The organism is Sphingomonas sp. LR59 (assembly GCF_036855945.1).
Taxonomy (GTDB): Bacteria; Pseudomonadota; Alphaproteobacteria; order Sphingomonadales; family Sphingomonadaceae; genus Sphingomonas.
This window is the reverse complement of the sequence record NZ_JASPFL010000001.1, coordinates 229,564-342,994: the sequence shown is the minus strand read 5'-3', so window position 1 is coordinate 342,994 and position 113,431 is coordinate 229,564. Positions and strand designations below refer to the sequence as shown.

At 65.7% G+C, this 113,431-nt stretch carries 99 protein-coding genes, 2 tRNA genes and 14 pseudogenes (2 of these 115 running past the window's edge); 56 read left to right on the top strand and 59 right to left on the bottom strand.

Translation table 11 applies throughout. The annotated features are described in order from the left end of the window. On the top strand, positions 1-106 hold the end of the coding sequence (gene trpS, locus QP164_RS01640; RefSeq protein ID WP_333921911.1) for a tryptophan--tRNA ligase. 902 nt of this gene lie to the left of the window's left edge; only the last 106 of its 1,008 coding nucleotides appear in the window; the start codon falls outside the window, past its left edge; the stop codon is at positions 104-106. Positions 107-331: 225 nt separating this feature from the next. On the opposite strand, the pseudogene dnaA reads toward trpS, so the two are convergent. The 3 pseudogenes from dnaA to mutM form a co-directional block, all read right to left on the bottom strand. Continuing rightward, positions 332-1,824, bottom strand: a pseudogene (gene dnaA, locus QP164_RS01635) (chromosomal replication initiator protein DnaA). 449 nt (positions 1,825-2,273) lie between these two features. Then, a pseudogene (rpsT, locus tag QP164_RS01630) lies at positions 2,274-2,536 on the bottom strand (30S ribosomal protein S20). A gap of 106 nt (positions 2,537-2,642) precedes the next feature. Then, positions 2,643-3,457: pseudogene (mutM, locus tag QP164_RS01625) on the bottom strand (bifunctional DNA-formamidopyrimidine glycosylase/DNA-(apurinic or apyrimidinic site) lyase). Between the two features lie 56 nt (positions 3,458-3,513). Between mutM and QP164_RS01620 the strand changes: the two are divergent. The 9 genes and pseudogenes from QP164_RS01620 (at position 3,514) to rplL (ending at position 11,285) form a co-directional block, all read left to right on the top strand. Next, complete coding sequence (locus QP164_RS01620) at positions 3,514-4,278, top strand: class I SAM-dependent methyltransferase (protein ID WP_132738866.1); 765 nt, start codon at positions 3,514-3,516, stop codon at positions 4,276-4,278. 235 nt (positions 4,279-4,513) lie between these two features. After that, a pseudogene (ubiB, locus tag QP164_RS01615) lies at positions 4,514-6,048 on the top strand (2-polyprenylphenol 6-hydroxylase). Positions 6,049-6,070: 22 nt separating this feature from the next. Beyond that, complete coding sequence (locus QP164_RS01610) at positions 6,071-7,171, top strand: hypothetical protein (RefSeq protein ID WP_333921910.1); 1,101 nt, start codon at positions 6,071-6,073, stop codon at positions 7,169-7,171. 10 nt (positions 7,172-7,181) lie between these two features. Beyond that, positions 7,182-8,369: a bifunctional phosphopantothenoylcysteine decarboxylase/phosphopantothenate--cysteine ligase CoaBC gene (coaBC, locus tag QP164_RS01605; RefSeq protein ID WP_333921909.1), complete on the top strand. Its 1,188-nt coding sequence runs from the start codon at positions 7,182-7,184 to the stop codon at positions 8,367-8,369. Continuing rightward, a complete protein-coding gene (dut, locus tag QP164_RS01600; RefSeq protein WP_333921908.1) occupies positions 8,366-8,803 on the top strand; it encodes a dUTP diphosphatase in 438 nt (145 codons plus the stop codon). Before coaBC ends, dut begins: the two co-directional genes overlap by 4 nt. Further along, complete coding sequence (locus tag QP164_RS01595; RefSeq protein ID WP_333921907.1) at positions 8,800-9,252, top strand: hypothetical protein; 453 nt, start codon at positions 8,800-8,802, stop codon at positions 9,250-9,252. Before dut ends, QP164_RS01595 begins: the two co-directional genes overlap by 4 nt. A 5-nt stretch (positions 9,253-9,257) precedes the next feature. Further along, positions 9,258-10,040, top strand: coding sequence for a HesA/MoeB/ThiF family protein (locus QP164_RS01590; protein WP_333921906.1), 783 nt, complete (start codon positions 9,258-9,260; stop codon positions 10,038-10,040). Between the two features lie 290 nt (positions 10,041-10,330). After that, positions 10,331-10,846 carry a 50S ribosomal protein L10 gene (gene rplJ / locus QP164_RS01585; protein WP_055879768.1) on the top strand — a complete coding sequence of 172 codons (516 nt, stop codon included), beginning with the start codon at positions 10,331-10,333 and terminating at the stop codon, positions 10,844-10,846. Between the two features lie 64 nt (positions 10,847-10,910). After that, positions 10,911-11,285, top strand: a complete 375-nt coding sequence (gene rplL, locus QP164_RS01580; protein WP_031392842.1) for a 50S ribosomal protein L7/L12 — start codon at positions 10,911-10,913, stop codon at positions 11,283-11,285. A gap of 302 nt (positions 11,286-11,587) precedes the next feature. Here rplL and QP164_RS01575 read toward each other — a convergent pair whose 3' ends face one another. Next, entirely contained in the window at positions 11,588-12,394 is an 807-nt protein-coding gene (locus QP164_RS01575; protein WP_333921905.1) for a hypothetical protein, read from the bottom strand. A 181-nt stretch (positions 12,395-12,575) separates the two neighbouring features. Here QP164_RS01575 and QP164_RS01570 point away from each other — a divergent pair, with 181 nt between their 5' ends. Further along, positions 12,576-13,031, top strand: a complete 456-nt coding sequence (locus QP164_RS01570) for a hypothetical protein (protein ID WP_333921904.1) — start codon at positions 12,576-12,578, stop codon at positions 13,029-13,031. A 168-nt stretch (positions 13,032-13,199) separates the two neighbouring features. Here the strand turns inward: QP164_RS01570 and QP164_RS01565 are convergent, their stop codons facing one another. Continuing rightward, positions 13,200-14,474 carry a Xaa-Pro dipeptidase gene (locus QP164_RS01565; RefSeq protein WP_333921903.1) on the bottom strand — a complete coding sequence of 425 codons (1,275 nt, stop codon included), beginning with the start codon at positions 14,472-14,474 and terminating at the stop codon, positions 13,200-13,202. Between the two features lie 261 nt (positions 14,475-14,735). Between QP164_RS01565 and QP164_RS01560 the strand changes: the two genes are divergently transcribed. Then, positions 14,736-16,601: a hypothetical protein gene (locus QP164_RS01560; protein WP_333921902.1), complete on the top strand. Its 1,866-nt coding sequence runs from the start codon at positions 14,736-14,738 to the stop codon at positions 16,599-16,601. Positions 16,602-16,603: 2 nt separating this feature from the next. After that, the gene (locus tag QP164_RS01555; RefSeq protein ID WP_333921901.1) at positions 16,604-17,122 is read left to right on the top strand and encodes a hypothetical protein; all 519 of its coding nucleotides are present in this window, start codon (positions 16,604-16,606) and stop codon (positions 17,120-17,122) included. A 177-nt stretch (positions 17,123-17,299) separates the two neighbouring features. Here QP164_RS01555 and QP164_RS01550 read toward each other — a convergent pair whose 3' ends face one another. Further along, positions 17,300-18,361, bottom strand: a complete 1,062-nt coding sequence (locus QP164_RS01550; RefSeq protein ID WP_333921900.1) for an SDR family oxidoreductase — start codon at positions 18,359-18,361, stop codon at positions 17,300-17,302. Between the two features lie 109 nt (positions 18,362-18,470). Here QP164_RS01550 and QP164_RS01545 point away from each other — a divergent pair, with 109 nt between their 5' ends. Next, positions 18,471-18,701 carry a hypothetical protein gene (locus tag QP164_RS01545; RefSeq protein ID WP_056047557.1) on the top strand — a complete coding sequence of 77 codons (231 nt, stop codon included), beginning with the start codon at positions 18,471-18,473 and terminating at the stop codon, positions 18,699-18,701. A gap of 25 nt (positions 18,702-18,726) precedes the next feature. Continuing rightward, positions 18,727-19,014, top strand: a complete 288-nt coding sequence (locus QP164_RS01540) for a hypothetical protein (RefSeq protein WP_333921899.1) — start codon at positions 18,727-18,729, stop codon at positions 19,012-19,014. Positions 19,015-19,146: 132 nt separating this feature from the next. Here QP164_RS01540 and QP164_RS01535 read toward each other — a convergent pair whose 3' ends face one another. From QP164_RS01535 to QP164_RS01510, 6 genes and pseudogenes are all read right to left on the bottom strand, one after another. Further along, entirely contained in the window at positions 19,147-19,839 is a 693-nt protein-coding gene (locus QP164_RS01535) for a hypothetical protein (protein WP_333921898.1), read from the bottom strand. 97 nt (positions 19,840-19,936) lie between these two features. Beyond that, a pseudogene (locus tag QP164_RS01530) lies at positions 19,937-20,548 on the bottom strand (glucose-6-phosphate dehydrogenase); the annotation flags it as partial. A gap of 223 nt (positions 20,549-20,771) precedes the next feature. Then, positions 20,772-22,319: a cation:proton antiporter gene (locus QP164_RS01525; protein WP_333921897.1), complete on the bottom strand. Its 1,548-nt coding sequence runs from the start codon at positions 22,317-22,319 to the stop codon at positions 20,772-20,774. A 117-nt stretch (positions 22,320-22,436) separates the two neighbouring features. Further along, positions 22,437-24,020 carry an efflux transporter outer membrane subunit gene (locus QP164_RS01520; RefSeq protein WP_333921896.1) on the bottom strand — a complete coding sequence of 528 codons (1,584 nt, stop codon included), beginning with the start codon at positions 24,018-24,020 and terminating at the stop codon, positions 22,437-22,439. Then, a pseudogene (locus QP164_RS01515) lies at positions 23,950-27,236 on the bottom strand (efflux RND transporter permease subunit). Before QP164_RS01515 ends, QP164_RS01520 begins: the two are co-directional and overlap by 71 nt. A 6-nt stretch (positions 27,237-27,242) precedes the next feature. Beyond that, entirely contained in the window at positions 27,243-28,460 is a 1,218-nt protein-coding gene (locus tag QP164_RS01510) for an efflux RND transporter periplasmic adaptor subunit (protein WP_333924154.1), read from the bottom strand. 141 nt (positions 28,461-28,601) lie between these two features. Between QP164_RS01510 and QP164_RS01505 the strand changes: the two genes are divergently transcribed. The 4 genes from QP164_RS01505 to QP164_RS01490 all read left to right on the top strand — a co-directional run bounded on the left by QP164_RS01505 (position 28,602) and on the right by QP164_RS01490 (position 33,745). Beyond that, entirely contained in the window at positions 28,602-29,165 is a 564-nt protein-coding gene (locus QP164_RS01505; protein ID WP_333921895.1) for a TetR/AcrR family transcriptional regulator, read from the top strand. An 84-nt stretch (positions 29,166-29,249) separates the two neighbouring features. After that, positions 29,250-30,002, top strand: coding sequence for an SDR family NAD(P)-dependent oxidoreductase (locus QP164_RS01500; RefSeq protein WP_332755228.1), 753 nt, complete (start codon positions 29,250-29,252; stop codon positions 30,000-30,002). A gap of 264 nt (positions 30,003-30,266) precedes the next feature. Next, positions 30,267-31,886 (top strand): GGDEF and EAL domain-containing protein, encoded by a 1,620-nt coding sequence (locus QP164_RS01495; RefSeq protein ID WP_333921894.1) that lies wholly within the window; start codon positions 30,267-30,269, stop codon positions 31,884-31,886. A 65-nt stretch (positions 31,887-31,951) separates the two neighbouring features. Then, on the top strand, positions 31,952-33,745 hold the full coding sequence (locus QP164_RS01490) for a putative bifunctional diguanylate cyclase/phosphodiesterase (protein ID WP_333921893.1): 1,794 nt from the start codon (positions 31,952-31,954) through the stop codon (positions 33,743-33,745). A gap of 26 nt (positions 33,746-33,771) precedes the next feature. Here QP164_RS01490 and QP164_RS01485 read toward each other — a convergent pair whose 3' ends face one another. Further along, positions 33,772-34,620: a response regulator gene (locus tag QP164_RS01485; protein WP_333921891.1), complete on the bottom strand. Its 849-nt coding sequence runs from the start codon at positions 34,618-34,620 to the stop codon at positions 33,772-33,774. A 225-nt stretch (positions 34,621-34,845) separates the two neighbouring features. Between QP164_RS01485 and QP164_RS01480 the strand changes: the two genes are divergently transcribed. From QP164_RS01480 to QP164_RS01470, 3 genes are all read left to right on the top strand, one after another. Next, positions 34,846-35,592 (top strand): response regulator, encoded by a 747-nt coding sequence (locus tag QP164_RS01480; RefSeq protein WP_333924153.1) that lies wholly within the window; start codon positions 34,846-34,848, stop codon positions 35,590-35,592. 639 nt (positions 35,593-36,231) lie between these two features. After that, positions 36,232-36,999 carry a sensor histidine kinase gene (locus QP164_RS01475; RefSeq protein WP_333921890.1) on the top strand — a complete coding sequence of 256 codons (768 nt, stop codon included), beginning with the start codon at positions 36,232-36,234 and terminating at the stop codon, positions 36,997-36,999. Between the two features lie 34 nt (positions 37,000-37,033). Then, positions 37,034-37,765 (top strand): EF-hand domain-containing protein, encoded by a 732-nt coding sequence (locus QP164_RS01470; RefSeq protein WP_333921889.1) that lies wholly within the window; start codon positions 37,034-37,036, stop codon positions 37,763-37,765. Between the two features lie 40 nt (positions 37,766-37,805). Here the strand turns inward: QP164_RS01470 and QP164_RS01465 are convergent, their stop codons facing one another. Both QP164_RS01465 and QP164_RS01460 read right to left on the bottom strand, forming a co-directional pair. Then, on the bottom strand, positions 37,806-38,408 hold the full coding sequence (locus tag QP164_RS01465; protein WP_333921888.1) for a Spy/CpxP family protein refolding chaperone: 603 nt from the start codon (positions 38,406-38,408) through the stop codon (positions 37,806-37,808). A gap of 484 nt (positions 38,409-38,892) precedes the next feature. Beyond that, positions 38,893-39,405: a hypothetical protein gene (locus QP164_RS01460; protein WP_333921887.1), complete on the bottom strand. Its 513-nt coding sequence runs from the start codon at positions 39,403-39,405 to the stop codon at positions 38,893-38,895. A gap of 84 nt (positions 39,406-39,489) precedes the next feature. Here QP164_RS01460 and pncB point away from each other — a divergent pair, with 84 nt between their 5' ends. Then, positions 39,490-40,794, top strand: coding sequence for a nicotinate phosphoribosyltransferase (gene pncB / locus QP164_RS01455; RefSeq protein ID WP_132897742.1), 1,305 nt, complete (start codon positions 39,490-39,492; stop codon positions 40,792-40,794). Positions 40,795-41,126: 332 nt separating this feature from the next. Next, positions 41,127-43,862: a TonB-dependent receptor domain-containing protein gene (locus QP164_RS01450; RefSeq protein WP_333924152.1), complete on the top strand. Its 2,736-nt coding sequence runs from the start codon at positions 41,127-41,129 to the stop codon at positions 43,860-43,862. Between the two features lie 144 nt (positions 43,863-44,006). On the opposite strand, the gene QP164_RS01445 is transcribed toward QP164_RS01450, so the two are convergent. Together QP164_RS01445 and epsC are read right to left on the bottom strand one after the other, a co-directional pair. Then, positions 44,007-44,345, bottom strand: a complete 339-nt coding sequence (locus QP164_RS01445) for a DUF2794 domain-containing protein (RefSeq protein ID WP_132897741.1) — start codon at positions 44,343-44,345, stop codon at positions 44,007-44,009. Between the two features lie 13 nt (positions 44,346-44,358). Further along, positions 44,359-45,051 carry a serine O-acetyltransferase EpsC gene (gene epsC, locus QP164_RS01440; RefSeq protein WP_132738953.1) on the bottom strand — a complete coding sequence of 231 codons (693 nt, stop codon included), beginning with the start codon at positions 45,049-45,051 and terminating at the stop codon, positions 44,359-44,361. A 175-nt stretch (positions 45,052-45,226) separates the two neighbouring features. Here epsC and QP164_RS01435 point away from each other — a divergent pair, with 175 nt between their 5' ends. Next, positions 45,227-45,994 (top strand): sulfite exporter TauE/SafE family protein, encoded by a 768-nt coding sequence (locus QP164_RS01435; RefSeq protein ID WP_056052944.1) that lies wholly within the window; start codon positions 45,227-45,229, stop codon positions 45,992-45,994. 115 nt (positions 45,995-46,109) lie between these two features. Here QP164_RS01435 and QP164_RS01430 read toward each other — a convergent pair whose 3' ends face one another. Then, positions 46,110-46,628, bottom strand: a complete 519-nt coding sequence (locus QP164_RS01430) for a carboxymuconolactone decarboxylase family protein (RefSeq protein WP_333921886.1) — start codon at positions 46,626-46,628, stop codon at positions 46,110-46,112. Positions 46,629-46,754: 126 nt separating this feature from the next. Beyond that, positions 46,755-47,300: a peroxiredoxin gene (locus QP164_RS01425; RefSeq protein WP_055879693.1), complete on the bottom strand. Its 546-nt coding sequence runs from the start codon at positions 47,298-47,300 to the stop codon at positions 46,755-46,757. Positions 47,301-47,445: 145 nt separating this feature from the next. On the opposite strand from QP164_RS01425, the gene QP164_RS01420 reads away from it, so the two are divergent. From QP164_RS01420 to QP164_RS01410, 3 genes are all read left to right on the top strand, one after another. After that, positions 47,446-48,348 (top strand): hydrogen peroxide-inducible genes activator, encoded by a 903-nt coding sequence (locus QP164_RS01420; RefSeq protein ID WP_333921885.1) that lies wholly within the window; start codon positions 47,446-47,448, stop codon positions 48,346-48,348. A gap of 90 nt (positions 48,349-48,438) precedes the next feature. Then, positions 48,439-49,062 carry a fasciclin domain-containing protein gene (locus QP164_RS01415; protein WP_243643339.1) on the top strand — a complete coding sequence of 208 codons (624 nt, stop codon included), beginning with the start codon at positions 48,439-48,441 and terminating at the stop codon, positions 49,060-49,062. 135 nt (positions 49,063-49,197) lie between these two features. Further along, positions 49,198-49,803, top strand: coding sequence for a fasciclin domain-containing protein (locus tag QP164_RS01410; RefSeq protein ID WP_132738962.1), 606 nt, complete (start codon positions 49,198-49,200; stop codon positions 49,801-49,803). 104 nt (positions 49,804-49,907) lie between these two features. Here the strand turns inward: QP164_RS01410 and QP164_RS01405 are convergent, their stop codons facing one another. From QP164_RS01405 to pgsA, 3 genes are read right to left on the bottom strand one after another with little or no spacing between them, the layout of a single operon-like run. After that, the gene (locus QP164_RS01405; RefSeq protein ID WP_333921884.1) at positions 49,908-50,357 is read right to left on the bottom strand and encodes a molybdenum cofactor biosynthesis protein MoaE; all 450 of its coding nucleotides are present in this window, start codon (positions 50,355-50,357) and stop codon (positions 49,908-49,910) included. Further along, positions 50,354-50,611, bottom strand: coding sequence for a molybdopterin converting factor subunit 1 (moaD, locus tag QP164_RS01400; RefSeq protein ID WP_132738967.1), 258 nt, complete (start codon positions 50,609-50,611; stop codon positions 50,354-50,356). Before moaD ends, QP164_RS01405 begins: the two co-directional genes overlap by 4 nt. Before the next feature lie 2 nt (positions 50,612-50,613). Further along, positions 50,614-51,165: a CDP-diacylglycerol--glycerol-3-phosphate 3-phosphatidyltransferase gene (pgsA, locus tag QP164_RS01395; RefSeq protein WP_333921883.1), complete on the bottom strand. Its 552-nt coding sequence runs from the start codon at positions 51,163-51,165 to the stop codon at positions 50,614-50,616. Between the two features lie 114 nt (positions 51,166-51,279). On the opposite strand from pgsA, the pseudogene QP164_RS01390 reads away from it, so the two are divergent. Continuing rightward, positions 51,280-52,604: pseudogene (locus tag QP164_RS01390) on the top strand (MFS transporter). Between the two features lie 103 nt (positions 52,605-52,707). Here the strand turns inward: QP164_RS01390 and QP164_RS01385 are convergent. Continuing rightward, positions 52,708-52,872: a hypothetical protein gene (locus QP164_RS01385; RefSeq protein WP_165911472.1), complete on the bottom strand. Its 165-nt coding sequence runs from the start codon at positions 52,870-52,872 to the stop codon at positions 52,708-52,710. 194 nt (positions 52,873-53,066) lie between these two features. Here QP164_RS01385 and QP164_RS01380 point away from each other — a divergent pair, with 194 nt between their 5' ends. The 3 genes from QP164_RS01380 (at position 53,067) to QP164_RS01370 (ending at position 57,260) form a co-directional block, all read left to right on the top strand. After that, positions 53,067-54,185 (top strand): DUF47 family protein, encoded by a 1,119-nt coding sequence (locus QP164_RS01380; RefSeq protein WP_132897737.1) that lies wholly within the window; start codon positions 53,067-53,069, stop codon positions 54,183-54,185. A 175-nt stretch (positions 54,186-54,360) separates the two neighbouring features. Further along, on the top strand, positions 54,361-55,359 hold the full coding sequence (locus QP164_RS01375) for an inorganic phosphate transporter (protein ID WP_332755243.1): 999 nt from the start codon (positions 54,361-54,363) through the stop codon (positions 55,357-55,359). 107 nt (positions 55,360-55,466) lie between these two features. Further along, the gene (locus tag QP164_RS01370) at positions 55,467-57,260 is read left to right on the top strand and encodes an autotransporter domain-containing protein (protein ID WP_333921882.1); all 1,794 of its coding nucleotides are present in this window, start codon (positions 55,467-55,469) and stop codon (positions 57,258-57,260) included. A 146-nt stretch (positions 57,261-57,406) separates the two neighbouring features. Here the strand turns inward: QP164_RS01370 and QP164_RS01365 are convergent. Further along, positions 57,407-57,482: transfer RNA gene (locus QP164_RS01365), tRNA-Ala, on the bottom strand. Positions 57,483-57,565: 83 nt separating this feature from the next. Next, on the bottom strand, positions 57,566-57,892 hold the full coding sequence (locus QP164_RS01360; protein ID WP_031395784.1) for a TIGR02300 family protein: 327 nt from the start codon (positions 57,890-57,892) through the stop codon (positions 57,566-57,568). A 98-nt stretch (positions 57,893-57,990) separates the two neighbouring features. Between QP164_RS01360 and aroA the strand changes: the two genes are divergently transcribed. Beyond that, on the top strand, positions 57,991-59,325 hold the full coding sequence (aroA, locus tag QP164_RS01355; protein WP_333921881.1) for a 3-phosphoshikimate 1-carboxyvinyltransferase: 1,335 nt from the start codon (positions 57,991-57,993) through the stop codon (positions 59,323-59,325). 1 nt (position 59,326) lies between these two features. Then, on the top strand, positions 59,327-59,965 hold the full coding sequence (gene cmk, locus QP164_RS01350) for a (d)CMP kinase (protein WP_333921880.1): 639 nt from the start codon (positions 59,327-59,329) through the stop codon (positions 59,963-59,965). 285 nt (positions 59,966-60,250) lie between these two features. Here cmk and QP164_RS01345 read toward each other — a convergent pair whose 3' ends face one another. Next, positions 60,251-60,508, bottom strand: a complete 258-nt coding sequence (locus QP164_RS01345; protein WP_056486791.1) for a SemiSWEET family transporter — start codon at positions 60,506-60,508, stop codon at positions 60,251-60,253. A gap of 277 nt (positions 60,509-60,785) precedes the next feature. Between QP164_RS01345 and rpsA the strand changes: the two genes are divergently transcribed. From rpsA to QP164_RS01320, 5 genes are all read left to right on the top strand, one after another. Continuing rightward, positions 60,786-62,504 (top strand): 30S ribosomal protein S1, encoded by a 1,719-nt coding sequence (rpsA, locus tag QP164_RS01340; RefSeq protein ID WP_056060414.1) that lies wholly within the window; start codon positions 60,786-60,788, stop codon positions 62,502-62,504. 159 nt (positions 62,505-62,663) lie between these two features. Further along, positions 62,664-62,942: an integration host factor subunit beta gene (gene ihfB / locus QP164_RS01335; RefSeq protein ID WP_132738987.1), complete on the top strand. Its 279-nt coding sequence runs from the start codon at positions 62,664-62,666 to the stop codon at positions 62,940-62,942. Positions 62,943-63,036: 94 nt separating this feature from the next. Further along, positions 63,037-63,119, top strand: a tRNA-Leu gene (locus QP164_RS01330). A 29-nt stretch (positions 63,120-63,148) separates the two neighbouring features. Further along, on the top strand, positions 63,149-64,579 hold the full coding sequence (locus tag QP164_RS01325) for an ABC transporter substrate-binding protein (RefSeq protein WP_243693415.1): 1,431 nt from the start codon (positions 63,149-63,151) through the stop codon (positions 64,577-64,579). Between the two features lie 5 nt (positions 64,580-64,584). Further along, positions 64,585-65,010 (top strand): DUF4112 domain-containing protein, encoded by a 426-nt coding sequence (locus QP164_RS01320; RefSeq protein WP_132897725.1) that lies wholly within the window; start codon positions 64,585-64,587, stop codon positions 65,008-65,010. Between the two features lie 29 nt (positions 65,011-65,039). Here QP164_RS01320 and QP164_RS01315 read toward each other — a convergent pair whose 3' ends face one another. Both QP164_RS01315 and nadC read right to left on the bottom strand, forming a co-directional pair. After that, a complete protein-coding gene (locus QP164_RS01315) occupies positions 65,040-65,771 on the bottom strand; it encodes a ribonuclease T2 family protein (RefSeq protein WP_333921879.1) in 732 nt (243 codons plus the stop codon). Between the two features lie 216 nt (positions 65,772-65,987). Continuing rightward, a pseudogene (gene nadC / locus QP164_RS01310) lies at positions 65,988-66,703 on the bottom strand (carboxylating nicotinate-nucleotide diphosphorylase). Positions 66,704-67,017: 314 nt separating this feature from the next. Here nadC and QP164_RS01305 point away from each other — a divergent pair. Continuing rightward, complete coding sequence (locus QP164_RS01305; protein WP_279388898.1) at positions 67,018-67,152, top strand: hypothetical protein; 135 nt, start codon at positions 67,018-67,020, stop codon at positions 67,150-67,152. A 62-nt stretch (positions 67,153-67,214) separates the two neighbouring features. Here the strand turns inward: QP164_RS01305 and nadA are convergent, their stop codons facing one another. From nadA to QP164_RS01225, 16 genes and pseudogenes are all read right to left on the bottom strand, one after another. Then, complete coding sequence (gene nadA, locus QP164_RS01300) at positions 67,215-68,198, bottom strand: quinolinate synthase NadA (protein ID WP_056420006.1); 984 nt, start codon at positions 68,196-68,198, stop codon at positions 67,215-67,217. Positions 68,199-68,227: 29 nt separating this feature from the next. Beyond that, positions 68,228-68,953 (bottom strand): DUF4230 domain-containing protein, encoded by a 726-nt coding sequence (locus QP164_RS01295; RefSeq protein WP_132897721.1) that lies wholly within the window; start codon positions 68,951-68,953, stop codon positions 68,228-68,230. Next, complete coding sequence (locus QP164_RS01290; protein WP_333921878.1) at positions 68,935-69,792, bottom strand: MBL fold metallo-hydrolase; 858 nt, start codon at positions 69,790-69,792, stop codon at positions 68,935-68,937. Before QP164_RS01290 ends, QP164_RS01295 begins: the two co-directional genes overlap by 19 nt. A 427-nt stretch (positions 69,793-70,219) precedes the next feature. Then, positions 70,220-70,543, bottom strand: a complete 324-nt coding sequence (gene grxD, locus QP164_RS01285) for a Grx4 family monothiol glutaredoxin (RefSeq protein WP_132739603.1) — start codon at positions 70,541-70,543, stop codon at positions 70,220-70,222. Between the two features lie 22 nt (positions 70,544-70,565). Beyond that, positions 70,566-70,796, bottom strand: a complete 231-nt coding sequence (locus QP164_RS01280; RefSeq protein ID WP_056420018.1) for a BolA family protein — start codon at positions 70,794-70,796, stop codon at positions 70,566-70,568. Between the two features lie 4 nt (positions 70,797-70,800). Continuing rightward, a pseudogene (locus QP164_RS01275) lies at positions 70,801-71,121 on the bottom strand (DUF1476 domain-containing protein); the annotation flags it as partial. 92 nt (positions 71,122-71,213) lie between these two features. After that, a complete protein-coding gene (locus tag QP164_RS01270; protein WP_333921877.1) occupies positions 71,214-72,212 on the bottom strand; it encodes an NADPH:quinone oxidoreductase family protein in 999 nt (332 codons plus the stop codon). Continuing rightward, on the bottom strand, positions 72,175-72,804 hold the full coding sequence (leuD, locus tag QP164_RS01265; protein ID WP_093399659.1) for a 3-isopropylmalate dehydratase small subunit: 630 nt from the start codon (positions 72,802-72,804) through the stop codon (positions 72,175-72,177). Before leuD ends, QP164_RS01270 begins: the two co-directional genes overlap by 38 nt. Before the next feature lie 97 nt (positions 72,805-72,901). Then, positions 72,902-74,338, bottom strand: coding sequence for a 3-isopropylmalate dehydratase large subunit (leuC, locus tag QP164_RS01260; protein ID WP_443027405.1), 1,437 nt, complete (start codon positions 74,336-74,338; stop codon positions 72,902-72,904). Positions 74,339-74,494: 156 nt separating this feature from the next. Further along, positions 74,495-75,409, bottom strand: coding sequence for an alpha/beta hydrolase (locus tag QP164_RS01255; protein ID WP_333921876.1), 915 nt, complete (start codon positions 75,407-75,409; stop codon positions 74,495-74,497). Beyond that, positions 75,376-76,059 carry a glutathione S-transferase family protein gene (locus tag QP164_RS01250; RefSeq protein WP_333921875.1) on the bottom strand — a complete coding sequence of 228 codons (684 nt, stop codon included), beginning with the start codon at positions 76,057-76,059 and terminating at the stop codon, positions 75,376-75,378. The genes QP164_RS01255 and QP164_RS01250 overlap by 34 nt, the downstream gene beginning before the upstream one ends. Next, positions 76,059-76,694, bottom strand: coding sequence for a 3-oxoacid CoA-transferase subunit B (locus QP164_RS01245; protein ID WP_333921874.1), 636 nt, complete (start codon positions 76,692-76,694; stop codon positions 76,059-76,061). The genes QP164_RS01250 and QP164_RS01245 overlap by 1 nt, the downstream gene beginning before the upstream one ends. Next, positions 76,694-77,002, bottom strand: a complete 309-nt coding sequence (locus QP164_RS01240; protein WP_056047204.1) for a DUF5076 domain-containing protein — start codon at positions 77,000-77,002, stop codon at positions 76,694-76,696. The genes QP164_RS01245 and QP164_RS01240 overlap by 1 nt, the downstream gene beginning before the upstream one ends. Beyond that, positions 77,002-77,747 (bottom strand): annotated as a pseudogene (locus tag QP164_RS01235) (HAD family acid phosphatase). Before QP164_RS01235 ends, QP164_RS01240 begins: the two are co-directional and overlap by 1 nt. Positions 77,748-77,956: 209 nt before the next feature. Next, positions 77,957-78,600: pseudogene (locus tag QP164_RS01230) on the bottom strand (CoA transferase subunit A). Positions 78,601-78,871: 271 nt separating this feature from the next. Continuing rightward, a pseudogene (locus QP164_RS01225) lies at positions 78,872-79,772 on the bottom strand (SMP-30/gluconolactonase/LRE family protein). A gap of 91 nt (positions 79,773-79,863) precedes the next feature. Between QP164_RS01225 and QP164_RS01220 the strand changes: the two are divergent. After that, the gene (locus QP164_RS01220; RefSeq protein WP_333921873.1) at positions 79,864-81,507 is read left to right on the top strand and encodes a thiamine pyrophosphate-binding protein; all 1,644 of its coding nucleotides are present in this window, start codon (positions 79,864-79,866) and stop codon (positions 81,505-81,507) included. A 292-nt stretch (positions 81,508-81,799) separates the two neighbouring features. On the opposite strand, the gene alaS is transcribed toward QP164_RS01220, so the two are convergent. Beyond that, positions 81,800-84,451 carry an alanine--tRNA ligase gene (alaS, locus tag QP164_RS01215; RefSeq protein WP_333921872.1) on the bottom strand — a complete coding sequence of 884 codons (2,652 nt, stop codon included), beginning with the start codon at positions 84,449-84,451 and terminating at the stop codon, positions 81,800-81,802. Positions 84,452-84,784: 333 nt separating this feature from the next. Next, the gene (locus tag QP164_RS01210; protein ID WP_333921871.1) at positions 84,785-86,065 is read right to left on the bottom strand and encodes a M24 family metallopeptidase; all 1,281 of its coding nucleotides are present in this window, start codon (positions 86,063-86,065) and stop codon (positions 84,785-84,787) included. Between the two features lie 71 nt (positions 86,066-86,136). Between QP164_RS01210 and QP164_RS01205 the strand changes: the two genes are divergently transcribed. Then, on the top strand, positions 86,137-87,474 hold the full coding sequence (locus tag QP164_RS01205) for a dicarboxylate/amino acid:cation symporter (RefSeq protein WP_333921870.1): 1,338 nt from the start codon (positions 86,137-86,139) through the stop codon (positions 87,472-87,474). Positions 87,475-87,700: 226 nt separating this feature from the next. Here QP164_RS01205 and QP164_RS01200 read toward each other — a convergent pair. The 8 genes and pseudogenes from QP164_RS01200 to QP164_RS01175 all read right to left on the bottom strand — a co-directional run bounded on the left by QP164_RS01200 (position 87,701) and on the right by QP164_RS01175 (position 95,493). Continuing rightward, positions 87,701-88,323: pseudogene (locus QP164_RS01200) on the bottom strand (glutathione S-transferase family protein). Between the two features lie 16 nt (positions 88,324-88,339). Further along, positions 88,340-89,317, bottom strand: a complete 978-nt coding sequence (locus QP164_RS01195) for a class I SAM-dependent methyltransferase (protein ID WP_333921869.1) — start codon at positions 89,315-89,317, stop codon at positions 88,340-88,342. A 381-nt stretch (positions 89,318-89,698) separates the two neighbouring features. Next, complete coding sequence (recA, locus tag QP164_RS01190; RefSeq protein ID WP_128455473.1) at positions 89,699-90,772, bottom strand: recombinase RecA; 1,074 nt, start codon at positions 90,770-90,772, stop codon at positions 89,699-89,701. A gap of 360 nt (positions 90,773-91,132) precedes the next feature. Continuing rightward, positions 91,133-91,294, bottom strand: coding sequence for a hypothetical protein (locus tag QP164_RS19685; RefSeq protein ID WP_443027404.1), 162 nt, complete (start codon positions 91,292-91,294; stop codon positions 91,133-91,135). Between the two features lie 23 nt (positions 91,295-91,317). Then, positions 91,318-91,800 carry a GHMP family kinase ATP-binding protein gene (locus tag QP164_RS19680; RefSeq protein WP_443027403.1) on the bottom strand — a complete coding sequence of 161 codons (483 nt, stop codon included), beginning with the start codon at positions 91,798-91,800 and terminating at the stop codon, positions 91,318-91,320. Between the two features lie 618 nt (positions 91,801-92,418). After that, positions 92,419-92,877: a tetratricopeptide repeat protein gene (locus QP164_RS01180; RefSeq protein ID WP_333924150.1), complete on the bottom strand. Its 459-nt coding sequence runs from the start codon at positions 92,875-92,877 to the stop codon at positions 92,419-92,421. A gap of 287 nt (positions 92,878-93,164) precedes the next feature. Next, positions 93,165-93,623, bottom strand: a pseudogene (locus QP164_RS19675) (hypothetical protein); the annotation flags it as partial. A 208-nt stretch (positions 93,624-93,831) separates the two neighbouring features. Further along, positions 93,832-95,493 carry an electron transfer flavoprotein-ubiquinone oxidoreductase gene (locus QP164_RS01175; protein WP_132739054.1) on the bottom strand — a complete coding sequence of 554 codons (1,662 nt, stop codon included), beginning with the start codon at positions 95,491-95,493 and terminating at the stop codon, positions 93,832-93,834. A gap of 140 nt (positions 95,494-95,633) precedes the next feature. On the opposite strand from QP164_RS01175, the gene QP164_RS01170 reads away from it, so the two are divergent. The 4 genes from QP164_RS01170 to QP164_RS01155 all read left to right on the top strand — a co-directional run bounded on the left by QP164_RS01170 (position 95,634) and on the right by QP164_RS01155 (position 99,254). Next, on the top strand, positions 95,634-96,374 hold the full coding sequence (locus tag QP164_RS01170; protein ID WP_333921868.1) for a uracil-DNA glycosylase: 741 nt from the start codon (positions 95,634-95,636) through the stop codon (positions 96,372-96,374). After that, positions 96,371-98,242, top strand: a complete 1,872-nt coding sequence (locus QP164_RS01165) for a lytic transglycosylase domain-containing protein (protein WP_333921867.1) — start codon at positions 96,371-96,373, stop codon at positions 98,240-98,242. The genes QP164_RS01170 and QP164_RS01165 overlap by 4 nt, the downstream gene beginning before the upstream one ends. 5 nt (positions 98,243-98,247) lie before the next feature. Continuing rightward, the gene (gene moaB, locus QP164_RS01160; RefSeq protein ID WP_333921866.1) at positions 98,248-98,775 is read left to right on the top strand and encodes a molybdenum cofactor biosynthesis protein B; all 528 of its coding nucleotides are present in this window, start codon (positions 98,248-98,250) and stop codon (positions 98,773-98,775) included. A gap of 209 nt (positions 98,776-98,984) precedes the next feature. Further along, entirely contained in the window at positions 98,985-99,254 is a 270-nt protein-coding gene (locus tag QP164_RS01155; RefSeq protein ID WP_333921865.1) for a hypothetical protein, read from the top strand. A gap of 85 nt (positions 99,255-99,339) precedes the next feature. Here QP164_RS01155 and galU read toward each other — a convergent pair whose 3' ends face one another. Further along, entirely contained in the window at positions 99,340-100,212 is an 873-nt protein-coding gene (galU, locus tag QP164_RS01150; RefSeq protein ID WP_132739070.1) for a UTP--glucose-1-phosphate uridylyltransferase GalU, read from the bottom strand. A gap of 145 nt (positions 100,213-100,357) precedes the next feature. On the opposite strand from galU, the gene wecB reads away from it, so the two are divergent. Further along, on the top strand, positions 100,358-101,545 hold the full coding sequence (gene wecB, locus QP164_RS01145) for a non-hydrolyzing UDP-N-acetylglucosamine 2-epimerase (protein ID WP_333921864.1): 1,188 nt from the start codon (positions 100,358-100,360) through the stop codon (positions 101,543-101,545). Further along, complete coding sequence (gene wecC / locus QP164_RS01140; RefSeq protein WP_333921863.1) at positions 101,529-102,839, top strand: UDP-N-acetyl-D-mannosamine dehydrogenase; 1,311 nt, start codon at positions 101,529-101,531, stop codon at positions 102,837-102,839. The genes wecB and wecC overlap by 17 nt, the downstream gene beginning before the upstream one ends. Here the strand turns inward: wecC and QP164_RS01135 are convergent. Both QP164_RS01135 and QP164_RS01130 read right to left on the bottom strand, forming a co-directional pair. Beyond that, positions 102,796-103,602 (bottom strand): M48 family metallopeptidase, encoded by an 807-nt coding sequence (locus QP164_RS01135; protein ID WP_333921862.1) that lies wholly within the window; start codon positions 103,600-103,602, stop codon positions 102,796-102,798. The genes wecC and QP164_RS01135 overlap by 44 nt on opposite strands. Before the next feature lie 47 nt (positions 103,603-103,649). Further along, positions 103,650-103,817 (bottom strand): hypothetical protein, encoded by a 168-nt coding sequence (locus QP164_RS01130; protein ID WP_333921861.1) that lies wholly within the window; start codon positions 103,815-103,817, stop codon positions 103,650-103,652. A 128-nt stretch (positions 103,818-103,945) separates the two neighbouring features. On the opposite strand from QP164_RS01130, the gene QP164_RS01125 reads away from it, so the two are divergent. The 3 genes from QP164_RS01125 to QP164_RS01115 all read left to right on the top strand — a co-directional run bounded on the left by QP164_RS01125 (position 103,946) and on the right by QP164_RS01115 (position 105,898). Then, positions 103,946-104,734, top strand: coding sequence for a metallophosphoesterase family protein (locus tag QP164_RS01125; protein WP_333921860.1), 789 nt, complete (start codon positions 103,946-103,948; stop codon positions 104,732-104,734). 219 nt (positions 104,735-104,953) lie between these two features. Continuing rightward, positions 104,954-105,187, top strand: a complete 234-nt coding sequence (locus QP164_RS01120; RefSeq protein ID WP_207901243.1) for a hypothetical protein — start codon at positions 104,954-104,956, stop codon at positions 105,185-105,187. Positions 105,188-105,337: 150 nt separating this feature from the next. Then, positions 105,338-105,898: an HIRAN domain-containing protein gene (locus tag QP164_RS01115; RefSeq protein ID WP_333921859.1), complete on the top strand. Its 561-nt coding sequence runs from the start codon at positions 105,338-105,340 to the stop codon at positions 105,896-105,898. Here QP164_RS01115 and QP164_RS01110 read toward each other — a convergent pair. Then, the gene (locus tag QP164_RS01110; protein ID WP_333921858.1) at positions 105,895-106,653 is read right to left on the bottom strand and encodes a competence/damage-inducible protein A; all 759 of its coding nucleotides are present in this window, start codon (positions 106,651-106,653) and stop codon (positions 105,895-105,897) included. The genes QP164_RS01115 and QP164_RS01110 overlap by 4 nt on opposite strands. A gap of 51 nt (positions 106,654-106,704) precedes the next feature. Here QP164_RS01110 and map point away from each other — a divergent pair, with 51 nt between their 5' ends. Continuing rightward, the gene (gene map, locus QP164_RS01105) at positions 106,705-107,532 is read left to right on the top strand and encodes a type I methionyl aminopeptidase (protein WP_132897695.1); all 828 of its coding nucleotides are present in this window, start codon (positions 106,705-106,707) and stop codon (positions 107,530-107,532) included. A gap of 2 nt (positions 107,533-107,534) precedes the next feature. Here the strand turns inward: map and QP164_RS01100 are convergent, their stop codons facing one another. Continuing rightward, the gene (locus QP164_RS01100; RefSeq protein ID WP_333921857.1) at positions 107,535-107,933 is read right to left on the bottom strand and encodes a DUF1842 domain-containing protein; all 399 of its coding nucleotides are present in this window, start codon (positions 107,931-107,933) and stop codon (positions 107,535-107,537) included. Between the two features lie 210 nt (positions 107,934-108,143). Between QP164_RS01100 and purL the strand changes: the two genes are divergently transcribed. The 4 genes from purL to bfr form a co-directional block, all read left to right on the top strand. After that, positions 108,144-110,372, top strand: coding sequence for a phosphoribosylformylglycinamidine synthase subunit PurL (purL, locus tag QP164_RS01095; protein WP_333921856.1), 2,229 nt, complete (start codon positions 108,144-108,146; stop codon positions 110,370-110,372). A gap of 1,017 nt (positions 110,373-111,389) precedes the next feature. After that, entirely contained in the window at positions 111,390-112,589 is a 1,200-nt protein-coding gene (locus QP164_RS01090) for a DUF418 domain-containing protein (RefSeq protein ID WP_333921855.1), read from the top strand. 75 nt (positions 112,590-112,664) lie between these two features. Further along, entirely contained in the window at positions 112,665-112,835 is a 171-nt protein-coding gene (locus tag QP164_RS01085) for a (2Fe-2S)-binding protein (RefSeq protein ID WP_082441433.1), read from the top strand. A gap of 103 nt (positions 112,836-112,938) precedes the next feature. Continuing rightward, positions 112,939-113,431: the 5' portion of a bacterioferritin gene (bfr, locus tag QP164_RS01080; protein ID WP_056486959.1), read on the top strand. The gene runs 23 nt beyond the window's last position; only the first 493 of its 516 coding nucleotides appear in the window; it begins with the start codon at positions 112,939-112,941; its stop codon lies off the right edge, out of view.

The window sequence follows — 113,431 nt, the reverse complement described above, 5'->3', positions numbered from 1 at the left end:
TCGCAGTGCGGTGACGGCGGTGTTGCAGGCGGGGGCGGAGAAGGCGCGCGCGCTGGCGGCACCGGTGTTGAAGCAGACGCAGGATGCGATGGGGTTGCAGGTCTAAACCCTGCTCGCGACCTAAGCCCTGCCCGTCACCTAGGAATATGATCGTCACCCCAGCGAAAGCTGGGGTCTCCCCATTGCACGCTACCTCTGCCAAACGGGAAGATCCCAGCTTCCGCTAAGATGACGGACTAGGGGTGTACTTCGGTTAGAAAGCTTGTTCCCCCGCGAAGGCGGGGGTCCAGACTGGGCTCCCGCCTTCGCGGGGGAACAAGGAAGGGCTGACCTAGCCTTCCAGCTCGCGCATCAGCACGCGCACCGCCGCGTCGATATCGCGATCCGAATCCCGCAGTTCCTCGATCTTCCGCACCGCATGGATCACCGTCGAGTGATCGCGCCCGCCGAATTTTCGGCCGATCTCCGGCAACGAGCGGGTCGTCAGCCGCTTCGCCAGATACATAGCGATCTGCCGCGGCCGTGCGACAGCCCGCGCGCGTCGCGCCGAAATGAGGTCGAGTGGCTTCAGTTCGAAATGCGCCGACACGAGCTTCTGTATCTCGTCGATCGTCACGCGCTTCTGCGCGCCACGAAGAACTTCCCCAACGTCGCAACCGCGAAGTCGAGGTCGATCGTGTCCCCGGTCAGCTGCGCATACGCCACCACCCGGTTCAGCGCGCCCTCGAGCTCGCGGATGTTCGCATGGATGCGGCTCGCAAGCAGGTCGAGCACGTCGGTCGGCACGCGCATGTCGGGCAGATCGACCAGCTTCCGATCTAGGATCGTCCGGCGCAGCACCAGATCGGGCGCCTTGATGTCCGCGACCAGCCCGACCGACATCCGGCTGACAATCCGCGCCTCGACGCCCTCCAGCGCCTGCGGGCAACGATCGGCGGAGATCACCAGGCGCTTGCCCGCCGCCATGATCTCGTTGACCGTGTGGAAGAATTCTTCCTGCGTCGCGTCCTTGCCGGCGATGAACTGGAGATCATCGATCAGCAGCAGGTCGGCACCGCGCAGCCGCTGCTTGAACGCATGCGTATCGCGCGCGCGCATCGACGCGACGAAGTCGTACATGAACCGCTCGGCGGACATGCACAGCACGATCGCGTGCGGGTTATGCTCGAGGAACGCGTGACCGATCGCGTGCATGAGATGGGTCTTGCCCTGCCCCGTGCCGCTGTGGAGGAACAACGGGCTGAACCGGACCGGGCCCGGCTCGGCGAGCACCTTGGCGGCGTTGAACGCCACCTTGTTCGAGGGATCGACGACGAATCGCGCAAACGTATAGCGCGGATCGAGCGGCGGGCGCTCGGCCGGCACGCCGACCGGCGCGGAGGCCACGGCCAGCGTCGGCGCAGGCTTCAGCGAAGGATCGACGCCGAACTTCATCGAAACCTGCGCAGGCTCGCCGACCGGCTTGGGAGCCGGCTTGGCCTCGACCGGCACCGGATCGGCGACGGGCTTGGCCGGCATGGCATCGGCCACCGGCTCGATCGCGAGCACGACGGGCGCGCGACCCGGCACCCGGGTCTCGATCTGCACGGTGCGGACGTGGGGCAGGATTTGCTTGAATTCGAGCACGAGTCGGTCGGCATAATGATTGCGGACCCAGTTCGTCATGAACGCCGAGGGCAGCGCGAGGCGGATCGTGTCGCGATCGTCACCCGGAACGAGTTCGATCGGCTTCAGCCACTGCTCGAACAGCCGCGCCCCCGCCGACTCGCGCAAGGATGCACGCACGCGGGCCCAGGCCTTCTCGGCCTCGGTCGCGTGCGTCATTGATCCTTGCCACTTCGTCACGCGCACGCATCTCCGACCCCGCGAGATTGCTCGCGCGGGTGATATAGTCCCGACAGAAAATGGTCCCCCGACGACCCCAAGGGTCATCCGGCATCTTCGCCCTGTGTGTTTGATGCAGCGGTGGAAACCACCGTCGCTGTGAGCCCCGTTATGAAGCGATCGGCGATCCGGGCAAGACCCCGACGCGTCACATTTTCGAAATAAAGCGGGTTGACTTGATCAAGCCGCGGAAATGCGTCGATATTTTTATAAGTGGCTGTGTTTACGTATTTTTTGCGAATTCAATCATTCCGTGACTTGACTTCGGACCACTCGAATCGCGGGGAATCCGTGGGTTACGCACCGTCGCACTTGGTTCCCTTCGCAGACGCAAAAAACCCGCCGGGAATGTCCCGACGGGTGATCCGCTTTCGACAGTGATCGGTCGCTTAGGCGAGCCCGGTCACGGCCTTGGTCAGACGCGCGAACTTGCGGCTCGCGGTGTTCTTGTGCAGCACGCCCTTGGCGACGCCACGCTGAAGCTCAGGCTGTGCCGCTGCGAGTGCGGTGGTCGCTGCGCCCTTGTCGCCCGAAGCCAGTGCGGCCTCGACCTTCTTGATGAAGGTACGGATACGGCCGACGCGGTTGCCGTTCACTTCCGCGCGACGGTCGTTGCGACGGATACGCTTTTCGCCTGCGGCGTGTTCGCCATGAAGCCCTCTGGATGTTCGAATGAATAAAAGGGGCGCCGGATTGCTCCTACGCCCTCTCGAAGCCGCGGCCCTACTCACTTTGTGCTAGCCCGTCAACTGATAGGCTCAACCGCGTTGGCACTTCGGACACCAGAACGTCGAGCGCCCGCCCTCCGTCCGCCGCTTCACGGTAGCACCGCATTCGCACGGCTCGCCTTCGCGCCCATAGACGCGCCATTGCTTGGAGAAATAGCCGAGTTCGCCGTCGGGTCGTACGTAATCGCGCAGCGAAGACCCGCCGGCCAGGATCGCAGCAGTCAACACTGTCCGAATCGCCTCGACGAGTCGCTCGAGCCGAAACAGCGAGATCCGCCCCGCCGCGCGTGACGGCGCGATCTTCGCCATGTGCAGCGCCTCGCACACATAGATGTTGCCGAGCCCTGCGACGATTCGCTGGTCGAGCAGCATCGCCTTGATCGAAGCCCCCGCCCTTCGAGCGCCTCAAGCAGATACGCCGCCGTCAGATCGGGTCCAAGCGGCTCCGGCCCCATGCTGAGGAACGGCGGATAATTGGCGATGTCCTCGGTGGCCCACAGATCGAGAAAGCCGAATCGCCGGGGATCGTTGAGCGCGACCGTCCGCCCCGCCGCCGTCCCGATCAGCAAGTGATCGTGCGCAAGCAGTTCGCTCGGATCGACTCGCCAGCGCCCCGACATGCCGAGATGGAAGACGAGCGTATCGCCACGATCGGTATCGATGAGCCCGTATTTGGCACGACGGCCCAAGTGCGTAACGGTCGCTCCGGTCATCCGCTGCCGCAGATCGACCGGGATCGCTTTGCGCAGGTCGGCGCGGCGCGGCTCGACCGAGGTCAGGCGCTGGCCCTTCAGCACGGGCTCCAGCCCGCGCACGGTGGTTTCGACTTCTGGTAATTCTGGCACGGTTTGCAGCTAGGTTGCGTTTGCTCGCGCCACAAGGCGCGGCTAGAGCGCAGGATATGAACGACTTGATCGCGCCCGCGCCCGCACTCACGCCCGATACCGTCTCCTTCGGCTACGAAGACATCCCCGCCACCGAGAAGACCGCCCGCGTCGGCGGCGTCTTCTCGAACGTCGCAGGCAAATACGACCTGATGAACGATGCGATGTCGGGCGGCATGCACCGGCTGTGGAAGGACCGCTTCGTCCGCCGCGTGAAACCGCGCGAAGGCGAGCAGATCCTCGACATGGCGGGCGGCACCGGCGACATCGCGTTCCGCATGGAGCCGTCGGGCGCTTCGATCACGGTCGCCGACATCAACCCGCAGATGCTCGAAGTCGGCATGGAACGCGCCCAGAAGCGCGGGATCGACGGCCTGGTCTGGACCGAAGCCAATGCGGAAACGCTGACCTTCCCCGACAAGTTCTTCGACGCGTACACGATCGCGTTCGGCATCCGTAACGTGACCGACATCCCCAAGGCGTTGCGCGAAGCCCACCGCGTCCTGCGGCGTGGCGGGCGGTTCTACTGCCTCGAATTCTCGACCACCGTGTGGCCGGGGTTCGCCGAGGTATACGACGCCTATTCGCACAAGATGGTCCCGAAGCTCGGCCAACTGCTTGCCCAGGACGCCGACAGCTACCGCTACCTGATCGAATCGATCCGCCGCTTCCCGGACATGCCCAAGTTCAAGGGCATGATCGCGGATGCCGGCTTCGTGCAGACGAAGGTCGAGCCGTTGCTGGGTGGCCTCGTTGCGATCCACAGCGGGTGGAAGATCTAGTGATCACGCGAAGGCGCGAAGGCGCGAAGGGGTTTTCGCGCAGAGGCGCAGAGGACGCAGAGATGGCGCGCGCGCGGCAGCTTTCACTTCATCAACCACCAGTGATGAAAAGCCGCAGCCGCGGCGAAACGCAACACCTCCGCGTCTCCGCGCCTCTGCGCGAACCATTTCTACCTTCTCTTCGCGCCTTAGCGCCTTCGCGTGAACCAACCTTGTCTTACGGCACCGACCCCAAGTGACCGCCTCCACCACTCACGTCTGGCGCCTCCTCAAATGGGGCCGCATCCTTGCTCGCCACGGTGCGTTGCGCGGGATCGAGCGTGACCCGAACACGCCCGCCCCCGTTCGCCGGCTCGCACGGATCGCACGGTTCGGCGCACGCGTGCCGGCAGTCCCGCGCTATGCCGATGCGTTCCAGGCGATCGGTCCCGCGGCGATCAAGCTTGGCCAGACGCTCGCCACCCGCCCCGATCTCGTCGGTGAGGACGCTGCGCACGATCTGTTGCGTCTCCAGGACCAGCTCTCCCCGTCCCCTATGCAACGATCGAGGCAGCGATGCTGGCGAGCTTCGGCAAGCCGCTGGAGACGTTGTTCTCGCGGATCGAACCGATCCCGGTCGGCGCCGCGTCGATCGCGCAGGTCCACCGCGCCGTCACCACCGACGGCCGACAGGTCGCGGTGAAAGTCCTCCGCCCCGGCGTCGAGGACGATTTCGCGCGCGCGATCGACACTTACAGTTGGGCCGCAGCGCAACTTGAAGCGCTCAGCCCCGAAGCGATGCGCCTGCGTCCGCGCCTCACGATCGAGACGTTCAAGCGCTGGACGCTGCGCGAACTGAACTTCCGCCGCGAGGCCGCCTCGGCCTCCGAACTCGCGGAGGGCATGACCGCCGAGCCCGATTTCGTCATCCCCGCGATCGACTGGGCACGATCGACCGCGAAGGTCATGACGATCGAGTGGATCGACGGCATCAAGCTGTCGAACCGCCCCGCGCTGGTCGAGGCCGGTTACGACCTGCCCGCGCTCGCCAACACGCTCGTTCGCGCGTTCCTGCGCCAGGCGATCGCCGACGGGTTCTTCCACGCCGACATGCACCAGGGAAACCTGTTTGCGCTCCCCGGCAACCGCATCGCCGCGATCGACTTCGGCATCATGGGCCGGATCGACCGCCGCGCCCGCGTCTGGCTAGCCGAAATCCTCTACGGCCTGATCACCGGCAACTACAAACGCGTCGCCGAGATCCATTTCGAGGCGGGCTATGTCCCCGCCTATCACGACGTCGCCGAGTTCGCGACCGCGCTGAGGGCGGTCGGCGAGCCGATGCGCGGGTTGCCGGTCAAGGACATGTCGATCGGGATGATGCTCGACAGCCTGTTCTCGATCACGCGCGATTTCGACATGGTCACGCAGCCGCACCTGCTGCTGCTCCAGAAGACGATGGTGATGGTCGAGGGCGTCGCGACCAGCCTCAACCCCGACATCAACCTGTGGGAAGCCGCCGAGCCGTTCGTCCGCGACTGGATCCGCGGCGAGCTCGGCCCCGAGGCGATGATCGCCGACCGCCTGATCGCGGACTTCCAGACGCTCACACGGCTGCCTGAGCTGGTCCGCCGGATCGAGGCGCATTACCCCGCGCCCGGTGGCGCGCCGCCGACGATGCCGCTGCGCGAGATCGAAGTGATCCGGATCGGCGGCGGCTGGCGCTACATGGCGGTGGCGCTCGCAACCGCGCTGACCAGCGTGGGTGCGACCTGGCTCTTGCTGCGGTGATATCCGCCTGCCGGACCGGATGATGCGCCGTCCCGTAGCGCCTTTGTGGCTGACGAGACCGTCGCGGTTTGCGGCGATGTCGCAGTCGGGTGCACGCGCGACGCTGGCGGTGTTCGTCATCGCGATCATGGCGACGTGGCTTGCCCTTTCGGTACCGACCGCGCCCCGCGCAACCGGTGCCGATCACGGCACGGACATGGCGCTCTACGTGGGGATCGTCGACGGTGTTCGGCACGGCGGCCCCTATTATGCGGTCGCGGCCGATGCGATGCGCGCGGGCAACTATCCGATGAAGCCGTTCGTCACGATGCGCCTACCGACCCTCGCGGTCGTGGCCGCAGCGTTGCCCGCCTTCGCGGTCGTCACCATGCTGTACGCACTGGCGACCGCGACGTTGATCGCCTGGTATCGCCGCCTGCGCCCCGCGTTGAGCCAGCCGGCGCTCGCCATCGCGATGATCCTGCTGCTTGGCGGAATGCTAGCGTTCTTCCAGGCGGGCCTGGTGCTGTTCCACGAGGTCTGGGCAGGATTGCTGATCGCGCTGTCGCTCGCGCTGCGTCGTCCAGGCTATTGGGTCGAAGCGGTCGCATTAGGCCTTGCCGCCGCGCTTATCCGCGAGACCGCCGCGCCGTATCTCGTGTTGATGGCGGTCTTCGCACTTGTCGAAGGAAGCCGCCGTGAGGCCGCCGCCTGGATCGGATCGCTCGCCATCGTCGCGATCGTCCTGGTGCTCCACGCGCATGCCGTGTCGCTCGTCGTGCATCCGCTGGATCCGTCGTCGCCGGGCTGGGCCGGCATGCTCGGGGTCGGCTTCGTCGTCCGCGCGATCGTCGATGCCTCTGCGCTCAGCCTGTTTCCGCTCGTGGTTGCCGCGCCGATAGTCGGTATCGCGGCGTTCGGCTGGACCGCCTGGCACGATCCGCTCGCCGGGCGGATGGCCGCGCTGCTCGCCGGCTATGGCCTGATGCTCGGCCTGTTCGGGCGGATCGACACATTTTACTGGGCCTTGCTGATCGCGCCGGCCTCGCTCGTGGGGATAGTCTTTGCAGCCGACGGACTGCGCGATCTGGTGCGAGCCGCGAGCGACGGGCGACGCATTACGGTCCGCCGCGTAATACGCTAAGACGCCGTCCATGACGCGTATTCTCCTGATCGTCGGCGGCGGGATCGCCGCCTACAAGGCCGCCGAGCTGATCCGCCTGCTCAAACGCGAGGGCCACGCGGTACGCTGCGTGATGACCGAGGCAGCGCATCATTTCGTCACGCCGATGACGCTCGCCGCGCTCAGCGAGGACAAGGTCTACACGACGCTGTGGGACCTCAAGGACGAGGCTGAGATGGGCCATATCCAGCTCAGCCGGCAGGCCGACCTGATCGTCGTCGCGCCGGCTACCGCCGACCTGATGGCCCGCATGGCCGCCGGCCTCGCGAACGATCTCGCGACGACGTTGCTGCTCGCCACCGACAAGCCGGTGCTCGTCGCGCCGGCAATGAACGTCCGCATGTGGGGCCATGCCGCGACCGTCCGCAACGTGGCGCAGCTTCGCGCGGATGGCGTCACGGTGATGATGCCCGACGAAGGAGCGATGGCGTGCGGCGAATACGGTCCCGGCCGCCTGCCCGAGCCGCCCGCGATCGGCGCCGCGATCGAGGCCTTGCTCTCGCCTGCACTGCCGAAGCGCCTTGCGGGCCGCCACGTACTCGTCACCGCCGGACCGACTCACGAGCCGATCGATCCGGTGCGCTACATCGCCAACCGCTCGTCGGGCAAACAGGGCTTTGCGATCGCCGCAGCGCTGGCACGGCTCGGCGCACGCGTGACGCTGGTCGCGGGCCCAGTGACGCTGCCGACTCCACATGGCGTCGACCGGATCGACGTCGAGACCGCGCGCGAGATGGCGCACGCGGTGGACGACGCGCTGCCCGCCGACGCCGCGGTCATGGTGGCCGCCGTCGCGGACTGGCACGTTGAGTCCGTCCCGCAGAAGATCAAGAAAGGCGATGCCACGCCGATGCTGACGCTCGCGGAAAATCCCGATATTCTCTCGACTTTGGCGCGTAGCCCGCACCGCCCTCGCCTGCTGATCGGGTTCGCCGCCGAGACCGAGCGCGTCATCGAACACGCCGTCGCCAAGCGTATCCGCAAGACCGCAGACTGGATCGTCGCCAACGACGTCTCGGGCGACGTGATGGGCGGCGCGGACAACAGCGTGCACCTCGTCACGGCCGCGGGCGTCGAGAGCTGGGAGCGCATGCCCAAGGACGCGGTTGCCGCACGACTGGCGGACCGCATCGCCGATGCGCTAGAAGCCGCATCATGATCCGTATCGAACTGAAGCGCCTGCCGCATGGCGAGGGCCTGCCTTTGCCCGCCTATGCGACCGAGGGTGCCGCCGGGATGGACGTCGTTGCCGCCGAGGCGTTGACGCTCGCCCCCGGCGACCGAGCCGCGGTCGCGACTGGTTTCGCGATCGCCATTCCCGCAGGCCATGAGGTGCAGATCCGCCCCCGCTCCGGCCTCGCGCTGAAGCACGGCGTCACCTGCCTCAACACCCCCGGCACGATCGACAGCGACTATCGCGGCGAAGTGAAGGTGATCCTCGCCAATCTCGGCCAAGCCCCATTCGAGATCGCACGCGGCGACCGGATCGCGCAACTGGTGCCTGCGGTCGTCCTCCGCGCGACGCTCGCGGAGGTCGCGACGCTCGACGACACCTCCCGCGGCACCGGCGGCTTCGGATCGACCGGCCGATGATCGCCGCGTTTCTCCTGCTGCTCCAGGCCGTCGCCCCGCCAGGCGTTGCGACGCAGGTCGCGCCGGCCGCACCATCTGCCGCCACGCCGACCGCCAGCGTTCCCCTGCCGCCGCAGGATTGGAACGGGCTGCCCATTCTTCCGATCCGCCGGTCCGCGACGATCCAGGCGAACACCTCGATGTACGTCCACGGCGAGGTGATGGCGGGACGCTGTGCGAAGGCGGTGCGGACCGCGCAGGGCTGGACGCTCACGCTCGACCTCGCCGTCCTCGCGACGCCGCAGGGCCGGTTTCGCCGCGTGACGCCGCGCGCGATCGATTGCCCGACGGTCGAGCAATATGCTGCCGGCGTACTCGTCGGTACGCCGCGCGACGCGATCGACCTCGACGATACGCAGACCGACACCTGGTATCGCACCAGCATGACCTTCACCTGGGCAGGCAGCTGAACCGCATGATGCTCTCCGACGACGAGCTCGTCCGCTACGCCCGACACATCGTCCTGAAGGAATTTGGCGGTACCGGTCAGGCGAAACTGAGGGCGGCCAGCGTTGCAGTCGTCGGCGCGGGCGGGATCGGCTCGCCCGCGATCCAGTATCTCGCCGCGGCGGGCGTCGGCCAGATGATCCTGATCGACGACGACAGCGTCGAGCCCTCGAACCTTCAGCGCCAGACGATCTTCACGACCGCCGACACCGGCCTCGCCAAGGTCGACGCCGCCGCCGCCGCCGCGCGCCGGATCAACCCGCATGTCGAGATCGTCGCGCATTGCATCCGGATCGACCCGACCAACGTCGCGGACCTGCTGGCCGGTGCGAATGTCGTCCTCGACGGCTGCGACAATTTCGCGACCCGGTTCTGCGTCGCCGATGCCGCCCAAGCGCTGCACATCCCGCTGGTCTCCGCGGCGGTCGGCCAGTTCGAAGGCCAGCTCGCCACCTATCGCGGGTGGGAAGCCGACAAGCCGTGCTATCGCTGCTTCGTCGGCGAAGATCCCGAACGGGCGGAGACGAGTTGCGCGGAGGACGGCGTGCTCGGCCCCGTCACCGGCGTCCTCGGCAGCCTCGCCGCGCTCGAAGTGCTCCGCGCCATCGCACCATTCGGCGACGACCAGGCGGGCAAGCTGCTGCTGGTCGACCTGCTAGTGCTGCGGTTCCGCACGATCCGGTTGCCCAAGGACCCCGGCTGCCTGCGGTGCGCCCTCGCCGATGATCTGAGCGACTCTACCAGCGCCTAGACCGGCGGCGAGCGAGGTTGGCAATTGACTCCGCCGCCGATTCTGCTAAGGCGCGGCTTCGTTCGGCGGGCTTGCTCGTCGAACTCCGTCCGAGACAGTGGGTGCAGCGGGTTTGCCGGTGCTTAATCTCCCACCTAGACGGGGAATGAGATTTTGCGGAGCGCCTCATGCGCCTGCCCTCTCCCATGCCCCATCGACGAGACACCCCGGAAGCGCGGGTTTGTCTGCGCCTCCGGTTAGTAACCGGGTCCATTGCGCAAGCGGTGAACCCGTAAAACGTGGAGAATGGCATGGATCGTGATCAAAAGACCGCGGCCGTAGCCGAGCTGAACCGCACCTTTTCCGAGGTCGGCGTCGTCGTTGTCACGCGCAACCTCGGCCTGACCGTCGCACAGTCCACTGTGCTGCGGAACAAGATGCGCGACGCCGGCGCGACCTACAAGGTCTCGAAGAACAAGCTTGCCAAGATCGCAATGGACGGCACCGACTATAGCTCGCTGGGCGACATGCTCACGGGTCCGGTCGGTCTGGCCAGCTCCATCGATCCCGTCGCGGCCGCCAAGGTGGTCGTGGAATTCGCGAAGACGAACGACAAGTTCGAAATCGTGGGTGGGGCGATGGGCGCGACGACCCTCGACGTCGACGGTGTGAAGGCGCTCGCAACGCTGCCCTCGCTGGACGAACTGCGTGCCAAGATCGTTGGCCTCATCGTGGCACCCGCCACGAAGCTGGCAACGATCACGCAGGCTCCGGCAGCGCAGCTCGCGCGCGTGCTTTCCGCCTACGCGGAGAAGGAAGCCGCCTGATCTTGCAGGCCTTTCGTTACCTTTTTGAACTGATGGGGCACGAGCCCCGAGATGGAGATTTATCATGGCAGACCTGAACGCGCTCGTTGAGAGCCTGAGCGAACTGACCGTTCTCGAAGCAGCTGAGCTTTCGAAGCTGCTCGAAGAGAAGTGGGGCGTTTCGGCCGCAGCAGCGGTCGCAGCACCGGCAGCAGGCGGCGGCGCCGCTGCTCCTGCAGCAGAAGAGCAGACCGAATTCGACGTCATCCTGACCGGCGACGGTGGCAAGAAGATCAACGTCATCAAGGAAGTCCGCGCGATCACGTCGCTCGGCCTGACCGAAGCCAAGACGCTGGTCGAGTCGGCTCCCAAGGCCGTCAAGGAAGGCGTGTCGAAGGACGAGGCAGCCAAGATCAAGGCTCAGCTCGAAGCAGCCGGTGCGACCGTCGAGGTCAAGTAAGCCGCAGCGGGAGAGACGGGCCATACTGGCCCGCACTCCCGCAAGGCCGGCCGGCGGCATTCATGCCGACCGACGAAGCAGGGGCTTTGCCCCTGCTGGCCGCAGCTAAGAAAAGGGCGGCCCCAGCGATGGGGTCGCCCTTTTTCGTGTCTGGTGATGGTGGGTCGTCCTGCGTACGCGGGCGTAGCGCGCGGAACCTGTGCTTCGATACGAGCCCTCGATACGCTTCTACGAAGCTACTCGGTCTCTACTCAGCACGAACGGGGAGAGCTAGCGACGTCTCGCCCCCCGCCCCCTTTAATTCACCGCTCGAACGTCGCCGCATGCGCCCGGGCAGCGACCGTCGTGAACATCTTTGCGGGGGCATCCAGCCAGAACGGCGCGAGCTTGGCGGAGTCGACGCGTTCGATGCCGACGACCCACGCGCGGGCGGTCTGCGCGTCGTCACCGGCAGTGGTGTAGAGGATATTGGTGGCGAGGACGGGGACGAACATCGGGCGGTTGGCAGCGGTCATGGTCTGGATCGCCTCGCGCGCGATCGCAACGACGGTGCGGATCGTGCGGGTCTCGCCAGGCGCCAGCGCGAACGGTGGCGTGGCCGGGCGGCCGATCGGGGCGGCGTTGAACTGGGCGAGGTCGGTGTCCTGACCAGCATGCGCGGTCAGCAGCGCGACGCCGGTGCGGATCGCTTCGGCGGCCACGGTGCCGGTGTTGGTGACGACGAGTTCGCACTCGACCGTCGCGCTCAACAGGTTGAGACCGGCGCGCAAGGGACGGAGGTCGCAGGTTACGCGAGCCCGCGGGACGGCAGGCGGCGGCGGTGGCGTTTTTGCCCGCGGTTCGAGGAATTTCGGCGCGGCCGCCGCGGCCACGGGGATTGCGACGGACGTAGCGGGCGCGACCGGGACCGCTATAGGCTCGATCGATGAGGCGGGGCCGACGGCGGGTTCCGGCGCAGCGGCGGGCTCAGGCGCGAACGGCTCCGGTGTCGGCTGGACGACGGTTTCAACCTCTACGCGGCCCTGCCTACGGCCGCGGGGTTTGCGGCGGAGCAGCCAGAGCGCGCCGATGACTACGATGACGACTGCGAGCGAAAGCCAGAGCGGCATCGCCCTGCCCGTCTCTGGTGCAGTGACCGTCGATTGTGTCGTTGCGTCGGGCGTGGGCGTAGGTTGCGGGACTGTGGGTTGCGGGGCAGCGACTTGCGGGCCGGACTTCGTCGATTGAGCTTCCGACGGCGGCGGGGCCGATGCCGGCTGGGGCGTAGGAGTCGCTATCGGCGCGGGTTCGGTGGAGTCCGATGAACGTGTCGGCTCGGTCGAGGTACCGGCTTGCGACGGTTCGGATCCGCTGCGCGCGGCGGGCCGTGTAACGACGGCTTTTTCCGCAGCAGCTTTTTCCGCGGCAGCTGGTTCCGCAGCGCGGGGACGCGATGCGCGGCGGGGCGCGGGCGTCTGGCTCGGCAGGACGATCGTCGGCGCGTCAGGGATCGGGACCGCGGTGCTGGTCTGCGGCGCTGGGTTCGCCAAGCCCTCCAGGCCACGGACCGGCGCGGTCTGCTCGGTCTGGGCCACTGCCGGACTGGCCGATGCGAGCATCGTCATGGTGGCGAGCAGGGCGGCCAGCGCCCCGCGATCGGTCGTCATCGTCGAAAATCCCCTGCGCGCATTGTTCGCGGCGTTGTGGCCGGGGAGGCTGAACGTGACCGGACGGCAACCCGCGTTGCGACGAGTTGCGCCTTGGTAGCGGTGAAACGTGGAGGGGTGACGCCGTCAAATATTAATCCTCCCCCGCCAGGGGGGCGCCGTAGGCGACGGAGGGGAGGACACGGAGCGGGCGTTATCGTTTCCTCCCCCTCCGTCTGGCAAGGGCCAGCCACCTCCCCCTTGCGGGGGAGGATCAAACGAGCCGAGTTTACTTTGGTGCGATGACCACAGCCCCGCTTTTCATGACGAAGCTGGGATGCTCTAGCTGGCGGACATCGGCGAGCGGATCGCCATCGACCGCGACCAGGTCACCGAAGCGGCCGGGCTGGATCGCGCCGACGTCTGCCGTCCTGCCGAGCGCCTGCGCCGCGCTGGAAGTTGCGGCCTGGATCGCCTCGATCGGCGTCATGCCCCATTCGACCATCTTGGCGAACTGCAGTGCGTTGTTGCCGTTGGGATAGACCCCGCCATCGGTACCGAAGAGCATCTTTACCCCGGCGGCGTGCGCGGCGCGGAAGGTCTGGCGCTGCTTGAGGCCGACCTGGCGCTCCTTCTCGAGGCTTTCGGCGAAGACACCGTTCTTCGCACCCTCGGCGAGGATATAGTCGTCGTCGTAGATATCCATGTCGAACCACGCGCCGCTGGCTTTCGCCAGGCGGAACGATTCGGCGTCGGCGAGGCTGGCGTGCTCGATCGTGTCGACACCCGCGCGCAAGGCGTCGTTGATGCCTTCGCTGCCGTGCGCGTGGACCGCGACCTTCATGCCGAGCATGTGCGCTTCCTCGACGATCGCCTTGATCTCGGGGAGGCTGATCTGCTGCGCACCGACGCTGTCGGTCTTCGACAGGACGCCGCCGGTCATGCAGACTTTCACCACCTCGGCGCCGTATTTGCGGATCGTCCGGACGGCGCCGCGGAATTCGTCGGGCGTGTTGGCGATCTGCGGGTGCGGCACCTGGATCGAGGGCGGGAATTCGGTCGCGTCGCAGTGGCCGCCGGTCGCGCCGAGCGCGTAGGTCGCGGGGACGATACGCGGGCCGGGAACGTAGCCCCGCTCAATGCCCTGTTTCAGCGCGACGTCGTCGTAATTCGCCGAGCCGACGTTGCGGACGGTGGTGAAGCCCGCGTCGAGCGTCTTGCGCGCATTGGCGACGCCGACGACGGTCCAGAAATTGTCGGTGAACTCAAGCGTACGATAGCCGCTGAGCGTCGGGTCGCTGGTCAGATGGACGTGCATGTCGATCAGGCCGGGGAGCAGCGTGCGGGCGCCGAGATCGACGCGTTCGGCGCCGACGGGGACCGCATCGCCCTTGCGCCCGACCGCGGTGATGCGACCGTCGACGATCGTCACCTGCGGGTTGTCGACGCGTTTGCCGGCGAGGACATCGATCATGTGCGCGGCGGTGACGACCACCGTTTTCGCGTCTGCGATTGTGGCGGTGGTGGCGAGCAGCGTCGCGGTTAGAATCGTAGCGATCTTCATGAAGTTATCCCCTTCCCCGAGTTGGGCTTTGTGTGCGTCACCAAGCGTGATCGGACAAGAGCGGGATCGATCCTCCCCCGCCAGGTGAAGGTGTCGCCGAAGGTGGCGGAGGGGAGGACACGCAACCCACGTGGCCGCTTACCTCCCCTCCGTCTGGCGAGTGCCCCCTGGCGGGGAAGGATCGTGCGGTGGCTGGCCCTGCCCTATTCTCGACACCGGTACAGGCCATCGGAGATGCTCCAGACGACGAGGTCGCCCCTGATGATGCTTCGCTTTCTTCCGTTCTGCGCACTGGCAGCCGCGCTCGTGCCGGCAACCGCGAACGCCGATCCCGCGCCGTTCGACCTGACCGGCCCGAGTCTGCGCGTCGGGGTGACGCATGGCACGACGACCTTGCCGATCGCGCAGGTGCCGAGGCTGGCGACCGGTGACCGCGTGACGATCGCGGCGGATTTACCGACCGGCAAGAGGGACGACGCCGAACGTTATCTGCTGGTCGCGGGGTTCCTGCGCGGCGCGACCGAGCCGCCACCGAAGTCGTGGTTCTTCAAGGCGGAAACGTGGAAGGCGAAGAAGGCCACGCTCGCATTGAAGGTGCCGGACGGCGCGCGCCAGCTGGTGGTGTTCCTGGTTCCCGACAGCGGCGGGTTCGATGCGGTTGTCTCGGCGGTGCGCAAACAGCCTGGTGCGTTTGTGCGTGCGGTACAGGATTTGGATCAGGCGTCGCTCGATCGCGCGCGACTCGATGCGTTTCTCGACGGGATCCATGCGCTCGAACGCACTCGGCCGGAGCGGATCGAGGCGGTATCGCCGCTGCTGTCGCGCAGCCTTTCGGTCAAGCTGAAGGCGGAGTGCCTCGATCTGACGGCCGATCTGCAGGCGTCGTGCCTGACGCAGAACCGCGAGTCGCTGCTGCTCGCGGATGGCCAGAGTTCGACGCTGGCCGATACGCTCGTCGGCGCGCCGACCGATCTGGCGTTGCAACTCAGCGCGACGCCGGCCGGCGGGCTCGGCTATTACAGTCCATATATCGGCGTGGTCCGCGATCTGGCGAAGATCTTCGGTGCGTTCCAGTCGACGCAGTTCCGCTACATCCCGGCGCTGGCGCGGGTCCGCGAAGACCGGATGGCGTTGCTGCTGAACGCGGCGCCGTCGTTCGCGAGCCCGAAATCGGTAATGGTCGTCGCGATGCCGGTGATCGAGACGGGCACGCCGCAGACGCCGACGCTGCGGCGCGCGGAGGCGGATCGGCTGGTCTGCGCGGCGAAGCCCGATCTCGTGCTGCCGGTCGAGGGTGCGCCGTTGATCTATGCGACGAAGTTCGCGCACGACATGAGCTTGCGCGTGACGACTCCGCAGGGGGGCGTGGTCGAGCTGCCGGTGCAGGCCGATGCCGAGCGTGGTGGCTATGTGCTCGATCAGGTCGGGATGCGGACTACCGGGCTGAGCGCGGTGACCGACGCGACGCTGCATGGACGCTGGGGCTTCACGCCATTCGACGGCCCGCGGTTCCGCTTGCAGGTGCCGAGCGCCGGTGGCTGGCAGATGGTCGATACCGACCCCGAGAATTTGGTGGTGGGGCGCGACAACCCGGTGGCGCTGGCCGGGCCAACGCCGAGTTGCGTCGAGGCCGTGACGCTGGTTGGTTCCTCCGGTGAGGTGCCGCTGGCGTGGACGACGAACGGCGACCGGATCGGACTGACACTGCCGCTCGGGAAGACAGCGCCGGGGAAGCTGACGCTGCTCGTGAAGCAATACGGGATCGAGGCGCCGGAGAAGATCGCCCTGACCGCGTTGGCCGAGGCGGGGCGGATCGATGGCCTGACGCTACACGCGGGCGATACGGCGGGGACGCTCGCGGGGACGCGGCTCGATCTGGTCGCGTCGATGACGGCCGACGGGGTCGCGTTCCAGCCGGGCGAAGTGGTGCGCGCGGATAAGGGCGATCTGCTGGGGCTCACCGCGGATGCGGCGCCGAATTTCGCGGCAGGTCAGACCAAGACCGCGCTCGTCACGCTGACCGATGGGCGCAAGCGGTCGGTAAAGTTCACCGTCGCCGCGGCACGACCCCAGGCGACTCTGATTGCCAAGAGTGTGGTTGCACCGCCCTCCCCGGCCTCGCATTGACCTTGGCGGGCGACACCGCAATCGCGCAGGATGCCCGGATCACCTTCTCGCTGCGCGCCGACGGGACCACGCGATTTGCGGCGGGGGATAGCGTCGAGATCGGGGCGGTCGCTGGTGGGCCGACGATGACCGTCGCGTCGGGGTGCGGGCTGACCGTACAGGATGAGCGGATCGCGGTAATCTCGGTCGAGCCTGGCAAGGCACTAGGCGTGTCCGCGCATGGGCCGCTGCGGTGGCGGCTGGTGCAGAACGGCGTCGCCGGCGACTGGGTGCCGTTGACGAGCCTGGTGCGGATACCTGCGCTGGCCGGGGTGACGTGCAAAGATGCATGCAAGCTGGCGGGGTCGGAATTGTTTCTGATCGAGTCGGTGGCGGGGAATGCCGGGTTTGCGGATGCCGTGCGGGTGCCAGAGGGGTTTCCAGGAGCAACGCTTGCCGTGCCAAAGCCGGTTGACGGGACTCTGTATCTGAAGCTGCGGGATGATCCGGGGGTTACGGCTACGGTGGCAGTGAAGGGCTAGCGTCCACCCCTGTGATCCTCCCCCGCCAGGGGGAGGTGGCGCCGAAGGTGACGGAGGGGGAGGACACGGAACATCCGTTTGCGCTTGCCTCCCCCTCCGTCTGGCAAGGGCCAGCCACCTCCCCCTGGCGGGGGAGGATCGCGAAGCCTGCGTATTATTACATCCCGCCACCGACGCTCACGGGATCAACCGATCAGCCCGCAGCTCCGCGAACAGATCGAAGAACGCGTCGTCGGTGGGCTGATATTCTCTGAACCCCAGGCGGCGGCTCTTGCCCATGTCCGTCACCACCTCGATCGGGCGGCCGAGATCGGCGTCGGTGTGCCAGGGCGATACGAGGCGCGACAGGTCAGCCTCGGCCAAACCTTCGCGCGCCGCGATCTCGCGCCAGATGCCCGCATCGTCCTTCATCTGCTCATCGAGCGTCAGCACGGTACCGTCGAAGGGTGCGGCCTCGATGCCGAACCACTCGGCGATCCGCCCCCACATCCAGCTCCAGCGGAAGACGTCGCCGTTGACGACGTTGAACGCCTCGTTGCGTGCCGCGGAGGTGGTTGCGGCCCAAATCAGGTGGTCCGCGAGCAAAGTCGCGCTGGTCATGTCGGTGAGGCCGTTCCACTGCGCGGCCGAGCCCGGAAAGCGGAACGGGCGGCCGGTCTCGCGGCACAAGGTCGCGTAGACCGCGAGCGTGGTGCCCATGTTCATCGCGTTGCCGACCGCCTTGCCGATAATCGTGTGCGGGCGGTGGATGCTCCAGCCGAAGCCGTCCCGCTCCGCCGCCTCGAACACGGCGTCTTCCTGCGCATAGTAGAAGTTCTCAACGTCGAGGCGGCCCTGCTCCTCGCGGAACGGGGTCTGCGGGAGTGCGCCCTTGCCGTACGCCTCGAACGGCCCAAGGTAATGCTTCAGGCCCGTCACCAGTGCAACGTGGTCGACGCTACCCGCTGGCGAGAGCGCGCCGAGCAGGTTGCGGACCATGCCGCCGTTGACCCGGATGTTCTCCGCCTCGCTGTCTTGACGCGACCAGGTGGCGATGAAGACCGCATCGGGTTTGAGGCCAGTGAGTGCTTTTTCGAGGCTAGCGGGATCCTGGAGATCAGCCGCGACCGGCTGCACGCCGTCCTGTTCGGTCGGGCGCCGCGCGAGTCCGTGGACGGTCCAACCCGCCTTCACCAACGCCGCGGCGGTCGCGCTGCCGACGATCCCGCTCGTTCCCACTACCAATGCCGTCCTGGCCATGTGCAATTCCCGTTATTCCTACGATCCTAAACGCGCCGTAATTTGGAAGGGATCCACCTTACGCCATTTGCGGTGGCGGCGGCCGGGCGATTGTCGCTATGGGGCGCGGATGACCGCATCGGATCTCCAGAGCCTGTTCGTCACCAACCTCGTCCGATACAATAGCGGCGATCGGCGGCGGTGGCGGCTGATCGTCGGCGACGTGAAGGTCTACAGCCTCGCAACGCACGCGCATTGCAACTGGGCGGTGACGCCGTCGGGCAGCGCAAGCGAGGTCGACGCGGTCGAGCGGCTGGCGGACCGGCTGCGCGAGGATCACCCCATCATTACCGCCGGCTGACGGCAGCATTTCTCAGGAGTAGACCATGGCGAAGCAATATTGGGCGCAGATCATCGAACTCGATGAAGAAATGACCGCCGCGACGATCCCCGGCGCGACCGATCACGAGGATGCGGCGGATTCGTTGGTGGCGGATTTCGTCGGTGCGATGGGCGGCGAGATCACCGAGGGCGCGGTCCGCGTCTGGGTGCAGGGCGGGGTGGAGAAGATCTACGACTGGAAGGCCGACTTCACGATGCCCGACATGGACGAGATGGGCGACGAGGACGAGATGGAGGTCGAGGGCGAGATCGAGCTGACCGAGCGGGTTTGATTTCGAGCGGCGGCTAAATACACGCGCCACCCCGGCGAAGGCCGGGGCCCAATTGGCAAGGTCGGCGGAACCGAGCGCCGCCGTCCATTAGCGACGTTGCCCAATTGGGCCCCGGCCTTCGCCGGAGCGGTTTTAAGGTACGGTTTGTCCTGCCGGGGCGAGTTCGTGCCAGGTGTGGCCGTCGTGCGCGAGCAGCGCATCGGCTGCGGCCGGGCCGAGCGTGCCGGCTTCGTAGGGCTCGGGCGCGCTGGTATCCTGCGCCCAGAGGTCGAGGAACGGTTGCACTGCGGCCCAGCCCGCCTCGATTGCATCCGCCCTCTGGAACAGGGTTTGGTCACCCACGAAAAGGTCGTAAATTAGCGACTCGTAGCCGGTCAGATGACCGATATCGAAGGCGTCGGCGTAGCGGAAATCTAGCGCGATCGGCGCGGTTGCGACTTCGAGTCCGGGGCGTTTGATGTTGATGTCCATGCTCAGCCCCTCGTCGGGCTGGATCTGGATGATCAGGCGGTTTGGCGGCAGCATGTCCGCCGCCGCGCCGGGGAACGACGCGAACGGCACCGGCTTGAAGGTGATCGCGATCTCGGTATCCCGGCACGTCATCGCCTTGCCGGTGCGCAGGTAAAACGGCACGCCGGCCCAGCGCCACGTATCGACCATCAGCTTCAGCGCGACATAGGTCTCCGTCCTGCTGTCGGGCGCCACGTCGGGCGAGGCGGTGTAGGCGGGGACGTCGACCCCCTTCACCTTGCCCGCGGTATATTGCCCGCGGACGCCGTTGCGCTTCGCCTTGCCGGGCGAATAGACGCGGACGGCTTTGAGCACCTTGCCCTTCTCGTTGCGGATCGCCTCGGCATCGAGAACTCGCCGGCGGCTCCATCGCGACCATCGACAGCAGCTGGAACAGGTGGTTCGGCACCATGTCGCGGAGTGCGCCGGTGCCGTCGTAGAACTTGCCGCGCGTGCCGACGTCGACCGTCTCGGCGGCGGTGATTTGGACGTGCGCGATACAGTCCGAATTCCAGACGCGCTCAATCATCATGTTGGCAAACCGCGCAGTCATAATGTTCTGGACGGTTTCCTTGCCGAGGAAATGGTCGATCCGGTAGACCTGCGCCTCCGACACGCGCGCGAGGATGCGCGCGTTGAGATCGCGGGCGGAGGCGAGGTCGTGGCCGAACGGCTTCTCGATCGCGATCCGGCGGAATCCGTGCGGCGTCTCCGCCATCAGGCCGTGGTCGGCAAGCTTGTCGACGATCGTCCCGAAGAACTTCGCGGGCACCGCGAAATAGAAGGCAACGTTACCGTTCACCCGCGCCTTGAGCTGCTCGTAGACGTCGTCCTTGGTGAAATCGCCCTGGAGATAGCCGACGCGGTCCTTGAGCCGCGCCCAGGCGTCGCCCTTCTCGCTATCGCCCTCGCCGCCCTTCGCATCGAAGCTGCCGAGCGCGTCGCGAAGCGACTGGTCGTTACCCTCGTCGATACCGACGCCGAGCACATGGAAATCGTTACCGACCAGCCCCAATCGCGTCATGTTGATCAGCGCCGGCATCAACAGGCGGCGGGTCAGATCACCAAAGGCGCCGAAGATCACGAGCGTCGTCGGCGGTGCGGGCTTCACGGACTTGCTCACGAATTCGCCTCGGACATGCATCGACCCTTTCTTCGGTGGTTCCTTCAAACAGCGTAGCGGGCGCCGATGTTCCCGGCACCCATTTCCAGGGTGGCATTTCCGGGTGTCATTTCAGGGTGGCGTTTCAGGTGGCGGTGAGGATGTTGTCCCCGAAGGCGCGCGCGTCGACCTCTGCCCAGTCGAGTTCCTCCTGCAGGCGGCGATACACGTCTTCGGCCACCTCGCCCTTGTCGCGCATCTGGTGCAGCACGACCCGCTGGCAGGCGATCATCTCGAGGTGGAGTTCGTCGAATTCGGAGGTCGCCTGCGGATCGTCGGCCTCGGCGGTGACCTTGCTGGCCGCGCCGTAGCGAAAGCGCAACGCGTCCGCCGCCTCGCCCGCACGCGCTGGTAGCACGGCAAGCCCGGCATCGATCAGTCGCTTGCGTGCGGGTGCGATCTCGTCGGCAAGCCCGGTGTCCTCGCCGAGATCAAGGCGGCGGATCAGCGGGCCCAGCGTCAGTCCCTGCAGTACGAGCGTGCCGATCACTACTCCGAACGCGGCCAGCACGATCAGGTCACGGCCCGGCACCGACCGTGGCAGCGCGAACGCGGTGGCCAGCGTCAGCAGGCCACGCATCCCTGACCAGGACAGGATCACCGACGCGTTCCACGGCGGCGGCTTGGGCAACCAGGACGGCGCATAGCGATTGGCGATACCGCCTTCGATGAAGCGGACGAGAAACACCCAGGCGATCCGCGTCGCCAGCACGGTGGCCAGGACCGCGGCCGCAAAGCCGATCGCGGGCCAACGCTCCGTGCTCGGCAGCCGGATCAGGATGTCGCGCGATTGCAGCCCCATCAGGGCGAAGGCGATGATGTTGAGGACGAGGACCGCTGCCGACCAGACCGCGGCGCTCTGCAACCGGTCGCGCGCGGGCTGTTTGATCGGGCGGCGCTGCGACACGATCATGCCGAACGTGACGACGCCGAGTACCGGCGAGATGTGGAGACGCTCGGCCATCAGCCAGATCCCGAACGTCACGGCGAAATCGGCGAGGCTTGCCCCCAGTGTTCGTGCGAACAGCGGCGTGACGCGAAGATACGCCCACGCCGCCAACGCACCGAAGACGATCCCGCCTGGCACCGCAGCGGCCAGCGCGAGCGGCGTGACGGGCGTATCCGAATGCGTCGCGAACGCACTGGCGAGCCCGAACAACAGCAACGCGGTGGCGTCGTTGAGCAGGCTTTCCCCCTGCAGCAGCAGCAGGCCGCGACGGGGAATGCCGACTTCGCCCAGTACCGCTTCGGACGCGGCCGCATCGGGCGGCGCGACGATCGCCCCCAGTGCGAACGCGGCCGCGAGCGGTAGCCCGCCGAGCGTCACGCCGACCAGCGCGACCGTCGCCGTGGTGACGAGCACCGCGAACACCGCCAGCGACAGGAGTGGGAACCAGAACCGCCGCAACGCGCGCGGACTGGTGTTGTAGGAGGCGTGAAGCAGCGCCGGGGCGATGAACAGCGCGAGCGCCAGATGCGGTTCGACCGCGATCTTCGGCGCGAACGGTAGCATCGCGAAGCCGAGTCCCGCCACGGCGAGCAACGTCGGATACGGGACGTTCAGCTTGCGCGCGAGGACCAGCAGGACCAGCGCGGCGAGCAGGATGATGTCGAGGGATTCGAAGAGTTGCACCGGGGCGCAACGGTCGGCGCCGCGCTATGGGCCCGATCGCTAGCCTGGCGACAGGGTCTGAGGCCAACCGCCATTCGCCACTTACGATCCTCCCCCTGACGGGGGAGGATCATTGGGTTAGTTTTGCGGGCGCGGGTCCGGGGACTGGGTCGTCGTTACCCCGCCGCCAAGGGCGCGGTAGAGTTCGACCGAGTTGCTGTCGCGGGTCAGGCGCGCGGCAAGCAGGCTTTGCTGCGCGGTGTAGAGCGAGCGCTGCGAGTCGAGCGTGTTGAGGAACGTGTCGATCCCCGCACGGAACCGCAGTTCCGACAGCTTGAACGCACCTGCCGCATTGTCGCGGAGCGAGGTCTGCGCCTGCAACTGCGCGCCGATCGTGCCGCGGCGGGCAAGCGCATCGGCGACTTCGCGGAAGCCCGTTTGGATGCTCTTCTCATAGGTGGCGACCGCGGCGTCGCGCGTCGCCTGGGCGTAGCGGAGATTGCCCTTGTTGCGGCCGAAGTCGAACAAGGTCTGGCTGACCGATGGCGCGACCGACCAGTTCTGCGATCCGTTGCCGAACAGGTTCGACAGCCCGAGGCTGATGGTACCGAAGGCGGCGGTCAGCGAGATGTTCGGGAAGAACGCCGCGCGCGCTGCGCCGATATTGGCATTGGCGGCGATCAGCTGATGCTCGGCCGATGCGATGTCCGGACGACGTAGCAGCACCTGCGACGGCAGGTTGGCGGGCAGGTTCTCCAGCGTCGGGCTGGTCGTATCGAGCCGGGCCGGCAGCATGTCCGCGGTCAGGGTCGTGCCCGCGAGCAGGTTCAACGCGTTCTGGTCCTGCGCGATCAGCGTGGTCGCGTCGGCGATGTCCGAGCGGGCCTGATCGTAGCTGGTGCTCGCCTGGCGCACTTCGAGTTCGGAGGCGATGCCGATCCGGAAGCGGTCCTGCGTCAACTTGACGGTCTGGCCGAACGCACGTTCCGTATCGCGCGCGATCTTTAGGCGATCCTGGTCGGCGGCCATCGTCAGCCACTGCGTTGCAATCTCGGCGATCAGCGACACCTGGGCGGCGTTACGGTTTTCCTCCGCCGCGAAATACTGTTCCTGCTGCGCCTGAGTGAGGTTGCGGACGCGGCCGAACAGGTCGATCTGCCACGCCGATATGCCGACGTTCGCCGAATAGATGTCGGCACGACCGCTCGAGACGACGCTGGACCCGGTCCCGCCAGTCCCGCCGCCGGTGCCGCCTGTGCCGGTACCGCCCGTGCCGGTTCCGCCGGTACCAGTACCGCCCGTTCCGGTGCCGCCGGTACCCGTACCGCCCGCAAGCCCGCCGCCAACCGCGCCGAACGGCGACTTCTGGTAGGTCGCGCTACCGCTTGCCGCGATCGTCGGGAAGAGGTTCGAGCGCTGGACGCTGTATTGCGCGCGAGCCTGCGCCACGTTGGCGACCGCGACGCGGAGGTCGCGGTTGTTTTCCAGCGCGGTGCGGATCACGCGGCGCAGGCGGTCGTCGGTGAAGAACACCTCCCACGACGTGTCCGCTGGCATGATCGCGCCCGCCGCGTCGGTGGCGGCATAGGCGGGCCCTGAAGGCGTCGCCGCCGGCACCGACAATTCGGGCCGGACGTATTTCGGGGCGAGATTACAGCCGGCGAGCGTGAGCCCGGCGGCGAACGTCAGCGTGGTGTGGCTGGAGATCTTGGTCGAGAACATCTGGATCAGGCCTCCTGCGGCCGCTGGTCGTGGGGGGCGTGGTGCCGCCGTCACGGTTGTCGTCACGGTTGCCGTCGGGATCGGGCACCTGGTCGCGGTCCTGCCCCGAGCCGGCCTTGTCCTGCTTGAAGACGCGCTTCACGAGCAGGAAGAACAGCGGCACGAAGAAGATCGCGAGGACGGTCGCGGACAGCATACCGCCGACCACCGCCCAGCCAATTGCGTTCTGACCGCCGGCGCCGGCACCGCTCGACAAGGCGAGCGGCAACACGCCGAAGATGAACGCGAACGACGTCATCAGGATCGGGCGAAGGCGAAGCTTGGCCGCCTCGACCGCGGCATCGGCCGCGTTCATCCCGTCGCCCATCTTCTCCTCGGCGAACTCCACGATCAGAATCGCGTTCTTCGCCGCCACACCGATTGTCGTGATCAGCCCGACCTGGAGATAGATGTCGTTGTTGAGCCCGAAGATCATCGCCGCGCCGACCGCGCCGAGGACGCCGAGCGGCACCACCAGCAGGACGGCGATCGGGATCGACCAACTCTCGTACAGTGCCGCGAGGCAGAGGAACACGATCAGCAGCGACAGCGCATAGACCGTGGTCGACTGGCCACCCGACAGGTTTTCCTCGTAGCTGAGGCCGGTCCATTCATAGCCGATGCCGGGCGGCAGCTTGGCCGCCATCTCCTCCATCGCCTTGATCGCGGTGCCGCTGCTGACGCCCGGCGCTGGCGAACCCATGATCTCGAACGAGGCTACGCCGTTGTACCGTTCGAGTCGCGATGGCCCGTAGTTCCAGCTCGTCGTCGAGAAGGACGAGAACGGCGCCATCGCGTTGCTGGTCGTGCCGCGGACGTAGAAGTTACCGAGATCGGCGGGCGTCGTGCGGAACGGTGCGTCGGCCTGCACGAACACCTTCTTCACGCGACCGCGGTCGATGAAGTCGTTGATGTACGCGCCACCGAACGCGGTGCTGACGGTGGTGTTGATGTCCTGCTGGCTGAGGCCGAGTGCCCCTGCCTGCGCCTGGTCGACGTTCAGTTTCAGCTGTGGCGCATCCTCCAGGCCGTTCGGGCGGACCTGCATCAGGCGCTTGTCCTGGCTGGCCATGCCGAGCAGCATGTTGCGCGCTTCGAGGAGTTTCTCGTGACCGACGCCGGCATTGTCCTTCAGCATGAAGTCGAAGCCGTTGGCGTTGCCGAGTTCCTGCACGGCGGGCGGCACGAAGCCGATCACCATGCCGGCCCGGATCCCGGCGAGCGCCTGGTTGGCGCGTGCCGCGACCGCGGCGACGCCGTTCTCCGCGCCGCTACGATCTTCCCAGGGCTTCAGCTGGATGAAGGCGATACCGACATTCTGGCCCTGGCCGACGAAGCCGAAGCCGCTGATCGTGAAGATACCCGCGGTGTTGGCCTTCTCGTCGATCAGGAAGTGATCGCGGACCTTGTCCATCGTCCGGGCGGTCTCCTCCATCGGCGTACCCGACGGCATCGAGACCTGTGCGAACATCACGCCCTGATCTTCCTCGGGGAGGAAGCCCGACGGCAGGCGGACGAAGATGAAGGCCATCGCGACGACGATCACGGCATAGACCAGCATCGTGCGGACCCAGCCCTTCTCGACGCGGCGCAGGCCGTTGCCGTACTTGCCGACACCCTTGTCGAAGGTGCGGTTGAACCAGCCGAAGAAGCCCTTCTTCTCGCCGTGGCCTTCCTTGGCGGGCTTCAGGATCGTCGCGCAGAGCGCGGGCGTCAGGATCAATGCGACCAGCACCGAGAGCGCCATCGACGAGACGATGGTGATCGAGAACTGGCGGAAGATCACGCCGGTCGAGCCGCTGAAGAACGCCATCGGCAGGAACACCGCCGACAGCACGAGGCCGATGCCGACCAGCGCGCCGCTGATCTCGTCCATCGACTTCTTGGCGGCTTCCTTCGGGAAAGCCCTTCCTCCTGGATCAGTCGCTCGACGTTCTCGACGACGACGATCGCGTCATCGACGAGCAGGCCGATCGCCAGCACCATGCCGAACAAGGTCAGCGTGTTGATCGTGAACCCCGCGACCTGGAGCACGGCAAGCGAGCCGAGCAGCACGACCGGGACCGCGATCGTCGGAATCAGGGTCGCGCGGAAATTCTGGAGGAACAGGAACATCACGAGGAAGACAAGGACGATCGCCTCGATCAGCGTGTGGATGACCTGCTCGACCGACAGCCGTACGAACGTCGAATTGTCGATCGGGAACGCGACCTTGACGTCGGGCGGGAACTGCTTGGCGATCCGGTTGACCTCGGCCTTGACCAGCTTGACGGTATCGAGCGCGTTCGCACCCGGTGCCAGCTTCACGCCGAAGCCTGCCGCCTGCTTGCCGTTATAGCGCGCCTGGAAGCTGTAGTTCTCCGAGCCCATCTCGACGCGCGCGACGTCCGACAGGCGCACGGTCGCGCCGCTGGTCGCCGAGCGGACGATGATCGCGCGGAACTGTTCCGGCGTCTGCAGGCGCGACTGGGCGGTCACGGTCGCGTTGAGCGACTGACCCTTCACCGCCGGCAGACTGCCGACTTGCCCCGCCGAAACCTGTGCGTTCTGCGCGGTCAGGGCGGAGGTGATGTCGGTGACGGTGACGCCGAGGTTCGACATCTTGAACGGGTCGACCCAGATCCGCATCGAATATTGCGCGCCGAACACCTGCGTGTCGCCGACGCCCTTGATGCGGCTGAGCGGATCCTGGAGCTTCGAGGCGATCATGTCGCCGAGATCGACCTGGTCGTGGTCGCCGTTTTCCGAATAGGCGGCGATGATGAGCAGGAAGTTCGCGGTCGCCTTGGTCACGCGGAGACCGGCCTGCTGCACTTCCTGCGGCAGGAGCGGAGTCGCCTGTTGCAGCTTGTTCTGCACCTGGACCTGCGCGATGTCGGGATCGGTGCCCTGCTCGAAGGTGAGCGTGATCGCGAGGTTGCCCGAGCCGTCCGAGGTCGAGGCGAAGTAGCGAAGGTTATCGATGCCCTTCATCTGCTGCTCGATGATCTGCGTCGTCGTGTTCTCGAGCGTCTGTGCGTCGGCGCCCGGATAGGACGTCGCGACCGTCACCTTGGGGGCGGCGATCTCAGGGAACTGCGCGATCGGCAGCGACCGGATCGCGAGGATACCGGCCAGCATCAGGATGATGGCGATGACCCATGCGAAGATGGGTCGATCGATGAAATAGCGTGACATGGGCGGTTACTTCCCGGCCTGCGCGGAACTGTTGCTGGTCGCACCGGACGCGTCGCCGCCTCCGGGTGCAGCGCCGGGCGCACCGGCGGGCTTGGCGACCTGCTGAGGGGCGGCGGGCTTGACGGTCGAACCCGGGCGCAGATTGAGCAGACCCTCGACGATCAGCTTGTCACCGGGCTTCAGGCCGCTGGTGACGATCCACTTGTCGCCGATGACGCGATCGGTCGTCACGTTACGCTGTTCGACCTTGTTCTGCGCGTTGACGACCAGAGCGGTCGCACCGCCGCGCGGATCGCGCGTGATGCCTGCGGTCGGCGCCATGATCGCCTGGGCGCGCGTGCCCTCTACCAGTTTCGCGCGGACATACATGCCCGGCAGCAACAGGCCGTTGGGGTTCGGGAAGCTCGCACGCAGCGTGACCGCGCCGGTGGTCTGGTCGACCGTGACTTCGGAGAATTGCAGCCGACCCTCGATCGGATAGGTGCTGCCGTTCGGGAGGATCAACTGGACGCGCGCGCTGCCGTCGCCGCGGGTCACGCCGCCGCTTGCCATCGCCTGCTTGAGATCGAGCAGCTGCGCCGCGGACTGGACGACGTCGACATACACGGTGTTGGTGCGCTGGATCGTCGCGAGCGGATCGGTCTGGCCGGTCTGAACCAGCGCGCCGACGGTGACGAGCGACCGGCCGATGCGGCCCGAGATCGGTGCCTTGATGCGCGTGAAGCCTAGATTGACGCGCGCCGACTGGACCGCCGCCTGCTGCGCTGCAACATTGGCGCGAGCCTGTTGTGCGGAGGCATTTGCGTTGTCTGCTTCCTGCTTGCTGACTGCGTTCAGCTGTACGAGCTGGCCGTAGCGCTGCGCCTGAAGACGGGTCGCGTTGATCTGCGACTGGGCCGCGCCGAGCTGGCCCTGCGCGCTGGCGAGCGCCGCGCGGTAGGGGGCGTCCTCGATCGCGTAGAGGACCTGACCCTTGCTGACCATCGCGCCCTCGGTGAAGAGGCGATCGCGGACCACGCCGCTGACCTGCGGACGGACTTCGGAGGTTTCTACCGCGGCGATACGACCGGGAAGCTCGGAGGTGAGGACGACCGCTTCCTCGCCAACGGTGACGACGCCGACGGTCGGTGTGGGCGGAGGCGGCGGAGCCTGCTCCTTGCCGCAAGCCGACAGCAGGGCGAGCGCGAAGAGCGCCACCGATCCCTTGAGGTTCAATTGCTGCATGTTAAGCATCCCGACGTCCGTGCAGATTAGGTTCACCGGAATGAACGTTCATTCCGCTTGCTTGCCCGCTAGGATTGTGCGAGCGGCCGGTCAACCAAAAAACGCGTCGGGAATATAGTTTTGAGTGCAGTGCAGCATGAGATGGGAAGCCGGGAGCGCATCGTCGCCGCAGCTCGTCATCTGTTTGCGACCCAAGGGTTTCACCAGACGCCGATGTCCGAACTGGCCGTTGCGGCGGGTGTGTCGGTCGGTCAGATCTATCGCCTGTTTACCGGCAAGAACGCCGTGATCCAGGCGATCGTGATGGAAGATGCGGCGGCGAAGATGGCCGAATTGCAGACGATGAACGACTCGGTCAAATCGGAACGATTCTCGATCGAAGAAGGGTTCGTCGAACTGGCACGGCGTGCGTTGTCGAAGGGTGACGAGGCGCTCTCGTTCGAGATCATGGCAGAGGCGCATCGCAATGCCGACGTCGCCGACACGATCGCCGACCTGTGCCGCGATTTCCGGCGGATGATCCGCGAGCTCGCCTGCGTCGCCAACCCGGACTTGCAGGAGAATGAACTGGAAGGCGCCGAGGAGCTGATTCTCGCCTTCATGTTCGGGCTCGGCCACCGGACCCTGTCGCGCCCGCGGCTGTCCGAGGACCAGACGGCGCGGCTGACGGGACGGATGATCCTGGCCGCGGTACGCGCTCTATAGGTGCGACGTTTGCGAGCACGATGATCGCTCCTACATAGCCCCTGCCCCCGACCGATGCGGGGCGGACCACGGCTAGGAAGCGACATGACCAGAACCGTCCTCATCACCGGCGCGACCTCGGGAATCGGCGAGGCCGCCGCGCACGCGTTCGCGAAGGCTGGCTGGCGCGTGATTGCGACCGGGCGCCGTGCCGAACGGCTGGAGGCGCTGGTCGCCGCCCTCGGCGCAGACATGGTCCATCCGGCAGTCTTCGACGTGTGCGACGAACACGCGCGTGATGCCGCACTCGACGCGCTGCCCGACGCATTTCGCGACATCGACCTGCTGATCAACAACGCCGGACTGGCGTTGGGGACGAAGCCCGCGGATCAGGCGGACGTCGATCAGTGGAAGACGATGATCGCAACCAACGTCACCGCGCTCGTATCGCTTACGCACAAGATGTTGCCGGGGCTGATCGCGCGGAAGGGTGCGGTGATCAACATCTCGTCGGTTGCGGCAACCTATCCGTATACGGGTGGCAATGTGTACGGCGGCACCAAGGCGTTCGTCGAACAATTCTCTCTCGGGCTTCGATCCGATCTCCATGGCAAGGGCGTGCGCGTCACATCGATCGAGCCGGGCATGATCGAAACCGAATTCACGCTCGTCCGCACCGCGGGCGATCAGGCCGCCTCGGACACGCTGTATGGCGGCGCCGATCCGATGACCGGAGGCGACCTTGCCGCGACGCTGTTGTGGATCGCCGAACTGCCGCCGCATCTGAACATCAACCGGCTCGAGATCATGCCGGTGAGCCAGTCGTTTGCAGGGTTTCAGGTGGCGCGAAATAGCTGAGGGACAGCGCCCCTCGTCGAACGCCGCGAGCTATGAGCTTTTTACAATCGCTGGCGTGCAGCGCTGAGAGCTCGCCACCCATCGCATTGGGATCATTGGGCTTTTGAGGTAGGTGTCGATCACGATACGCGATCGATCGACGACGCGAACTATCACTTAACCATGCCGCCCGTATGCAGCGTCATGACCCACCGCCCTACCTCCGCGACAGATAGACCTCAAAATGGATCTATTCCGGCCGGGCCTGAGCGATCGTCGGACGGCGTGCCATCCGCACTCGCGATCCTGGACATGCTGCCGGGGCTGGTCGCGTATTTCGATCGGGACCTGACCTATCGCTACGCCAACGCGACCTACGCAGCGTGGCGCGGGATCGCGCCCGACCAGATCGTTGGACGGCATTGTCGCGAGATCGTCGGCGAGGGTAACTTTCCGACCGTGCTGCCGCGGTTGACCGAAGCATTGGCCGGCACACCCGTGACGTACGAATATACGCTGTTCGATGGCGGCGACGCGCGCCGCGTCCAGGGAAGCTACGTCCCCGATGTCGATGCCGATGGGGTCATCCGTGGTGTCGTCGTGCTGGTGACCGATATCAGCGTCCGGCGCGATCTCGAGGCCCGCATCGCCGAGAAGGAGATCATGTTCAACGATGCGTTCGAGCATGCCCCTGTCGGCATGGCGGTCACCAATGCCGATGGGCGGATGGAACGCGTAAACGCTGCGTTCGCCGCCATGCTCGGGCTAACGGTCGTCCAGCTTGCGGGTCTCGATTTCCGGACGATCACGCATCCCGGCGATCAGGAGGCCGACGCACGGCTGTTCGCCGAGGTCGTGGCAGGCGGGCGGGACGACTACACGCTCGAAAAGCGCTATATTCACAAGAACGGCGAACCGGTCCATGCGTCGCTCGCGGTATCGGCCGTCCGCGCGCCCGACGGCGCGCTGATCCGGGTAATCGCGCATATCCAGGACGTCACCGAGCGACGGCGCGCCGATCGCGCGCTCCAAGAGATCAACGCGCGGATGACGCTGGCCATGGAGGCGGTACGCGGCGGCTTCTGGCACATCGATGTGGAAACCAAACGGTTCGAAACCTCCCCGAGTTTCTCGCGCTTCGTGCGTGGACCGGAAAGGTCAGGGCCGATCGATCTCGATACGTATGGCGACTATATCGCGCCTGCCAACCGCGATGCGGCGTCGGTCCAGACCTTGCTCGACGGTGAGATCGACAACGCCTCCGTCGAATATGAATTGTCGACGATCAATGGCCCGCGCTGGATGCGGTGCGATCGCAAGCTGCTTCGGGCCGCCGATGGCAGTCCGTTGCGGATCGTCGGCGTGACGATCGACATCTCCGAAGATCGGGAACGCCAGTTGCGCGCGGTCGTCGCCGCGGAAACGGACCCGTTGACGGGATTGCTCAATCGCCGCGGTCTCGATCAGCGCCTCGCGCAGACCAGTCCCGGCGTGGCGGTCGGCATCATCGCGATCGACCTGGACCGGTTCAAGGCGATCAACGATCGCTTTGGGCATAGTGTCGGCGATACGGTTCTGGTCGAGGTTGCGAGGCGTCTGCGCGGGGCCGTCCGCGCCAGCGACCATCTCGCGCGTCTGGGGGGCGACGAGTTTGCCGTCCTGTTGCCCGACGCCGACGACGCCCGCCTGTCCGTCGTCGCCGATCGCATCGAACGTGCATTGTGCGAGCGGATGACCAGCGACGGCATCACGCTCCCGGTCGGAGGCAGCGTCGGGGCGGTGCTTATGGATGGCTCGGCGACCAGCTCCGCGGTGCAGAACTTCGCTGCAGCCTGGGGACGTGCCGACGCGGCGCTATACGCGCAAAAACGTGATCGCACCGCGCGCAGTATCCGCCTGGTCTAACTTATGTTATACTCATGGTGACTGATATTCACATTCACTTAAGTCATATTTGACAGAGTGTTGCCATGACTAAACTGGTAAACGAAGCGGCGCGGCTCGATGCTCTCAGACAGCTCGATATCCTCGACAGCCCTCCCAGCGAGAGTTTCGACCGTATCACGCGGATGGCGAGTCAGATTTTCGGGCTGCCCGTCTCCGCAATCTCGTTGACCGACGACGATCGCCAGTGGTTCAAATCCCGGGTCGGCGTCGAGCACACCGAACTCGGTCGCGACCGTGCACCGTGTGCAGAGGTCGCCGAGACCACCAAGCCTCTCGTCATCCCCGATTTACGCGATCATCCGTTCTATGCCTCGAGCCAGCTCGCCAGCTCGGGCACCCGATTCTACGCCGGGGCGCCCCTCACGACTCGCGATGGCTATGGTTTGGGCTCGTTGTGCGTGCTCGGCTCGGAACCGCGGACCGCAACCACCGCCGAGATGGGGGCTCTGCGCGATCTTGCGGCGATGGCGATGGCGCAGATCGAGCTGCAACATGCATTTGGCCGGATCGATCCGATCAGCGGGTTGCCGAACCGCCAGCAGTTTCTCGACGATCTCGCCGACCTGACGCGCGATCACTGCGGCGAGCGCCGCCTGCTGGTGATGCTCGATCTGGCGAGGACCGATCAGATCGACAACATGACCCGCGTGCTCGGCTCCGAGCATGTCGTTGAAATGGTCAAGACCGCCGCGCTGCAACTCCGCGACGCATTGTCTGCAAATCGTCGCGCGTATCACGTCGCAGCGACGCAATTCGTGTTCTTCGCCGAACCCGATGTCGATGATGCCGCCTATGTCACGCTGCTGACGTACAAGGTCGCGGAGTGCAGCGTGAAATCGTCGCTGCGTTTTGCCACCACCGGTGCGGTGGGCGTTGCGCCGATCACGCTCGGCATGGTCGAACCGACCGACGTCCTGCGGTTCGCGCACGGTGCCGCGCAGGATGCGCGGGCTCAGGAAGCCACCGTCTGCTTCTTCTCGTCGGCGAACGACACCGCGCATCGCCGTCGCTACGAACTGCTGCGCGATTTCGAGGCGGCGTTGGCGAGCGAGGATCAGCTGAGCCTGGTCTATCAACCGCGGGTCGACCTGCTGTCCCGCCAATGCCTGGGTGCCGAAGTGCTGTTGCGCTGGACGCATCCGGTACTGGGCGATGTGTCGCCCGCCGAGTTCATCCCGTTGATCGAACAGACCTGGCACGCCAAACCGCTGACTCACTGGGTCGTCGATCGGGCGCTGGAACAACTCGGTCGCTGGATTGCCGAAGGCTTTACCGGTAATTTGTCGATCAATCTGTCGGCGAACAATCTCGAGGAACCCGATTTCGCCGCGCGGGTCCAGCTGCTGCTGCTCAAGCACAGGATCCGTGCCGAGCGGATCGAACTCGAGGTTACCGAAAGCGCGATCATGCGGAACGTCGCGCAGGCCCGCGAACAGCTCGCCGCCCTTCGGGACGCCGGAGTGCGTTTGGCGATCGACGATTTCGGCACCGGCTACAGCAGTCTCGCCTATCTTCAGCAACTGCCCGTCGACGTCGTCAAGATCGACCAGAGCTTCATGCGCGATCTCGATGCGACCATCAGCGGCGGCGACGAACAGACGCTCGTCCGAACGATGATCCGGTTATCGCACGAACTCGGCTACCGCGTGGTTGCCGAAGGCGTCGAGACCGAGGGCGTCGCCGCCTGCCTCTCGACGATGGAGTGCGACGAGGCGCAAGGGTTCCTGTTCGCGCGACCGATGCCGGCAGAGCCGTTCCGCGCATGGTGCATCGCGCATCCGGGGGATCCGGCGACAACGCCCCGCGCCGCCGCCTGAGCCTCGCGGCCGGTCCGATATGCTGGTCAGGCGCCGCTGACGTCGGCGATGAACAGATAGCCCTTCCCGCGGACCGTACGGATGATCTCGGTCCGGTCGAAAGCCGCCAACTTGCGGCGGAGACGGCTGATGTTGACGTCGATCGTGCGATCCTTCGACGATGTATCGGCACGCCCCGACAGCGCGATCATGTCTTCGCGCGTGTGGACCGCATGGGGATGCGTGACAAAGGCATCCATCATCTGGAACTCGCCCTCGGTCAGCGACACGATCTCGCCGCCGGGCGCCTGCAACGACCGCATCCGGCAATTGAGCGTCCAGCCTGCGAACCGATAGGTCGTGTGGAATCGCGGTGCGTCACCCGCCTCGACCATGCCACCGATGTCCGCACCGAGGGGCACCGTCCGATTGCGCCGCCGCAGCACCGATCGGATCCGCGCGAGAATTTCGCGCGGGGTCGATGGCTTCGTCACGTAATCGTCCGCGCCCATCTCCAGGGCGACCACGCGGTCGACCTCGCTCGACAAGGCCGACAGCATGATGACCCCGGGCGGATCGTCGGACTGGGCAAGCCCGCGCAGGACGGACAGGCCATCCTCGCCAGGCATCATCATGTCGAGGATAACGAGATCGCAGGGCCGCTGGACGAGACGGGCGCGCAACGCCGCCCCGCTCGACACCGCCTCGACGCCCAACCCATTATCGACGAGGAACTCGGTGAGAAGCTCGCGAAGACCGGGGTCGTCGTCGACGATGATCACCCGGGCCGACTGGTAGCCGGCATCGTCCGCGGGCTCGTGGATCGCGTCGTCCTGCCACGCGGCGATGTGCCGCGGGCGGGCGGATACGGGTTCGTAATGTTGGGAAACGTTCATCGCCGGCGACTTTCGGGGAGAGGGAGACGGTGAGCCATGCGTCCTGCCCTGCACCCGGTGTTTGTCCGGCATGTTTCCCGATGTGACACCGCCCGCCCCGCTTTGAAACATTGGAGCGCCGACGTTATCCTAACCTATGTTGCTGCAACGAAAAGATGCGGGACGACGCGCTTTGGCGCATGCAGAAATATCGCGAACACACGCGCTCGCTAGGATCGTCGCATGATGCCGAACCCTGCCCCCGAATCGCTCGCCCCGGCCCCTGACGGCGTGGTGCCGAAGCCGACGCTGCTGGTGGTCGACGACGATCACATGATCCGCACGCTGCTGGCGCAAAGCCTGGGCATGCATGGCTATCACGTCGAGACCGCGACGAGCGCGCAGGAGATGGACAGCGTGCTGGCCCGCCAGTCGGTATCGCTGATCCTGCTCGATGTGATGATGCCCGGCGAGGACGGCCTGTCGGTCTGCCGTCGCCTGGCGCGTGCGGCCGGGCCGCCGGTGGTGATGCTGAGCGCGCTGGGCGCGGAGCCCGACCGTATCCTGGGGCTCGAGATCGGCGCCAGCCACTATCTGACCAAGCCGTGCAGCCCGCGCGAAATCCTCGCGACGGTCCGTGCGGCGTTGCGCGCCCGCGAAATCCAGGATGCCAGCGAGGGGCGTTCCTACGGTTTTCTCGGGTGGCGCGTCGATTTTGCCGCGCACGAACTGTTCGATGCGGAAAATACGCTGATCGATCTTACGGATGGCGAGTTTGCGGTGCTGCGTGCGTTTGTCGAGCGGCCCCGCCGCGTCCTGGCGCGCGACGCGCTGCTGGAGGCGGCACGCGGGCCAGACACCGATGCCTTCGACCGCGCGATCGACGTCCAGGTCAGCCGCCTGCGCCGCAAGCTCCGCTCCCGCGGTGACGACATCATCCGGACGATCCGCAACGAAGGGTATTTCTTCGTGCCACGCGTGGTCCGGCTGTGAACCAAGCCGTCGACGCTCCTCCGAAGCCGATCGGCAACGATACCGGCAGGGACGCCGTGCCCGCGCGCAATCTGCAACGATCCTGGCCGCTGTTCCTGCAGATCTTCGCGCTCATGCTGATCACCGTGCTGCTGGTCCAGGTGCTGAACTTCGCCACGCTGCTGTTGATGCCGCCGCCGACGCCGATCATCTTCACCACCACCCGAATAGCGGCGTTCGCCCGCACCGGGGTCGATCCCGCCAAGCTGCTGAAGACCGAGATTGCGACCCGCGCGCCCAACCCGACCGACAGTCCGCGCGACCGACGGCTGGGCGCGATCATCGCCACCGACCTCGGCCTGCCCGCGACCGCGGTCGTCGTCGAGGCGGAGCGGTCCGGACGTCCGATGTTCGCGGATGCGCTGCGCCCGCCGATACCGATGGGACCGCCGATCGGACCCCGTCGGCATCATAATTTCGCCGCGCTGGAGAATGCGCTGTTCGGTCCATTCGTCGTTTCGATCGACGTCGGCGGCGGCAGATGGCGCGTGATCCGCCCGACCAGCGCGATCATGGGCCCGTGGCGAGATCCGGATCATCCTGTGGTTTCTGGTCGCGCTGGCAGTCGTTGCACCGATCGCCTGGGCGCTCGCCCGACGCGTGGTCAAGCCGATCGGCCAATTCACGGCAGCGGTCGAACGCCTCGGCCGCGATCCGCGCGCGGAACCGTTGACGCTGATCGGCCCGCCCGAGATCGCCGAGGCGGCAATCGCCTTCAACGTGATGCAGGAGCGGCTCAATCGCTACGTCGAGGATCGCACGACGCTGATCGCCGCGGTCGCGCATGACTTGCGAACGCCGTTGATGCGGCTCTCGTTGCGGCTCGAAAAGGCGCCGGAGGACATCCGCATCGCCACCGAGGACGACATTCAGGAGATGAGCCATCGGATCGGTGCGGCGATGGCGTTCGTCCGGGACATGACACGCCATGTTCGTCGCCAACGCCTGGATCTGCGCTCGCTGGCGGAGAGCGTCACCGACGAGTTCGCGGACCGCGGCGACGACGTCGTGCTCCAGATCGGCGATCCCCTGACGATCGAAGGCGATGCCCCCTCGCTAAAAGCGTTGATCAGCAACCTGGTCGGCAACGCGATCAAATACGCCGGTCATGCCGAGGTGCTGCTGTACCGCGACCGCGACACGGTGGTCATCGAAGTGCAGGACCGCGGCCCCGGCATGCAGCCCGACGACCTGATCCGTGCGTTCGAACCGTTCTTCCGCGCCGAACAATCGCGCAACCGCGATACCGGCGGGATCGGACTGGGTCTCGCCAGCGTCCGCGCGGTGGCACGTGCGCATGGCGGCGATGCGACACTCGATATGCGCCCCGAAGGCGGGTTGCGAGCCCGCATCACGCTACCAGGCTGACCGTTTTTTGTCCGTCGACATACAAGGAGTTCCTATGCGACGCGTAATCCTCATCGGGCTGGCGGGCGCGCTGGCAGGCTGTGCCGCCGACCTCCCGCGCCCCGGCGATCCGTCCGAGCGTGGCCGCGGCCAATTGTTCGTCAGCCCGATGGGCGAGCCGTTTCGCACGATCCTTCGCCCCGGCGCCGCGCAAACCCTTTGGTTCGCTGGGGCGGATGCGGATGGCGACGGACGCCTTACGCTGACGGAGTTCCAGCACGACGCGATGCGCTTTTTCGCGGTGCTCGATCGCGGCAAGGACGGGGAAATCGACCCGGACGACATCGCATTTTACGAAAACGTCCTCGTCCCCGAAATCCGCGTCGTCGGCGGTCGCCGCATGGCCGAAGGAGGCGGGCGGCGTGGCGATAACGGGGGCGGTCGAAACGGCGGCGGTCGAAACGCGGGCGGAGGCGGCGGTGACGGCATGCGCTTCGGCAATGGTGGTTCCAGCAAGACTGCGGTGCCCCGCGAACGTCAGGGTGCGGCGCGGTTCGGGTTCTTCGACTTTCCCGAGCCGGTCATCACCGCCGACCGCGACGGCAATCGCGGTGTCGACGCCAGCGAATTCACGAGTACCGCGACGGTTCGTTTCGCGGCATTGGACCGCAATCACGACGGCGCGATAACGCGCGGTGAATTGCCGCGCGCCGGGGCCGAGACATGGCGCAACGGATCCGATGCCCCGGTCGAACCCGACCGCGACAGGGACTCGGAGCAACCCTGATAACGAGGGTTCACCGAGATCCCATCACGTGAGTATCGGTCTACTGATCGCTGCCCGGCCCCTTTTGCGGTTGCGGCGACGAACCTGCGTGCGACGGTACGCCGCCACCCGCAGGGCCGTCGAAAAACGGGCCACTGTCGGGATCGCGCATCGGGTTACCCGGCATGGCCCTGATCATCGGCGGTCCCATCATCGGGGGTCCCATCATGGAGGAGCCCATCATCGGGGGTCCCATCATGGGAGGGCCCATCATCGCGGGGCCGTGACGTAGACGCATCAACGCCTCGAACGCGGCGCGCTGTTTCGTATCCAGGCCATCATAGAAGCTTCGCGCTGCGGCGATGCGCCGGGTGTCATCGGCAGCGCGCTGGGCCGTCATCTCCGTCATGCGTTGCAAATGCTGCTCGAAACCGCCCGACGGCATCGCCTCACGCATCTTGTCCCCGTGCGGCATTGCCGGCGGCGGTGCGAATGACTGCAGAAATGCGTCGAGTGCCGGACGTTGCGCCGCCCGCAACTGCAGCAGAAGCGCCATGTCGTCCGCCTCGCGCCGTTGCAGCGTCACGACGTCGATCCTTGGTGGCCCTGCCCGCTGCATCTGGGCACTGGCAATACCCGGCATTCCCATCAGCAGTGCAAGCATCGGCACTATCCTTGGCGTCATGTCTTTCCCCTTTTGATAATGAATTCGGGCATCTCAGCCGAGCAGTCCGGAGATGACCCAGCGTCGGCTGACCGCCGATTTGACGATCGTCGCACCGCACCGACGACAAGCGGATCGCTGGATCGGTTCGCTCAGGACATCCCGATGACGCGAACGCGGCGCGTGACGCCCGATCGCGCATTCGGGCGACGATATTGACTGGTGCTGCATGAAACTGCCCTCCGAGATCCCCGGAGGCAGTTTTGCGCGCCAATCTTGTCCGCAGTATTTCGAGGACACACCGATGCTATGCCTGTCGAGGGCACCATCCGAAACGCGGGACAATTGATCGGGCGTGCAAGATCGTGGCCTGCGCCGCGCGCGCACGAACGCGTGGCGTCAGGCTGGTTCGGCCGAAATCTCGAGGCGCTTGCCGGCAAAATCTTGCGCTGCGACCGTGTCGATCTGGCGCTCGATTCCCGCGTCAACGCGGCCGGAACGCGTACCGCAAAACCGCGATCGACCAGACCTTCGACAGCCCACCGGACGCAATAGTCCGCAGCGACGCCGATGACCGTGACGTCGGTGATCCGTTGCGCGGCAAGGCGATCGAAGAACTCTTCGCGGGGAATCGTCCGGCTCGCATCGCGTGCGTCTTCGATCGCGAGCCCCGGTTCGGCCCACATGTCGAACACCCCTTCTCGATCCGCCATGCCGGGATCGCCGGATCGAGCAACGCCACATCGAGCATGTTCTCCCACCCTCGCGTCCCCCGGACGCAGTGGATCGGGAACATCGCCGCCTCGGGCGACGCGGCGTAGGTTTCGCGGAAATGCGTGTCGAAGGTGAAGAGGACACCTAAGGTTTCACCGGGCTTCAAAGCCGACAGCCAAGCCTGCATCGGCGCCACCAGTCCCTCGGCCCCCGCGACGCTCAGCGCGCCGTCCGCCGCCATGAAATCCCACTGCGTATCCACCACGACCACGAACCGCGCCATCGCCCGTCTCCTTTGGCCGCTGCTTGACACACTCCCGTCATCTCGGACACCCGCAACCCCCAAGCAACGCAGGAGCCCGCGCGCATGGCCGTGACCGATATCGCCACCCGCACGTACAATCACAATTTCCGGCTCGATCCGATCGTGCGCAGCCTGCTCGACACCGATTTCTACAAGCTGCTGATGTTGCAGATGATCCGGCAGGTCTATCCGGACGTGCATGCCACCTTCGCACTGATCAACCGGACCAAGACGGTGCGGCTGGCGGAGATCGTCGACGAGGCCGAACTGCGCGCGCAGCTCGATCACGCCCGAACGCTCAGGTTCGCGAAGAAGGAGCTGATCTGGCTCGCGGGCAACAGCTTCTACGGCAAGCAGAAGATGTTCGGACCCGAGTTCCTCGCCTGGCTCGGCGAGTTCCAGCTGCCCGCCTACGACCTGCGGAAGGTCGATGGGCAGTACGAGCTGCATTTCGACGGTCCGTGGACCCACACGACGATGTGGGAAATCCCCGCGCTGACAATCATCAACGAGTTGAAATCGCGTGCGGCCCTGCGCGATCGCGGCCGGTTCGCACTCGATATCGTCTATGCGCGCGCCAAGGCGAAACTGTGGGAGAAGGTCGAGCGGTTGCGCGAGCTGCCCGATCTCGTCCTGTCGGATTTCGGTACGCGGCGGCGGCACGGGTTCCTGTGGCAGCGCTGGTGCGTGGAGGCGCTCAAAGAAGGTCTTGGCGACCGGTTCATCGGCACCTCGAACGTGCTGCTGGCGATGGACGCGGACCTCGAGGCGATCGGCACGAACGCGCACGAACTACCGATGGTCACCGCCGCGCTAGCCGAGAGCGACGCCGAACTGGCCGACGCGCCGTACCGCGTGCTCGAGCATTGGCGGCAGCATTATAATGGCAACCTCCTGATCGCGCTGCCCGATGCGTTCGGGACGACCGCGTTCCTGCGCAACGCGCCGCACTGGCTGGCGGAGTGGACCGGGTTCCGCCCCGACAGCGCGCCGCCGATCGCGGGGGGCGAGCAGATCATCCGCTGGTGGGAGCAACAGGGCGTCGATCCGAAGACCAAGCTGCTGATCTTCTCCGACGGGATGGACATCGACACGATCGAGCAGGTGTATGGCCATTTCCATGGGCGTGTGCGGATGAGCTTTGGCTGGGGGACCAACCTGACCAACGATTTCCGCGGCTGCGATCCCGATGGCGCGGCGGCGCTGGAGCCGATCTCGCTGGTCTGCAAGGTGATCGAGGCGAACGGGCGCCCGGCGGTGAAGCTGTCGGATAATCCCGCCAAGGCGACCGGCGAACCCTCCGAAATCGCGCGCTATTTGCGCGTATTCGGCGAAGCCGATCGGGCCGCGGCACCCGTGCTGGTCTAACCCGCCAAACGTGGCATCCGCGCAACACAGCAAGCACATTTTGCAACAAAATTGTTTCACATGGCAGTATTGCCTTGCTTCGTTACGCCCCTGAGCCATCATTCGTATACAAAATATAAGAGCGGATGCCGTGCGGAAACACGAACAGGGGGATGGTTCATGCGTGCAGTGAAGACGTTCAAATATTCGAGCAGATATGCCAGCGTCGGTGGTTTGGCCCTGGCGACGATGGTCGCAGTGGCGCCGGTCCACGCGCAAACCGTCACGACACCCGCGGCGGAGGCCACGCCACCCGTTGATCAGACCAGCGGGGAAGAGATCGTCGTCACCGGATCGCGTATCCGTCGCGATCCGCTGTCGCAGCCTTCGCCGGTCATCACGGTCGATGCGGAATCGATCCAGCGGACCGGGCTGTCGTCGGTCGCCGACGTGCTCCAGCGGCTGCCGAGTGCGGCCGGGGGCTCAATTCGAAGGCCAATAACTCGGGGAACATTGGCAATCCGCCCGACGGCGGCGGCGTCGGCGCCGGGTCGGCGGAGATCGATCTGCGCTATCTCACCGCCAAGCGGACGCTGGTGCTGGTCGATGGCCTGCGCTTCGTCAACGGCGCGTCGGCGAGCGGGATTCCCTCGACGGTCGATCTCAACACGATCCAGGTCGGCTCGATCGAGCGGATCGAGATCCTCCAGTCGGGCCAGTCGCCACTCTACGGGTCCGACGCGCTGGCCGGCGTCGTCAACATCATCACCAAGTCGCAGCAAAAGGGGCTGAAGGCCTCCGCGCAGTTTGGTACGTTCCGTCAGGGCGACGGGCATACGCAGGACTACAACGTCAGCTACGGGATCCAGGCGCCGCGGACGAGCGTGGTGTTCGGCGGGAGTTACGTGAAGCAGGAAGCGGTCCGCACCGGCGACCGCGCGATCTCGCAATTCCCCAACCCTGGCCAGACGAGCTGCACCGATCCGATCGGCGGCTGTTCGAGCGCGACGGTGAACGGCTATGTCCAGCTGACCGGCGCAGCATTGACGTTGAAGTCGGCACCGATCCTCGGTCGGCCGCGCTACGACGCGGCGAACCCGACCGGCGCGAACAGCGACTACCGTCTGCTCACGACCTCGGACCGATTCAACTTCGCACCGTTCAACTATTTCCTGACGCCGTCGGAGCGCTACGGCTTCTTCGTCAGCGCCAAGCAGGAGCTGACCGACAGCGTGAACCTGCGCGTGAAGATGAACTACACGCGGCGCAATTCACAGAACCAGGCGGCGTTCCTGCCGCTGTTCGTCGGGCCCGATGCGGGCAACGGCAATCTGCTCGACACGATCTCGATCGATGCGACCAACCCGTATAATCCGTTCGGCTATACGCTGTCGGCGGGCGGCGCGGGCAATGCGCCGGCGAATTACTCGACGGTGCGTCGTCGTCTCGTCGAAGCGGGGCAGCGCACCTATACGCAGACCGTCGACACGATGTCGGCGACCGCGACGCTCGATGGCTCGTTCATGGTCGGCAGCCGTAAATTCTACTGGGATGCCAACGCTGTCCTGGGCTTCAACGATGCCAAGCAGCTGTTCACCGGCAACATCAATGCGGCGTTGCTGCAACAGGCGCTCGGCCCGGTCGCGAATTGCACCGGCGCATGCGTCCCGTTCAACATCTTCGGCGGGGCCGGCTCGGTGACGCCGGCGATGCTCGCCTATATCGCATTCGACGAGCGCGCGCGCAGTTCGCAGAGCCTGGAGGATTATACTGCCAACATCTCCGGCGACCTGTTCAACCTGCCCGCCGGCCCGGTCGGTATCGCCGCAGGGTATGAGCACCGCGTTCAATATGGCAGCTTCACGCCCGACCCGCTGATCACCGCAGGGCTTGGCGCGGACATTCCGGCGCAGCCCGCGCGCGGCCATTTCAACTCGGACGAGGTCTATGCCGAGCTGCGCGTGCCGCTGATCCACGACACCCCGTTGATCCACTCGCTCGAAGTCGGCGGCGCGGTGCGGCATTCGAACTATTCGACGAGTGGCAGCAACACGACCTATACCGGCAGCGGCCTGTGGAAGCCGGTCAGCGACCTGCTGTTCCGTGCCTCCTATGCGCAGGGGTTCCGCGCCCCGAGCATCGGCGAGTTGTTCGGGGCGGAATCGCGGTCGGATGCGCCGATCGACGATCCCTGCACCAACGTCGCCGGGTCGCCGTATCAGAGCTCGGCCACGGTGCGGGCGAACTGCACCGCGAACGGCGTACCCGCGAACGGCAGTTACCAGGAGCCCAATGGCGGCCAGCTGGGCGTGCTGACCGGCGGCAACAGCGCGTTGAAGCCGGAAACCTCGCGGACCTGGCTGTTCGGCGGCGTCTATGCGCCGAACTGGGCTCGAACCAGCGGCTTTGCGAGCCAGCTGAGCCTCGAGGGCAATTACTACGACATCAAGGTGAGCGACGCGATCGCACCGGTCGCGGCACAGCTAACGCTGAGCCGGTGCGCGGAAACCGGCGATGCGCTGAGTTGCGCGGCGATCACCCGGACCTCGAACGGATTGATCTCGCGGATCAATGCGCAGTTGCAGAATATCGGCGGGATCCGCACGCGCGGTGTCGACGTGACCGCGATCTATCGCTCGCCACGCACCTCGGCGGGGACGTTCGGGCTGTCGCTCAACGGCAACATCCTGTTGAAATACACCGAGACGTTCCCGGCGGCGACGGGCTTCACCACCACCGACTACCGCGGCACGACGCGCGGCTTCCCCGACCAGTCCTACCCGAAGTTCAAGGGCAATGCGGTGATCGACTGGGATATCGGCGCGGCGCGCGCGTCGTTCACCGGGCGCTACATCAACAGCGTGAAGGAAGCCGATGGTAAAAAGCTCGACAGCACCTTCTACGGCGACGTCCAGCTAACGTTGGCGCCGGGCTGGCTGGAGAACCGGTTGGGCCTGACGATCGGCGTCAACAACGTGTTCAACCAAGACCCGCCGGCCTGCTTCAGCTGCACCGGGCCGAACTATGATCCAACCACGTATGATGTGCCGGGGCAGTTCGGGTATATCCGTCTGTCGTGGGGGCTTTGATCCCGCGGGCGTGATCTAGTGGGGAAGGCAGTCCGCCGATGGCGGGCGGACCGCCTCCCGTCATCCTGATGAAAATCACATTCAGAGTAACGCGCGACGTCCTTTGTAACTCTGGATCCTGACTTTCGTCAGGATGACGGGAACTCAGTCCTCGACGAGCTTCATGAAGCGGCGTTCTACCGGGGCCAGCACCGGGCCAAGCTCATGGCCGCGCTTCACTACCGCGCCGCCCTCGCCGATCAGAGCCCACATGCCCTGTTTGTTGCGCAACGACGGGCGTTTCTCGATCCTGAATTCAGGCCGCTCGGCGGCGCGACGGAAGGCGGCGAAAACGGCGGCGTCCGTGCCGAGATCGATCGCGTAATCTCGCCAATGCCCCGCTGCGACCATCCGGCCGTAGAGGTCGAGGATCCGGTTGAGTTCGAGGCGTTCGAAGCCGACCTGCGTCGCTTTGGACGGTATCGGAAAGGGTACGACGCCCATCAATTATCCACCATCATGCGCGGTCGCGTCGATCCTCGGGAAGACCATCGGCGAGCAACGCGTCGAGCCGCTTGCGCATCGTCTCGAGCTCGCAACGCATGATCTCCATCTTCTGCGTCGCGGGATCGAACGACTCGCTGCACGGCGTACCATAGGGCACGAACCGCGGCATCTCGGGTGCGTTGCCACCCTCGATCGTGGTCGCGCGGGCGGGGATGCCGACCACCGTCGTCCCCGCCGGCACGTCGCGCGTAACGACCGCGTTGGCGCCGACGCGCGAGCGCTTGCCGAGCGTGATCGGCCCCAGCACCTGCGCGCCCGAGCCGATGATGGCGCCGTCGGAAATGGTCGGATGGCGCTTGCCCTGCACGCCGTTGTCGGGGCTGGTACCGCCAAGCGTGACGCATTGGTAGATCGTGACGTCGTCGCCGATTTCCGCGGTCTCGCCGATCACGACGAAGCCGTGGTCGATAAAGAAATTGCGGCCGATCGTCGCGCCGGGATGAATGTCGATCGCGGTCGTGAAGCGCGACCAGTGATTGACGCAGCGCGCGAGGAAATAGAGTTTCGCCTTGTACAGGCGGTGCGCGATGCGGTGATAGCCGAGCGCCCAGACGCCAGGGTACAGCATGATTTCGGCGCGCGAATGCGGGGCGGGATCGCGGGCGCGGATCGAATCCAGATAGGCCAGTAATCCGCTCGACATCCGCAGTCCCCTTCGCGATTTCCGTATCTAGGGTATCGAACGACCGATTTCCAGAACCGGGCGCAAGGGCCGCCTCAGGCCCCCACATCGGACTGCCGGGATCGGGGTAAAGCCTATCTTTGTTGTGGGATAAGCCCGCGCGTTGCACTCTGTGCGCGATATTGAGGGGATGCCGATGTTCGACCTGACGACCTTGAGCTTCGAGACGCTGTTGCCGTTCATCCTGGTCGGGTTCGCCGCGCAGATCGTCGATGGCGCGCTGGGGATGGCGTTCGGGGTGATTTCGAACACGTTGCTGCTGTGGGTCGGCGTGCCACCGGCCGCGGCGTCGGCTGGCGTGCATACCGTCGAGACCTTCACGACCGCTGTGTCGGGGATCAGCCATGTGCTGCACAAGAACGTCAACTGGACGCTGTTCCTGCGGCTGATGATCCCGGGCGTGATCGGCGGCGTGCTGGGCGCGTACGTGCTGTCGAACATCGATGCGAGCACGGCGAAACCGTTCATCCTCGCGTATCTGACGTCGATCGGCGTGTACCTGTTGTACCGGGGCTTGCGCTATCCGCCGAAGCAGAAGGAGCCGAAGATCGTCGAGCCGCTCGGGCTGGTCGGCGGGTTTCTCGACGCGGCGGGCGGTGGCGGTTGGGGGCCGGTGGTGACGTCGAACCTGCTGGTGCAGGGCGCATCGCCGCGCACCACGATCGGCACGGTCAACACCGCGGAATTCTTCCTGACCGCGACGATCTCGGCGACATTCATCACGCAGCTCGGCTGGGCGGCGTTTACGCAGGCCACCGTGGGGTTGCTGATCGGCGGCGTGCTGGCGGCCCCGTTCGGCGCGATGCTGGCGAAGCGCGTGCCGGCCAAGACGTTGATGGTGCTGGTCGGGGTGATCCTGACGATCACGAGTTTGTTCGGGCTGTACCGCGCGATCTGGCACTGACCAACTCCCCTCCCGCTTGCGGGAGGGGTCGGGGAGGGGCTGGCCTCAATACGCCGGCGCGGTTGGAAGAGAAGCCCCTCCCTAACCCCTCCCGCAAGCGGGAGGGGAACAGAAGTCACAGCGTTGCGTGGATCGTCGCTACTGCCGCCATCACCGCGCCGATCCGTACCGACGTCTGGATCGCCTCGGCGGTCACGCCGGCCTTCTTCAGAATCTGCTCGTGGCTGTCGATGCACATGCCGCAGCCGTTCATCGCCGACACGGCCAGGCTGAACAGCTCGAAGTCGACCTTGTCGATGCCGGGCTGGCCGATCACGTTCATGCGCAGCTTGGCCGGCATGTTGCGGTATTCCTGGTTCCCGGCGAGGTGCGTGAAGCGGTAATAGACGTTGTTCATCGCCATCACCGCGGCCGCTGCACGCGCTGCATTGGCCGCCTCGGGCGAGAGTTTCGGCGCGCATTCGGCTTCGGCGGCCTCGACCAGCGGCTTGTAGCCCGAGCCGTGTGCGCAGGTGAGCAGCAGGCCGTATTTGCGCTGGTCGGTGAGGTGAGTCTCGTTCAGGAGCGAACCGACGTTGAGGCGGATGTCCTTGGCGTAATCGGGCAGCGTGCCCGCGAATTCCTTGAGTGACATGATAATTCCTTCTGCTCCCCTTCCGCCTGCGGGAGGGGTCGGGGAGGGACTGGAGACAAAAAGAGAGGGCGGCCCGTATGGACACGCCCTCCCCAACCCCTCCCGTGAACGGGAGGGGAGTTTTAGTTACGCAGCCAGCTGGAGGACGTCGTCGCCCTTGTTCCAGTTGCACGGGCAGAGCTCGTCGGTCTGCAGCGCGTCGAGCACGCGGAGCGTCTCGGCGGGGTTGCGGCCGACGTTCAGGCCGTTGACCTGGACCGCCTGGATGACGTTGTCCGGATCGATGATGAAGGTCGCACGGAACGCGACATGTTCGTTCTTGTCGACGATGCCGAGCGCGTCGGCGAGCTTCGCGCCGTTATCCGCAAGCCACGGGAAGTCCGCTGCGGCAAGGTCCGCGTCCGACTTGCGCCAGGCGAGGTGGACGTGCGCGGTGTCGGTCGACGCGCCGATCAGCACGGCGTCACGGTCCTCGAAATCGCCGCGGATGTCGCTGTAGCCGACGATCTCGGTCGGGCACACGAAGGTGAAGTCCTTCGGCCAGTAGAACAGCACCTTCCACTTGCCGGGATATGCCGTCGTCAGGTCGAGCGTCTCGCCGGCGGGCAGCGCGGCGGTGCCCTGCTGGACGGGAATGGTCATCGATGGGAACTGGTCGCCGATGGTCAACATGATGGAAGCCTCCTGGAAATAATTGGCTCCAGGCATCCTCAAGGGCGGCGGTTGGCCCGCTCGGTTGTTGTGCATTGCGGTATAGGGGGCTGGTGTAATCGATCCAACGCTCTATTTATCATCTGATGATCGATAGAGGCGATTAATGGCTGCGACCTACCTACCTACGTTGAAACAGTTGCAATATCTGGTTGCGCTGAAGGATCACGGCCATTTCGGGCGCGCGGCGGAGGCGTGTTTCGTGACGCAGTCGACGCTGTCGGCGGGGCTGCGCGAGCTCGAAACGCTGATCGGCGTGGTGCTGGTCGAGCGGACCCGGCGAGTCGTGCGGTTCACGCCCCTGGGCGACGGGATCGCCGACAAGGCGCGGCGCGTGCTGCGCGAGGCGGAGGAACTGGGCGACATGGCGCGCGCCGCCGGTCAGCCGCTGTCGGGCGACATGCGGATGAGCGTTATTCCGACGATCGCGCCGTTCATGCTGCCGAGGATCCTGCCGCGGTTGCGGAAGGACTATCCCGACCTCAAGCTGTTCCTGCGCGAGGAGCCTAGTGGTCCGGCGTGCGAGGGGTTGCACAGTGGCCGGACCGACTGCGTGCTGCTCGCGCTTCCCTATGCGTGCGGCGAAGTGACGTCCGAGACGCTGTTCGAGGATCGTCTGTTCGTCGCCTATCCGTCGGGCGAGGAGCCGACCGCGCTGCCCGCGATCCCGGCGTCGGCGATCGACGAGACCCGGTTGTTGCTGCTTGAGGACGGGCATTGCCTGAAGGATCACGCGCTCGGGGCATGCAACCGGCCGGAATTGCGCGCGGAGGCGACGATGCTGGGCACGTCGCTGCACACGATCGTGCAGATGGTCGACAACGGGCTTGGCATCACGATGCTGCCCGAGATGGCGCTGAAGGCCGGCATCCTCGACAACACCAACATTACGGCCAGGCCGCTCGACGAGATCAACGCGGTGCGGAAAATCGCCTTGGTCTGGCGGCGGGCGAGCCCGCGGGAAAAGGACTTTCGATTGATGGCAAAGGCGCTCGCCGACGTTCAGTAACCGGCTCGGCTCGCCGTGAGATTGGCACGGATGCGCAACCAACTCGGCGTTCGATCGTATGTTTCGCGAGTTCCCGCTGGAGACCCGATGATGTCGAAGACGCTTCCGCTACTGCTGATGACGAGCGCACTGGCGCTCGCGGCGTGCAGTGGCAAATCGAAGGACGACGTGGCCAGTCCGTCGACCAATCCCGCGCTGGCGGTGCCGAACGGCCCGCCTGCGGTCGCCAATCCCACGGTCGGCGGCGTGCCGATGATGGCCACGCGGACGATCGTCGACAACGCGTCCGCCGCCCCCAACCTGTCGACGCTGGTCGCTGCGGTGAAGGCCGCCGATCTGGTCGGCACGCTCTCGGGTCCGGGGCCGTTCACGGTGTTCGCGCCGACCAACGACGCGTTCGGCCGGCTCGCACCGGGCATGGTCGATACGTTGCTGAAGCCGGAGAACAAGGCTTCGCTGACGAAGGTCCTGACGTATCACGTCGTGTCGGGGGCGATCACCGCGGACGATCTTCGCCAGCGCATCGCGGCCGGCGGCGGTACGGCGACGTTGACGACGGTCGAGGGCGACCCGATCACCGCGACGCTGGTCGGCGCAGTCATCGCGCTGACCGACGTCAACGGTAACAAGAGCTATATCGAGACCGCCGACGTGCGTCAGTCGAACGGCGTCGTGCACGTCGTCAATGGCGTAATCGTGCCGAAACTGAGCTGATCCGCAAGGCTTAAGGCTCGGTTCGTCGCATAGATGCCGCGGCTGGTCCGCGAAAACATTGCAGACGAACCGGACGCGTCCCTAGATTTTCTTTTGAGCTTATAACCGTCCCATCAATGATATTTGGAGTCGCAGATGACTGTTAAGACGAACCTTCTGATTGCAGCCGCATCGAGCCTTATCTTTGCCGCTGGTGCGACTGCACAGACGACCACGCCAGTTGCACCTGCAACGCCGCAGACCGCGCCTGCTGGCGCAGTGCCGGCCGCGCCGACCGCCGCGGCGACGACCACGATCGCCGCTGCGCTGCCGACGTTGCCGAACCGCGCGACGCTGACCAAGCTGGTGACCGCGGCAAAGTTGCAGACGACGCTCGCAGGCCCCGGCCCGTTCACCGTGTTCGCCCCGAGCGACGAGGCGTTCACCCGTCTGCCCGCCGGTGCGCTCGACACGCTGTTGAAGCCTGAATCCGCACCGACGCTCGCGACGATCATCAAGTATCACGTCGTCGCCGGTGCGATCACGTCGGACCAGCTTAAGGCGCAGATCACTGCTGGTGGTGGCAAGGCCACGCTGACGACGCTCGCCGGGCAACCGCTTATCGCCTCGCTTGGCCCGAACGGCAACATCGAGCTGACCGACACCGCCGGGATCAAGGCGTATGTCGATACGGCCGACATCAAGGAGACGAATGGCGTCGTCCACTTGACCAATGGCATGAGCGTTCCGAAGCTCGGCTGATCTGAGGGGCTGCAACTCCATTAGTGAGTGCAGCCCCCTTTGTTTCCCCGCGAAGGCGGGGACCCAGTCTGGGCTCCCGCCTTCGCGGGAGAACATTCTTCAGTTTAATCCTGCGGCTTATCCCAGCGTGAAGCTGCCGCGTCATCCGCATCGCGAGCTTCGACCCAGCTAGCCGTCGCACCACGGGTCTCGCGCTTCCAGAACGGCGCATCGGTCTTTAGCCGATCGATCAAATACGCACAGGCCTCCAGCGCCGCGCCGCGATGCGCCGCCGTCGCTGCAACGAACACGATCCGCTCCCCCGGATGCATCGGCCCGACCCGGTGCACTATGATCGCGCCGCTTAGCTGCCAGCGTTCGATCGCGACCTCGGCAACCTTCAGCAACGCCGCTTCGGTCGCACCGGGATAATGTTCGAGTTCGAGCGTACCGACGCCATCGTCCGCACGTACGAGGCCGGTGAACGTCGCCACCGCGCCGGCCCCTGCCGCCTCGGCGCGCGTCATTTCAGCCGCGATATCGATCGACGACTGCTGGACCGAAATATGGATCATCCGCCGGTCACCGGTGGGAAGATCGCAATCTCCTGCGCCCGACCGATCGGCGTATCGAGCGAGACGAAGTCCTGATCGATCGCTGCGCGCAACCGCGAGCGGTTCTCGAACGCGCCCGCGTGTGCCTCGCTCGTTTCCGCCAGCCAGTCGACCAGATCGGCCACCGTCACTACGCTCGCAGGCGGCTCGACCGATTCCTCGCCCGTACCGATGCGCTCGCGCACCCAGGCGAAATACACCATCCGTACCGTCATTTTCAGTCCATGTGCTTCAGGCCGACGCGGAGGTAATCCCATCCGGTCAGCAACGTGAGGACGGCCGCACCCCACAGCGCGACGATGCCGACGGTATGGACCCAGACCATTTCGGGCACCGAACCGCCAAGGATGATGCCGCCGAGCGATACGAGCTGCAGCGTCGTCTTCCACTTGGCGAGCTTCGACACGGGAACGGAAACCTGCACCTGCGCAAGAAACTCGCGCAGGCCCGACACCGCGATCTCGCGCAGCAGGATCACCAGCGCGGCGATCACATGGATGCCGGCAATATCGCGCGTGCCGACCAGGATCAGGATCACCGCGGCAACCATGATCTTGTCGGCGATCGGATCGAGGAAGATCCCCAGCCGCGACACCGCGCCGCTCGACCGCGCGAGGTAACCATCGAAATAATCGGTGATGCCCATCAGGCAATACAGCACGAAGGCGATGCCGTACCCCGCCTCCCAGTCGGGCCACCACAGGAACCAGACCAGCAGGGGCACCGCGACGATCCGCGACAATGTCAGGAGGTTAGGCAAGCTCAGCACCCATTACCTCTATACCGGTCGGTCGCGCGGCGAAACCGGTTTAAGCGTTGGCGTGAGCATGGCGCTGGGCTAAGGGTTTAGCGTATTTTCGCAACGATCTGGGCGATTTCTCGCATGCTCAATGCCCTCGGGTTGCTGAAGCAACGTCGCTTCCTGCCCCTGTTCACCACGCAGTTTCTCGGCGCGTTCAACGACAACCTGTTCAAGACCTCGATGGTCCTGTTCGCGACCTATGCGGTCTTCAACGATCCGAAGATGGAGGCCAATTTCAACGCGCTGGCGACGGGACTCGGCATCCTGCCGTTCTTCCTGCTGTCCGCGCTCGCCGGGCAATTGGCGGACAGCGAAGACAAGGCGCGGATCATCCGGATCGTGAAGACGGTCGAGATCGGCATCATGATCCTGGGCGCGACCGGGCTGATGGTCGCGCGCTTCGGACATCCGTCGCTGGGAATCGGGCTGATGCTCGGCGCGGTACTGTGCCTCGGCGTGCACTCGACGTTCTTCGGGCCGATCAAATACGCGATCCTGCCGCAGCATCTGAAACCGTGCGATGTGCTCGGTGGCACGGGCCTCGTTGAAGCCGGGACGTATCTCGCGATCCTGCTCGGCACGGTGACCGCGGGCTGGATCCCGATCGAGGGCGCCGCTGCTAGCGTGTTGATCGTCGCGCTGGTCGGCTGGTTCGCCGGCCGACAGGTGCCCCCGCACCCCGCGAAGGTCCGCCGCTGAAGCTTGACTACAACCCGTTCACGGCATCGTGGCGATTGATCAGCGCGACGCTGCACATCCCGCGGCTGTTTCTCGCGATCGTCGCGATCAGCTTCTTCTGGACGATCGGCGCGGTGCTGATCATCGTCTTCCCGCCCTTGGTGAAGAACGTGCTGACCGCCGACGAGCGAGTCGCCAGCTTCGTGATCGCGGTGTTCTCGGTCGGAGTCGCGATCGGGTCGGTGGTCATCAACTCGATGCTGCGCGGGCGGATCTCGGCGAAGTTCTCGCCGGCGTCGGTGATCGCGATGGGCGGCTTCGTAGTGCTGTTCTCGTTCCTGGCGCGGAACTGGACGCCTGCACCGGCGGGGCAATATTACGACTGGGCGGGCTTCATTCATCAGCCGGGCGCGATCCCCGTGCTCGCGACGCTGCTAGCAATCGCGATCACCGGCGGAATGTTCGTCGTGCCGCTCTATGCGTTCCTGACGACGACCGTCGAGAAGGACCAGACTGCGCGGACCGTCGCGGCGAACAATGTCGTCAATTCGGGCGCGATGACGATCGGTTCGATTCTGGTGATCGGCATTACCGCGATGGGCGTGACGCCGGAGGACATGCTGTTCCTGGTCGCGGCGATGTGCCTGGTCTCGGCTTGGCTGGCGCAGAAGCTGCACCGCGCGTGTGACGACGATGCCGTCGGGTGCTTGCCGACGTTGAGGGGATAACCTCACACCCAAATCCGTTCGCCCTGAGCGAAGTCGAAGGGTGAGTCCCGAAGGCAGGTGCTTCGACTGCGCTCAGCACGAACGGAAAAGCGGGGGCGTACGCCTAGAAAATGAAGCTGTAGAAGCACGTAAAGAATGCCGCAAAGCTCAGCAGGAACAGCTTCACGTCCTGATCGTCGTTCTTCGCGCTAGCGATTACCGGCGGCGGCAACGAACGGCGCAGCGGATGGCGGGCGGCTTCGTTAGTGAGGACTAGGCGTCTGGTCATGATGGAAACGTTAACGCGGCGTTTACTATTTCGACCAGCGGCAAAAATGGTTAAATATGCGCCGTCCAGGAATGGGACGGAATTGCGGCCATCCTAACGCAGATCAGCGCTTGTGCAGGACGCTGTCCTTACCGGTTTCGTGCGTATAAGCTTCGGACTTTCCCCGCGATTCTGCGGGTGCGAGGACCCAGACCATCGAGCAGATCGGCGCACTTCCCTATGTGATCGACGAAGCTGGCCACGCCCGCGTGATGCTGATCACCTCGCGCGACACCGGCCGCTGGGTGATCCCCAAGGGCAACCCCATTGTAGGCCTCGCCAGCCACGAGGCCGCCGCGCAGGAGGCCTATGAGGAAGCCGGCATCCGCGGCATCCCCTGCCCCTCGCCCGTGGGACAATTCGCCTATCGCAAACGCCGTCGCACGGGCCGTTACCGCGACATGATCGTCACCGTGTTTCCGCTCGCGTTCGTCGAGCAGGTCGACGACTGGCCGGAGCGTCATCAACGCGACACACGCTGGTTTACGCTTGATCGCGCGGCAGACGCTGTCAATGAGCCCGGCCTGAAGGCGCTGATCGCTGCCTTCCGCGAGCCGCCGATCCCGGCGTCGCTCGCGCAACGTATTTTACCCGTCGTACGCACGAGTGCGAAAAGGAGAATTCCGATGCTGGGCTGGTTCCAGTCGCTGATGCCGAAGCAGGGACGGTTCTTCGAACTGTTCGACGCGCATGCCGCGACTCTGGTCGCCGGTGCCGATGCGCTTGCACGGCTGCTCCACGGCGAAGGCTCGATCGAGGGTCAGATCGCCGAGATCGTCAAGCGCGAGCACGAGGCCGACGATATCACGCGCGAGGTGTTGCAGGACGTCCGCCGCGTGTTCGTGACGCCGTTCGACCGCAGCGCGATCACGGATTTGATCGGCGTGATGGACGACGCGATCGACCAGATGAACGGCACCGCCAACGCGATCGCGCTGTACGAAGTCACCGAGTTCTCGCCGCAGATGCGCGACATGGCCGGCATCATCGTCGAGGCCGCTCGGATTACCGCAGAGGCGATTCCGCTGCTGCGGTCGCTCGGCACTAACGCGGGGCGGTTGCACGACCTGACAGCGCGGCTGATCCAGATCGAGGGGCATGCCGACGACATCCACGACACGGGCCTGCGCGCGCTGTTCCAGGCGTCGAAGATCAGTGCGGACCCGATGACCTTCATCATCAACCGCGAGATCTACAGCAGCCTGGAAAAGATCGTCGATCGCTTCGAGGATGTGGCGAACGAGATTCAGGGGCTGGTCATCGACCATGCTTGATGTGTCGTTCGGGTCCCAGGCCTCCCACGGAGCTCCCCGGCGAAGGCCGGGGCCCAATTGGGGGACGGCGATAATTGAGGACGGAATTGAGGACGGCGCGCGGTTACTAAAGCCTTCCCAATTGGACCCCGGCCTTCGCCGGGGGTGAAATGGTAGCGGATAGGGCGGCAACCGCATGATCCTCTCCCTTCCCCTTCTCATCGGCCTCATCGGCATCGCGCTGCTGTTCGACTTCCTGAACGGACTGCATGACGCGGCGAACTCGATCGCCACCGTCGTCTCCACGCGCGTCCTGAAACCGCAGTATGCCGTCCTATGGGCGGCGTTCTTCAACTTCATCGCGTTCGCGGTGTTCGGCCTCCACGTCGCGCAGACCGTGGGTACCGGGATCGTCCAGGCGCACGTTATCGATGCGCAGGTGATCTTCGCCGCGCTGATCGGCGCGATCGCGTGGAACGTCATCACCTGGGTGCTCGGTATCCCGTCGAGCAGCAGCCACGCGCTGATCGGCGGGCTGCTCGGCGCGGGTATCGCCAAGATCGGTTTTGGCGCGATCGTCTGGAGCGGCGTGATCAAGACCGTCCTCGCGATCTTCGCGTCGCCCGCGATCGGCCTGATGCTTGCGCTCGTGCTGGTGCTGATCGTCGCGTGGACCAGCCTCAAGCTCACCCCGCTCGGCGTCGACAAGCGCTTCCGCAAGCTCCAGCTGATCTCCGCCGCGCTCTACTCGCTCGGCCACGGCGGCAACGACGCACAGAAGACGATGGGGATCATCGCCGTGCTGCTCTATTCTCAGGGCCTGCTCGGCGGCGAGTTTCACGTGCCGCTCTGGGTCGTGCTATCCTGCCAGGCGGCAATGGCGCTCGGCACGCTGTCGGGTGGCTGGCGGATCGTCCACACGATGGGCTCGAAGATCACGCGGCTGACACCGGCACAAGGGTTCTGCGCGGAGACCGGCGGCGCGATCACGCTGTTCGCCGCGACCTTCTGGGGCATCCCGGTCTCGTCGACTCACACCATCACCGGCTCGATCGTCGGCGTCGGCGCCGCCCGGCGCCTGTCTGCGGTGCGCTGGAACGTGGCGAGCAACATCGTCGTCGCCTGGACGCTGACGCTGCCGGCGGCCGGATTGATCGGCGCAGGCACCTATCTGCTGGTCGGGCTGTTCGTCTGAACGGCCCGCCACCCCTAAGCGACAGTCTATTGACGCAGCCGTAACCGGCTCCGACACTCCCGGTCGAGCGAAGGACAATGATCCCTCGCCGCCAGGGAGAGGACATCATGAAGACGACCTATACGGCGTTGCTGGTCGGGACCGCGCTAAGCGTGGCGAGTCCGGGCCAGGCACAGACCGCCAGCCCGACGAGCGTCGCGGCGAGCGAGACCTATAACCGCATGATAGTGTTCGGCGACAGCCTCGCCGACGGCGGCTATTATCTGACGCTCGATCCAAGCCTGCCGCGCGATGCGGGCAGTTTCACGACCAACCCCGACCCGGTCTCGCCCGAAGTCCTCGCGGCGCGACTCGGCCTGCCGCTCGATCCGGTCTACGGCAAGGGCGGGACCAATTACGCGGTCGGCGGCGCACGCGTGACGGCGGCCAATGGATTTTCCATCCCGGTCACGACCCAGATCAGCAACTTCCTCGCCGCCGGCGGCACGTTCGGTCCGCGCGATCTCGTCTATATCCAGGGCGGCGGAAACGACTATTTCGCGTTCCAGGCGGCGGGCAGCACCAACACCGCGATCCTGACGACGGCAGCGACCCAGCTTGCCGCGCAGGTCAGCCGGCTCCAGACGGCGGGCGCCACGCGGATCGTCACGCTCGCGGTCCAGACCGGCGGCGCGGCCGGGCTCCAGCTGTTCAACCGGACCTACGCGGCGGCCTTGGCGGCGGCGAACGTGAACGCGCTGTATTTCGATACCGACCGGCTGTTCGGCGAACTCGTCGCCAGCCCCGCGACCTATGGCTACACCAACATCACCGGCGTCGCCTGCACCGTGCCCTCGTCGCTGGCCTGCACGCGCGCGACGCTCGTCTCGCCCGACGCCAACGAGACGTATATCCTGGCCGATAGCGTCCACCCGTCGGGCAAGACGCAGCGCATCCAGGGGCAGGCAGTGGCCAGCCTCGTCCAGGCCCCCGACCAGATCGCCGGGCTCGGCTATGCCGCACAAGCGATGTTCCGCGGCCAGCGCGACCTGTTCGAAGGCGCCGAGCGCGGCGGCGCGCAGCGTAGCGGCCATGCGCTGTCGCTGTTCGGCAGTGCGGGCTATCATTATTATGCGAGCGGCACCTCCGCCCAGCGCGTCGGGATCACCGAGCGCGGCTTTAGCGGTACCGCGGGTGCCGACCTCGCGATCGGCGACGCGTCGGGAGTCGGCGTAGCTGGCGGCTATTCGGACGGCACCGGCGACTTCAAGGCCGGCGCCGGCACCTACAAGCCGCGCGCGTGGTCGGTCAGCGGCTACGCGCGCGGCGAACTCGGCCCGGTTCGCCTGCTCGCGGACGGGACGTACGGCGAGATCGACTATCGCCACATTCGCCGCACCGTCCAGCTTGGCCCGGCGATCCGCTCGCACGAGGGCGAAACCGACGGCACCTATGTCGCCGGCCGCGTCACCGCCGCGTTCGATCTGATCACGCTCGGCAGCGTGGCGTTCGGCCCCGACCTCGCGGCGCAATACGACCGGGTCCGGATCGCCGGCTATGTCGAGACCGGCGGGTTCTCGACCGCGGCGGCATTCGGCAAGCAGGAGGTGAAAAGCCTGACCGGCCGGTTCGGCGCGGTGGTCCGAACCGTCCCGGGCGAACCCGTGCGATTCTTCGCCCGCGCCGGCTACGAGCGCGAGTTCGACGACGATCCGCGGACACTGACGCTGACCCCGACCGGTGCTCCGATCAGCTTCACGAGCACGGTGGAACGTGCCGATCGCAGTTACATGAGCTACGCGATGGGTGTGGACGGCAATGTCGCGGGGCAGTTGTCGCTCCGCGCGGGTGTCGCCGGCTACGCGTTGCGCGACGACCGCGACAGCGTCTCGGCGTTCGCAGGGCTATCCGCCGCGTTCTAGCTGCGTGGCGACGGTGTTCGGGATGTGGAGGCGCCGCGTCCCGAACACCGTTCGAGGCGGGCTGAGGCAACAGGCCAACGACGTTTCCGTCAGACCTGATCGCGCTATCTGGGACAACGGTCCAATCGACCGGTCATCAACGGAAATGGTGGAGCCGAGGGGGATCGAACCCCTGACCTTTCGCATGCCATGCGAACGCTCTCCCAGCTGAGCTACGGCCCCATTCCCGTTGGGAGGCGGGTCACTAACCGGACCCGCCCGGGTTGGCAAGCGGCGTAAATGCCGCCTGCCAAAAATATTCAAACTTAACGCTCGTGCTCGTCCTGCGGCGTCTCGACGCCGAGGTCGTCGTCGCCGCCGAGATCGACTTCGTCGTCCGCCGACGGCTCTTCGTCCTCGCCGGTGATCGAGGCGATGTCCTCTTCCTCGTCACCCTCGAGATCCGCGTCGGGCTTCTTGGTGTCGGGCTTGGCGACCTCGAACGGCAGCGGCTGCTTCGACTTCAGGATGGGCTCGGGCTCCCATGCATACCCGCATTCGATGCAGGTCACGGGGTCGGCTTTTTCGAGGTCGTAGAAACGCGTCGCGCATTTCGGGCACGAACGCTTCGTGCCCCATTCCGGCTTGATCATGCCGATAGAACCTTTCGGATGAATGGATTGCGGGGGATACCCTCGCAAAGTGGGCGCGCCTTGCCATAGCGCAAGGCCACTGTCAAAAGCGCGGCCCCATGGCACACCCCCTCCCCACTTCGATGGACGTCGTCGCACGCGGTCCTTTGACCGGTTCGATCGCGGTCCCCGGCGACAAGTCGATCAGCCACCGCGCGCTGATGTTCGCGAGCTTGGCGGTCGGCACCAGTCGAATCGAGGGGCTGCTGGAGGGCGAGGACGTGCTCGCCACTGCCGCGGCGATGCGCGCGATGGGTGCGACGATCGAGCGAGGCGAGGATGGTATCTGGACCGTGGACGGCGTCGGCGTGGGCGGACTTCTCCAGCCCGAGACCGCGCTGGAGATGGGCAATTCTGGCACGTCGACGCGGTTGCTGATGGGCCTCGTGTCGAGCCATCCGATTACCTGCACCTTTACCGGCGACGCGTCGCTGTCGGGGCGGCCGATGGGGCGGGTGATCGAGCCGCTGTCGCAGATGGGGGCGGACATCACGTCTTCGCCGGGCGGACGCTTGCCGTTGATGGTGCGCGGGATGTGTCCGGCGGTGCCGATCGAATACACGCTGCCGGTCGCGTCGGCGCAGGTGAAGTCGGCGATCCTTCTGGCAGGGCTCAACACGCCGGGGATCACGCGGGTCATCGAGCCGGTCGCGACGCGCGATCATAGCGAGCGGATGTTGACGGGGTTCGGCGCGAAGCTGACCGTCGAGGAGACGAACCAGGGCCGCATCATTTCGATCACCGGCGAAGCGGAGCTGAGGCCGCAGGATATCGTCGTGCCGGGCGATCCGTCGTCGTCGGCGTTCTGGCTGGTCGCTGCGTCGATCGTGCCGGGGTCGGACATCGTCGTGCGCAACGTCGGGCTGAACCCGACGCGGATCGGGATCGTCACGGCTTTGCGGATGATGGGCGCGGATATTACCGAGCTCGACCCGCGCATCGTCGGTGGCGAGCCGGTCGCCGACCTGCGGGTGCGGCATGCTCCGCTGACCGCGATCGAGGTGCCGGCCGATCTCGCGCCGAGCATGATCGACGAATATCCGGTGTTGTTCGCCGCCGCCGCCTTCGCGACCGGCAAGACGATCGCGCGCGGCGCGCATGAGTTGCGGGTCAAGGAATCGGACCGGATCACGACGATGCGGATCGCGCTCGAAGCATGCGGGGTCGTTTGCGAGGAGTATGAGGACGGCATGGCGATCACCGGGTCGGGCGGCGCGGCGATTCGCGGTGGCGCTCGGATCGCCTCGAAACTCGACCACCGCATCGCAATGAGCATGGTGGTGGCTGGACTTGGCGCCGCTGAGCCCGTCACGATCGATGATGTATCGCCGGTGGCGACGAGCTATCCCGTGTTCTTCCGGTCGCTCGATGCGCTTACCGGCCGGGGGAATTAAGATGATCATCGCAGTCGACGGTCCGGCGGCATCGGGCAAGGGTACGATCGCGCGCGCCTTGGCCAAGCATTATGGGTTGCCGTATCTCGATACCGGGCTGCTCTACCGCGCGGTAGCGTTGAGCGTGGCGCGGATGGGGCTCGATCCGGAGACCGAGGCGGACGCGGTCGCGGCGTGCGATTTCAGCGATGCGCTGTTGAGCGACCCTGCGTTGCGCGACGACGATATCGGCGCGCTGGCGTCGGTGGTGTCGGCGCATCCGCTGGTGCGGGCGGCATTGCTGCACCGGCAGAAGCGGTTTGCGGCGCAGGAGGGTGGCGCGATCCTCGACGGGCGCGACATCGGAACGGTGATCGCGCCGGATGCGGATGCCAAGCTGTTCGTGAAGGCCACGCCGAATATTCGCGCGCAGCGGCGGCATGCCGAGTTGCAGGCTCGGGGTGGGACTGCGAGCAAGGATCGCGTGCTGGCCGATATTCGGGCTCGGGATGCTCGGGATAGTGGGCGGTCGACTGCGCCGCTGGTGATGGCGGCGGATGCTGCGTTGCTGGATACTAGTTTTCTGTCGATTGAGGCTTCGGTGCAGCGGGCTGTTGCGTTGGTGGAGGCGCAACGGGCGAAGAGGGCGGCTTCGGTTTAGTCTCTACCCTGTCCTCAGCGGCAACCACCCCGGCGAAGGCCGGGGCCCAATTGGAACGTCCGCGGCAACGAAGCGCGATCCTCAGTTAGTACCGTCCCCCAATTGGGCCCCGGCCTTCGCCGGGGTGGTTGCTCTGTTGGGGTAGCTACCGCGACCCAATATTGTTTCCCCGCGAAGGCGGGGACCCAGACTGGGCTCCCGCCTTCGCGGGAGAACAAGGAAGCGGGGGCGTCGCGCGTTATATCCCCTAGCCCCGCCCGCTCACAGCGATGTGACCCACGCGCCCTAAAGCGCAGTAACCAGCGCCACCGCCCCGAACACCACCCCAGGAAAATTCGCCACGACGATCGGCCAGTCCCGCTTGTCCTTCAGAAACCCGTACCCCACCCATAACGCGCAATTCACCATCGTCGCGAACGGCTGGACCACCGATCCTTTCTGACCCGCGAGGTTCAGCATGATCTGGTCGATGTACGACAGGTACATCACGATCGCCGTCACGGTGGCGACCCAGCCCAGCACGAGAATGCCGCGTTCGTTCAAATCTTCGCTCCTGTTGTGAGCGGCCCTTAACGAAGCAGCGGCGAACTTGCTCCGAGACGGGGTTTCGGCTATACGGAAGCGTCCGGCGGGCGATGCTCGTGGAGGAAGGCGCGGAGACCCTCGAGTCTCACGCGCCGTTTTCGCATTCAGCGTCTACGTCCTCCGCAGCCTTCGTGCCGTCCGGATGCTGCGCCGGCGTTCGGTCGTCGCGGCAACGAAGGCCAAGACCAGCGGACCCAACCGCTTGGCCGGAAACAGACTAGGATTACTGAATTCTATGGCAACCCAGGTAATGCCGACCCGCGACGATTTCGCGGCGATGCTGAACGAAACGCTCGGCGACGCCGACAGCTTCGAGGGCCGCGTGGTGCATGGCACCGTGACCGGCATCGAGAACGACATGGCCGTCATCGACGTCGGTCTTAAGTCGGAAGGCCGCGTGCCGCTTCGCGAATTCGCAGCGCCGGGCCAGAAGGCTGACCTTAAGGTCGGCGACGAAGTCGAAGTCTATGTCGACCGCGTCGAGAACGTCCACGGCGAAGCGATGCTCAGCCGCGATCGCGCCCGTCGCGAAGCCGCATGGGACAAGCTGGAAACCGAATTCTCCAAGACGACCCGCGTCGAAGGCGTGATCTTCGGCCGCGTGAAGGGTGGCTTCACCGTCGACCTGAACGGCGCCGTCGCATTCCTGCCCGGTTCGCAGGTCGATATCCGCCCCGTGCGCGATGTCACCCCGTTGATGGATATCCCCCAGCCGTTCCAGATCCTGAAGATGGACCGCAAGCGCGGCAACATCGTCGTGTCGCGTCGTGCCGTTCTCGAAGAGACGCGCGCAGAGCAGCGTTCGGGCCTGATCCTCAGCCTGGCCGAGGGCCAGATCATCGACGGCGTCGTCAAGAACATCACCGATTACGGTGCGTTCGTTGATCTCGGCGGCATCGATGGCCTGCTGCACGTCACCGATCTCAGCTACAAGCGCGTCGGTCACCCGAGCGAAGTCCTGAACATCGGCGACACCGTCAAGGTGCAGATCATCCGCATCAACAAGGACACCCAGCGCATCAGCCTCGGCATGAAGCAGCTGGAGAGCGATCCCTGGGATGGCGCGATGGTCAAGTACCCGGTCGGCGCGAAGCTCACCGGCCGCGTCACGAACATCACCGAATATGGTGCGTTCGTCGAGCTGGAAGCGGGCATCGAAGGCCTCGTCCACGTGTCGGAAATGTCCTGGACCAAGAAGAACGTCCATCCGGGCAAGATCGTGTCGACCTCGCAGGAAGTCGACGTCATGGTCCTCGAAGTCGATTCCGAGAAGCGTCGCATCTCGCTCGGCCTCAAGCAGGCTCAGGCCAATCCCTGGGAGGCCTTCGCTGCCGCTCATCCGATCGGTTCGACCGTCGAAGGCGAAGTCAAGAACGCGACCGAGTTCGGCCTGTTCATCGGCCTCGACAACGACGTCGATGGCATGGTCCACATGTCCGACATCGCATGGGGTGTTTCGGGCGAGGACGCGCTCAACCTGCATCGCAAGGGTGAGACCGTCGAGGCCGTCGTGCTCGACATCGACGCCGAGAAGGAGCGTATCTCGCTCGGCATGAAGCAGCTCGAGCGCGGCGGGCCATCGGCCGGCGGCATCGCAGCAGCAGGCGACAAGCTGAACAAGAACGCGATCGTTACCGTGACCGTTCTCGAAGTCCGCGACGCGGGTCTCGAAGTGCAGCAGGGCGACGATGGTGCGACCGGCTTCATCAAGCGCACGGATCTGGGTCGCGATCGCGACGAGCAGCGTCCGGAGCGTTTCCAGGTCGGCCAGAAGTTCGACGCGATGGTCACCGGCTTCGATCGCTCGAAGAAGCCGACCTTCTCGATCAAGGCTATGCAGATCTCGGAAGAGAAGCAGGCTGTTGCGCAGTACGGTTCGTCGGATTCCGGCGCGACCCTCGGCAACATCCTGGGCGAGGCTCTCAAGGCTCGCACGGACGCCGAGAAGAAGTAAGTCTCACGACTTAACGATAAATTGGCCCGGCATGTCTCGTACATGCCGGGCTTTTTATTGACTATCTCACTTTGGTTTTGACTACGCTCAGATTAGTGCTAACGCTTCGCAAGTTGACTTACATCAATTAGCGGAACTGCCATATGAGCGGGAAAACGAATGATTCGATCTGAACTGGTCCTCAAGATCGCCGAGGCGCATCCGGACCTGCAACCGAACGAAGTCGAGCTTATCGTCAGCACGTTTTTTGACGAGATTTCGAAACGCCTTGCAGCGGACGGACGGGTCGAGCTGCGCGGTTTCGGTGCGTTTTCAACGCGCGCCCGCGATGCCCGAACCGGCCGAAATCCGCGTACCGGCGAAGTCGTCGAGGTCGATGCGAAACGCGTTCCGTATTTCAAGCCGGGCAAGGAAATGCGCGCACGCCTGAACGTGTGACCCCGCATAAATTTCAGGATCTGGCGCCGATCGGCCGTGTTTGTCCCTGCGATGGGTTGACCCGGCGGACGGCGTCGTCTTGTTGGGGGCGTGTGCGGACGTGGCGAAACCGGTAGACGCAGGAGACTTAAAATCTCCTCCCTAGGAATGCGGGTTCGAGTCCCGCCGTCCGCACCAGCGCGGCCCTTCTTTTAACGACCTGCGTCGTGCTTGCCGCGACGCTGACGGGGTGCGAGCGACGTCGCCCCGATACCGGCGCGGTGATCGTCAGCGCGATCGGGCCCCCACCTCACATCGTCGATGCCCGCCGTGCACCGGTCGACACGCCAAGCCGGTTGCTGATCGACTCGACCGCACAGGGCCTCGTCCGGTTCGACGCCGCTGGACAGATCGAGCCTGGCCTCGCGGAACGCTGGATCGTGATCGACGGTGGCATGAGCTACATCTTTCGCCTGCGGGAGGGCGATTGGGGCGATGGCACGCCGGTGACGGCGGATCAGGTCGTAACCATTCTGAACCGTCAGATCGCACCCGGTTCGCGCAATCCGCTGGCACCCTTTCTGACCGCGATCGACGAGATCGTCGCGATGACGCCGCAGGTTATCGAAGTGCGACTCGGCCGCCCGCGTCCCGATCTGTTGAAGCTGTTCGCGCAACCCGAGCTTGGTTTGCTGCGGCTGACGCCGTCCGGCGGGAGCGGACCGTTTCGGGTTGCGCCGCACGGACGCGGGCGCGCGCCGTTGCTGCGCCCGGCCTTCGATCCCAACCAGGCCGATCCCGAAGACCAGCGGGTGACCAAGCCCGAAGAAGATGTCCGGCTGATCGGCGAACGGGCGGCACGGGCGATTGCGCGGTTCGCCCATCGGGACTCGGACCTCGTCAGCGGTGGCAGCTTCGTCGACTGGCCCCTGCTCGCGACCACCGAGATATCGCCCGCCACCATCCGCGTCGACCCTGCCGCCGGACTCTTCGGACTGGCCATCATTCGCCGCGATGGGTTTCTTGCAGATGCCGCGAACCGCGAGGCCGTGGCGGAAGCGATCGATCGCACCGCGCTGACGACGGCGATCGCTCCAGCCTGGGACGCGGCCGATCGTATTCTTCCCGATATCCTTGATTCGGCCGCGCTGCCCCAGGTGCCCGCCTGGACGCTGCTGACGCAGGACGAGCGTCGTGTTGCCGCGCGGCAGCGGGTTGCTGGATGGGGTGGCGGACCGGTGACGTTGCGAATCGCCCTCCCGAACGGGCCTGGCGCGACATTATTGTATGCGCAGGTGGCGGCCTCGCTGATCGCAGTCGGGATCACGCCGTACCGCGTCGCGCTGGGTAGCGACGCCGACCTGATGCTGGTCGATGCGGTCGCGCCCTATGATAGCGCGCGCTGGTATCTGGCAACGGCCTGCGTCGTATGTGGCGAGACCGCGCAGGCGGCGATCACCGCAGCGCGCGAGGCGCCGACGCTCGCGGAGAGGGCGCAGCGGATCGCCGCCGCGGATGTCGCGATGAACGCCGACGTCGCCTTCATCCCGCTCGCGCGGCCGCTGCGATGGTCGCTCGTATCGACCCGGTTACGACAATGGCAGCCCAATACGCGAGCCTGGCACCCGTTGAACCGATTGCGCGCCGACACCAACTGACAGCCATGACCCAACGCCCGACGCGCATAGCTCCTGGATCGATCCTCGATACGCTTCCGATGGGACGCGACGCCTTGTCGGTTCGCCGTCGTGTCGAGGCCATGGAGCGCGTGATGGAGGGGCTGGTCACGATTCCCGGCACCAACCGCAAAGTCGGCATGGACGTGATCCTCGACATCATCCCGTTCGTGGGCAGCACGATCGCCGCCGCGGTCGGCGCGTGGATGGCGTGGGAGGCCCGCAACATCGGCATGTCGAAAATTCAGATGGCGCGGATGTTCGGCAATGTCGGGGTCGACTGGGCGCTAGGCATGATCCCGTTCGTCGGCGCGATCCCCGATTTCTTCTTCCGCTCGAACACGCGCAACCTGCGGATCATCAAGAAGCATCTCGACAAGCACCATCCGTCGACGGCGACGCTCGAAATCTGACGGCGCCGTCGATCGCGGTGCGGCGGCGGCTAGCGAGAGCCTCGCCAGATCTCGAGCGGGGCACCTACCGCCAGACCACCCTGATGCACCGGGCAGCGGCGGTAGCGAAAACGCCGATCGAGGCAGATCCAGACCTCGTCCAGCCACCCCTGCTTTGTCGCGGTTACACGCATCATGTCGGCCTTCAGGCCTGGGTTGGCGCTGGCCATCGCCGCCGCGAACCGCCCCGCCGTCAGTGACGTTCGCGACAAGGCGTCCATGTTGGGGAATTTCAGTTTGCCATAGAGTGCAGCCGATTGGGCGAAGTATTTGGCGGGACGGTACCCCGGCATACAGGTGCCGTGCTTGGCCCATTCGTGCTGAAGCAGTTGTGCGGAAGGTGTCGTACAGAGATGCGCCTTGATCACCGGAGGCGGTACGAATTCCGCGTCATGACAATATTGCGGCCAGTCCTTGCCGATGCCATCGGGCCACAGCCCGTGCAGCGTAAAGCCGAACCGATTTCCCGCCGCGCACTGAAATGTCGAGCCCGTGCGACTGCCGTTGTCGCGACAATATTGCGGTGCCCATGTGATCGCCAGCGTATAGCTGCCGATCGGAATATCGCGTTTCGGCTGGCTGTCCGACGGTAGATCGGGACGAACACGCTCGACCGATGACGGCGCCGAGCATTGATAGGTCTGAGCTTGCGCCGCGACCGGCAATGCGAGCGCCGCGGCTACGAGGCTCGTTCCAGCCAATCCGCGCCGTAGACCGGACACAGGCATCGATGCCCGTGAGGTCGAATCGGCACTGATAGTTACGGCCCGACCCGACCGACCGATCGCGGACATAATCGGCGCCAGTAGGCCCTTCTCCGCGAAACGCCGCTGATCGGGCCGCCGCTGATCGGGCCAGAATATCGATGGCGATCTGTTCATTGTCTCGGCCCCCTGCCCGGTGTCGCGTCACGCATGCGTAGCCACGCGGATGAGGCGTCATGTTGTCGTGAAATCGAGCCCTATATCCGCCGCCGGTGCGGACTGCGTCAAGCGGCCGACCGAGACATAGGTGACGCCGGTTTCCGCGATTGCGCGGATCGTATCCAGGGCGACGCCGCCCGAGGCTTCGGTCGGCACCCGCCCGTCGACCAACGTCACCGCCGTGCGCAACATCGCTGGCGCCATATTGTCGAGCAACAGGTGCGTCGCACCCGCCGCGAGCGCGGGTTCGATCTGGTCGATCCGATCGACCTCGACGATGATATGCGCGATCCCTGCCGTCTTGGCGCGTCGCACCGCTTCGCTCACGCCGCCGGCAACCGCGACATGGTTGTCCTTGATCATCGCTGCGTCCCACAGCCCCATGCGATGGTTTTGCGCGCCCCCATGCGGGTCGCATATTTCTCCAGCACGCGCAGTCCCGGGATTGTTTTCCGCGTGTCGAGCAGGATAGCGCCTGTTCCCGCGATGGCGTCGACATAGCGACGCGTCATCGTCGCGATTCCCGACAGATGCTGGACGGTGTTGAGCGCCGATCGCTCTGCCGTCAGCAAGGCTCGGCCTGCACCCTCGAGACGAAGCAGATCGGTGTCGGCCGCGACCGATTCGCCGTCCTGCACGAGACGTTCGATATGTACGCTGGGATCGAGCGCCCGGAAAAACGCTTCGGCGAGCGCCAAACCCGCCACGACGATGGGATCGCGACTATCCATCACACCGGTAAAGCGGGCATCGGCAGGAATGACGGCGGCGGAGGTGATGTCCCCAATCGTGCCAAGGTCCTCCGCCAGGGTCGCGGCGACGAACCCGTCGATATCGAACGATTCGGGCAATGCTGCGTTCACGTAGATTCTCCCAAATATTACCGACCGGCGATGCCGGCTCGATTGCCAAAAAGCGATGATGTGGACCAGCAGATACCGCCGACGGATGACTCGGAATAATTTTTTGACGATGCTGGGAACAAACGGCTGATTGGCGAGTTGCAGGACTGTTACTCAAGGATCTAACAATGCCTACGAAAACGATGGCCGATGTCGCACGCTTGAACGCTTTGCTCGATGAGGCCCTCGCATTGGCGGATGCCCTGCAAATGCCGCTGGCGGCCATCCACATCGATCAGGCGCTGTCCCAACTCAGCCTGGACGTCGTTCCGGCCTGAATTAGAGGCACGGTCGGACGGGTTGAGGCCCGCCCGGCTCGTTTATCCGGCGTGCACGGTCGTTATTTAGGGCCCAGGTCGCCTTTCCCTACCGTGTTCGACGCCATCTCCAGCATCCGATCCAGGCTCTTCTTGGCCTGAAGGCGAAGCCCTTCTTCGATCTCGATCCGTGGGCTTAAGTCGCGCAGCGCGACGTAGAGCTTTTCCAGCGTGTTAAGCGCCATGTACGGGCAGATGTTGCAGTTGCAATTGCCGTCCGCGCCGGGTGCGCCGATGAACCGCTTGTTCGGCAACGCCTTTTCCATCTGGTGGATGATGTGCGGCTCGGTCGCGACGATCAGCGTGTCGCCGGGCATCGCCAACGCGTAATCAAGGATGCCGCGCGTAGAGCCGACGTAATCGGCATGATCGAGGATGATCGGCGGGCATTCGGGATGCGCGACGACCGGCGCGCCGGGATGCTGCGCCTTGAGCTTCATCAGCTCGGTCTCGCTGAATGCCTCGTGGACGATGCACACGCCTGGCCAGAGCAGCATGTCGCGACCGGTCTTCCGCGCGAGATAGCCGCCGAGATTGCGGTCGGGGCCGAAGATGATCTTCTGCTCGGGCGGGATCTGCGCGAGGATCGTGTCCGCCGACGACGAGGTCACAATGATGTCGGAGAGCGCCTTCACCTCGGTCGAGCAGTTGATGTAGGTCAGCGCAATGTGATCGGGGTGCTTCGCGCGGAAGGCCGCGAACTGTTCGGGCGGGCAGCTGTCCTCCAGGCTGCAGCCGGCGTCCATGTCGGGCAGCACGACGATCTTGTCGGGCGACAGGATCTTGGCGGTCTCGGCCATGAACCGCACGCCGCAGAACGCGATGACGTCGGCATCGGTGGCGGCGGCCTTGCGCGACAGATCGAGGCTGTCGCCGACGAAATCGGCGAGATCCTGAAGCTCGGGCTTCTGGTAATAATGCGCGAGGATGACCGCGTTCTTCTCCTTGCGGAGGCGCTCGATCTCGGCGCGAATGTCGATGCCGGCGAAGTTCTGGTTCAATTCCATGGTCGTATCCCGAGTTTAGCGCCCGTCTTCTAGCGACGATTCCCTAGCACGTCCTGCAACGAGCGCGAGGTGTCCCAGCGTTCGGTGGTCGCGATCGGTTCGTCGGCGAAGCGCACCGCGACGGTCGCGTCGATCCCTGCGGCGCGCAGCGGCATCGCGAAACTGCGTTCCACGGCACGGCGCGTGGCGTCGCGCGCAAGCTTGATCATCGCGGGTTCGCGGGCTTGCCGAATAAGTTCGATCTGGCCAGCGCGGCGATTGGCGGCATCGAGGTTCTTCTCGGCGTCGGTGAAGGTGGTCAGGACGCCGCCCGAGCCATATTCGCGGACCGCGTTGAGATCGACCTGCGGGCCATCCGCCTCGACCGCGGGCAGGCGCACGGACAGCGTCTTGCTGGTACCGTCCCACGCGACATCGGCCTGCGTCAGCTTGCCCATGTCGACCTCGTACCGCACCATGCCGGGCATGATCAGCGTCTTCTCGGTGGTGAAGCCGAGCTGCGACTGTTTCGAGGTCACGACCGCGACATAGCGCGCGGCGAACGCGGAGAGGCGGTTCTGCTCGCGCAGGCCTTCCAGACTGGCGCTGGCGATCGTCGTCGGATCGGGGGTCAGGCGGTCGCTGACATACCGCTGCACGCCCCACAGCGCGAGCAACCCGGCAAGCACGAGGATGACGACGAAGCCCGCCGCCTTGGCGAGGAAACCGCCAATCCCAGCGCCCTGCCGCGGTTCGGTCAATTTTTGATCTGCCATGTTTCGCCTTCCTCGATCACCAAGCCCCGGTTTTGCAAGTCGTAGAGATGCGCCAGCACCGAACGCTCGGCGGCGGGAACGAGCCGCGCGTCGAGCCCGACATACATTTGCGTGACGATCCGCCCGATCGGTTGCGGCGCGGCGCGCAACAGCCGCAGGATCTGCCCCTCGCGTTGCTTGCGGTGGCCAAGCATGCCGCGCACCAGCCGCTGCGGCTTGTCGATCGCTTCGCCGTGGCCGGGATAATAGACACGGTCGTCGCGACCCATCAGCTTTTCGAGGCTCGCCATGTACGCCGCCATATCGCCATCGGGCGGCGAGACGATCGTCGTCGACCAGCCCATGACGTGATCGCCTGAGAACAGCGCGTTGGTCTCGGGCAAAGCGAAGGCAAGATGGCTCGAGGTATGGCCGGGTGTCGCGATCGCCGCCAGCGTCCAGCCGTCGCCGGTGATCGTATCGCCTTCGACGAGCACGCGATCGGGCGCATAGTCCGCGTCGAACGATGCATCCGCCCGCGCACTCGCGTCATCGAGAGCGAACGGCGCCGCCCCGACGATCGGCGCGCCGGTGATTGCCTGTAACGGCCGCGTCGCAGGACTGTGATCGCGGTGATGGTGCGTGACGACGATCGCGGTAACCGGACGACCGTCGATCGCGTGGATCAGCGCGGCGACATGCGCGGGATCGTCGGGACCGGGATCGATCACCGCCAGATCGGTCGTGCCGACGACGTGCGTCTGCGTGCCTGTGTAGGTGTAGGGCGACGGATTCGGCGCGAGCACGCGGATGACGAGAGGCTCAAGCTGGATCGGGATACCGGTCGGATGCTCAGCCATGGGACCGAGATGGCCGTGATTGTCGGCGATGACAAGATCCTCTAGTCAGGTGGATGTGTCGCCGTTTTTTACAGCTCGGCAGCGGCGCGTCCGGGCATTAACTAACAAATGTCGCACAAATCCGCGATAAATCGCGTTTGGCATACGCACTGCATCGTCTGCCACGTCACCGAACGCCGCAGCGTTCAAGCAGGGTGGATCGACCGCTACCGTCCGGTCTCGCGTCGATCCACCCGCCCCGGTGACATTTCCAATCATGGACAGTCGAACATGGTGCTGGCGGCTGATTGCGACGCAAGTCCGTCACCCCAGCGAATGCTGGGGTCTCCATCGATGCCGATGTCGCCCGCCTCATGTTGATACCCCAGCTTTCGCTGGGGCGACGTTTGTCAGTGTAGGTTGAAGGATACGCAAAGCGGCGCGCGCCTCAGCCGGCCTTCTGCTTCACGAACAGTTCTGCCAGTTCGCCGCTCTCGTACATTTCCATCATGATGTCCGAGCCGCCGACGAACTCGCCATCGACGTACAGCTGCGGAATCGTCGGCCAATCCGAATAGGCCTTGATGCCCTGGCGGATGCCCTGGTCCTGCAACACGTCGACGCTCTCGAACTCGACTTCGAGATGGTTGAGGATCGCGATCGCGCGGCTGGAGAAGCCGCACTGCGGGAACAGCGGGCTGCCCTTCATGAACAAAACGACGGGGCTGGCTTTGACCACTGCGTCGATGCGGGCGTTGGTGTCGTCGGTCATATCTTGGGTCATCTCTGGGTCCTCAGGAAATTGCGGTGGTAAGCTGAAGCGCGTGCAGCACGCCGCCCATGCGGCCACCGAGTGCGGCATAGACCGCCTGGTGCTGCTTCACGCGGCTCATGCCAGCGAAACTCGGCGCGACGACCTTTGCGGCATAATGATCGCCGTCACCGGCGAGATCGGTGATCTCGACCTGCGCATCGGGGATCGCGTCGCGGATCATCGTCGCGATATCGTCGGCAGCCATCGGCATGTTGTTGCGCCTCCAACAGCTGGCGACGGGCCTCGATCATCTGCTGCGCGAGAGCGCGGCGGACGGTCGCCTCGTCATGGTCGAGCCCGGCCGCGGTCAGATCGCCGACCAGTTTGCGGACGACGTCGTCATCGCCGCCGCCCTCCATGTCGGCATGGACCAGCGCGGTCGCATACGCATCGGTTTCTTCGGGGGTCAGCTTCATCTCGTGCGCGGCCCAGCCGCCAAGCAGGCGATTGCGACGCGCGGTGATGCGGAACGCCATTTCCTCTTCGCGCGCGAAATTCGCCTCGCTGGCGCGTTCGCGATCGTCGAATGTGGTCATTTCGCAGGTCCCCGTTCAGTCTCGTACACCGGCCTGAGATAGGTCGGCGACCGCCCGCGCGCAATAATCACCGCTGCTTCGGCGGGTTGCGGTCAGCCGACCTCGACCACCAGCTTGCCGATCGCGCCGCGCGCGGCCATCTTCGCGATCGCCTTGCCGCCATCCTCGAACGCGAATGTTTCGGTCACGCGCGGCGCGATCTTGCCTTCCGCCCACAAGGCGAAAAGCGTTTCGATGTGCGCTTGGTTGGCCTTCGGATCGCGCGCGGCAAACGCGCCCCAGAATACGCCGCATACGTCGCAGCTTTTGAGCAAAGTCAGATTGAGCGGCAGACGCGGGATACCGGCGGGGAAACCGACGACGAGATACTTGCCCTCCCACGCGATCGAGCGGAGCGCGGGCTCGGCATAGTCGCCGCCGACCGGATCGTAGATCACGTGCGCGCCGTCGCGGCCGACCGCGGCCTTGAACTGTTCGGCGAGCGCCTTCGACTGGTCCTTGTCGAACGGAGCGCGGGCGTAGATCAGCGTTTCATCGGCACCCGCGGACTTGGCGGCGGCGGCCTTCTCCTCTGACGAGACCGCGGCGACGACCTTTGCGCCGAACGCCTTGCCGAGTTCGATCGCGGCGAGCCCTACCCCGCCGGCCGCGCCGAGCACGAGCAAAGTCTGCCCGGCCTTGATATGGCCGCGGTCGAGCAGCGCGTGGATCGTCGTGCCGTAGGTGAGGATCAGCGAGGCACCCTCGGCGAAGCTGCGGCCTTCGGGAAGGCGGTAGAGCTTGGCGGGGTCGGCGATAACCTTCTCGCACAGGCCGCCGTGACCGAGCATCGCGATCACACGGTCACCGACTTCCCAGCCGGTGACGCCTTCGCCGATCGAATCGATCGTGCCGGCGATCTCGCCGCCCGGTGCGAACGGACGCTGTGGCTTGAACTGGTATTTGTCCTCGATGATCAGGACGTCGGGGAAGTTGATCGCGCAGGCCTTGACCGCGACGACGACCTGTCCGGGGCCGGCTACCAGATCGGGCAGCGCGACCATTTCCAGAGTTTCAGGTCCGCCGACTGCCTTCGACACCAATGCTCGCATACCCGCTCTCCACCGTCGTCCAGGGGCGATTCGATGCGACCGCCTCCTCGAATTTCGAAATCTGGGTATCCCTTGCCAGCGTCAGGCCGACTTCGTCCAGCCCTTCCATGAGACACTGGCGACGGAATGCGTCGAGTTCGAACGTGAAGCGATCCTGGAACGGGGTGGTGACTGTCATCGTCTCGAGATCGACGGTGACGATCTGGTCCTTGGCGACCTCCAGCAAACGATCGATCGCCTCCTGGGGCAGCACGACGGGGACGATGCCGTTCTTGAACGCGTTCCCTGAGAAGATGTCGGAGAAGCTCGGCGCGATCACCGCGGTGATGCCCATGTCGGCGAGCGCCCACGCGGCATGCTCGCGGCTGGAACCGCAGCCGAAATTATCGCCGGCAATGAGGATCGGCGAGCCTGCATAGCGCGGGTCGTCGAAGATGTTGCCGGGTTGCGCGCGGACCGTCTCGAACGCGCCGCGGCCGAGACCGGTGCGCGTGATCGTCTTCAGCCAATGCGCCGGGATGATGACGTCGGTGTCGATGTTCTTCGCGCCCCAGGGATAGGCGCGGCCCGAGACGGTCGTGACGGGGGTCATCGCTGTTCCGTGCGCTCCGGAACCACACGTGCCGATGCGACATAGGCCGCTACGCCGCTGAGCATTGCCCCAGCCGCCAGCAATACGAATACCTTCTTCATGCTCTTTCCCCCATCAACTCTCTGACGTCGCTCAGCTTACCGGTAACCGCCGCCGCTGCCGCCATCGCGGGTGATACCAGATGCGTGCGCGCTCCGGGACCCTGTCTGCCGACGAAATTACGGTTCGACGTGGAAGCGCAACGCTCCCCCGCAGGGACTTTGTCCGGGTTCATCGCGAGACACATCGAACACCCTGGCTCGCGCCATTCGAAACCCGCGGTGATGAAGATCCGGTCGAGCCCCTCGGCTTCGGCCTGGCGCTTCACCAAGCCCGAGCCGGGGACGACGAGCGCGCGGACGCCGGTCGCGACATGGCGACCGTCGGCGATCGCCGCGGCGGCGCGGAGGTCTTCGATACGGCTGTTGGTGCAGCTGCCGATGAAGACGTGCTGGATCGTGACGTCGCGCATCGCCGTGCCGGCGGTGAGGCCCATGTAATCGAGCGACTTCTGCGCGGCGGCCTGCTTGGCGGGATCGGCGAAGCTCGACGGTTCGGGGACGAAACCGGTGATCGGGACGACGTCCTCGGGGCTGGTACCCCAAGTGAGGCCGGGCGCGATATCGGCAGCGTCGAGCGTGACGGACTTGTCGTAACGCGCGCCGGGATCGGTCGCGAGGCTGCGCCACCAAGTGACGGCCTTGTCCCAGTTCTCCCCGGTCGGGGCCATCGGGCGGCCCTTGAGGTACGCGAAGGTCGTGTCGTCGGGCGCGATCAGGCCGGCACGCGCGCCCGCCTCGATCGACATGTTGGCGATCGTCAGGCGCCCCTCGATCGACATCGCGCGGATGACGCTGCCGGTGAATTCGATGACGTGGCCGGTGCCGCCCGCCGCGCCGATCTTGCCGATGATCGCGAGGATGACGTCCTTCGGGCTGACGCCGAAGCCGAGTTCGCCGTCGACGCGGACTTCCATCGTCTTGGCCTGCGACAACAGTAAGGTCTGCGTGGCGAGGACGTGCTCGACTTCGCTGGTGCCGATCCCGAACGCAAGTGCGCCGAGTGCGCCGTGCGCCGACGTGTGGCTGTCGCCGCAGACGAGGGTGGTACCGGGCAGCGTGAAGCCCTGCTCGGGGCCGACGACGTGGACGATGCCCTGCTCGGCGGCGGTCGCGTCGATATAGTCGATGCCGAACTCGGTGGTGTTGCGGCGGAGCGCGTCGAGCTGCTGCGCGCTTTCCGGGTCGGCGATCGGCAGGACGCGGCCGGCGGCGTCTTTGCGCGCGGTGGTCGGCAAATTGTGATCCGGGACGGCCAGCGTCAGGTCGGGGCGGCGCACCTTGCGGCCTGCCACGCGAAGACCTTCAAAGGCCTGCGGACTGGTGACTTCGTGGACGAGGTGGCGGTCGATATAGATCAGGCAGGTGCCATCGTCGCGGCGTTCGACGACATGCGCCGCCCAGATCTTTTCGTACAGCGTTTGCGGAGTGGCCATGATGGGGGCGCGGTAACCGAAAAGGGATGCTGCGCCAAGGTTGTATGTAATTTTCGGTCGTTCGGAAGAGGCAGGGACACGTTCGAAGGAAGTTTATTCTCCCGCGGAGGCGGGAGCCCAGACTGGGTCCCCGCCTCCGCGGGGAAACACGATGGATTACCGCGGGGGCATCGCTTTGTTCAGGAATGCGACGCTGTCGGCGAGCACCGGCGCTTTCCCGCGGAACGGCTTCGAGAGCGCCATCGCGACGTTCTCGTGGCTCAATCCGGGGTAATCGATGTGCGTCACTGGCGCGCCGAGTGCCTTCAGCCGTGCGGTGAGGTTGATCGCGTTGTGCGGCTTTACCTGCGTGTCGTCGCCGGCCGTGATCAGCAGCATCGGCGGGGCGTCCGGCCGCGCGAAGTGGATCGGCTGGGTCATCACCGGGTCGGCGGCGCCCTGCATCGCGTCGATCGCGCGCTTGGCGGTGAAGGGGTAGAAGTCGTACGGCCCGCACAGGCCGACCGCGGCCTTGACGATGTGGGGGTCGACGCCCTCCGCCTTCAGCCAGCGCTCGTCGAGCGTCAGCATCGCGACGGTGTAGGCGCCCGCGGAATGGCCGGCGACGGCGATCCGGTTGGGGTCACCGCCGGCCTCTGCGATGTGGTCGCGGGTCCATTTCACCGCTTCGGCGCCGTCCTGGAGGAAGGCGGGGAAGCGGACGTCGGGCACTTTGCGATAGTCGGGCATGACGACGACGTAGCCCGCCTTCGCATAGGCGCGGGCGGCGAACGCATAGGCGCCGCGCGAGCCGTGGACCCAGCCGCCGCCGTACCAGAAGATCAGCACCGGCAGGCCGGTCTTGGCGCCACCGGACGGGCGCCAGACGTCGAGCTTCTGCCCGTGCGTGCCGAACGGGACGCCTTCGCGGATGCGCGCGGTGCCGCGTCCGCCGCCCATCACGCCGTCGAGGACGCTAAGCGTGCCGGGGCCTGCCGTGAACGCCGCGCCCGCGATCAGGATCACGATCAGCGCTATGACGATCGCAGCGCGGCGCATCAGCGGCGGAAATCCGCGGTGATCGATCCGCATGTCGCGAGGTCGGCCTCGTGGCTTTCCTCGCGCCATGTCTCGGCGAGCGCGGTCGCTTCCCATTCGCGCATCGCCGGGTGCGCGATGATCCGCTCGACCCAGGCGAGACCTGCCGGGCCGACGTCGATCCCGTAGGTCCGGACGCGAAACCCCACCGGTGCATAGAACGCGTCCACGGCGGTGAACTCGGCACCAGCGAGCCACGGGCCGCCTAACCGGTCGAGTCCCTCGCTCCAGAGTTCGGTAATCCGCGCGACATCGCGGTCGAGCGCGTCGCTGCCGGGCGCAGCATCGACTCGGACGCCGACGTTCATCGTGCGCTCGTTGCGGAGCGCGGAGAACCCGCCATGCATTTCGGCGGTCGCGCAGATCGCCCACGCGCGTGCCTCGGCATCGACCGGCCAGACGCCGTCGTGACGCTCGGCGAGGTAGAGGACGATGCCGAGCGAATCCCACACGGTTCGCTCGCCGTCGATCAGCACCGGCACTTGCCCGGTCGGCGAGAAGGCGCGGAACGCCTCGTAGTTGACAGGCGCCAGGAACGGCTCGATCCGGTCCTCGAACGCAATGCCGAGCGCCTTCATCAGGACCCAGGGCCGCAGCGACCAGCTCGAGTAATTGCGGTTCGCGGTGACGAGGGTGTAACCCATCAGGCGGTGTAGCGCGCGGTGGTCTTCGCGGCGACCTCGTCCGCGGTGACGCCCGGCGCCATCTCGACCAGCTTGAACGGCCTGTCGTGATCGGGGCGCCGGAACACGGCCAGGTCGGTGACGATCATGTCGACGACGTTCTTGCCGGTCAGCGGCAGCGTGCACGACGGGATGAACTTCGGCGTGCCGTCCTTGGCGGTGTGGTCCATCACGACGATGATCTGCTTGACGCCCGCAACGAGATCCATCGCGCCGCCCATGCCCTTGATCATCTTGCCGGGGATCATCCAGTTGGCGATGTCGCCGTCCTCGCTGACCTCCATCGCGCCCAGCACCGTCAGGTCGATATGGCCGCCGCGGATCATCGCGAAGCTGTCCGACGAGCTGAAATACACCGACGAGGGGAGTTCGCTGATCGTCTGCTTGCCGGCGTTGATCAGGTCGGCGTCCTCCTCGCCCGCATAGGGAAAAGGCCCGATCCCGAGCATGCCGTTCTCCGACTGGAGCGTGACGGTCATCCCCTCGGGGATGTTGTTCGCGACCAGCGTCGGGATACCGATGCCGAGATTGACGTAATAGCCGTCCTTCAGTTCCTGCGCCGCGCGCGCGGCCATCTGGTTACGGTCCCAGGGCATCAGTGCATTCCTTCCTGGATGGTGGTGATGGTCGTAAATTGTTCGCGGAGCTCGGTGCCGACGCCGTCGACGATCGCCTGCAACGCGGCGTCCTCGTCGAGCCCCCAGGTGCCCGCATAGGCGCGCGCGGCGTGGCGGATCGTGTCGGCGAGGAGGTAACCGAACACGGTCGGATCCTCGAGGATACCCGCGTCGATCAGCACGTTGCTGCCAGCGCCGTTGGTGATCCAGATGCGCGCGACCTCGACCGATTCACTGGTGAGTTGCGCGCCCTTGTCGAGCGCGATCGCGTTGGGATGGTCGGCCATCAGCGTACGCCTCCAGTCGGGGCCCAGCGGACTGCTGGCGGGAATACCTCGTCGCGGTTGCCCTTGAGCGCGGTGCCGTAGACGGGGTTGGGGAGGACGAACCACCCTGCCCCCCATTTTGCTGCGATCGCGGGCGACTGGACTGTTGCGCGACGCGCGGCGGGGTCTGGCCGGCGTTGAACAGGTCGCTGAAGTCGCCGAGCTGGTCGCCGCCCATCGCGACGACGCAGTATTTCGCCGCGATCGTCGCGCGGCGGCCGTCCTTCTTCGAGCCCATCGCGTCGTCGCCGGCGAGGAACAGCGTCTCGCCGTGGCGGGCTGGGCCGAGGCCGGCGGCTTCGATCGTGGCCTCGGTCTGTGCGGCGTTGGCGGCGGAGCGGTTGGTGTTGAAGATCACGGTGACGCCCATCGCGCGGAGTTGGGTGAGCGCATTGAGCGCGCCGGGGACGGGGGCGACCTGCTTGACGCCGGTGCGCTCCCAGTCCTGCCAGCGGGGATCGGACCAGGGCTGGCCGGAGGACGCGTCGTATTCGAAACCGAGGTTGAGGAGGATTGTCTCGTCGACGTCGAACACCGCAGCTTTGGGCTTGGTGCCGCAGGGGGTCCAGGTGGGGGCGGCAAGCGAGGCGCCTTGGGCGAGGACGACGGAGGTCGGCATGCGTTGCGCGCGGACATAGCCGACGAGCGCGTTCCAGGCCTGGATGCTGACCGCTGCGGCTTCGCCCGACGCGTAGAGATACTGCATGCCGGCGGGGACGCCATCGACGGTGACGGGTGCGGAGATCGCCGGCGTGGATGCAATCGAGGTCGGCGCGGACACGCTGACGCAGCCCTGGAGCGTCAGTGCCCCTGCGAACGCAGGGGTCCAGGCTACCACCCGCAGCGCTCGTGACCCCGGGCTCCTGCGTTCGCAGGAGAACGGGGAGCGTTTACGATCAACCATCACGCCTTGCTTCACGCGGAAACCCGCTCGCGGACGGTGCGGAATTCGATCTGTTTGTCGTAGGGCGCGCCGACGATCATCCGCTTCACGTAGATGCCCGGCAGGTGGATCGTGTCCGGGTCGAGGCTGCCGACGGGGACGATCTCCTCGACCTCGGCGACGCAGATCTTGCCCGCGGTCGCCATCGGCTGGTTGAAGTTGCGCGCGGTCTTGCGGAAGATGAGGTTGCCGCTTTCGTCCGCCTTCCAGCCCTTGATGATCGCGAGATCGGCGCGGATGCCGCGTTCGAGGATGTATTCCTGGCCGTCGAAGACCTTCGTTTCCTTGCCCTCGGCGACCTGCGTGCCGACGCCGGTCTTGGTGTAGAAGCCGGGAATGCCCGCTCCCCTGCCCGGCAGCGTTCGGCGAGCGTGCCCTGCGGACAGAACTCGACCTCGAGTTCGCCGCTCAGATACTGCCGCTCGAATTCCTTGTTCTCGCCGACATAGGACGAGATCATCTTCTTGACCTGGCGCGAGCGGAGCAGTTTGCCGAGGCCCTGCCCGTCGATCCCGGCATTGTTGCTGGCGATCGTCAGGTCCTTCACGCCGGACGCCTCGATCGCGTCGATCAGCCGCTCTGGGATACCACACAGCCCAAACCCGCCCGCGCAGATCGTCATGCCGTCGAACAGCACGCCTTCGAGTGCCGCCGCCGCGTCGGTGTAGCGCTTGTTCGCCATGCATCCTCCTAAGGTCTTCGGCCTCGCTTAAAGTGCCTGCGGTCGGTCGGCAACGTAGACTAGGTGGACATCTTACGATCCTCCCCCGCCAGGGGGAGGTGGCTGGCTCTTGCCAGACGGAGGGGGAGGGAAGCGAAACCTCTGTTGCGTGTCCTCCCCCTCCGTCACCTTCGGTACCCCCCTGGCGGGGGAGGATACGGGAGTTTCAATACGCCAGCTTCAGGCCCGGCCGCTTCCACCGGGTCTTCACCAGCCGGCCGCTGCCCGAGCAGGTGATGTACGCGTCCATGCCGTCCGCACCGCCCCAGCAGATGTTGGTGGTGAACACGTCGTCGGTCGCAACGAACTCGACCAGCGCTCCGGCGGGCGAGATCACGCTGATCCCGCATTCGCCGATCGTGGCGACGCAGATGTTGCCGCCGGCCTCGATTCCCAGCGAGTCGAAGAACTTGTAGCCGGCCGGGCGGTACAGCGGCGTGCCCGAGGCGCTGGCGACCTTGCCGGGCGCGATGATATCGAACGCCATCAGGCGGCAGGTGTAGGTTTCCGCCGCGTACAACGTCTTGCGGTCGGGCGAGAGGCCGATGCCGTTGGGGTTTTCGCTCGGGAAGATCACTTCCTCGAGGTGGCTGCCGTCGGCCTTCGCATAGAAGATGCCGGTGATGTCGCGTGCGCGGTCGCGCGTCTTGCCGTGGTCGGTGAACCAGAAGCCGCCGTGCGAGATCGAAGACAATGTCGTTGGGTCCGCGTAGCGAGCAGCCGAAATCGCCGTCCCTGTAGAGGATCTCGACCGCGCCGGTGGCGATGTCGATCCGCTCGATACGGCCGCCGGAATAGTCGTCCGGCTGGCCGTGCGGGGTGAGGAAGCCGTTCGCCTCGCGCCAGGCGAAGCCACCATTGTTGCAGCAATACAGCTTGCCGTCGGGGCCGATCGCGAGGCCGTTGGGGCCACCGCCGGGTTCGGCTACGGTCGACTTGGTACCGTCGGGAGCGACGCAGGTGATGCGGCCCGCCTCGATCTCGACGAGGATGACGCTGCCGTCGGGCATCGCCACCGGGCCTTCGGGAAAGCGCAAGCCGTCGGCGACGGTGGTGAAGTCTGTCATGATCCTCTCCGGGCGAGTCGGGTTGGTCCCGGCTTCGACGCCAGCGTAACCGCGTCTCGACTTCGCGCGCAACGGACGGCAGGATGCGCCGATGATCACACCACGCACCGGCGGCCGCATCCTGGTCGACCAACTCGTCGCACAGGGCTGCGACCGGATCTTCACCGTGCCGGGGGAGAGCTTCCTCGCGGTGCTCGATGCGTTGCACGATACGCCGGCGATAGATCTTGTGGTGTGTCGGCAGGAGGGCGGCGTCGGGTTCATGGCGTGCGCGGACGGGACGCTGACGCATCGGCCGGGGGTGGCGTTCGTGACGCGGGGGCCGGGCGCGACCAACGCGTCGATCGGCGTGCATGTGGCGATGCAGGATTCGCAGCCGATGATCCTCTTCGTAGGCGACATCGACCGCGGCACGCGCGACCGCGAGGCGTTCCAGGAGATCGATTTCCAGGCAATGTTCGCACCCATCGCGAAATGGGCGGCACGGATCGACGATGCGCGGCGGATTCCGGAATATGTCGCGCGCGCCTATGCGACGGCGATGTCGGGGCGGCCTGGGCCGGTGGTGCTGGCGTTGCCTGAGGACATGCTGCTGGATGTTGTCGACGCGGTCGATCGGCCGCGGGTCGAGCGAGTGGCGCAGGGCTGCGACGCCGATACGATGGACCTGCTCGCCGATCTGCTCACGACCGCCGAGCGGCCGGTGGCGATTGTTGGCGGTGCGGGCTGGGATGTGGCCGCGTCGGGGGCGTTCGCGACCTGGGCGGATCGTAACGGCATTCCGGTAGCGGCGGCGTTTCGGCGGCAGGATGCTGTTCCGAACGACTGTCCGGTATGGGCGGGGAACCTTGGGTATGGGCCCAATCCGAAGCTGGTCGAGCGGGTTAAGGCGGCGGATCTGCTGCTGGTCGTCGGACCGCGGCTGGGGGAGGCGACAACCGATGGCTATGCGCTGATCACGCCCGATCATCCGGGGCAGCGGCTGATCCATGTGCATCCCGATCCGGATGAGCTGCACCGAGCGTACCGCGCGGATGTGGCGGTGTGTGCGGGGATGGCGGAGTTTGCGGAGGCTTTGCTGGCGGTCGACCTGCCGCCGCGGACTGCCGGGTCGGAGGCGCATGCGGAGTGGCTGGCGTGGTCGACGCCGGCGCCGCGGGATCTGGCGATGGACTTGGGGCCGTGCGTGGCGGCGATGCGTGAGCGGCTGCCGGCGGATGCGATTATCTGTAACGGCGCGGGGAATTATTCGGGGTGGTGGCATCGGTATTGGGCGTATGCTGGGCCGGGTACGCAGCTTGCGCCGACCGCCGGGGCGATGGGGTATGGGGTGCCGGCGGCGGTTGCTGCGTCGTTGCGGCATCCGGAGCGAACCGTCGTGGCGCTCGCGGGCGACGGGTGTTTCCTGATGAACGGGCAGGAGTTGGCGACTGCGGTGGCGCACGGTGCGGACATGCTGGTGCTGGTCGTGGATAACGGCGGGTACGGGACGATCCGGATGCATCAGGAGCGGGAGTATCCGGGGCGGGTGTCTGGGACGGCACTGCGCAACCCGGACTTTGCCGCGCTGGGGCAGGCTTATGGGTGTTGGGCTGAGACGGTGACGCGGACGGAGGACTTTGCCGAGACGCTGGACCGGGCGATGGGACGCGGCGGGGTGCGGATGCTGCATCTGGTGACGGATATCGAGGCGATTACCGCGGGGACTACATTGGCGAAGGTGCGCGGGGGCTGAGCTGTATCCAAAAGTGATGCCGAACGCTCGACACGAGCACCACCCCGGCGAATGCCGGGGCCCAGTTGGGGGACGGCAGTAACGACGCACCGCCCTCCGTTACTCCGGACGTGCCAACTGGGCCCCGGCCTTCGCCGGGGTGGAGGTAATTGTAGGGGGTGACCCATCAGTGCAGGCTCTGTTCCCCCGCGAAGGCGGGGGTCCAGGAGCCAGGGCAGCTAACGGTACTTAGCTGGGCCCCGGCGTCCGCGGGGGAACACTGCTGGGGGTTAGCGTACGACGGCGGCGAGCTTCAAGCGCTGGCCGCCTCCAGTTTTGCGCGCACCGCCGCGACGGCGTCCGCAGCCTTGTCGCCATCGGGACCACCGCCCTGCGCCATGTCGGGACGGCCGCCACCGCCCTGCCCGCCGAGCGTTGCCACCGCGATCTTGAGCAGGTCGACCGCGTTGTGGCTGGCAACAAGGTCCCCCGTCACACCGACCGCGACCGAAGCGCGGCCGTCGTTGATCGCGACCATTACCGCGATGCCGGAACCCAAGCGCTGCTTGGCTTCGTCGACCGCGCCGCGCAGGCCCTTGGCTTCGAAGTCGTTGAGCACCTGGCCGATGAACGCGACGCCGCCGACCTGTTCGGGGCCAGCCGCTTCGCCCGAGCCACCGCCGCCGAGCGCCAGCGCCTTCTTCGCGTCGGCGAGTTCGCGTTCGAGGCGGCGGCGGTCTTCGAGCAGCGATGCTACGCGTGCCGGGACCTCGTCAGGTGTCGACTTCAGGACGGCGGCTGCCTCGCGCAGGCGGTCGTCACGGCTGGTCAGATATGCACGCGCCGCTTCGCCGGTGAGCGCTTCGACACGGCGGATGCCGCTGGAGACCGCGCCTTCGCCGACGACCTTGAACAGGCCGATGTCGCCGAGCGCGGTGACGTGCGTGCCGCCGCACAGCTCGATCGAGTAGGTGCCGTCCTCGGTCGAGCCCATCGACACGACGCGAACCTCGTCGCCGTATTTCTCGCCGAACAGCGCCATCGCGCCCATCGCGATCGCGTCGTCGGGGGTCATCAGCAGCGTCGTCACCGCGCCGTTGCCGCGGACCTGCGCATTCACGTCGGCCTCGACCTGCGCGATATCGGCGGGAGTCATCGCGACCGGCTGCGAGAAATCGAACCGCAGGCGATCGGGCGCGACGAGGCTCCCCTTCTGCGCGACGTGCGTGCCGAGGCGTTCGCGCAAGGCCTCGTGCAGGAGGTGCGTCGCGGAGTGGTTGGCGCGGATCTGCGCGCGGCGGGCGACGTCGATCTGGAGCTTGACCGGGTCGCCGACCTTGATCTCGCCCGCGTCGACGATCGCGTGGTGGACGAACACGCGGCCGAGCTGCTTCGAGGTCTCGGTGACGTTCGCGCGCAGACCGGTATCGTTGGAAATGTGGCCCGCGTCGCCGACCTGGCCGCCGCTCTCGCCGTAGAACGGCGTCTGGTTGACGACGATCGACACCGTATCGCCGGTGATGGCGTGGTCGACGCGCGCGCCGTCCTTGACCAGCGCGACGACTTCGCCCTCGCCCGTATCGGATGCGTAGCCGAGGAATTCGGTGCCGCCGGTCTGCTCGACGATGTCGAACCAGACGTCGTCCGAAGCCTTCGCGCCCGAGCCCTTCCAGGCGGCGCGGGCGGCGCGCTTCTGCTCGGCCATCGCGGTGTCGAAACCTTCGCGGTCGACCGCGATGTTGCGTTCGCGCAACGCGTCCTCAGTCAGGTCGTACGGGAAGCCGTAGGTGTCGTAGAGCTTGAACGCGACGTCGCCGGCCAGCGTGCCGTCGGTCATCCCGGTGGTCGCTTCGTCGAGCAGCTTCAGCCCCTTGTCGAGCGTCTGGCGGAAGCGCGTCTCCTCCTGCTGCAACGTCGCTTCGATCAGCGGACGCGCCCGCGACAGCTCGGGATAGGCGGCGCCCATCTCGGTGACGAGCGCGGGGACCAGCCGGTGCATCAACGGCTGCTTGGCGCCGAGGATGTGCGCGTGGCGCATCGCGCGGCGCATGATCCGGCGCAGGACATAGCCGCGGCCCTCGCTCGCGGGCAGCACGCCGTCCGCGATCAGGAAGCCCGCGGTGCGCAGGTGATCGGCGATCACGCGGTGGCTGGCGGTGTTGGCGCCGTCGGTCGCGGTGTGCGTCAGCGCGCCCGAGGCTGCGATCAGCGCCTTGAACGTGTCGGTGTCGTAATTGTCGGTGACGCCCTGCATGACCGCGGCGATGCGCTCGAGCCCCATGCCGGTGTCGATCGAGGGCTTGGGGAGGTTGCCGACGATCTCGGCATTCTCCTGCTCGTATTGCATGAACACGAGGTTCCAGATCTCGACGAAGCGGTCGCCGTCCTCGTCGGGGGAGCCTGGAGGACCGCCAAAGATATGGTCGCCGTGGTCATAGAAGATTTCCGAGCACGGCCCGCACGGCCCGTTATCGCCCATCGACCAGAAATTGTCCTTGGTCGGGATGCGGATGATGCGGTGATCAGGAAGGCCGGCGATCTTCTTCCAGAGGTCGAACGCCTCGTCGTCGGTGTGGTAGACGGTGGCGGTCAGTTTATCGGGCGAGAGGCCCCATTCGCGCGTGAGCAGCGTCCAGGCGTGGACGATCGCCTGTTCTTTGAAATAATCGCCGAACGAGAAATTGCCGAGCATTTCGAAGAAGGTGTGGTGGCGCGCGGTGTAGCCGACATTGTCGAGATCATTGTGCTTGCCGCCGGCGCGGACGCATTTCTGCGACGAGGTCGCGGTGGTGTAGGGGCGCGATTCGAGGCCGGTGAAGACGTTCTTGAACGGCACCATCCCGGCGTTGACGAACATCAGCGTCGGGTCGTTCTGCGGCACGAGCGGTGCGGAGGGCACGATCTGGTGCCCCTGCGATCCGAAATAGTCGAGGAAGCCGCGGCGGATGTCGTTCGTCGATGTCATGCGCGGGGACTTAGGCGAGCGGGGCGGTTCGCTCAAGTGGAGGTGTGGCGCTCCCCTCGCACGTATCGCATTGAAACGAAGATAGCTTGTTTCCCCGCGAAGGCGGGGATTCAGACTGGGCTCCCGCCTTCGCGCGAGAACAAGGAGGCGGGTGCTGCGGTTCGTTGAGAGCCGCCGTTTGCCCCGATGCACCACCCCGGCGAAGGCCGGGGCCCAATTGGAGAGGTGGAAATAATGGAAAGCAGCGCTTCGTTATCGCCGTTCCCCAATTGGGCCCCGGCCTTCGCCGGGGTGGTGGTGTTGGGGGGGGTGGGGGCATTCGTTGGGCGTCCACTACCCCAATGGCGCATCCAGCAACTTGGGCGGCTCGCTAAACCATTTCGGGCCGGCGTCGGTCATGTGGAAGCAATCCTCGATCCGCACGCCGTATCTGCCGGGAATGTAGATGCCCGGCTCGTCGGAGAAACACATCCCCGCGGCCAGCCTGGTGGTCTCGCCGCGGACGAGGTTGACGGGTTCGTGGCCGTCCATGCCGATGCCGTGGCCGGTGCGATGCGACAGGCCGGGAAGCTTGTACCCCGGGCCGTAGCCGAGCGTTTCATAATGCCGCCGGACCGCATCGTCGATGCTGCCGGCGGGTGCGCCGATCTTCGCGGCGGCGAACGCGATCTGCTGTCCGCGGGCGACCTGGTCCCACGTCTTGCGCAGGTCGGCGGTTGCGGTGCCGTGGACCCAGGTGCGCGAGATGTCGGACTGATAGCCCTGCACCGTGCAACCGCAGTCCATGAGCACGACCTGGCCTTCGGCGACGCGGTGGATCTCGCGGCTGCCGTGCGGATAGGCCGACGCCTCGCCGATCAGCGCGAGCGCGAACTCGGGCGCGCCGCCCAGTTTCTTGGTCGCGGCGTTCATGAGCGCGCCGATCTCGGGGCCGGTCATGCCCTTCTCGACGCGCGGCTTCGTCCACCGATACGCGGCCAGCGTAACCTCGGTCGCCGCCTGCATCAGCGCGATCTCGGCGGGGGTCTTGATCATCCGGCAGGCGCGAACGACCGGGTCGGCGGAGACGATCTTGGCGTCAGGCAGGACCCGCGCGAGCCCGGCATAGGCAAAGTAGCGCACCTCCGCCTCCAGGCCGATCGGCCGCGCGGCGAGCTTGCGGTCGCGCAGGAAGCCGGCGACCACGGCGAGCGGGTTCTCGTCCTCCTGCCACACGCGGACCTCGGCGGGGACGGCGAGCGTCTCGCGCACCGAAGGTTCCTCGAAGAACGGCGTGACGATGCACGGCTCGCCCTCGACCGGGAGGATCGCCAGCGTCAGCCGCTCGCTCGTGTGCCAGCGGACTCCGGTGAAGTAGATCATCGACGATCCCGGCTCGATCAGCACCGCGCCGATGCCAGCCGCCTTCATCAGCGATTGCGCACGGACCAGCCGCGCGGCGCGTTCGGTGGCGTCGATCGGTCTGGTCGCGCCGGTGATGTCGGACAGCGCCGACAGGTCCGGTTCGGCGGCGCGGAGGATCGCGCTGGTCGACAGCAATGGCGCCGCGAGGGCGAGGCTCAGCAGGTCGCGGCGCGAGGGGCTGAAGGCGGGCTTGTGGCGTGCGGTCGACATCGCCGGACGATAGGGTCCTTGACCCGGGCGCCGCAATCCCCTTCCCTGTCCGCACTTCTCGGGAGCGATTAATGGCCAAGCGGCTAACCTATTACATCTTGTTCGGCCTCGTCGCGGGGATGGTCGTCGGCTGGATCCTGAACGCGTCGATCGACAACGGCACGGCCCAGTCCGCCGAACGGCTGAAGGACATCGCGGGCTATTTCTCGATCGTGACGTCGCTGTTCCTGCGGCTGATCAAGATGATCATCGCGCCGCTGGTGTTCTCGACGCTGGTCGTGGGCATCGCGCATATGGGCGATACCGGTGCGCTCGGGCGGGTCGGATTGCGTAGTCTCGGATGGTTCATCTGCGCGAGCCTGTTGTCGCTTACTTTGGGCCTGATCCTCGTCAACGTGTTGCAGCCTGGTGTCGGCCTCGCGCTCGCGATACCGCCCGCCACCGCTTCGAGCGGCGTCGACCGCGCTGCGTTCGATCTCGCCAAGTTCATCACGCATATCGTCCCCGATTCGATGATCGCGGCGATGGCGGGCAACGAGATCCTCCAGATCGTCGTGTTCTCGGTGTTCGTGGGCGTCGCGATCACCGCGGTCGGCGAGAAGGCCGCGCCGCTGGTCAAGGCGATCGAAGCGCTGGTCGCGGTGATGCTCCAGATCACTAACTACGTGATGCGGTTCGCGCCGTTCGCGGTGTTCGCGGCGGTGACCGCGACGCTTGCCGAGCGGGGGCCGACCATTCTCGGCCAGCTCGGCTATTTCATGCTGACCTTCTATATCGGCCTCGCGTTGCTGTGGGCGATGCTGATCGGGATCGCGTTCCTGCTGATCGGGCCGCGGACGCGGTTGCTGGTACGGTATATCCGCGATCCGTTGATCCTGGCGTTCTCGGCGGCGTCGTCGGAGGCGGCGTATCCACGGACGCTAGAAGCGCTCGACCGGTTCGGCGTGCCGCCGCGGATCGCGAGCTTCGTGCTGCCGCTGGGCTATTCGTTCAATCTCGACGGGTCGATGATGTACATGACGTTCGCGTCGCTGTTCATCGCGCAGGCGTATGGCATCCACATGCCGATCGGGCAGCAGATCGCGATGCTGCTGGTGCTGATGGTGACGTCGAAGGGCATCGCCGGCGTGCCGCGCGCGTCGCTGGTGGTGATCGCGGGGACGTTGTCGATGTTCAAGATTCCGGAGGCCGGGATCCTGCTGATCCTGGCGGTGGATCATTTCCTCGACATGGGGCGCTCGGCGACCAACGTGATCGGCAATGCGGTGGCGGCGACCGTGGTGGCGAAGTGGGAGGGCGGGCTTGATGAGCGGGAACCGGCGGACCGGGACTTTCCGCATGCGCCTAGCGGGCATGGGCCGAAGGTCGTCGTGGATAGTTACGAGAAGATCGGACCGGGGCAGGTTTGAGGTTGGACGGCGTTGAGCTGACGACGTCTCAAGGATGCCCTTCCACGCTGGCGGTTTAATAAAGAAGCACCTCCCCAACGAAGGCCGAGGTCCAGTTGGGACACGCCGGTGATCACCGTAGCGCCTCGTTATTTCGACCTTTCCGCCTGGGCCCCGGCCTTCGCCGGGGTGGTGTTTGGGAAGAGGTCGTCTTCTTGGCCCCGCTTTGGTTCCCTACTTGCGCTACTCACGCGTAGGCGTAGGGCCCGCCCTTTTGAGCCCAGCCTGATACGCCGGCCGCGCGTGGACCTTGGCGAGCCAGGCGATCGTAGCGGGGCGGGACCCATTGAGGCCACCGCGGCTGCGGGCGGCTTCCAAGGGAAAGCTCATCATGATGTCGGCGGCGGTCATCTCGGCGCCGGCGAACCAGGGACGTTGCGACAGTTCGGATTCGACATAGTCGAGGTGAACGTCGATCATCGGCTGGATCTTCTTGACCGCGACCTTGCCCATGATCGGAATGCGCGCGAGCACGAGCTTCAGCAACAGCGGCGGCATCATCGAGCCTTCCGCATAGTGGAGCCAGAAGCGGTAGCGCAGCGCGTCGGCGCGGTTGGCAGGGGCGCCGAGCTTGCCGTCCGCTTTGTCGACGAGATATTCGACGATCGCGCCCGTTTCGGCGACCACCTGACCGTCATCCTCGATGACCGGCGACTTGCCGAGCGAGTGGACCTTCTTGAGTTCGGGCGGCGCGAGCATCGTTGCCTTGTTCCGCTCGTAGCGCTTGATCTCGTAGGGGAGACCGAGTTCCTCGAGCATCCAGAGGATCCGCTGCGATCGCGAGTTTTCGAGGTGGTGGACGATGATCATGCTGGGCCCCCTGGTTTCAATTCGCCGATTTGCGCGCGGTCCAGATCCAGGCGGCGGCGGGGAATTCCACCGTGTCGCCGTCGCAATACCGTTCGCAGACCTGGGTGAGACGCGCGATGTGGCGCTCGCGTTCCCCTGGAGCAGCGTCGCGGATTGCGGAGGCCGCAGGGCCGATACGGCAGAAATAGTCGACGGCGTCGGCTACGGGATCGGTGCCCTCGCCTGCTCGGTAAGAGAAGGCGATCCGCTGCGGCGTGGCGGCATGCCAGCCTGATTCCTCTAGGATCGTGGCGACATGGCTCGGATCGGCGAAGGCGAACGGGCCCGGCGTGGTCGACGTCGGGGAGTGAGCATCGCCGCCGGTTGCGGTGACGATTTCAGTGGCCCAGCGGTTTACGGCGCGTTCCGCAAAGCAGGAAAAGACGAGCCCGGCGTCGGGGGCGGCGGCTTCGGCCAATATGGTGAAGGCGGCGATGGGGTCGGCGAAGAACATGACGCCGTGGCGCGAGACGTAGAGGTCTGTCGGGGCGTGGTTCGGGGCGGCAACGGTGATGTCGGCACATTCGAAGCTGGCGTTGGCCTGGGTTTCGCTGCGGTGTCTCGCGATCTCGATCAGGGTTGGCGAGAGATCGATGCCGGTTACGGTCGCGTTCGGGAGGGCTGGCGCGGTGGCGAGTGAGGTCGCGCCGGCGCCGCAGCCTATGTCGATGATCTTGCGGGTTTGGGGGGTGGCGGCGGCGAGGATCGCTGCGTTCAAATGTGGGGTCAGGTTGGTGAAGCTGCGGTCGGTTCGTCGCCATTCTTCGGCCCAGACGTCGCCTATTCTGCCGGTCCAGTCATAGGCTGTGGTCATGGGTTGTGGTGCCTCATGGTTTGATCGGGGGCGGCGGTTTAGAGTGAAGTATAGGAAGTATAGATGCTCGCGTGGGTTTGGCGTTGGGGTAATTGGAGGTGTCGCCGGGGTCGTTGCGTTGCTTTGTGCGCCCGTCTGCATCCTTGTTTCCCCGCGAAGGCGGGGATCCAGACTGGGCTCCCGCCTTCGCGGGAGAATAAGGGGGTGATGCCGTCCGGTAGAAGCCGCCACCCCGGCGGAGGCCGGGGCCCAGTTGAGGAACCGTCGTAACGAAAGATCGCGCTTCGTTATTACCACCTTTCCAACTGGGCCCCGGCCTTCGCCGGGGTGGTGTGTTGGGGCGGTGCGGTGCGGTGCGGTGCGATGCCTATGTAGAGATTCTCGCCGGCGCAAAGCCGAGGCTGACGCCGATGCAAGCCCGACGCCGCCACGCTCCCTGCACGACCAACCGTGTGCCCTCACCCTCCCATTGCGAAGGCAATGGGCCCCTCCCTCTCCCCTTAGGGAGAGAGGTTAAGTGGTTTATGCGTCGTCTTCGGCGTCGGGGCCGGCCATCATTTCCTCGGCGACCTTGTCGGTGCGCGCGCGGATCTGCTTTTCGAGGCGGTCGGCGGTTTCGGGGTTGTCCTTGAGGAAGGTCTTCGAGTTCTCGCGACCCTGGCCAAGACGGACGCTGTCGTAGCTGAACCAGGCGCCGGACTTTTCGACCAAGCCCGCCTTCACGCCGAGATCGAGGATCTCGCCGAGCTTCGAGACGCCCTGCCCGTACATGATGTCGAACTCGACCTGCTTAAACGGCGGGGCGACCTTGTTCTTGACGACCTTGACGCGCGTCTGGTTGCCGGTGACCTCTTCGCCGGCCTTGATCGCACCGATGCGGCGGATGTCGAGGCGGACCGAGGCGTAGAACTTCAGCGCGTTGCCGCCGGTCGTCGTCTCGGGGTTGCCGTACATGACCCCGATCTTCATGCGGAGCTGGTTGATGAAGATCACCATGCAGCGCGAGCGGCTGATCGAGCCGGTGAGCTTGCGTAGCGACTGCGACATGAGACGCGCCTGGAGGCCGACATGGCTGTCGCCCATCTCGCCTTCGATTTCGGCACGCGGCACGAGGGCTGCGACCGAGTCGACCACGAGCACGTCGATCGCATTCGAGCGGACCAGCGTGTCGACGATCTCGAGCGCCTGCTCGCCGGTGTCGGGCTGCGACACGATCAACTCGTCGATGTTGACGCCGAGCTTCTTGGCGTAGACCGGGTCGAGCGCGTGCTCGGCATCGACGAACGCCGCGGTGCCGCCGCCCTTCTGCGCTTCGGCGATCACGTGGAGCGCGAGCGTGGTCTTGCCCGAGCTTTCCGGACCGTAAATCTCGATCACGCGGCCGCGCGGCAGGCCGCCGACGCCGAGCGCGATGTCGAGACCGAGCGAGCCGGTCGAGATGACCTCGACCTGCATGGTTTCCTTGGAGCCCAGGCGCATCGCCGAGCCCTTGCCGAAGGCGCGGTCGATCTGCGCGAGCGCGGCGTCGAGCGCCTTCTGCCGGTCGTTGGTTGCGGTTGCCATGCCGGTGTCGATCACTTTCAGATTAGCGGCCATTGATGAGCTCCCATCGCTAAAGCAAGCGCGCGTGCCATTCAACGCGTCAAACACCATGTATTCTCTTTGTTCTTACGGAACAAGTAGGGAACAGTGGGTTGGCGGCGAAAAGATTTAGAGCTTGGTCGTGGTCACGGATGCGCTGGGCACGGCGCCACGAAATCGGCCGCCTTAATATATGATCGGTCATCATCCTCGCGCAGGCGTGGATCCATAGCCTGAAGGGCCAGCGATCCTATTGCGACGCCAACCAGTATGGGTTCCCGCCTTCGCGGGAATGACGGGGTGGGGGCGGCGATCTTTGATCGAAATTCGGTCAGTCTTTCTTACGAGGGTGGGCTTATTCGGGCTCGCATTTGATCAGGCGAGCGTCGTTGCGAGGGTCCACCAACCGCGGGCTTGGGCGGCGGTGGCGGCGTCGTCTCTGGCCTCAAGGGTTTCGAACAGGGCGAAGCAGGTGGCGCCCGAGCCGGACATTCTGGACAGGAGGACGCCGTGCGCTGTGTCGAGAAGGGTGCGCACTTCCGCGATTTCGGGGGCGAGCGCTAGCGCGGGGGCTCGAGGTCGTTGCGGCCTTCGAGGGCGCGAGCGAGGAGGTCACCTTCGGGGATCGGGCCTCGGTCCTTGCCGTCCCAGGTTTTGAAGACAGCGGCGGTGGAGACGGCGACGCCGGGGTTCACGAGGAGCAGTGGCGTGCCGACGAGACCTTCGATCTCGGTAAGCGTGTCGCCCTTGCCGGTGCCGAGCGTGGTGCGGTTGGCGAGGCAGGCGGGGACGTCTGCGCCGAGCTTTGCGGCGATGTCGTGAAGGCGAGGGTCGGTTGACGGGACGCCGTGGAGTCGGGCTAGCGCTCGGAGGGTGGCCGCGGCGTCGGCTGATCCTCCGCCTATGCCCGAGGCGATCGGGAGGTGCTTTTCGAGAGTTATGGCGTGGTGGGTGTTCGGAGCGAATGCGGTGGTGAAGGCGTCTGCGGCAGCGGTTACGAGATTGCCGTTCCAAGGGGCGCTGCCTTGGGTGGCGTTGGGCAAGCCGTGCGCGTCTTCACTGTCCGTTCCCAATTGGGCCCCGGCCTTCGCCGGGGGGTGTTGGGGGTTGGGAGGAGTGCGACGGCGAAGGGGCCAGTTATGGTGAAGCTATTGGTTTGGGCGGCTTCTACCGTGATCAGGTCGCCGTCGGTGGCGAAGGCGAAGAGGGTTTCGAGGTCGTGATAGCCGTCGGCGCGGCGGCGGCGGACGTGGAGGGCCAGATTGATCTTGGCGGGCGCGGATTCGGTTATGGCGGGCATTGCGGGGTCTCGAGGTTTTGGGCGGACTTGGCCGGTGTCCGGCGTTGTGCATCGGCTTAGCCACAAAACATCCGTCATCCCAGCGGAGGCCGGGATATCGTGGTTTGGCAGGCGGCGCGTGCCTCTTGGGATACCCCAGCTTTCGCTGGGGCGACGGGACCGGGGAAGGGGGGACGGCTTTTTGGGGTGGTTTTGTGGTTGGCTTTCGAGGCAGTTCAGCCGATCAAAGACCGTCATCCCAGCGCAGGCTGGGATCTCGTGGTTTGGCGAGCGTCGCGTGCCTCGTGGGATACCCCAGCTTTCGCTGGGGTGACGTTTTTGGTAGTGTGGGGCCCTTCCCCTTCCCCGGTGGGGCAGGAATTTAGCGGCGAGCGTTGACCGGAAGGCCGTTGGCGATCTTTGCGGTTATGCGTGCGGTATCGGCGGGTTCGGCGGTGAGGAGCGCCGCGCGCCAGGCGTAGCGGGCTTCGTAGTTTCGGCCTGTGCTCCAGTACGCGTCGCCTAGGTGATCGGATATTTCGGCGTTGGTGGGTTCGGCCTGCGCGGCGGTTTCGAGCAGCGGGAGCGCGCGCGCGGTGTTGCCCGAGAGGTGATAGGCCCAGCCCAGCGAGTCGGTGATCGAGGCGTTGGTCGGGTCGAGGCGGGTGGCGCGTTCGAGCAACCGGATCGAGGCGGGGATGTCGTCGCCGTGCTCGACTTGCGCGAACCCCAGATAGTTGAGCGCGAGCGGTTGCGCAGAGCCGCGGGCGACAGCTTTTTCCAAAGCGTCGCGCGCTTCGGGCCAGCGGCCGGCTTGGTCGAGCGCACCACCATATTGCAGCCAAGCCCCCAGGTGCCGCCCTTGTCACCGTCGGCGGCGATAATGCGCTGATACCAGGTGGCGGCTTCGGCGGGGTTGCCGGTGGTCAGCAGCAAGTCCGCATAGCGTTGCCAGTCGGCGGCATCCGCGCCCTTTTGGTCGGCGCGATTCTTGGCTGCAGCGAGCGCTTCGCCGTCGCGATCGGCGTTCGACAGGATGTCGATGCGCTCGGCGGCGGCGGCCCCGGCGGACGGGCCCTTCGGGTCGATCTCGTCGAGGACCGCGAGCGCGCGGTCGACGACCTTGTTGCGGGCGAGTGCGTCGGCGAGGAGGATGCGCGCGCCGTCATAGCGGGGGTCGGCGCGCAGCGCGGCCTGCGTCAGCGCGATCGACAGCGGCGAGGGTTCGCCCGCGGCGAGGTCGCTGGCGAGGCGAGCAAGCAGGCGCGACACGCCGATCGCGAGCGGTTGCTTGGCCGGCGCCGCGGCGATCAGCACGCGCGTTTCGGTGGCGAAGCGGTTGGCGACGGGGTCCTTCGCGGCGGTGGCGAGCGACGGTTCGGGGTCGCGACCCTCGGCGTGCGCGACCCAGGCGTAGAGCGAGGGCGCGAGCACCACGAGAGGACCGGTGGCGAGCGTGGCGATGGCGGCGCTCGCGGCCTTGGTGTCGCCCTGTCGCGCGGCATCGGCGAGCGGGAGAAGCGCGGCGTCGGCGGGGGCTACGCCGGCCTTGCCTAGCACCGCGGCGGCGCGCGTCGCGAGCGGCATGTTGCCGGCCTCCAGCGCCTCGCGGTAGGCGCGGATCGCGACGATGGGATCGTCGGGCGATGCCGCCAGCACCTTGGCATAGCTGGCGGCGGCGAGGTCCGGCCTGCCCGCGGCGTCGGCGGCGCGGGCCTTCAGATAGGCGGAGAGATCACCGGTCCCGGCCGTGGCAGGCGCTGCCAGGACGAGACCGAGTGCGAAGAATACGGGCTTACATGTTGGGATAATTGGGGCCTCCGCCGCCCTCGGGTACGACCCAGTTGATGTTCTGGGTGGGGTCCTTGATGTCGCAGGTCTTGCAGTGGACGCAGTTCTGCGCGTTGATGACGAACTTGGGATCGCCCTCTTCGACGCCCACCACCTCGTAAACGCCGGCCGGGCAATAGCGTTGCGCTGGCTCGTCATACATCGGCAGGTTGTACGTAATCGGTACCGCCGGGTCCTTGAGCGTCAGGTGGACCGGCTGGTCCTCCTCGTGGTTGGTGTTCGAGATGAACACCGACGAGAGGCGGTCGAACGTCAGGACGCCATCCGCCTTCGGATAGGCGATCGGCTTGACGAGGTCCTTGCGCCACAGGCTCTCATGGTCGGGATGATGGTGCATCGTGAAGGGGACCTTGATCCCTAGATGCTCGAGCCACATCGTGATGCCGGCAAGGCCCGAACCGATCAGGTCGCCGAACTTCTTGACCAGCGGCACGACGTTGCGGACGACCGACAGCTCCTTCTTGACCCACGACTTCTCGAACGCCTCGGGATAGGCGGCGAGTTCGTCATGGCCGCGCTGCGAGACGATCGCCTCGACAGCAGCTTCGGCGGCCATCATGCCGGACTTCATCGCGGTATGCGTACCCTTGATCCGCGGCACGTTGAGGAAACCGGCGCTGTCGCCGATCAGCGCTGCGCCAGGCATGACCAGCTTGGGGATCGACTGCAAACCGCCGTCGCTGATCGCGCGTGCGCCGTAGCTGACGCGCTTGGCGCCCTTCAGCAGCGCGGCGATCTCGGGGTGCGTCTTCCAGCGCTGCATCTCGTGGAACGGCGAGAGATGCGGGTTGGTGTAGTTGAGCCACGTGACGAAGCCGATCGAGACTTGGCCGTTCGCCTGGTGATAGATCCAGCCGCCGCCGTTCGAGCCTTCGGTTTCGGACAGCGGCCAGCCCTGCGTGTGGATGACGCGACCGGGGACATGAAGTTCGGGATCGATGTCCCACAATTCCTTGATGCCGAGGCCGTAGACCTGCGGATCGCTGTCCTTGTCGAGCGCGAACGTCCGGATCAGCTCCTTGGTGAGGTGACCGCGGCAACCTTCGGAGAAGAAGGTGTATTTGGCGTGGAGTTCGAGACCCGGGGTGTAGTCGCCCTTGTGCGTGCCGTCGCGCGCGACGCCCATGTCCCCGGTCGCGACGCCCTTCACCGAGCCGTCGTCGTTGAACAGGATTTCGGCGGCGGCGAAGCCTGGGAAGATCTCGACGCCGAGTTCCTCCGCCTTGCCCGCGAGCCAGCGGCAGAGGTTGCCGAGCGAGCCGGTGTACGTGCCCTTGTTGTGCAGGAACGACGGCGTGACGAAGTGCGGCATCTCGCTCTTCTTCGTCTTGCTGAGGATCCAGTGATGGTTCTCGGTGACCGGGACCTCGGCGAGCGGACAGCCGTCCTCGCGCCAGGTCGGCAGCAGCTCGTCGAGGCTCTTGGGATCGATGACCGCGCCGGACAGGATATGCGCGCCGACTTCGGAGCCCTTTTCGAGCACGCAGACGCTGATCTCGGCGTCCTTCTCGGCCGCCAATTGTTTGAGACGGATCGCTGCCGAAAGCCCCGCCGGACCTGCGCCGACGATCACCACATCATAGGGCATCGATTCACGTGTCGTCATCATCGTCTCCCGGGGGATGTCCCCTCTAGCCCAGTCTATCCGCCCCTGCCCTTCGTTCGGGCTCGGGCCGGCACCGTCTTATCCAATATGGCGATTGCGCGAGTTGACCGCCACGTCAACCGTGCAGCATAGGTTACCGCGTGGGGGCGGACCAAACCATCGACTGGCGAAATGCTGCGGCGAGTGCGCTCGACTGGTGGCACGAGGCTGGTGTCGACACGCTCGTCGACGACGCGCCGCGCGACTGGTTTGCGGCGCCTGAACCGCTTGTCGTGCCCGCCGTGGCGCCTGCCGCACCGGCCGTGGCACCGTCTGCGATGCCGCATTTGCTGGCCGATTTCCTCAACTGGCGAAGCGGTGCGGAGGTTCCCGAGGCGGACTGGAGCGGGGTTTCGCTTTCGGCCGTGGGCCCGGCTGACGCTACGGTCATGGTGCTTGTCGATTGCCCGGACCGCGACGACGGCGATTCGGGTGCCCTGCTGAGCGGCGCGTCGGGACGGTTGCTCGACAAGATGCTTGGCGCGATTGGTCTGACGCGTGACGAAGTGCACCTTGCGGCGGTCTGCGCGAAGCGACCGACCGCGGGGCGGATCCAGAGCGAGGTCGAGGAGCGGCTCGCGGAAATCGCCAAGCATCACATCGGCCTGGTCGCCCCCAAGCAGTTGCTTCTACTGGGCAATGCGGCGAGCCGTGCGATCCTCGGGACGGAATTACAGGCGGCGCGCGGGCGTTTACACGGATTTAACCATAAGACCGGAGAAACGAGCGTAGTCGCGAGCTTTCATCCGCGGTTCCTGATCGAGAAGCCGGCGGCCAAGGCCGAGGCGTGGAAGGATTTGCAGATGCTGATGCGCGGACAGACGCAAGAGGGTGTGAGATGATCCGGACTCTAGCTATCGTTCTCGGGCTGAGCGCCCTTCCCTTCCCAGCTCTGGCAGCGACCGTAGCCGGCGAGCCTAGCGGCGATGCCCGGCTCGGGACGACGCAGTTGGTCGGCGCACCGACGCTGGAGCAGATTCCTGACCAGCTCGATGCGGGCCAGCGCGAGGCGTACAAGACGGTGTTCGCGGCGATCCGCGACGGCAAGTGGACCGACGCGCAGATCCAGCTCGACACGATGAAGCCCGGCCCGCTGCACGCGATCGCGCGCGCCGAGATGTATACGGCGAAGGGCTCGCCCAAGGTCGAGATGGAGCCTTTGGTGGCGCTGCTCAACGAAGCGCCCGAGCTGCCCGAGGCCGAGCAGATTGCGCGGCTCGCGTCGATGCGCGGTGCGGTCGGCCTGCCCCCGTTGCCGGTGGCACAGCGGCTGATCTGGCAGGACGGCGCGCCGCGTCGCGTCCGCGCGAAGAGCCTGAAGGGCGACATGATCGCCGCCGATCTGGCGCTCAAGATGCAGCCTTACGTCAAGGCGGACATGGGCCGTGAGGCGCAGTCGCTGTTGGAGAGCACGCCGGGTCTTACCCCGGAGGCGCTGACCGAATGGCAGCAGAAGATCGCGTGGATCTATTTCCTGCAGGGCGACGACGTGAACGCGCGGGTCATGGCGACCAAGGCGCAGGACGGCGTCGGCGACTGGGCGGTCCAGGGTCGCTGGGTCAACGCGCTGTCGGCGTGGCGGCAGAATGATTGCGCGAATGCCGAGAGCGGGTTCGAGGGCGTCGCCGCGCGTGCGGGCGACGTCGACCTGCGTGCGGCGGCTTTGTACTGGGCATCGCGTGCCGACATGGTGTGCTCGCGTCCCGACAAGATCGAAGGTCGCCTCAAGGCGGCGGCGCAGTTCAGCGAGAGCTTCTATGGCCAGCTCGCGCGCCAGCAGCTTGCGATGAAGGACAAGGGCACGTCGGTCGGGGGTCTCGTCGCCAGCGACTGGAAGGTCGTCGGCAAGCGTCCGAACGTCCGCGTCGCCGCGGCGCTGGTCGAGGTAGGCGAGACCGATCTGGCCGATACCGTGATCCGTCAGCAGGCGAAGATCGGCGACCCGCGCGAGTTCGGCAATCTGGTCCGCGTGGCGGAAGCGCTCAGCCTGCCGGCGACGACCGTCTTCCTTGCGCATAATTGTCCGCAAGGGGTCACGTCGACTGCCGAGGCGCGCTATCCGACGCCGAACTGGACGCCCGACAGCGGCTGGCACATCGACAAGGCGCTCGTCTACGCGCACACGCTCGAGGAATCGCGGTTCCGCAACACCGTGAAGAGCCCGGCCGGCGCGTATGGCCTGATGCAGATCATGCCCGCCGCCGCGACCGATTTCGCGCGTGAGCGCGGCACCTCGATCGACATGAAGGCGCTGACCAAGCCGTCGACCAACATGGATATCGGCCAGCGCCATCTGGAGCGGCTGCGCGACATGGCGGGCGTCACCGGCGGGCTGCTGCCGAAGGTGATCGCGGCCTATAACGCGGGTCCGCGCCCGGTCGGCGACTGGAACGCGATCGTCCACGATAACGGCGATCCGCTGATGTACATCGAGAGCATCCCGTACTGGGAAACGCGCGGCTATGTGACCACCGTGCTGCGCAACTACTGGATGTACGAAGCGCAGGGCGGCAAGAAGGCGTCGGTCAGCCGTAATGCACTGGCGCAAGGCATGTGGCCGCGCTTCCCCGGCCTGCCGGGTGCGACCGCGGTGCGGATGGCCGCCAGACCCTATACGCAATACCGGGCCAGCACGGCGCCGTTGCAGGCCACCGTCGCGGTGAATGCCAGCGTCGGCCCGCAATCCACCACTGTCACGCGCGCGGACTGAGTTTCATGCCGATCGACGAGAGCCGCATATTCCTGCCGGTGCGGATTGCCGTGCTGACCGTGTCGGATACGCGTGGGCTGGCAGAGGATCGCTCGGGCGACACGCTGGTCGCGCGGCTGACCGAAGCCGGACACGTGCTCGCCGATCGCCGGATCGAGAAGGACGATGTCGAGACGATCGTCTCGCGTCTCCACGCCTGGATCAGCGATCCCGAGATCGATTGCATCATCACGACGGGCGGGACCGGCGTGACGGGCCGCGACGTGACGCCCGAGGCCGTGGAGCAGGTCGCGGAGAAGATGATTCCCGGCTTCGGCGAACTCTTCCGCATGCTCAGCTACCAGACGATCGGCACGTCGACGGTCCAGTCGCGCGCGTGCGCCTGCGTGTCGCATGGCACGTATATCTTCGCGCTGCCGGGCTCGACCGGCGCCGTGAAGGACGGCTGGGACGGGATCCTGCGCGATCAGCTCGACAGCCGCCACCGCCCCTGCAACTTCGTCGAGCTGATGCCGCGGTTGCTGGAACGCTAAAGGCGCCAATCTACCGTACGTCGCGCCAGATCATGGTACCGTGTACAGAGCGGTCATTTCCATAGCGCGACACGGCAATCGCGAAATGCCTAGCAGGTTCAACGAGTTACACCTCGTGTAGCACCGTATTAGCAAACTGGCACACTCGGTGCATTGGTCGTCCTGTAACCCGATCGGGTTGCGACACCAACGATCCGAAGGACGCCATCATGCCATCGCTCATCCTGAACAGCTTCATCGCCGCCACCGTTCTCGTCACCGCCACGCCGAGCCTCGCGGCCGGGTCGCAGCCGACGACGAAGCTGAAATACGATGCGAAGATGCAGAAATATTGCGTGACCGATCCGGCCGTTACCGGCAGCCACCTTCAGAACAGGACGTGCAAGACGGCGGCGCAGTGGAGCGCTGCGGGGCTCGACATGCCGAAGACCACGATGGTGGCGGCGACGCCTTCGGAAACGACCATCGCGCTGAAGTGATACGTTACGGTGCGGGCTCGAGGATCCTCCCCCGCCAGGGGGAGGATCGCACGATACTAGATCCGCGCTAGGCGTATCGGCTCGATCAGTTCGCGAGCAAACGCTCGGCAAACGCACGGACACCCGGACCGATGTCATCGCGTGACAACGCGATCGCCAGATTGGCCTGGATATACCCGCCCTTGTCGCCGCAATCGTAGCGCTGGCCATCGAAGGTGAAGCCGTGGAACGGCTGGTTGCCGATCAGCTGCGCCATCGCATCGGTCAGCTGGATCTCGCCACCCGCACCCTTTTCCTGTGTCTCCAGGATCCGCATCACCTCGGGCTGGAGGATGTAGCGGCCGGGAATCATCAGGTTCGACGGCGCGGTGCCCTGCTTGGGCTTCTCGACCAGCGCGGTGACTTCGGTCAGTCGGCCGTCGATCGCGCCCGGCGAGATGATGCCGTATTTGTCGGTTTCCGAATCAGGCACTTCGAGCGCACCGATGACGTTGCCGCCGACCTTATTATACGCCTCGACCATCTGCTTCATGAAGCCGGGCTTGCCGACCATGAGTTCGTCGGGGAGCAGCACCGCAAACGGCTCGTCACCGACGATCTCGCGCGCGCACCATACCGCATGGCCAAGACCAAGCGGCTCCTGCTGGCGGACATAGACCGGCGAGCCCGGCTTCATCCGGATATGGCTGATCGCATCGAGCGACTTGCCGCGCGCGCGCATCGTATCCTCAAGCTCGTACGAAATATCGAAATGATCTTCGAGCGCGCCCTTGCCGCGCCCGGTCACGAAGATGATCTGCTCGATCCCAGCCTCAAGGGCTTCCTCTACCGCATATTGAATCAGCGGCTTGTCGACGACGGTCAGCATTTCCTTCGGCATCGCCTTCGTGGCGGGCAAAAAGCGGGTGCCAAGTCCAGCCACCGGAAATACAGCCTTGCGCAGTGGCTTTATAGTCATTCTGAACTCCAGGATTATAGTCGGATCGGCAATCTTTCCGGCGTGTTTATCGGTCGTTACGGATCAGTGCAAATCGGGCGGACCAATCGATCAAACGTCATGGCCGGTTAGCGCGTCATTAAACGCGATGCGCTACGAAGGTTCCATGTCCAAAATTCTCGTCATATTCGGCACGCGTCCCGAAGCGATCAAACTCTTCCCGGTTATCCGTGCCTTGGCTGAAGACCAGAGCCTGTCGGTGCGCACCTGCGTCACGGCGCAGCATCGCGGGTTGCTTGATCAGGTGTTGGCGATCGCCGATCTCGCGCCCGATATCGACCTCGATCTGATGGAGCCCGGCCAGTCGCTCGATCGCCTGACCGCGCGGCTGCTGACGGGGATCGGCGAGGTGATGGACGCTGAACGACCCGACCTCGTCATCGTCCAGGGCGACACGGCCACCGCGATGACCGGTGCGCTTGCCGCCTATTACCGCAAGGTCCCGGTCGCGCATGTCGAGGCCGGCTTGCGCTCAGGCGATATCTACCACCCCTGGCCAGAGGAAGTGAACCGCCGGATCGTCGCACCGATCGCCGCGCTGCATCTCGCACCGACCGAGACGTCGGCCGAGGCGTTGCGCCGCGAGACGATCGCGCCCGACACGATCCACGTCACCGGCAACACCGTGATCGACGCGCTGCACTGGACCAGCGCCAAGGTCGTCGCCGACCCATCGCTCGCCGCCGGGCTGGACGCGATTGCCGCACGCTTTGCGGGAAAGCGGATCGTCCTGGTGACGACGCACCGCCGCGAGAATTTCGGTGACGGGATGGCGGCGATCGCCCGCGCGATCGGACGGATCGCGGAACGCGACGACGTCGCCGTTCTCTTCCCGGTCCACCCCAACCCCAACGTCGTTTCGGTGATGGACGAAATTCTCGGCGATCGCGCGAACGTCGCCCGGATCGAGCCGCTCGATTACCCGCATTTCGTCCGCGCGCTCGGCATGGCCGACATCGTGCTGACCGATTCGGGCGGCGTACAGGAAGAGGCGCCCGCGCTGGGCAAACCGGTGCTGGTGATGCGCGAGACGACCGAACGGCCCGAAGGCGTCGCCGCCGGCACGGCCCGTCTGATCGGAACCGACGAGACGCGAATCGTTGCCGAAATCTTCACGCTGCTCGACGACAAGGCCGCGTATGCGACGATGGCGCGGGCGCACAACCCGTTCGGCGACGGCCGCGCCGCCGCGCGTATCGCCGCCATCGTCACGAACTTCATCGCGCCCGGGATCGTTCCCGGAGACACAACCGAGATCGCAAAGGGACAGGACACGCATGCTGACCGAGACTGAATTCACCGTCGTCGTCATGGGCCTGGGCTATATCGGGCTCCCGACTGCTGCGGTGATAGCGCGCACCGGCGCGCGCGTACTCGGCGTCGATGTAACCGAATCGGTGGTCGAGACGATCAACTCGGGGCGCGTGCATATCGAGGAGGTCGATCTCGATGGGCTTGTCTCCGGCGTCGTCGCGCGGGGAACGCTGCGCGCCTCGACGACGATCGAACCCGCGGACGTGTTCGTCATTGCGGTACCAACGCCGTTCGACGACGATCATGCACCCGACATCGGCTATGTCCTGAATGCCGCGACGACGATCGCCGGCGTGCTGAAACCGGGTGACACGATCATCCTCGAATCGACCTCGCCGGTCGGCACCACCGAACAGGTCCGCGATCTGCTGGCGACGTTGCGTCCCGACATCCGCGTTCCCGGCCGCGCCGGCGAACAGGCGGATATCGCGATCGCCTATTGCCCCGAACGGGTCCTGCCCGGCCGCATCCTGGTCGAATTGATCGACAATGATCGCGTCATCGGCGGGATCACACCACGCTGCGCGCGCAAAGCACTCACCTTCTACCGGCGCTTCGTCCGTGGCGCGTGCGTCACCACCACCGCACGGGCGGCCGAAATGACGAAGTTGACGGAGAATGCGTTTCGCGACGTCAACATCGCCTTCGCCAACGAATTGTCACTGATCGCCGACACGATGGGGGTCGATGTGTGGGAGGTGATCCGTCTCGCCAATCGCCATCCGCGCGTGAACATCCTTCAGCCGGGGCCGGGCGTCGGCGGGCATTGCATCGCGGTCGATCCCTGGTTCCTCGTCCACGCCGCCCCCGACCAGACCCCGCTGATCCGGACCGCACGCGAGGTAAACGACGGCAAAACCGACCATGTCATCGCGCAGGTGGCGGCATTGGTAGAATCGATGCCCGGCGCGCCAGTGGCGTGCCTCGGCCTCGCCTTCAAAGCGAACATCGACGATTTCCGAGAAAGCCCTGCGCTGAAAGTCGCGCAAGCCGTCGCGGACGCCTTTGGCGACCGCGTCCGGATCGTCGAGCCCTATGCCAGGACCCTGCCCGCAGCACTTGCCGGTACCGGTGCGACCTTGATCGACGTCGATACCGCGATCGAGACCTGCCCGATCATGGTCGTGCTGGTCGATCACGACGTCTTCAAATCGATTCCGCTCGAGGAGCGCGCCGACAAAGCGGTGCTCGACACGCGCGGGATCTGGCCCGACCAGCCGCGATCGATCGTCAGCGCAACGGCACGTCCCGCGTCGCGACGACCGGCGGGATGATCGGCCGGACCGGGTTGGCCGCGATCGCCTGCGCGACGGCTTCGAGCGCGTTGGCGCGCGCCTTGGACGAGGCATGCGTACGGCTGCGAAAAAGTCCGCCATCGACCGCGCCCCCTTTGTCCCGCCAGAATTTCGGCGCGGACATCGGGTCGAACCCGGCATTGGCGAGCAGATAGATTCCGAGCAGGTCGGCCTGATCCTCGGTCTCGCGGATCAGGCGGCCATTGCGACCGAGCTCAGCCAGCAATCCACGATTGATCTTTGCCGCGTCGAGCCGACTCCGGTGACGCAGGATGTTGTGCGCGAGTTCGTGCGAGACGACCACCGCGATCTCGGCATCGGTATAGCCTTCGAAGAAGCGCTCGCCGATCTGGACCACCGAACCGTCTGCGCTGGCATCGAGACCGCTGCCGAGCAGAATCTCGAAGCGCGATCGGCAGCCTGCGACCGGAGTCACCGCGATCGCGTGACGCTGCCCCTTGCGCAGCACGGTCAGGCGCAGCGGCTGGCGCAGCGGAGCCTCAGTGATCGCCGCCTCGGCGCGATCCCGAGCCGCGGCATTCTCCGGCGCGTTCGCGGCCGGTAGTCCGGGCAGCGCAGTCTCGCCGATCGCGACCAGCGAATCGTTCGCGGCGATACCTGCACGATCCGCCGGCGCACCCGCCACCACCGCCTCGACGCCGATCAGCGATTCGAATCCAAAGACCGCCGTCGCGGTCGCGCGTGCCGCCGGGGCATATTGGCTAAGCGCATGAATTGGCATGCCGATCTGTGGCTGTAGCCTGTCGCAAAGCGGCGCATTGGCCGTCGTCAGGCGATAGGCGATCGTCGCCAGGCGGAGATCCGCAACCCGCAACGCATCAAAAAATGCAGGTGCGAGAGGGGCTCCTTGGCAGGCGCCGCCGCGGTCAGCAGGAGAAGCGGCATCAGCCGGGTGATGAGGGTCATGATCGGGCAATAGCCGCGTTCGCCCGACACGTCATGCCTCCACCATATGATGGCCAACGGATCGGCGAGCGTATGTTGCGACCCGACGCGTTACCCCGTATGCGCGGCGCTTTCCCGGTATTGCCGTTCGATACCGTCCTCCACACATTGTCGGCATCATGATTTCCAAGCTTTTCAAGTCGCGTACCGCCGCAAAAGCCCCCACATCCTTTGTGCCAGAAGGGCAGCGGATCTATGCCGTTGGCGACATTCATGGCTGCGTCGATCTGCTCGACGAACTGATTGCGCTGATCGATACGGACGATGCGCAACGCGGGCCCGCCGATACAACGCTGATCTTCCTCGGCGACATCGTCGATCGTGGTCCGGCGTCCGCGGCCGTGATCGAGCGCTTGCGCGGCTTGACCGAAACCCGCGGGACGGTGCGGTTTCTGCTCGGAAATCACGAGGAAATCTTTCTCGGTGCGCTCGACGGCGAACCCAAGGCCCTGCGCCTGTTTTGCCGGATCGGCGGACGCGAGACCATATTGAGCTACGGCATGGACGCCGCCGAATATGAACGGCTGGATTATGAAGAGCTCGTCCAGCGCCTCGGCGACCTGGTCCCCCCGGCGCATCGCGACTTCATGAGCGCGTTCGAGGACATGATCGTGATCGGCGACTACGCGTTCGTGCACGCTGGCGTGCGCCCCGACGCGCCGCTGGATCGGCAACGGCCTTCCGATCTCCGATGGATCCGCGATCCGTTTCTCGATCACCGAAACAAGCTCGAGAAGATCATCGTTCATGGTCATACGATGACGGACGAGGTCGACTATCGGAACCATCGGATAGGCGTCGATACAGGCGCGTACGCGTCCGGCAAACTCACCGCACTGGGTTTGGAGGGCGGCGAAACGTGGCAGGTGCAGACGACGGGGTCGCGTGCCCCCGATGCGACGTCCTAGATTCTGGCGAAGCGCCTGCCGTTTTGGCGGGAATTTACGGCAACGGGGGCGATACGCCCCTTTCTCCGGCCTTCGGCAACGGCTATGCACCCCGGAAGGCAGATGCATGTTGCACTGCCGCAACAGTGCGGAACACTTCGGTTTCGTGCCAGTTACCGCGGTTGCCTTGGGGTTGGTTTCGTGCCAATTGCGGGGCGACGAGCACAAAGGGAGTTCATCATGCGTCTTGGGAAGTACATCCTGACCGCAGCAGCAGCCACGATGGCAGTTGCTCCGGCCATGGCAGCACCGGCAAGCCTGTCGGTTTCGAAGTCGGTTCGTTCGGGTTCGGTTTCGGCTGACAAGAACGAGCTGGCAGGCGGCGGCGTTATCGTCGCAATCCTGGCAGCGGCAGCAGTCGTAGCCGGGATCGTCATCGTTGCAGACAACGACGACAACTCGGACAGCAACTAAGTCTAACGACTTCGTTGAAGGAAATAGCGGTCTTCGGGCCGCTATTTTTTTGTCCGCGGTTCATCGCTGCCTGACGATTCGCGATACCGCGCTGTACACCCAGGCTAAGTGCGCCAAGGCGTCATGCATCAAGGCTGGGAGATTCGCGGGATGGACGAACTGACGCTCGGCGTGGTCGGCATCGACTTCCCCAACACGGATCGCAGCAAGAGCAACCGGCGGATGGAGTTGCTGCTCTGCGCCCCCGGCGAGCCGGTCGAGTTGCGCTGCGAACCGAAGAACCCGCACGACGCCAACGCGGTCGCGGTGTTCAGCCTGCGCGGCATCCAGATGGGCTATCTCTCCGCCGAACGCGCGCCGCTGATCGGGCGCCGCATCCAGCAGGAGGAGCATGTCGTCGTATTTCAGGCGCTGGTCGGCAGCATGGGCTATGTCCGCATCCGCTTCGGCGGCGGTGCGCCGACGCTACCGGATCTTGTGGAAGGAGGACTCGCGGCCCGGTCACGCAGTCGCGCCGCGCCCTTCGATTCGGACGCGTTCTATCCCGATCCCGAAGGCCCGGAGTGGGGGCGTGAACTCCTGATCCTCCCCCGCGGAGATATCTGGTACTTTGCCGGACGGAGGGGGCACACAACAGAGGTCGTCGCCCCCTCCCCCTCCGTCGCTACGCGCCACCTCCCCCTGGCGGGGGAGGATCACCAATCGCCTTAAATCCCCTGTGCAGTAACCACCCGCCCGGTCGCTTCGAGATCGCGCGTCAGGTCGGCGAGGCAGCGGTCGACCAGCGCCTCGTCCGAACTCCGCACGACGAAGTTCGCGCCGGTCTTGCCGTCGCGGAAGAAGGGGTAGCTCCCGATCGCGACGCCTTCGTGAGTCTTCTCGGCATCGCGCAGGATGTCCGCAACCTCGCTCTCGGCCACCCAACAGCCGATCGTCTTCGACACCACCGGGCGGCCGCCCTCGAGCGTCCCCGTCAGCGCGTCGAGCATCCCAGCCGTAATGTGCGGCACGCCCGCCATGATGAAGATGTTGCCGATCTTGATCCCCGGCGCGCCCGACACCTTGTTGTCGATCAGGTCCGCCCCGACCGGCACCCGCGCCATCCTTGCGCGCGCTTCGGTCAACCCGCCGCGCGTCGCGTAATATTGCTCGAGCACCGCCATCGCGCGCGGATGATGCTCGACCGCGACGCCCAGCGCCTCGGCGATCGCATCCACCGTGATGTCGTCGTGAGTCGGCCCGATCCCGCCGGTCGTGAACAGGTAATCGTTGCGCGCGCGCAAGATGTTGACCGCCTCGACGATCGCCTCGGTCTTGTCGGCGACCACGCGCACCTCGGCGAGGCGGATGCCCTGCACGTTGAGCCAGGCCGCGATCTGCGCGACGTTCTTGTCTTGCGTGCGGCCCGACAGGATCTCGTCGCCGATGATCGTCAGCGCGGCCGTCCAGATGCGTTCCTCTACCATGCCCCTCGCATAGCCTCGCAAAAGCGCGCCAGCCACGCTATATCGCGCGACATGACCGAATATGTAACCGTCACCTCGGACCAGCCCGACGCGCGCACCGGCGCCATCAAGCTGCATGGCCCCGCCGCCTTCGAAGGCATGATGAAGGCGGGCAGGCTCGCCGCAGAGACGCTCGACATGATCGTGCCGCACATGGTGCCGGGGGTTACCACCGCCGAGATCGACCGGCTGATCTACGACTTCATCATCGCCGGCGGCGGCGTGCCCGCGACGCTCGGCTATCGCGGCTACACGCACAGCGTCTGCATCTCGATCAATCATGTCGTCTGCCACGGTATCCCGAGCGAAAAGACGCTGAAATCGGGTGACATCGTCAACGTCGACGTCACGCCTTTGCTCGACGGCTGGCACGGCGACACGAGCCGGATGTACCTGATCGGCGACGTGCCGATCAAGGCGCGCCGCTTGGTCGAAGTCACCTACGAATGCCTGATGATCGGCATCGAGCACGCCAAGCCCGGCAACCGCATGGGCGACGTCGCCAACGCGATCCAGCGCCATGCTGAGAAGCACCGTTACGGCGTCGTCCGCGATTTCTGCGGGCACGGCGTCGGCCGGTTGTTCCACGATGCGCCCGAGGTCGTCCATGTCGGCAAGCCCGGCACCGGTCCCGAGCTTCGCCCCGGCATGATCTTCACGATCGAGCCGATGATCAACATCGGTCGCCCCGACGTGAAACTGCTCGACGACGGCTGGACCGCTGTGACGCGCGATCGCTCGCTGTCGGCGCAGTTCGAGCACTCGATCGGCATCACGGAAGACGGCTGCGAGATCTTCACGCTGAGCCCGAAGGGGTACACGCAGCCGCCTTACGTATAGGATCAGCCGGTGGAGACGTTCTTCACCGTGCAGTCGGTGATGACGTGGCCGTTATATTCGAACGACCCCTTGCCGTTCCAGTCCTTGGCCACCGCCAGCGCCACGCTGAAGTGCGCGAGATAGGACCCGATCGCTGGTGGCGGTACCGACACGATATACTGCCCGGTCAGGTGCACGAGCAGGGTGTCCTGCCCAAACCCGGTGTGAAGGATCGCACCGGTAACATACGGGACGATCGTCGTTCCATAGGGTGGCGGTAATGCTTGCGTGATCTGTGCCGAGCCGGAAACTTGTCCGGTCACGGCATTCACACCCAGATCGAGATGAAGCGTTGGCGCACCGGCAAACCCGCCATGCTTAACGTCCAGCTTTACTATATAATATCCGACTGCCTCGGTCATGAATATTTCCTCCAGAGGATCTATGCTGATCCGCTATTGGAGTTCCACATACGAAGACTGTCGAGTCCAGCGGGATTGGGTCCGAATCGAACCGGCCGAAACCGCCGACCTCCGCACGACACACCCCCGACACCCGCTTGCACGACTACGCCATACAGAATCTGACGTACAAAGGGTGACGCGGACCGTCCGCGCCGCTATCTGCGCCCCATGACCGAGATCACACCGCAGATCGTCGCCGACCACGGCCTGTCCCACGAAGAATATGAGCGCGTCCTGCGCGCCGTCGGCCGTGAGCCGAACATGGTCGAGCTCGGCATCTTCTCGGTCATGTGGTCCGAGCATTGCAGCTACAAATCCAGCAAGATCCACCTGATGAAGCTGCCCACCAAGGGTCCGCGCGTCATCTGCGGCCCTGGCGAGAACGCGGGTGTCGTCGATATCGGCGACAATCAGGCGGCGATCTTCAAGATGGAGAGCCACAACCACCCGTCGTACATCGAGCCATACCAGGGTGCTGCGACGGGCGTCGGCGGCATCCTGCGCGACGTCTTCACGATGGGCGCGCGGCCGATCGCCAACCTCAACGCGCTCCGCTTCGGCCGCCCCGATCATCCCAAGATGCGCCACCTGATCTCGGGCGTCGTCCACGGCATCGGGGGCTACGGCAATTGCGTTGGCGTCCCGACCGTCGGCGGCGAAGTGAACTTCCACTCGGCGTACGACGGCAACATCCTCGTCAACGCGATGACCGTCGGGATCGCCGACCAGGACAAGATCTTCTACTCGGCCGCGAGCGGCATCGGCAATCCGATCGTCTATGTCGGCAGCAAGACCGGCCGCGACGGCATCCACGGCGCGACGATGGCCAGCGCGGACTTCGGCGAGGATTCGGACGCCAAGCGCCCGACCGTGCAGGTCGGCGATCCGTTCACCGAGAAGCTGCTGATCGAAGCCTGCCTCGAACTGATGGCGACCGACGTGATCGTCGCGATCCAGGACATGGGCGCTGCGGGCCTCACCTCGTCGGCCGTGGAAATGGCGTCGAAGGGCGGCGTCGGCATCGAGCTGACGATGGACGACGTGCCGCAGCGCGAGACCGGCATGACGCCGTACGAGATGATGCTCTCGGAATCGCAGGAGCGCATGCTCATGGTCCTTAAGCCCGGCCGCGAAGCCGAGGCCGAGGCGATCTTCAAGAAGTGGGAGCTCGATTTCGCGGTGATCGGCCGCGTCACCGACACCGGCCGCATGGTGCTGACGTTCAAGGGCGAGACCGTCTGCGACATCCCGCTCGGGCCGCTCGCCGACGAAGCGCCGCTCTACGATCGCCCGCACGTCCCGACGCCGAAGCCCGCGCCACTCGAAAACGCGCCGCACAGCAGCGACATCGCCGCCGACCTGCTCACGCTGATGGGTTCGCCGGACATCGCCTCGCGCCGCTGGATCTGGGAGCAGTACGATCACATGGTCGGCGCCGACACGGTGCAGCGCCCCGGTGGCGACGCCGCGGTCGTCCGCGTCCACGGCACGCAGAAGGCACTGGCGATGACCACCGACTGCACGCCGCGTTACTGTTTCGCCGATCCGGTCGAGGGCGGCAAGCAGGCGGTTGCCGAAGCGTGGCGCAACCTGACCGCGGTCGGCGCGCTGCCTTTGGCCGTCACCAACTGCCTCAACTTCGCCAACCCGCAGCGCCCCGAGATCATGGGCCAGATCGTCGGCTGCCTCGAAGGCATGAGCGACGCCTGTATCGCGCTCGACTTCCCGATCGTGTCGGGCAACGTCTCGCTCTACAATGAATCGAAGGCGACCGGCGGCGGTTCGGCGATCCTGCCGACCCCGGCGATCGGCGCGATCGGGTTGCTGGCGGACTGGCAGAAGAATGCGACGATCGCGTTCAAGGGCTCGGGCGACATCATCCTCGCGGTCGGCACGCGCGGCGGCCATCTCGGCCAGTCGCTCTGGCTGCGCGAATGCCACGGCCGCGAACAGCTCGACGCCGGCCCCCCGCCGCCGGTCGATCTCGCTGCCGAGCGCCGCGTCGGCGACCTGATCCGCGAAGCGATCGCGCTCGGCCAGCTGACCGCGGTCCACGACGTTTCCGACGGCGGCATCGCCGTGACGCTCGCCGAGATGGCGCTCGCCGGCGGCATCGGCGCGATGATCGACCGGAAGCAACCGTTCGACTGCGCACGCTCGTTCTTCGCAGAGGACCAGGGCGTCTACATCGTCACGGTCGACGACCATTCGTTGCTCGACTTCCTCGGCGCGGCACACGCTGCCGACGTCGAGGCCGAACCCCTGGGTCGCATCGGCGGCAAGCGCCTGATCTTCGAACGCCCCGACCGCGACGACGTCATCGCGTTGGATACGCTGCGGACCGCGCACGAGGGATTCTTCCCGAAGCTGATGGGCGTGGATGCAGCACTGGCTTAAGGCAACGCGGCGGCGGGCGAACTGAAGCGCAGTCCGCTGCCGACTACCGCTGCCTGCCCCCACAAGCACCACCCCGGCGAAGGCCGGGGCCCAGTTGGGAAGGCCGAGGTAACGGAGCACTGCGCTCGTCATCGCCGTTCCCCAACTGGGCCCCGGCCTCCGCCGGGGTGGCGGATTTAAAGCGGGATAGCTCCAAACCATAGCTTGTTTCCCCGCGAAGGCGGGGACTCAGTCTGGGCTCCCGCCTTCGCGGGAGAACAAGGAGCGGAAAGATGTCGTCCGATCGAGCGCACGTCAGGTTTGACCACCTCCCCCTCTCCGTCATCCCAGCGAAAGCTGGGATCTCCCGCACCGGGCCGCAGCGCTCGCCAACAGGGATACCCCAGCGTTCGCTGGAGTGACGGGGTCGGATCGGTTTCGGCGGCGACAGCCCAGGAGGACAACAGGCGAGATACGGCGGGGTATTGCGCAGGACGACAGGTCAAGCAGGTGACGACCGGGTGGCGGATACATAGAGCGGTGAGGCTTCTGACGCCGAGATGCCCCTCAATGCGGCCTGTCCTACACCACCTCGATATGCCAGCGTCGAACCATGAGCGAAGCATTCCAAACCTACAGCGCTACCAAGGCGCGTCGACCGGATCCGAGCGTAGACCAAGCACGACCTGTGTCGGGCCGGCCCAGCCGTGGCCGCCACTCTTGCAACGCCGCCGAGCACGATCATGCCGTCTTCCAGCATGTACGACGGTCTCACGGAAATGCTGCGCGAGCGTCTACACTTTCTATACTTCACTTTTCCCGCAAGCCCTCTGCCCCCGCCAGAACCGCCACGCTCGACCTCATCCGTGGCGTCGCCGTCACCAGCAAGGCCGCCGTTAGGATTGCCTCATCCCAGGCGATGCGCCGCTCCCGTGAGATGCTGCGCGAGCGTCTGTACTTCCTATACTTCACTCTGCCCGCATGACCCCCGCCCCCACCAGGATCGCGACGCTGGACCTCATCCGAGGGGTCGCCGTCATGGGCATTCTCGCATCAAACATCGCCGCATTCGGCTTTCCCGACTTCGCCTACATGACCCCCGCCTCGATGGGCGCGCCGAGCACGCCAGACCTGATCGCCTGGACCACCACATTCATCGTCATCGACGGCAAGATGCGCGGGTTGTTCTCGTTCCTGTTCGGCGCGTCGATGCTGCTGGTCATCGACCGGGCCGAGGCGAATGGCGAAGACCCGGCGACCGTCCACCTGCGCCGGATGGCGTGGCTGTTCGTGTTCGGCATCGCGCATTTGTACCTGTTGTGGTGGGGCGACATCCTCGCGCATTACGCAATGGTCGGCGCCATCGCGTACATGTTCGCGCGGTTGCCGGTTCGCTGGCTGATCGGCGTCGGACTCGCCTGCATCGCGTTCCAGACGGTCGAGCTGACGACGCTCGTCGCCTACACGTTCGACCTCTACGGCGCCGCGCACCGGCCCGGCGCAACGGCGCGCGCAATCACGAACTGGCAGCTGTTGGCGGATCAATTCGGCCAGCCCTCCCCCGCCGCCGTCACCCGCGAACTTGCCATCGGTCGTGGCGGATGGCGCGATCTGGTCGCGTGGCGCTGGACGCACGCCGCCGGGCCGATCACGTCGCTGACCGCCACTGGTCCGGAGACGCTAGGCTTCATGCTGTTCGGCATGGCAGGGCTGCGATCGGGGTTCCTGACGGGGGAATGGTCGCGGCGACGCTACACCGTGATTGCGGTCGTCGGGATCGGACTCGGCTGGATCGGCTATGCGGCCATCGCGGCGTTCGACATCGCCCACGGGTTTGACGCGCGCTATGTCGCGCTGTCGTGGCTCGCGCTCGCAACCCCGCTTCGCCCACTGACGATCATGGGGTACGCCGCGGCGATCATCCTGCTCGCACGGCCCAGCGGCTGGCTGACGACCCGAGTCGCGGCGGCAGGTCGAATGGCGTTCTCCAACTATCTCGGCACGACAATCCTCTGCACCACGCTGTTCTATGGATATGGGTTCGGGCTGTACGGTGCACTGTCGCGAGCCCAGCTCTATCTCGTGGTCGTGCCGATCTGCCTGCTGATGCTCCTATGGTCGAAACCGTGGCTCGATCGCTTCCGCTATGGTCCGCTCGAATGGCTGTGGCGCAGCCTGTCGCGATTCGCGTGGCAGCCGATGCGCGGTTCGGCGTTCACGACGAACCGATCGGACTAGTTGCGAATAAGACGCAAAACAGCTTGCGAGTGGTTCGCATTATCCGTATCCCGTGCTTACAGCTAGGGAGTTCCCATGGTCGTCTGCGTTTGCAATGCCATACGAGAATCCGACGTTCGCAACTGCGCACGCGGCGGTTGCACGACACCGTGCCAGGCCTTCCGTTCGATGGGCCGGAAACCCAAATGCGGCCAGTGCACGTCGATAGCGCGAGCTATTATCGACGAGGAACGCGCCGCTGCATAAGCGTCACAACAGCTAAAAAAGCCCGGAAAACCGCCATTTTTGGGGGTTGTGCTAATCTGTGTCAGCCCGCTACATGCTCCTCAGAGGTGACGGAGATATGGCCATGCGCGGCGACCCCCAAGTAATCGAATTCCTGAACGAGGCGCTCAAGAACGAGCTGACCGCGGTCAACCAATATTGGCTCCATTACCGGATGCTCGAGCATTGGGGAGTCTACAAGCTCGCCCAGTATGAGCGGATGGAATCGATCGACGAGATGAAGCACGCCGACTGGCTGTCGGAGCGCATCCTGTTTCTCGATGGCCTGCCGAACTTCCAGCTGCTCGGCCGCCTCCGCATCGGCGAGACCGTCGAGGAGGTCCTGAAGTCGGATCTCGCGCTCGAAGTCGAGGCTACCGTCCAGCTCAAGGGTGCGATCTCGTACTGCGAAGAGGTCAAGGATTACATCAGCCGCGACCTGTTCGCCCGCATCCTTGCCAGCGAGGAAGAGCATGTCGACACGCTCGAGCGCCAGTTCGAGATGATCGCGCGGATGGGTATCCACAACTACATCCAGCTGAACTCGATCTCGGAGCATGACTCGCCCAAGGCTGGCG

Bases quoted from the DNA above. Each gene is read 5' to 3' on its own strand.
- QP164_RS01135 (WP_333921862.1), bottom strand. From the start codon at position 103,602: ATGCCAATTCATGCGCTTAGCCAATATGCCCCGGCGGCACGCGCGACC.
- QP164_RS01090 (WP_333921855.1), top strand. From the start codon at position 111,390: ATGGGCATTCTCGCATCAAACATCGCCGCATTCGGCTTTCCCGACTTC.
- QP164_RS01280 (WP_056420018.1), bottom strand. From the start codon at position 70,796: ATGCCGATGGCTGCCGACGATATCGCGACGATGATCCGCGACGCGATC.
- QP164_RS01500 (WP_332755228.1), top strand. From the start codon at position 29,250: ATGACCAGAACCGTCCTCATCACCGGCGCGACCTCGGGAATCGGCGAG.
- epsC (WP_132738953.1), bottom strand. From the start codon at position 45,051: ATGTCGAGCGGATTACTGGCCTATCTGGATTCGATCCGCGCCCGCGAT.
- QP164_RS01250 (WP_333921875.1), bottom strand. From the start codon at position 76,059: ATGGGTTACACCCTCGTCACCGCGAACCGCAATTACTCGAGCTGGTCG.
- QP164_RS01165 (WP_333921867.1), top strand. From the start codon at position 96,371: ATGATCCGGACTCTAGCTATCGTTCTCGGGCTGAGCGCCCTTCCCTTC.
- QP164_RS01425 (WP_055879693.1), bottom strand. From the start codon at position 47,300: ATGTTGACCATCGGCGACCAGTTCCCATCGATGACCATTCCCGTCCAG.
- QP164_RS01435 (WP_056052944.1), top strand. From the start codon at position 45,227: ATGTTCGACCTGACGACCTTGAGCTTCGAGACGCTGTTGCCGTTCATC.
- QP164_RS01375 (WP_332755243.1), top strand. From the start codon at position 54,361: ATGATCCTCTCCCTTCCCCTTCTCATCGGCCTCATCGGCATCGCGCTG.
- QP164_RS01290 (WP_333921878.1), bottom strand. From the start codon at position 69,792: ATGGCTGAGCATCCGACCGGTATCCCGATCCAGCTTGAGCCTCTCGTC.
- QP164_RS01470 (WP_333921889.1), top strand. From the start codon at position 37,034: ATGCGACGCGTAATCCTCATCGGGCTGGCGGGCGCGCTGGCAGGCTGT.
- QP164_RS01415 (WP_243643339.1), top strand. From the start codon at position 48,439: ATGTCGAAGACGCTTCCGCTACTGCTGATGACGAGCGCACTGGCGCTC.
- leuD (WP_093399659.1), bottom strand. From the start codon at position 72,804: ATGACCCCCGTCACGACCGTCTCGGGCCGCGCCTATCCCTGGGGCGCG.
- QP164_RS01245 (WP_333921874.1), bottom strand. From the start codon at position 76,694: ATGCCCTGGGACCGTAACCAGATGGCCGCGCGCGCGGCGCAGGAACTG.
- QP164_RS01320 (WP_132897725.1), top strand. From the start codon at position 64,585: ATGACCCAACGCCCGACGCGCATAGCTCCTGGATCGATCCTCGATACG.
- QP164_RS01115 (WP_333921859.1), top strand. From the start codon at position 105,338: ATGGACGAACTGACGCTCGGCGTGGTCGGCATCGACTTCCCCAACACG.
- QP164_RS01305 (WP_279388898.1), top strand. From the start codon at position 67,018: ATGGCCGATGTCGCACGCTTGAACGCTTTGCTCGATGAGGCCCTCGCA.
- rpsA (WP_056060414.1), top strand. From the start codon at position 60,786: ATGGCAACCCAGGTAATGCCGACCCGCGACGATTTCGCGGCGATGCTG.
- QP164_RS01465 (WP_333921888.1), bottom strand. From the start codon at position 38,408: ATGCTTGCACTGCTGATGGGAATGCCGGGTATTGCCAGTGCCCAGATG.
- purL (WP_333921856.1), top strand. From the start codon at position 108,144: ATGACCGAGATCACACCGCAGATCGTCGCCGACCACGGCCTGTCCCAC.
- grxD (WP_132739603.1), bottom strand. From the start codon at position 70,543: ATGACCGACGACACCAACGCCCGCATCGACGCAGTGGTCAAAGCCAGC.
- QP164_RS01195 (WP_333921869.1), bottom strand. From the start codon at position 89,317: ATGCAGACGGGCGCACAAAGCAACGCAACGACCCCGGCGACACCTCCA.
- QP164_RS01595 (WP_333921907.1), top strand. From the start codon at position 8,800: ATGATCGCCGCGTTTCTCCTGCTGCTCCAGGCCGTCGCCCCGCCAGGC.
- QP164_RS01155 (WP_333921865.1), top strand. From the start codon at position 98,985: ATGCCATCGCTCATCCTGAACAGCTTCATCGCCGCCACCGTTCTCGTC.
- leuC (WP_443027405.1), bottom strand. From the start codon at position 74,338: ATGGCCACTCCGCAAACGCTGTACGAAAAGATCTGGGCGGCGCATGTC.
- nadA (WP_056420006.1), bottom strand. From the start codon at position 68,198: ATGGAATTGAACCAGAACTTCGCCGGCATCGACATTCGCGCCGAGATC.
- wecC (WP_333921863.1), top strand. From the start codon at position 101,529: ATGCTGACCGAGACTGAATTCACCGTCGTCGTCATGGGCCTGGGCTAT.
- QP164_RS01560 (WP_333921902.1), top strand. From the start codon at position 14,736: ATGATGCTTCGCTTTCTTCCGTTCTGCGCACTGGCAGCCGCGCTCGTG.
- QP164_RS01445 (WP_132897741.1), bottom strand. From the start codon at position 44,345: ATGGGCGTCGTACCCTTTCCGATACCGTCCAAAGCGACGCAGGTCGGC.
- wecB (WP_333921864.1), top strand. From the start codon at position 100,358: ATGTCCAAAATTCTCGTCATATTCGGCACGCGTCCCGAAGCGATCAAA.
- cmk (WP_333921880.1), top strand. From the start codon at position 59,327: ATGATCATCGCAGTCGACGGTCCGGCGGCATCGGGCAAGGGTACGATC.
- QP164_RS01420 (WP_333921885.1), top strand. From the start codon at position 47,446: ATGGCTGCGACCTACCTACCTACGTTGAAACAGTTGCAATATCTGGTT.
- QP164_RS01490 (WP_333921893.1), top strand. From the start codon at position 31,952: ATGACTAAACTGGTAAACGAAGCGGCGCGGCTCGATGCTCTCAGACAG.
- QP164_RS01360 (WP_031395784.1), bottom strand. From the start codon at position 57,892: ATGATCAAGCCGGAATGGGGCACGAAGCGTTCGTGCCCGAAATGCGCG.
- moaB (WP_333921866.1), top strand. From the start codon at position 98,248: ATGCCGATCGACGAGAGCCGCATATTCCTGCCGGTGCGGATTGCCGTG.
- QP164_RS01510 (WP_333924154.1), bottom strand. From the start codon at position 28,460: ATGCAGCAATTGAACCTCAAGGGATCGGTGGCGCTCTTCGCGCTCGCC.
- QP164_RS01295 (WP_132897721.1), bottom strand. From the start codon at position 68,953: ATGGCAGATCAAAAATTGACCGAACCGCGGCAGGGCGCTGGGATTGGC.
- QP164_RS01210 (WP_333921871.1), bottom strand. From the start codon at position 86,065: ATGTCGACCGCACGCCACAAGCCCGCCTTCAGCCCCTCGCGCCGCGAC.
- rplJ (WP_055879768.1), top strand. From the start codon at position 10,331: ATGGATCGTGATCAAAAGACCGCGGCCGTAGCCGAGCTGAACCGCACC.
- aroA (WP_333921881.1), top strand. From the start codon at position 57,991: ATGGCACACCCCCTCCCCACTTCGATGGACGTCGTCGCACGCGGTCCT.
- QP164_RS01405 (WP_333921884.1), bottom strand. From the start codon at position 50,357: ATGATCCATATTTCGGTCCAGCAGTCGTCGATCGATATCGCGGCTGAA.
- QP164_RS01620 (WP_132738866.1), top strand. From the start codon at position 3,514: ATGAACGACTTGATCGCGCCCGCGCCCGCACTCACGCCCGATACCGTC.
- QP164_RS01100 (WP_333921857.1), bottom strand. From the start codon at position 107,933: ATGACCGAGGCAGTCGGATATTATATAGTAAAGCTGGACGTTAAGCAT.
- dut (WP_333921908.1), top strand. From the start codon at position 8,366: ATGATCCGTATCGAACTGAAGCGCCTGCCGCATGGCGAGGGCCTGCCT.
- QP164_RS01460 (WP_333921887.1), bottom strand. From the start codon at position 39,405: ATGGCGCGGTTCGTGGTCGTGGTGGATACGCAGTGGGATTTCATGGCG.
- QP164_RS01410 (WP_132738962.1), top strand. From the start codon at position 49,198: ATGACTGTTAAGACGAACCTTCTGATTGCAGCCGCATCGAGCCTTATC.
- QP164_RS01575 (WP_333921905.1), bottom strand. From the start codon at position 12,394: ATGCCGCTCTGGCTTTCGCTCGCAGTCGTCATCGTAGTCATCGGCGCG.
- QP164_RS01125 (WP_333921860.1), top strand. From the start codon at position 103,946: ATGATTTCCAAGCTTTTCAAGTCGCGTACCGCCGCAAAAGCCCCCACA.
- galU (WP_132739070.1), bottom strand. From the start codon at position 100,212: ATGACTATAAAGCCACTGCGCAAGGCTGTATTTCCGGTGGCTGGACTT.
- rplL (WP_031392842.1), top strand. From the start codon at position 10,911: ATGGCAGACCTGAACGCGCTCGTTGAGAGCCTGAGCGAACTGACCGTT.
- pncB (WP_132897742.1), top strand. From the start codon at position 39,490: ATGGCCGTGACCGATATCGCCACCCGCACGTACAATCACAATTTCCGG.
- QP164_RS01240 (WP_056047204.1), bottom strand. From the start codon at position 77,002: ATGGCCGACCATCCCAACGCGATCGCGCTCGACAAGGGCGCGCAACTC.
- coaBC (WP_333921909.1), top strand. From the start codon at position 7,182: ATGACGCGTATTCTCCTGATCGTCGGCGGCGGGATCGCCGCCTACAAG.
- QP164_RS01550 (WP_333921900.1), bottom strand. From the start codon at position 18,361: ATGGCCAGGACGGCATTGGTAGTGGGAACGAGCGGGATCGTCGGCAGC.
- QP164_RS01480 (WP_333924153.1), top strand. From the start codon at position 34,846: ATGCCGAACCCTGCCCCCGAATCGCTCGCCCCGGCCCCTGACGGCGTG.
- QP164_RS01175 (WP_132739054.1), bottom strand. From the start codon at position 95,493: ATGACGACACGTGAATCGATGCCCTATGATGTGGTGATCGTCGGCGCA.
- QP164_RS01085 (WP_082441433.1), top strand. From the start codon at position 112,665: ATGGTCGTCTGCGTTTGCAATGCCATACGAGAATCCGACGTTCGCAAC.
- QP164_RS01110 (WP_333921858.1), bottom strand. From the start codon at position 106,653: ATGGTAGAGGAACGCATCTGGACGGCCGCGCTGACGATCATCGGCGAC.
- QP164_RS01120 (WP_207901243.1), top strand. From the start codon at position 104,954: ATGCGTCTTGGGAAGTACATCCTGACCGCAGCAGCAGCCACGATGGCA.
- QP164_RS01205 (WP_333921870.1), top strand. From the start codon at position 86,137: ATGGCCAAGCGGCTAACCTATTACATCTTGTTCGGCCTCGTCGCGGGG.
- ihfB (WP_132738987.1), top strand. From the start codon at position 62,664: ATGATTCGATCTGAACTGGTCCTCAAGATCGCCGAGGCGCATCCGGAC.
- QP164_RS01520 (WP_333921896.1), bottom strand. From the start codon at position 24,020: ATGTTCTCGACCAAGATCTCCAGCCACACCACGCTGACGTTCGCCGCC.
- QP164_RS01545 (WP_056047557.1), top strand. From the start codon at position 18,471: ATGACCGCATCGGATCTCCAGAGCCTGTTCGTCACCAACCTCGTCCGA.
- QP164_RS01255 (WP_333921876.1), bottom strand. From the start codon at position 75,409: ATGCGGATCGATCACCGCGGATTTCCGCCGCTGATGCGCCGCGCTGCG.
- QP164_RS01385 (WP_165911472.1), bottom strand. From the start codon at position 52,872: ATGACCAGACGCCTAGTCCTCACTAACGAAGCCGCCCGCCATCCGCTG.
- QP164_RS01370 (WP_333921882.1), top strand. From the start codon at position 55,467: ATGAAGACGACCTATACGGCGTTGCTGGTCGGGACCGCGCTAAGCGTG.
- recA (WP_128455473.1), bottom strand. From the start codon at position 90,772: ATGGCCGCTAATCTGAAAGTGATCGACACCGGCATGGCAACCGCAACC.
- alaS (WP_333921872.1), bottom strand. From the start codon at position 84,451: ATGACATCGACGAACGACATCCGCCGCGGCTTCCTCGACTATTTCGGA.
- QP164_RS01485 (WP_333921891.1), bottom strand. From the start codon at position 34,620: ATGAACGTTTCCCAACATTACGAACCCGTATCCGCCCGCCCGCGGCAC.
- QP164_RS01610 (WP_333921910.1), top strand. From the start codon at position 6,071: ATGCGCCGTCCCGTAGCGCCTTTGTGGCTGACGAGACCGTCGCGGTTT.
- QP164_RS01270 (WP_333921877.1), bottom strand. From the start codon at position 72,212: ATGCGAGCATTGGTGTCGAAGGCAGTCGGCGGACCTGAAACTCTGGAA.
- QP164_RS01430 (WP_333921886.1), bottom strand. From the start codon at position 46,628: ATGTCACTCAAGGAATTCGCGGGCACGCTGCCCGATTACGCCAAGGAC.
- QP164_RS01565 (WP_333921903.1), bottom strand. From the start codon at position 14,474: ATGAAGATCGCTACGATTCTAACCGCGACGCTGCTCGCCACCACCGCC.
- map (WP_132897695.1), top strand. From the start codon at position 106,705: ATGACCGAATATGTAACCGTCACCTCGGACCAGCCCGACGCGCGCACC.
- moaD (WP_132738967.1), bottom strand. From the start codon at position 50,611: ATGACGGTACGGATGGTGTATTTCGCCTGGGTGCGCGAGCGCATCGGT.
- QP164_RS01220 (WP_333921873.1), top strand. From the start codon at position 79,864: ATGATCACACCACGCACCGGCGGCCGCATCCTGGTCGACCAACTCGTC.
- QP164_RS01505 (WP_333921895.1), top strand. From the start codon at position 28,602: ATGGGAAGCCGGGAGCGCATCGTCGCCGCAGCTCGTCATCTGTTTGCG.
- QP164_RS01590 (WP_333921906.1), top strand. From the start codon at position 9,258: ATGATGCTCTCCGACGACGAGCTCGTCCGCTACGCCCGACACATCGTC.
- QP164_RS01540 (WP_333921899.1), top strand. From the start codon at position 18,727: ATGGCGAAGCAATATTGGGCGCAGATCATCGAACTCGATGAAGAAATG.